At 48.5% G+C, this 91,756-nt stretch carries 98 protein-coding genes, 17 tRNA genes and 1 rRNA gene (1 of these 116 only partly in view); 24 read left to right on the top strand and 92 right to left on the bottom strand.

Annotated features, from left to right (window positions below):
• Positions 1-372, bottom strand: partial view of a DUF6359 domain-containing protein gene (locus P364_RS0122510; RefSeq protein WP_052016727.1) — the 5' portion only. 1,140 nt of this gene lie to the left of the window's left edge; only the first 372 of its 1,512 coding nucleotides appear in the window; it begins with the start codon at positions 370-372; its stop codon lies off the left edge, out of view.
• Between the two features lie 217 nt (positions 373-589).
• Between P364_RS0122510 and P364_RS0122515 the strand changes: the two genes are divergently transcribed.
• The 3 genes from P364_RS0122515 (at position 590) to P364_RS0122525 (ending at position 1,821) form a co-directional block, all read left to right on the top strand.
• Positions 590-883 carry a hypothetical protein gene (locus tag P364_RS0122515; protein ID WP_143812648.1) on the top strand — a complete coding sequence of 98 codons (294 nt, stop codon included), beginning with the start codon at positions 590-592 and terminating at the stop codon, positions 881-883.
• A gap of 153 nt (positions 884-1,036) precedes the next feature.
• A complete protein-coding gene (locus P364_RS37875; RefSeq protein ID WP_162842450.1) occupies positions 1,037-1,192 on the top strand; it encodes a hypothetical protein in 156 nt (51 codons plus the stop codon).
• An 86-nt stretch (positions 1,193-1,278) separates the two neighbouring features.
• Positions 1,279-1,821 (top strand): GNAT family N-acetyltransferase, encoded by a 543-nt coding sequence (locus tag P364_RS0122525; protein WP_024632327.1) that lies wholly within the window; start codon positions 1,279-1,281, stop codon positions 1,819-1,821.
• Between the two features lie 186 nt (positions 1,822-2,007).
• Here P364_RS0122525 and P364_RS0122530 read toward each other — a convergent pair whose 3' ends face one another.
• Positions 2,008-3,078, bottom strand: coding sequence for a serine hydrolase domain-containing protein (locus P364_RS0122530; RefSeq protein ID WP_024632328.1), 1,071 nt, complete (start codon positions 3,076-3,078; stop codon positions 2,008-2,010).
• 260 nt (positions 3,079-3,338) lie between these two features.
• Complete coding sequence (locus P364_RS0122535) at positions 3,339-4,115, bottom strand: Crp/Fnr family transcriptional regulator (RefSeq protein WP_024632329.1); 777 nt, start codon at positions 4,113-4,115, stop codon at positions 3,339-3,341.
• Between the two features lie 380 nt (positions 4,116-4,495).
• Here P364_RS0122535 and P364_RS0122540 point away from each other — a divergent pair, with 380 nt between their 5' ends.
• From P364_RS0122540 to P364_RS0122565, 6 genes are all read left to right on the top strand, one after another.
• Positions 4,496-4,927 (top strand): GAF domain-containing protein, encoded by a 432-nt coding sequence (locus tag P364_RS0122540; protein WP_024632330.1) that lies wholly within the window; start codon positions 4,496-4,498, stop codon positions 4,925-4,927.
• Positions 4,928-5,085: 158 nt separating this feature from the next.
• The gene (locus P364_RS0122545) at positions 5,086-5,736 is read left to right on the top strand and encodes a response regulator (protein ID WP_024632331.1); all 651 of its coding nucleotides are present in this window, start codon (positions 5,086-5,088) and stop codon (positions 5,734-5,736) included.
• Positions 5,729-6,841 carry a PAS domain-containing sensor histidine kinase gene (locus P364_RS0122550; RefSeq protein WP_024632332.1) on the top strand — a complete coding sequence of 371 codons (1,113 nt, stop codon included), beginning with the start codon at positions 5,729-5,731 and terminating at the stop codon, positions 6,839-6,841. The genes P364_RS0122545 and P364_RS0122550 overlap by 8 nt, the downstream gene beginning before the upstream one ends.
• A gap of 279 nt (positions 6,842-7,120) precedes the next feature.
• A complete protein-coding gene (locus P364_RS0122555; protein WP_024632333.1) occupies positions 7,121-7,615 on the top strand; it encodes an Lrp/AsnC family transcriptional regulator in 495 nt (164 codons plus the stop codon).
• Between the two features lie 12 nt (positions 7,616-7,627).
• Entirely contained in the window at positions 7,628-8,218 is a 591-nt protein-coding gene (locus P364_RS0122560) for a chromate transporter (RefSeq protein WP_024632334.1), read from the top strand.
• 3 nt (positions 8,219-8,221) lie between these two features.
• Positions 8,222-8,767 (top strand): chromate transporter, encoded by a 546-nt coding sequence (locus P364_RS0122565; RefSeq protein ID WP_024632335.1) that lies wholly within the window; start codon positions 8,222-8,224, stop codon positions 8,765-8,767.
• 214 nt (positions 8,768-8,981) lie between these two features.
• Here P364_RS0122565 and P364_RS0122570 read toward each other — a convergent pair whose 3' ends face one another.
• A complete protein-coding gene (locus tag P364_RS0122570; RefSeq protein WP_036663153.1) occupies positions 8,982-11,357 on the bottom strand; it encodes an Ig-like domain-containing protein in 2,376 nt (791 codons plus the stop codon).
• A gap of 212 nt (positions 11,358-11,569) precedes the next feature.
• Here P364_RS0122570 and P364_RS0122575 point away from each other — a divergent pair, with 212 nt between their 5' ends.
• Positions 11,570-12,316: a class I SAM-dependent methyltransferase gene (locus P364_RS0122575; RefSeq protein WP_024632337.1), complete on the top strand. Its 747-nt coding sequence runs from the start codon at positions 11,570-11,572 to the stop codon at positions 12,314-12,316.
• Positions 12,317-12,453: 137 nt separating this feature from the next.
• Here P364_RS0122575 and P364_RS0122580 read toward each other — a convergent pair whose 3' ends face one another.
• The 8 genes from P364_RS0122580 to P364_RS0122615 form a co-directional block, all read right to left on the bottom strand.
• Entirely contained in the window at positions 12,454-13,590 is a 1,137-nt protein-coding gene (locus tag P364_RS0122580) for a glycoside hydrolase family 88 protein (RefSeq protein WP_024632338.1), read from the bottom strand.
• A gap of 15 nt (positions 13,591-13,605) precedes the next feature.
• Positions 13,606-15,546 (bottom strand): hypothetical protein, encoded by a 1,941-nt coding sequence (locus P364_RS0122585; RefSeq protein ID WP_024632339.1) that lies wholly within the window; start codon positions 15,544-15,546, stop codon positions 13,606-13,608.
• A gap of 19 nt (positions 15,547-15,565) precedes the next feature.
• Positions 15,566-17,590 (bottom strand): heparinase II/III family protein, encoded by a 2,025-nt coding sequence (locus P364_RS0122590; protein ID WP_024632340.1) that lies wholly within the window; start codon positions 17,588-17,590, stop codon positions 15,566-15,568.
• Positions 17,591-17,814: 224 nt separating this feature from the next.
• The gene (locus P364_RS0122595; RefSeq protein WP_024632341.1) at positions 17,815-18,471 is read right to left on the bottom strand and encodes an SGNH/GDSL hydrolase family protein; all 657 of its coding nucleotides are present in this window, start codon (positions 18,469-18,471) and stop codon (positions 17,815-17,817) included.
• A gap of 107 nt (positions 18,472-18,578) precedes the next feature.
• Entirely contained in the window at positions 18,579-19,382 is an 804-nt protein-coding gene (locus P364_RS0122600; protein ID WP_024632342.1) for an NAD-dependent epimerase/dehydratase family protein, read from the bottom strand.
• 96 nt (positions 19,383-19,478) lie between these two features.
• Positions 19,479-19,808 (bottom strand): AzlD domain-containing protein, encoded by a 330-nt coding sequence (locus tag P364_RS0122605; RefSeq protein WP_024632343.1) that lies wholly within the window; start codon positions 19,806-19,808, stop codon positions 19,479-19,481.
• Positions 19,799-20,473, bottom strand: coding sequence for an AzlC family ABC transporter permease (locus P364_RS0122610; RefSeq protein WP_052016728.1), 675 nt, complete (start codon positions 20,471-20,473; stop codon positions 19,799-19,801). The genes P364_RS0122605 and P364_RS0122610 overlap by 10 nt, the downstream gene beginning before the upstream one ends.
• A 284-nt stretch (positions 20,474-20,757) precedes the next feature.
• Positions 20,758-22,731 (bottom strand): methyl-accepting chemotaxis protein, encoded by a 1,974-nt coding sequence (locus tag P364_RS0122615; RefSeq protein WP_024632345.1) that lies wholly within the window; start codon positions 22,729-22,731, stop codon positions 20,758-20,760.
• Positions 22,732-22,960: 229 nt separating this feature from the next.
• On the opposite strand from P364_RS0122615, the gene P364_RS36305 reads away from it, so the two are divergent.
• The gene (locus tag P364_RS36305) at positions 22,961-24,394 is read left to right on the top strand and encodes a serine hydrolase (RefSeq protein ID WP_024632346.1); all 1,434 of its coding nucleotides are present in this window, start codon (positions 22,961-22,963) and stop codon (positions 24,392-24,394) included.
• Positions 24,395-24,514: 120 nt separating this feature from the next.
• Here P364_RS36305 and nagZ read toward each other — a convergent pair whose 3' ends face one another.
• The 7 genes from nagZ to P364_RS0122655 form a co-directional block, all read right to left on the bottom strand.
• The gene (gene nagZ / locus P364_RS0122625) at positions 24,515-26,200 is read right to left on the bottom strand and encodes a beta-N-acetylhexosaminidase (RefSeq protein ID WP_029881224.1); all 1,686 of its coding nucleotides are present in this window, start codon (positions 26,198-26,200) and stop codon (positions 24,515-24,517) included.
• Positions 26,201-26,268: 68 nt separating this feature from the next.
• Positions 26,269-27,435, bottom strand: a complete 1,167-nt coding sequence (locus P364_RS0122630; protein ID WP_024632348.1) for an exo-beta-N-acetylmuramidase NamZ family protein — start codon at positions 27,433-27,435, stop codon at positions 26,269-26,271.
• Entirely contained in the window at positions 27,435-28,145 is a 711-nt protein-coding gene (locus P364_RS0122635) for a hypothetical protein (protein WP_024632349.1), read from the bottom strand. Before P364_RS0122635 ends, P364_RS0122630 begins: the two co-directional genes overlap by 1 nt.
• A gap of 97 nt (positions 28,146-28,242) precedes the next feature.
• Positions 28,243-29,352 carry an ABC transporter ATP-binding protein gene (locus tag P364_RS0122640; RefSeq protein ID WP_024632350.1) on the bottom strand — a complete coding sequence of 370 codons (1,110 nt, stop codon included), beginning with the start codon at positions 29,350-29,352 and terminating at the stop codon, positions 28,243-28,245.
• A gap of 49 nt (positions 29,353-29,401) precedes the next feature.
• Positions 29,402-30,235: a carbohydrate ABC transporter permease gene (locus P364_RS0122645; RefSeq protein WP_024632351.1), complete on the bottom strand. Its 834-nt coding sequence runs from the start codon at positions 30,233-30,235 to the stop codon at positions 29,402-29,404.
• Between the two features lie 44 nt (positions 30,236-30,279).
• Positions 30,280-31,203 (bottom strand): carbohydrate ABC transporter permease, encoded by a 924-nt coding sequence (locus P364_RS0122650; protein WP_024632352.1) that lies wholly within the window; start codon positions 31,201-31,203, stop codon positions 30,280-30,282.
• 55 nt (positions 31,204-31,258) lie between these two features.
• Entirely contained in the window at positions 31,259-32,611 is a 1,353-nt protein-coding gene (locus P364_RS0122655; RefSeq protein WP_024632353.1) for an ABC transporter substrate-binding protein, read from the bottom strand.
• Between the two features lie 361 nt (positions 32,612-32,972).
• On the opposite strand from P364_RS0122655, the gene P364_RS0122660 reads away from it, so the two are divergent.
• Together P364_RS0122660 and murQ are read left to right on the top strand one after the other, a co-directional pair.
• Positions 32,973-33,929, top strand: coding sequence for an N-acetylglucosamine kinase (locus P364_RS0122660; RefSeq protein ID WP_024632354.1), 957 nt, complete (start codon positions 32,973-32,975; stop codon positions 33,927-33,929).
• A gap of 36 nt (positions 33,930-33,965) precedes the next feature.
• Positions 33,966-34,871, top strand: a complete 906-nt coding sequence (murQ, locus tag P364_RS0122665; RefSeq protein WP_024632355.1) for an N-acetylmuramic acid 6-phosphate etherase — start codon at positions 33,966-33,968, stop codon at positions 34,869-34,871.
• A gap of 146 nt (positions 34,872-35,017) precedes the next feature.
• Here murQ and P364_RS0122670 read toward each other — a convergent pair whose 3' ends face one another.
• Together P364_RS0122670 and P364_RS0122675 are read right to left on the bottom strand one after the other, a co-directional pair.
• On the bottom strand, positions 35,018-35,857 hold the full coding sequence (locus P364_RS0122670; protein WP_024632356.1) for a MurR/RpiR family transcriptional regulator: 840 nt from the start codon (positions 35,855-35,857) through the stop codon (positions 35,018-35,020).
• Positions 35,858-35,980: 123 nt separating this feature from the next.
• Positions 35,981-37,210, bottom strand: a complete 1,230-nt coding sequence (locus P364_RS0122675) for an anhydro-N-acetylmuramic acid kinase (protein ID WP_029881225.1) — start codon at positions 37,208-37,210, stop codon at positions 35,981-35,983.
• Positions 37,211-37,507: 297 nt separating this feature from the next.
• Here P364_RS0122675 and P364_RS0122680 point away from each other — a divergent pair, with 297 nt between their 5' ends.
• The 3 genes from P364_RS0122680 to P364_RS0122690 are packed head-to-tail and all read left to right on the top strand — an operon-like array spanning position 37,508 to position 40,374.
• The gene (locus tag P364_RS0122680) at positions 37,508-38,332 is read left to right on the top strand and encodes a hypothetical protein (protein ID WP_024632358.1); all 825 of its coding nucleotides are present in this window, start codon (positions 37,508-37,510) and stop codon (positions 38,330-38,332) included.
• A 24-nt stretch (positions 38,333-38,356) separates the two neighbouring features.
• Positions 38,357-39,778 carry an N-acetylmuramoyl-L-alanine amidase family protein gene (locus P364_RS0122685; RefSeq protein WP_024632359.1) on the top strand — a complete coding sequence of 474 codons (1,422 nt, stop codon included), beginning with the start codon at positions 38,357-38,359 and terminating at the stop codon, positions 39,776-39,778.
• A 41-nt stretch (positions 39,779-39,819) separates the two neighbouring features.
• On the top strand, positions 39,820-40,374 hold the full coding sequence (locus P364_RS0122690) for a GerMN domain-containing protein (protein WP_024632360.1): 555 nt from the start codon (positions 39,820-39,822) through the stop codon (positions 40,372-40,374).
• 160 nt (positions 40,375-40,534) lie between these two features.
• On the opposite strand, the gene P364_RS0122695 is transcribed toward P364_RS0122690, so the two are convergent.
• The 4 genes from P364_RS0122695 to P364_RS0122710 all read right to left on the bottom strand — a co-directional run bounded on the left by P364_RS0122695 (position 40,535) and on the right by P364_RS0122710 (position 46,240).
• A complete protein-coding gene (locus tag P364_RS0122695; RefSeq protein ID WP_024632361.1) occupies positions 40,535-42,097 on the bottom strand; it encodes an MBL fold metallo-hydrolase in 1,563 nt (520 codons plus the stop codon).
• On the bottom strand, positions 42,094-43,707 hold the full coding sequence (locus tag P364_RS0122700; RefSeq protein ID WP_236642075.1) for an ABC transporter permease: 1,614 nt from the start codon (positions 43,705-43,707) through the stop codon (positions 42,094-42,096). Before P364_RS0122700 ends, P364_RS0122695 begins: the two co-directional genes overlap by 4 nt.
• 153 nt (positions 43,708-43,860) lie before the next feature.
• Positions 43,861-44,937, bottom strand: a complete 1,077-nt coding sequence (locus P364_RS0122705; RefSeq protein WP_024632363.1) for an ABC transporter substrate-binding protein — start codon at positions 44,935-44,937, stop codon at positions 43,861-43,863.
• Between the two features lie 286 nt (positions 44,938-45,223).
• Positions 45,224-46,240: an ABC transporter ATP-binding protein gene (locus tag P364_RS0122710; protein ID WP_024632364.1), complete on the bottom strand. Its 1,017-nt coding sequence runs from the start codon at positions 46,238-46,240 to the stop codon at positions 45,224-45,226.
• 170 nt (positions 46,241-46,410) lie between these two features.
• On the opposite strand from P364_RS0122710, the gene P364_RS0122715 reads away from it, so the two are divergent.
• Together P364_RS0122715 and P364_RS0122720 are read left to right on the top strand one after the other, a co-directional pair.
• Complete coding sequence (locus P364_RS0122715) at positions 46,411-47,319, top strand: LysR family transcriptional regulator (protein WP_029881557.1); 909 nt, start codon at positions 46,411-46,413, stop codon at positions 47,317-47,319.
• Between the two features lie 144 nt (positions 47,320-47,463).
• Positions 47,464-48,324, top strand: a complete 861-nt coding sequence (locus tag P364_RS0122720; RefSeq protein WP_024632366.1) for a CYTH domain-containing protein — start codon at positions 47,464-47,466, stop codon at positions 48,322-48,324.
• A gap of 251 nt (positions 48,325-48,575) precedes the next feature.
• Here the strand turns inward: P364_RS0122720 and P364_RS0122725 are convergent, their stop codons facing one another.
• Both P364_RS0122725 and P364_RS0122730 read right to left on the bottom strand, forming a co-directional pair.
• Positions 48,576-49,181, bottom strand: a complete 606-nt coding sequence (locus P364_RS0122725) for a short chain dehydrogenase (RefSeq protein WP_024632367.1) — start codon at positions 49,179-49,181, stop codon at positions 48,576-48,578.
• Positions 49,182-49,274: 93 nt separating this feature from the next.
• Positions 49,275-49,913, bottom strand: a complete 639-nt coding sequence (locus tag P364_RS0122730) for a pentapeptide repeat-containing protein (RefSeq protein WP_024632368.1) — start codon at positions 49,911-49,913, stop codon at positions 49,275-49,277.
• 382 nt (positions 49,914-50,295) lie between these two features.
• Here P364_RS0122730 and P364_RS0122735 point away from each other — a divergent pair, with 382 nt between their 5' ends.
• Positions 50,296-50,520 (top strand): type II toxin-antitoxin system HicA family toxin, encoded by a 225-nt coding sequence (locus P364_RS0122735; RefSeq protein WP_024632369.1) that lies wholly within the window; start codon positions 50,296-50,298, stop codon positions 50,518-50,520.
• A gap of 45 nt (positions 50,521-50,565) precedes the next feature.
• Positions 50,566-50,931: a type II toxin-antitoxin system HicB family antitoxin gene (locus P364_RS0122740; RefSeq protein WP_024632370.1), complete on the top strand. Its 366-nt coding sequence runs from the start codon at positions 50,566-50,568 to the stop codon at positions 50,929-50,931.
• A 50-nt stretch (positions 50,932-50,981) separates the two neighbouring features.
• Here P364_RS0122740 and P364_RS0122745 read toward each other — a convergent pair whose 3' ends face one another.
• From P364_RS0122745 to P364_RS0122930, 39 genes are all read right to left on the bottom strand, one after another.
• Positions 50,982-51,929 carry an FRG domain-containing protein gene (locus P364_RS0122745; protein WP_024632371.1) on the bottom strand — a complete coding sequence of 316 codons (948 nt, stop codon included), beginning with the start codon at positions 51,927-51,929 and terminating at the stop codon, positions 50,982-50,984.
• 101 nt (positions 51,930-52,030) lie between these two features.
• The gene (locus P364_RS0122750) at positions 52,031-52,963 is read right to left on the bottom strand and encodes a glycoside hydrolase family 25 protein (RefSeq protein ID WP_024632372.1); all 933 of its coding nucleotides are present in this window, start codon (positions 52,961-52,963) and stop codon (positions 52,031-52,033) included.
• Complete coding sequence (locus tag P364_RS0122755) at positions 52,950-53,228, bottom strand: phage holin family protein (protein ID WP_024632373.1); 279 nt, start codon at positions 53,226-53,228, stop codon at positions 52,950-52,952. Before P364_RS0122755 ends, P364_RS0122750 begins: the two co-directional genes overlap by 14 nt.
• A 1-nt stretch (position 53,229) precedes the next feature.
• The gene (locus tag P364_RS0122760; protein WP_024632374.1) at positions 53,230-53,703 is read right to left on the bottom strand and encodes a hypothetical protein; all 474 of its coding nucleotides are present in this window, start codon (positions 53,701-53,703) and stop codon (positions 53,230-53,232) included.
• 13 nt (positions 53,704-53,716) lie between these two features.
• Positions 53,717-53,848 (bottom strand): hypothetical protein, encoded by a 132-nt coding sequence (locus P364_RS38510; RefSeq protein ID WP_268870905.1) that lies wholly within the window; start codon positions 53,846-53,848, stop codon positions 53,717-53,719.
• A 55-nt stretch (positions 53,849-53,903) separates the two neighbouring features.
• The gene (locus P364_RS0122770) at positions 53,904-54,413 is read right to left on the bottom strand and encodes a hypothetical protein (RefSeq protein WP_024632375.1); all 510 of its coding nucleotides are present in this window, start codon (positions 54,411-54,413) and stop codon (positions 53,904-53,906) included.
• 11 nt (positions 54,414-54,424) lie between these two features.
• On the bottom strand, positions 54,425-57,196 hold the full coding sequence (locus tag P364_RS36310; protein ID WP_024632376.1) for a hypothetical protein: 2,772 nt from the start codon (positions 57,194-57,196) through the stop codon (positions 54,425-54,427).
• Complete coding sequence (locus P364_RS37415; RefSeq protein ID WP_152532735.1) at positions 57,150-57,368, bottom strand: hypothetical protein; 219 nt, start codon at positions 57,366-57,368, stop codon at positions 57,150-57,152. The genes P364_RS36310 and P364_RS37415 overlap by 47 nt, the downstream gene beginning before the upstream one ends.
• Entirely contained in the window at positions 57,358-57,519 is a 162-nt protein-coding gene (locus P364_RS37620; protein ID WP_161634205.1) for a hypothetical protein, read from the bottom strand. The genes P364_RS37415 and P364_RS37620 overlap by 11 nt, the downstream gene beginning before the upstream one ends.
• 71 nt (positions 57,520-57,590) lie before the next feature.
• On the bottom strand, positions 57,591-57,785 hold the full coding sequence (locus P364_RS0122785; RefSeq protein ID WP_024632377.1) for a YqaE/Pmp3 family membrane protein: 195 nt from the start codon (positions 57,783-57,785) through the stop codon (positions 57,591-57,593).
• 62 nt (positions 57,786-57,847) lie between these two features.
• Positions 57,848-58,432, bottom strand: a complete 585-nt coding sequence (locus tag P364_RS0122790; RefSeq protein WP_024632378.1) for a stalk domain-containing protein — start codon at positions 58,430-58,432, stop codon at positions 57,848-57,850.
• Positions 58,433-58,509: 77 nt separating this feature from the next.
• Complete coding sequence (locus P364_RS0122795) at positions 58,510-60,594, bottom strand: hypothetical protein (RefSeq protein ID WP_024632379.1); 2,085 nt, start codon at positions 60,592-60,594, stop codon at positions 58,510-58,512.
• 4 nt (positions 60,595-60,598) lie between these two features.
• Positions 60,599-60,958, bottom strand: a complete 360-nt coding sequence (locus tag P364_RS0122800) for a DUF6711 family protein (RefSeq protein ID WP_024632380.1) — start codon at positions 60,956-60,958, stop codon at positions 60,599-60,601.
• Between the two features lie 12 nt (positions 60,959-60,970).
• Entirely contained in the window at positions 60,971-63,991 is a 3,021-nt protein-coding gene (locus P364_RS36315) for a phage tail protein (RefSeq protein ID WP_024632381.1), read from the bottom strand.
• A complete protein-coding gene (locus P364_RS0122810; RefSeq protein ID WP_442952344.1) occupies positions 63,992-64,396 on the bottom strand; it encodes a Gp15 family bacteriophage protein in 405 nt (134 codons plus the stop codon).
• A complete protein-coding gene (locus P364_RS0122815; RefSeq protein WP_024632383.1) occupies positions 64,338-64,643 on the bottom strand; it encodes a hypothetical protein in 306 nt (101 codons plus the stop codon). Before P364_RS0122815 ends, P364_RS0122810 begins: the two co-directional genes overlap by 59 nt.
• Positions 64,644-64,666: 23 nt before the next feature.
• Positions 64,667-65,119, bottom strand: a complete 453-nt coding sequence (locus tag P364_RS0122820; RefSeq protein WP_024632384.1) for a phage tail tube protein — start codon at positions 65,117-65,119, stop codon at positions 64,667-64,669.
• A gap of 9 nt (positions 65,120-65,128) precedes the next feature.
• Positions 65,129-65,518, bottom strand: a complete 390-nt coding sequence (locus P364_RS0122825) for a minor capsid protein (protein ID WP_024632385.1) — start codon at positions 65,516-65,518, stop codon at positions 65,129-65,131.
• Positions 65,515-65,868: a minor capsid protein gene (locus tag P364_RS0122830; protein ID WP_236642073.1), complete on the bottom strand. Its 354-nt coding sequence runs from the start codon at positions 65,866-65,868 to the stop codon at positions 65,515-65,517. Before P364_RS0122830 ends, P364_RS0122825 begins: the two co-directional genes overlap by 4 nt.
• 35 nt (positions 65,869-65,903) lie before the next feature.
• Positions 65,904-66,230, bottom strand: coding sequence for a hypothetical protein (locus P364_RS0122835; RefSeq protein ID WP_024632387.1), 327 nt, complete (start codon positions 66,228-66,230; stop codon positions 65,904-65,906).
• Positions 66,230-66,595 carry a hypothetical protein gene (locus P364_RS0122840; RefSeq protein WP_024632388.1) on the bottom strand — a complete coding sequence of 122 codons (366 nt, stop codon included), beginning with the start codon at positions 66,593-66,595 and terminating at the stop codon, positions 66,230-66,232. Before P364_RS0122840 ends, P364_RS0122835 begins: the two co-directional genes overlap by 1 nt.
• Before the next feature lie 7 nt (positions 66,596-66,602).
• Positions 66,603-66,866, bottom strand: a complete 264-nt coding sequence (locus P364_RS35555) for a hypothetical protein (protein ID WP_024632389.1) — start codon at positions 66,864-66,866, stop codon at positions 66,603-66,605.
• Positions 66,867-66,879: 13 nt separating this feature from the next.
• Positions 66,880-67,833 carry a major capsid protein gene (locus tag P364_RS0122850; protein WP_024632390.1) on the bottom strand — a complete coding sequence of 318 codons (954 nt, stop codon included), beginning with the start codon at positions 67,831-67,833 and terminating at the stop codon, positions 66,880-66,882.
• A 17-nt stretch (positions 67,834-67,850) separates the two neighbouring features.
• The gene (locus P364_RS0122855; RefSeq protein ID WP_024632391.1) at positions 67,851-68,441 is read right to left on the bottom strand and encodes a phage scaffolding protein; all 591 of its coding nucleotides are present in this window, start codon (positions 68,439-68,441) and stop codon (positions 67,851-67,853) included.
• Positions 68,442-68,547: 106 nt separating this feature from the next.
• Entirely contained in the window at positions 68,548-69,663 is a 1,116-nt protein-coding gene (locus P364_RS0122860) for a phage minor capsid protein (RefSeq protein WP_024632392.1), read from the bottom strand.
• The gene (locus P364_RS0122865) at positions 69,660-71,153 is read right to left on the bottom strand and encodes a phage capsid protein (RefSeq protein WP_024632393.1); all 1,494 of its coding nucleotides are present in this window, start codon (positions 71,151-71,153) and stop codon (positions 69,660-69,662) included. The genes P364_RS0122860 and P364_RS0122865 overlap by 4 nt, the downstream gene beginning before the upstream one ends.
• A gap of 2 nt (positions 71,154-71,155) precedes the next feature.
• The gene (locus P364_RS0122870) at positions 71,156-72,490 is read right to left on the bottom strand and encodes a phage terminase large subunit (RefSeq protein WP_236642072.1); all 1,335 of its coding nucleotides are present in this window, start codon (positions 72,488-72,490) and stop codon (positions 71,156-71,158) included.
• Positions 72,483-73,280 (bottom strand): terminase small subunit, encoded by a 798-nt coding sequence (locus P364_RS0122875; protein WP_024632395.1) that lies wholly within the window; start codon positions 73,278-73,280, stop codon positions 72,483-72,485. Before P364_RS0122875 ends, P364_RS0122870 begins: the two co-directional genes overlap by 8 nt.
• 63 nt (positions 73,281-73,343) lie before the next feature.
• A complete protein-coding gene (locus tag P364_RS0122880; protein WP_024632396.1) occupies positions 73,344-73,589 on the bottom strand; it encodes a hypothetical protein in 246 nt (81 codons plus the stop codon).
• Positions 73,590-73,755: 166 nt separating this feature from the next.
• Positions 73,756-74,184 (bottom strand): hypothetical protein, encoded by a 429-nt coding sequence (locus P364_RS0122885; protein ID WP_024632397.1) that lies wholly within the window; start codon positions 74,182-74,184, stop codon positions 73,756-73,758.
• A 16-nt stretch (positions 74,185-74,200) separates the two neighbouring features.
• On the bottom strand, positions 74,201-74,701 hold the full coding sequence (locus P364_RS0122890; protein ID WP_024632398.1) for a hypothetical protein: 501 nt from the start codon (positions 74,699-74,701) through the stop codon (positions 74,201-74,203).
• 203 nt (positions 74,702-74,904) lie between these two features.
• The gene (locus P364_RS36320) at positions 74,905-75,369 is read right to left on the bottom strand and encodes a sigma-70 family RNA polymerase sigma factor (RefSeq protein WP_024632399.1); all 465 of its coding nucleotides are present in this window, start codon (positions 75,367-75,369) and stop codon (positions 74,905-74,907) included.
• On the bottom strand, positions 75,370-76,758 hold the full coding sequence (locus P364_RS0122900; protein WP_024632400.1) for a DEAD/DEAH box helicase: 1,389 nt from the start codon (positions 76,756-76,758) through the stop codon (positions 75,370-75,372).
• Positions 76,740-77,012, bottom strand: a complete 273-nt coding sequence (locus P364_RS0122905) for a VRR-NUC domain-containing protein (RefSeq protein ID WP_024632401.1) — start codon at positions 77,010-77,012, stop codon at positions 76,740-76,742. The genes P364_RS0122900 and P364_RS0122905 overlap by 19 nt, the downstream gene beginning before the upstream one ends.
• A 288-nt stretch (positions 77,013-77,300) precedes the next feature.
• Positions 77,301-79,703, bottom strand: a complete 2,403-nt coding sequence (locus P364_RS0122910; RefSeq protein ID WP_024632402.1) for a virulence-associated E family protein — start codon at positions 79,701-79,703, stop codon at positions 77,301-77,303.
• A gap of 17 nt (positions 79,704-79,720) precedes the next feature.
• The gene (locus P364_RS0122915; protein WP_024632403.1) at positions 79,721-80,143 is read right to left on the bottom strand and encodes a hypothetical protein; all 423 of its coding nucleotides are present in this window, start codon (positions 80,141-80,143) and stop codon (positions 79,721-79,723) included.
• Positions 80,144-80,146: 3 nt separating this feature from the next.
• Positions 80,147-80,329, bottom strand: a complete 183-nt coding sequence (locus P364_RS0122920) for a hypothetical protein (RefSeq protein WP_024632404.1) — start codon at positions 80,327-80,329, stop codon at positions 80,147-80,149.
• The gene (locus P364_RS0122925; RefSeq protein WP_152532736.1) at positions 80,326-80,523 is read right to left on the bottom strand and encodes a DUF7167 family protein; all 198 of its coding nucleotides are present in this window, start codon (positions 80,521-80,523) and stop codon (positions 80,326-80,328) included. Before P364_RS0122925 ends, P364_RS0122920 begins: the two co-directional genes overlap by 4 nt.
• Before the next feature lie 8 nt (positions 80,524-80,531).
• Entirely contained in the window at positions 80,532-81,047 is a 516-nt protein-coding gene (locus P364_RS0122930) for a hypothetical protein (protein ID WP_024632406.1), read from the bottom strand.
• Positions 81,048-81,345: 298 nt separating this feature from the next.
• On the opposite strand from P364_RS0122930, the gene P364_RS0122935 reads away from it, so the two are divergent.
• Entirely contained in the window at positions 81,346-81,612 is a 267-nt protein-coding gene (locus P364_RS0122935; RefSeq protein ID WP_024632407.1) for a hypothetical protein, read from the top strand.
• Here the strand turns inward: P364_RS0122935 and P364_RS0122940 are convergent.
• The 8 genes from P364_RS0122940 to P364_RS0122980 all read right to left on the bottom strand — a co-directional run bounded on the left by P364_RS0122940 (position 81,609) and on the right by P364_RS0122980 (position 87,486).
• Positions 81,609-83,570 (bottom strand): DNA polymerase, encoded by a 1,962-nt coding sequence (locus P364_RS0122940; RefSeq protein WP_024632408.1) that lies wholly within the window; start codon positions 83,568-83,570, stop codon positions 81,609-81,611. The two genes, P364_RS0122935 and P364_RS0122940, sit on opposite strands and share 4 nt — an antisense overlap.
• A gap of 70 nt (positions 83,571-83,640) precedes the next feature.
• Positions 83,641-84,486, bottom strand: coding sequence for a DUF2815 family protein (locus tag P364_RS0122945; protein ID WP_024632409.1), 846 nt, complete (start codon positions 84,484-84,486; stop codon positions 83,641-83,643).
• 24 nt (positions 84,487-84,510) lie between these two features.
• Complete coding sequence (locus P364_RS0122950; protein WP_024632410.1) at positions 84,511-85,707, bottom strand: DUF2800 domain-containing protein; 1,197 nt, start codon at positions 85,705-85,707, stop codon at positions 84,511-84,513.
• Positions 85,707-86,291, bottom strand: a complete 585-nt coding sequence (locus P364_RS37975) for a hypothetical protein (protein WP_024632411.1) — start codon at positions 86,289-86,291, stop codon at positions 85,707-85,709. Before P364_RS37975 ends, P364_RS0122950 begins: the two co-directional genes overlap by 1 nt.
• A 22-nt stretch (positions 86,292-86,313) precedes the next feature.
• Positions 86,314-86,568: an AbrB/MazE/SpoVT family DNA-binding domain-containing protein gene (locus P364_RS0122960; protein ID WP_024632412.1), complete on the bottom strand. Its 255-nt coding sequence runs from the start codon at positions 86,566-86,568 to the stop codon at positions 86,314-86,316.
• Positions 86,569-86,617: 49 nt separating this feature from the next.
• Positions 86,618-86,809, bottom strand: a complete 192-nt coding sequence (locus tag P364_RS0122965; RefSeq protein WP_024632413.1) for a hypothetical protein — start codon at positions 86,807-86,809, stop codon at positions 86,618-86,620.
• 190 nt (positions 86,810-86,999) lie between these two features.
• Positions 87,000-87,281, bottom strand: a complete 282-nt coding sequence (locus P364_RS0122975; protein ID WP_236642071.1) for a helix-turn-helix domain-containing protein — start codon at positions 87,279-87,281, stop codon at positions 87,000-87,002.
• Positions 87,262-87,486 carry a helix-turn-helix domain-containing protein gene (locus P364_RS0122980; protein WP_024632416.1) on the bottom strand — a complete coding sequence of 75 codons (225 nt, stop codon included), beginning with the start codon at positions 87,484-87,486 and terminating at the stop codon, positions 87,262-87,264. Before P364_RS0122980 ends, P364_RS0122975 begins: the two co-directional genes overlap by 20 nt.
• A gap of 189 nt (positions 87,487-87,675) precedes the next feature.
• On the opposite strand from P364_RS0122980, the gene P364_RS0122985 reads away from it, so the two are divergent.
• The 3 genes from P364_RS0122985 to P364_RS0122995 all read left to right on the top strand — a co-directional run bounded on the left by P364_RS0122985 (position 87,676) and on the right by P364_RS0122995 (position 89,842).
• Positions 87,676-88,092, top strand: coding sequence for a helix-turn-helix domain-containing protein (locus P364_RS0122985; protein WP_024632417.1), 417 nt, complete (start codon positions 87,676-87,678; stop codon positions 88,090-88,092).
• Positions 88,093-88,107: 15 nt separating this feature from the next.
• Entirely contained in the window at positions 88,108-88,521 is a 414-nt protein-coding gene (locus tag P364_RS0122990) for an ImmA/IrrE family metallo-endopeptidase (protein WP_024632418.1), read from the top strand.
• A 115-nt stretch (positions 88,522-88,636) separates the two neighbouring features.
• Positions 88,637-89,842: a tyrosine-type recombinase/integrase gene (locus P364_RS0122995; protein ID WP_024632419.1), complete on the top strand. Its 1,206-nt coding sequence runs from the start codon at positions 88,637-88,639 to the stop codon at positions 89,840-89,842.
• A 96-nt stretch (positions 89,843-89,938) separates the two neighbouring features.
• On the opposite strand, the gene P364_RS0123000 is transcribed toward P364_RS0122995, so the two are convergent.
• The 18 genes from P364_RS0123000 to rrf all read right to left on the bottom strand — a co-directional run bounded on the left by P364_RS0123000 (position 89,939) and on the right by rrf (position 91,716).
• A tRNA-Gly gene (locus tag P364_RS0123000) sits at positions 89,939-90,009 on the bottom strand.
• 9 nt (positions 90,010-90,018) lie between these two features.
• Positions 90,019-90,092: transfer RNA gene (locus P364_RS0123005), tRNA-Pro, on the bottom strand.
• Positions 90,093-90,108: 16 nt separating this feature from the next.
• Positions 90,109-90,185, bottom strand: a tRNA-Arg gene (locus P364_RS0123010).
• A 6-nt stretch (positions 90,186-90,191) separates the two neighbouring features.
• Positions 90,192-90,266, bottom strand: a tRNA-Gly gene (locus P364_RS0123015).
• Positions 90,267-90,274: 8 nt separating this feature from the next.
• Positions 90,275-90,361: transfer RNA gene (locus P364_RS0123020), tRNA-Leu, on the bottom strand.
• Between the two features lie 9 nt (positions 90,362-90,370).
• Positions 90,371-90,446: transfer RNA gene (locus P364_RS0123025), tRNA-Lys, on the bottom strand.
• Between the two features lie 9 nt (positions 90,447-90,455).
• Positions 90,456-90,530: transfer RNA gene (locus tag P364_RS0123030), tRNA-Gln, on the bottom strand.
• An 11-nt stretch (positions 90,531-90,541) separates the two neighbouring features.
• Positions 90,542-90,617, bottom strand: a tRNA-His gene (locus P364_RS0123035).
• Between the two features lie 97 nt (positions 90,618-90,714).
• Positions 90,715-90,790 (bottom strand) — tRNA-Thr (locus P364_RS0123040).
• A gap of 29 nt (positions 90,791-90,819) precedes the next feature.
• Positions 90,820-90,897, bottom strand: a tRNA-Asp gene (locus tag P364_RS0123045).
• Between the two features lie 27 nt (positions 90,898-90,924).
• Positions 90,925-90,998: transfer RNA gene (locus P364_RS0123050), tRNA-Met, on the bottom strand.
• 20 nt (positions 90,999-91,018) lie between these two features.
• Positions 91,019-91,094, bottom strand: a tRNA-Val gene (locus P364_RS0123055).
• A gap of 7 nt (positions 91,095-91,101) precedes the next feature.
• Positions 91,102-91,173 (bottom strand) — tRNA-Glu (locus P364_RS0123060).
• A gap of 19 nt (positions 91,174-91,192) precedes the next feature.
• A tRNA-Ser gene (locus P364_RS0123065) sits at positions 91,193-91,284 on the bottom strand.
• 4 nt (positions 91,285-91,288) lie between these two features.
• A tRNA-Asn gene (locus tag P364_RS0123070) sits at positions 91,289-91,364 on the bottom strand.
• 1 nt (position 91,365) lies between these two features.
• Positions 91,366-91,441, bottom strand: a tRNA-Ala gene (locus tag P364_RS0123075).
• 24 nt (positions 91,442-91,465) lie between these two features.
• Positions 91,466-91,542, bottom strand: a tRNA-Ile gene (locus tag P364_RS0123080).
• A 57-nt stretch (positions 91,543-91,599) separates the two neighbouring features.
• Positions 91,600-91,716, bottom strand: a 5S ribosomal RNA gene (rrf, locus tag P364_RS0123085).
• Between the last annotated feature and the right edge of the window lie 40 nt (positions 91,717-91,756).

Consider the following 91,756-nt stretch of genomic DNA (forward strand, 5'->3'; position numbering starts at 1 on the left):
GGTAGGATTCTTCACCCCGGCATAGCTGTTATACGCACCCAGCGTTCCGGTTACGATTACCTTCTGCCCTACAAGATTCGGGTTGGAGGCCAGTCCATATTGCGAACGGTACGACGCTGGAATTTGCACGTCGAGCAGCTTCGCGTTAGTCTTCTCTGTCGCTGAATCTGCAATCAGGAAGTTGAAATCATTGGCGTATGGAGATGTAAATTTGGCTGTAAGCGATCCGGTAGCATGTCCAACAATATATCCTTCCACCGTTGCTGTTGCTCCGCCACTCTGGGCAGCGATGGCCTGCGATACCGTAATTGGTGCTGCTGCCGCCTGAACAGGACCTTGCGAACCAGGTTGAAGCAGTGCTGTTGCCATCATAATAAAGATCAGGAATGCTCCGATCCAATGCTGCCATATCGCTTTCTTCATACTTGCCTTCTCCTCCTCATAATTACCTGATAATGGGTTATCCACCTTTAATTTAATCGTTCATATGCTGAATTCCTCTTTCTTTTTGTAAAATGTTTGAAAAAACTTTTGGAACTTCCATGGCTTGCCTATACTGTTTAACAAAAGTATCCCAAAGGAGACCTGTATGATGAAGCTTCTATTCCTTCTGCTTCTGCTGATTGTTCCGCTTATTATGGCTTTTGTTGCGCTTCGTTCCCGGATGTTGACCCGCATTTTCCATATACTTGCCCTGCTCTGCTTTTATAGTGCGGCCACTGTCATTGCAGGCGATGTGTATGCTACTAATGCCCATATGACAACATTCACCACGGAAATCCATCATTTTCTGTTGAATGGATGGTTTCTTTATCCGTCCGCATATCTGGGTGTGTACATTCCATATTTGCTGTGGATGAGCCTTTTTTCGAAAAAAAGTTAAGTTTATTCGAGTCTTGCCATTGCATTTTGCCGTCGTTCATTGCATAATGAACATATAACTATGATAATGATTATCATTATTGAGCTTGTCTCTAGTCTTCTGTTTACTGTACATGACTTAACGATTCTATAGATGAAGGGGAACGAACATCGAATGAATACAACTCTGCAAAAGGCTGATCTGCAGCTTGACGATTACTTGGATCTTCTGAACCTGGCAACCAATCTGGGTGATACGAAATGGCAAAAGGAAATTATTCGCAAGCTGGCTTATACTTATCCCGCAGTCGAATGTAAACAACCACAATAGCATTGCTACATTTTACATAGCTCATAACCCCTCCTTTACACGGATCGGTTATTGGGCTATTTTTGTTTTACTAGGAGGGGACAGCGATGCAATTGGAAACCGAACGACTTATCATCCGGGATATTCTGGAGACTGACTGGGAAAGCATACATAGCTATACATCCATGACAGAGGTTACTCAGCATACGGCATGGGGACCGAATACGGAAGAAGATACGCGGGCTTATGTGGAGTTTGTACTGAATTCACAGCAAACAAAACCACGAGAGGGCTTCGAACTGGCGATATGTTTGAAAAATGAGGGCATCCTGATCGGCGGTGTTGGCCTTCACATCGAAAAGACGAACGCAGAAATCGGTTATGTCCTCAATCCCGCTTATCAAGGAAAAGGGTATGCTACGGAAGCGGCCAAAGCGATGCTTGGTTTTGGCTTCAACACCCTCGGCGTACATCGTATCTATGCGAAATGCCGCCCGAACAACAAGGCTTCAGAGAACGTTATGCAGAAGATTGGCATGCAGCGTGAAGGTCTGATGCGGGAGCATTGGTTCTACAAAGGGAAATATCATGATTCGTGTCTATATTCGATTCTAGTAAAGGAATATGCGGACGCAAATGTTGGATGTTAATCCCCCGTGCGGCGGGCTGCTATCTCAATCGGGGGGTGAGTGAACAACCTGTGTATGATGCAGGGAGGGCGATAACGCATCCTCGTGCCCTCCTTTTTATCATGTATGAGTTTTCTTGGATGGGAGTCATTAGACATAAGAAAAACCACCTCATGATCAGGTGGCTAATACGGCTATCGTTTCCCGTTACTTTACTGACGCTTCGCTTTGCATGATTTCTTCTAATATTTTTTTACCTGTAAAGTCTATCATCATTCCTTGAGAAGGTTCTTTTTTAGTAATCCATTTTTTTAATTGAGCAAAATAATTATCTATAAGAGAATTTGAGAAAAAAGAATAATTGGATAGCAATACAACTCCTACACGGAGCTCCTTGTTGAAAGCTAGATAACTATTAAAACCAGCTGAACCCCCGTTATGCCAAAGGATACCTTTATCTAGAAGTTGATCCTCACCCCAGCCAAAATAACGGTTTGAATCCCCGATCCATATAGGGAGATGACTTTTTTGTAGAGTAGCGGCTATCGGACTATCATCATTTAGATTGGCTTGGACAAATAAACTCAAATCCCTAACCGATGACTTAATACCTCCAGCTCCTTCATGTATAGCAAGATCCCAATGAGGGACTCTTTTCCCAGTTGAAGCATGTCCATTCAAAAACCTGCCATTTTGTTCTAAATTAAGCATAACGGCTGTCTCATTCATCCTTAATGGGCTTGTGATATATTTTTTTAACAAGTCGTCATACGTACTTCCTGACACCTTACATAGTATGTATCCTAGTAAACCCACACCGATATTGGAATATGCAAACGAACCAATGCTATCCGTGAAATCAGCATTCGATAAAAAAGCAGTTAAATCTTGCTCGGTATACATTGAATAAGGATTGGATCTTTTTTTAGCCATATTGTGGTTGGTTGCCAATATAGGTAATCCAGAGGTATGAGTAGCAAGGCTTCTCAAGGTAATCTTATTCAAATAATCGTTTTCAACGTTTTGCACGAACTTACTAACCATGTCATCCGAGGAAAGCAATTTTTCTTTTTCCATTTCTAATAAAAGTATGGATGTAAAAACTTTGGTTATGGAGCCGATCTCAAACAACTTATGTTCAGGAGGGATCAACCTTTTCTTTTTATTATTATCAAATGAATAGTATTCAACATCTCCCTCCCTAACAATCCCGATAACAAGCTGTAAATGTTTCTTATCTTTTGTGTAATCTGAAACACAACTTTGTAAATCCATCATAGTAAAATTTACTCCTTTTTTTTGATTCTTTCATTACTCGAATGCTGGAATTACGTTGATCAATCTATTTTGGGCAAACCAATCTATGTATTCGTTTCCAATTCCTGATTTTCCTTCCCCGTTAGCTTAACAAGATTACTTTATTAATGTTAACCACGCCAAAAAAGCTGACCCCGAGTAAATCGGACATCAGCTTTTTCCACCTCTCCGTAACGACCCCAATCGCCATCGAAGGTACAACCCTATTCAAATTGCTTTCATTACAATCGGCACAGCTCTACTGGGCAGCTTGGAAATGTGGGACATCCGCACATGCAGCGCAAGGCTGCCAGGTCCCGAATCATCAACTTTCCATCCATGGTGTCCAACGTCCCCTGTTCTTTCCAGGCTCCCAACATACGTGTTACACTCTCCCGCGTTGCACCAATCATCTCCGACAACTCGGTATGATTCAGCTTCATGTCGAGCACGATGCCATCCGGCGTAACTCTGCCATACGAGTTGCTGGCACGAATGAGCGTCGATGCAAGCGCACCTGCCTTGCCATAGAGCAGCAGGTCCCGAAAACGCGATTGGGTGATGCGCTGAGCCAGCGCCATCCATTGCAGGAATTTCAAGGCAAGATCGCCATGTTTGCTAAGCACACTTTCCAAGTCACTGAGCGATACGATCCCCAGTTCTCCTTTGCCTGTCATCTCTGCACTGTAGCTATGAGTCAACCCGCCGATACCGCCAAACTCTCCAATCAGATCCCCGGTTTGCTGAATCGATAAAATGATTTCTTTCCCATCCTCAGTCGACTTGGTCAGCTTCACTCTTCCCGAGCGAATGTAGTACAGGTATCCGGCTTCATCACCTTCCAGAAAGAGACTGTACCCCGACTTTACCCGTTTCGGCTGCATTTTCGCTTCGATCAAGCCCCATTGTTCAGCTGTCACGAACGAAAGGATTCCACCTGTCTCCCGTGTCATCTTGCTCGCCTCCGTCTGTTCATGTTGTGTCGCCTGGGTTGTTCTTTCTTTAAATACCGTACCCATTACCATCGTCCCCCTCGGTGTTTCCTTATGTATCCATCATACCGCGAATTTAGCGTGAGGGTTATCGGGGGATTACCTGAACCTCACCGGGAAACTCCCTGAATTTGCTGTGAGATAAATCACACTTATGAGGTACCTTTACGACTCCGCAATTGAAAAAAGCCTTGCCCTACACGGCCTGGATGCCGGTCCATACACAGGATCAGCAAATTACAGAATGGAAATAGGGGTTTTCCCTGAATTACATTACGGAAGAAAGGGGCTACAATAGAAGCAGTGGCGAAATACCCTTATTTTAAGATGTTCCCTGACTACAGGTTAACGATATTGATAATGATTACACCGCTACGGTAAGATTCCAAAAAAGGAAGTGTCCTCTCATGCATGATGAACTGCCATCCGGCATTCAGGAGATGATCGACGGCCTGCGCCTGAATACCTCCAGCGATTTTTGCGGACTGGCCTGCCTGTCCGGGACGATGCTGCGCTGGAAGTATACATCCGGCGCCAGCAACGAACGGGTGAAACGCATGGAGATGCGTCCCGGACAAGACCTGGTTGGCACAGCGCTTCGGACTGGACGCACCGCTCTATCTGATGCACAATCCACCGGGGAGCATACACCCGGTCGTTGTCCATTAATGCTTGCGGAGCGGTTGGTCTGTGCCATAGCAGTCCCTGTGTTCCAGCAAGGAAGCTTACCTGGTGCTGTGCTGCTCGTTGGCAGCAGACTGCCTTGCGCGTTCTCCCCGGAGATCGTCCGTCAGACTGAACAGGTCGCTATACACTTGCAGCCAAAAGTATTTGGATAAATACAGCTATCAGTAATACGCTAAGAAGTCTTGTTATTTCCTTATGGGAGAAGTAGGCGGATAGAGAATCGAAGCTATTCAGAGATTAACCTCTGAATAGCTTTCTTTTTTTGGTATGATAAAGAAAGAACTGTGGAACCGGACAGGAGGAAAATGATGTGATTCAATTATTAGTGGTCGACGATCATGTAGTTGTACGCTCCGGGCTGATTGCCCTGCTCGAAGGAAAGAATGATATACATATTGTTGGAGATGCAGCAGATGGTGACGAAGCTATTGCCAAGGCACAGGAACTGAAGCCGGATGTGGTCTTGATGGATTTCAGCATGCCTCCAGGCAAAGATGGTCTGACCGCTACCGCTGAATTGAAGAAATTGATGCCGGATATCTCCATTCTGATACTGACCATGCATGACGATGAAGAATATCTGTTCCGCGCCATCCACGCTGGAGCCTCCGGATATATTCTCAAGAGTGCGCCACATGAAGAATTGCTCGCCGCTATTCGTTGCGTAGCAGAGGGTAGCGCCTATCTGTATCCAAGTGCGACCAAGCGGCTGATGAGTGAATATCTGGACAAAGCGAAGCAGGAGAACGCCGGACCGTATGACACGTTATCCGAACGGGAGAAAGAGATTTTGTCCTGGATTGCCAAAGGTTATGCCAACAAGGAAATTGCTGAACTTCTGGTGATCAGTGTCAAAACAGTCGAATCCCACAAAAGCAATCTGATGGAGAAGCTCGGCCTTCGAACCAGACCGGAACTGGTGAAGTTTGCGATGAAAAAGGGGTTGCTGAACTTTGAGTAGCACACGTGAAAACAGACTTAGCGGATTTGCCGACCAGCCTGTGCGTCAATTATTGGAGGAAATCGACAGTCACATTACAGATACTGAATTCCGCAGCAGACTGAAAGGTTCTCTGCATCAGCTCAGTGATCTGAAGTTTGCCCTGGATGAATCGTCCATTGTAGCCCTCACAGACCGCAAAGGAAAGATCCAGTATGTGAACGATAAATTTTGCGAAATCTCACAATATGATCGGGAAGAATTGATCGGTCAGGATCATCGGATCATTAATTCGGGTTATCATGGCAAAAACTTTATGAAAAATCTGTGGGAAACCATCTCTTCCGGACGAGTGTGGAACGGAGAAATCCGCAACCGTGCCCAGGATGGCAGCCATTATTGGGTGAATACAACCATCGTGCCTTTTCTCGATAATGATGGTGAGCCCTATCAGTATTTGGCCGTACGTAGTGAGGTCACCAAGCTAAAGCGGGTCGAAGCCGAGCTACAGACGATGATGACCCAGGTCATGAATATTCAGGAAGAAGAACGACGTCGCATCTCCCGCGAGCTGCATGACGGCATTGGACAGAGTCTCTTCTCCCTCGTCATTCAGATGGATCGGCTGCTTGCGGATCAACCCCAATCTGGTGTGGAAGCACTGCGGAAACAGGTCACGGGTATTATGGAGGACGTACGCGGCATGGCATGGGAGCTGAGACCGTCTGTACTGGATGACCTCGGCGTCGTTCCGGCCATTCGCACGTATATCGAGAACTATACCCGGCACTACGGAATTGAAGTGGAATTGGAATGCAATCTGCGAAAAAGGCTGGAGATGAACCGGGAGATCGCGATGTATCGTATTATCCAGGAGGCTTTAACCAATGTGGCCAAGTACGCCGATGTGTCAGAAGCTCATGTGACGGTGAAAGATTCGGAAGAGGGCACTCTTGTGAAAATCGAGGACAGAGGTGCAGGGTTCAACGGTACGACGGCTGGCAACGGCGTTGGTCTGTTTAGCATGGAGGAGCGTGCCCGCGGAGCCGGAGGTACACTAACGATATCTTCGGAGCCTGGGGAAGGAACTGTAGTTACCCTCTGCCTACCCAAAACCGTTCATTAACTCGATCCAACCTGCACTTTATATAGAAGACTGTTTACGGATGAGCTCCGTGAACAGTCTCTTTTTCGCTTTATGACTACATACCGCTCCCCTTTCATCATCTTCCGATTGGTAAAAATGACAAAATGAAAGCTCTGAATCGGATAAATTCAACATTTACAATAAATATATTGACTCCAATTACGATTCGTCATTAAAATATGAATGCTACATACACATTGTACGTAGATCCTATCATAATTTTTTATTCTATATAGTTAAAAAAAAGGATGGTCAATCATGTCAGAGAAACGCTCCTCCAAAGGGGGAGAGATCCCGCAACTGCACAATTTGGATGCAATCGATCGTAAAATCATTGCCGCTCTTCACCAAAATAGCCGGATATCCTACACCGATCTGGGTGCACAGATCGGTTTGTCCCGTGTGGCCGTTCAGGCCCGCATTAATGCTTTATCCGAAAAGGGAATCATTGAGCGCTTCACCGTGGTCATCAATCCGGGCAAAGTGGGACTCCAGGTCTCTGCCTTTTTCAATGTCGATGTAGAACCGCAATTTCTGGATGAAGTAGCCGCGAAATTGGACGAAGAACCCGCAGTAACCAGCCTCTATCATATGACAGGCCCGAGTACCCTGCACATGCATGGTATTTTTGCAGATATGGAAGAGATGGAGCAGTTTCTGCTGGAGAAGCTCTACAAGATGCCCGGCATCGTCAAGGTAGAGTCACAGCTGTTGTTAAAACGATATAAAAGCCGAATGGGCATGAGACTCTAGGAGGAAATCAGCATGAGTTGGAAAGATTACAACGGTCTCGTCATCGGGATGGTACGAACCGGAATTTTGGGATATGGCGGTGGCCCTTCGGTTATTCCGCTGATCCGTTATGAAGCCGTTACCCGCTATAAGTGGGTAAGCGATGATGAATTCGGCGAGATTTTGGCCATTGCTAACGCCCTGCCGGGTCCCATTGCCACCAAGATGGCCGCATATCTCGGGTATAAAACGAAGGGCGTGCTGGGCGCCATTGTGTCGGTTCTGGCCCACATTTTGCCGACGAGCATCGCCATCATTGCGCTTCTTGGTTCCATGTACGCGCTGCGCGAATCAAAAATTGTAGCAGGCATGGTGGCAGCTGTTCGCCCGGTTATTTTTGTCATGCTCGGCATGATGGCTTACGAATTCGCCAAGAAAGCATGGAAGGGACTCGGCACAACCTTTGCCGCCCTGTTCGGTGTTCTTGCATTTGTAATGTTGCAGTTGCTCGATATTCACCCCGGTATTGTCATTGCCGTCTTCCTCGGATATGGCGTCTTCCATCTGGATGTAGTCCAGCGTTTCAAATCCAGGGGCAACAGTTCCGACAAGGGGGTGTCCTAAGCGATGCTTCAGACATGGTGGGAATTGTTTTGGGGATTTTTTGTAGCCAATATATTGGGATACGGGGGCGGCCCTGCCTCCATTCCGTTAATGCAGGAAGAGGTGGTCAATCACTATAAGTGGATGACCACGGAACAATTTGGGGATGTACTCGCCATCGGCAATGCACTTCCCGGTCCGATCGCGACCAAAATCGCCGCATTTGTCGGTTATCAGGTGGCTGGCTGGTTTGGTGCATTCATCGCCAGTTTTGCCACCGTTGTGCCCTCGGCTGTTGCATTAATTTTGCTGCTCCGCTTGCTGAACAAGCATCGTACTTCCCCAAAGGTGAAAGGTATGACCTTGCTTGTACAGCCGGTTATCGCTGTACTCATGATCTTGCTTACGTGGGAATTCGGTCAGGTATCCACCAATTCTATCGGCATTTGGCAGACGCTGATCATTGCAGGTATCTCGCTCTGGGTCATGACCAAGACCAAGCTGCATCCAGCCATCCTGATTGTCATTGCTTTTGCATACGGTGCGCTGGTTCTGTCTAATACGATGTAATTCATTCATAAACATACTAAAGGGACGTTCTGGAACAACGTGTTTTTATATCCAAAGTGGATATAGGCACATGTTTCAGGGCGTTTTTTTGTATTTCAAGACGCCCACCTCATGAGCAATGTGTTTGCCCATTAAAAAAACGGTGACGCCAGCATGGAAGCTGGCATCACCGTATAGGGGATTGCTTGTTTTACCTTCGTACTTGATACAGTTATTATTTTGCCTCAACAACTACAGCCACTTTGGTTTTCACACCTGCATAAGTCACCGTAATGGTTGCTTTACCTTTACCATTGGCCTGAATGACGCCATCCTTCACCGATGCTGTTGCAATACGTGAAGACTTCCAAAGGGCTGGTTTGGATACGTTCGCTTCGCTGCCATCAACATATGTTGCTGTAGCAACCAAAGTTACCTTATCACCTGGCTTCATGGTCAGGGTGACCTTATCGGTTTGCAAATATTTCAGTGTATCCACATCGACTGCAACCGTTACCGTCTTGCTGCCGTACTTCGCTGTAATTTTTGCTTTACCTGAACCTGTTGCTTTTACTTTACCTTTAGTTACCTGAGCTACTTTGTAGCTGTTGGTTTTCCATTCCGCTTTGTCTGTGACATCACGCTCACTGCCATCGCTCAGATATGCAGTAACTGTAAGATCAGCGGAATCACCGGTTTTCAGGGAAAGAGCCGGTTCGGATGCTTCAATACGTGAAATAACGTCCACTTCAACCTGAATGGTCACTTTGTTGGAACCATATTCAGCCGTGATATTGGCTTTACCGCTGCTGTTCGCAGTGATAACCCCTTTTTTCACGTCAGCTACGCGGGAATTGCTTGATTTCCAAGTTGCATCGGAGGACACGTCCTTGGACAAGCCATCTTCATCCGTTGCTGTGAGTACAATTTGCTGTGTTTCCTTGGAGGACAACACCACAAAGTTCACATCTGCCTCCAGCCCGCTAGCCATACCTACTTCAACAGGCAGCGTCAACGTTTTGCCTTCAATCTTGGCTGTGATGGTTACTTTACCTGTTGCAATACCCGTCACGACACCTTTGCTGTCCACTTCAGCGAGTTTTTCACTGCTGCTGCTCCAATCCGCATCTTCGGACACGTCTTTGGAGGTATCACCATATACGGCCAATACTTTCACAGACAATGTGCCACCAACGGCTACAGAACCTTTTTTCTTGTCCATTTCATACTTGTCTGGAACGTCTACATTTACGGTGAATTTAACGGTTTTGCCGCCGTATGCCGCAGTGATGGTCGCTGTTCCCGATTTATAGGCGATCAAGTCGCCGCCAGATACATATACAACATCCGCATTGCTGGATGTCCAAGTTGCTTTGGAAGTTACGTTCTCTGTACTTGCATCAATATATTCTGCATTGGCTACCAGTTTCTTGGTTTTGTTATCACCTGTAACGCTCATAGCCAATTTATCTTCGACACCCGCAATATCCAGATATCTTGCCGTATCCACGTCAACCGTGATTTCCACGGTTTTGCCGCTATACGTTGCCTTGATTGTCGTAGAACCTGCGCCAATTGCTGTAACCTGTCCCTTGAATACCGTCGCAACCTTCTCGTTGCTGGATGTCCATGTTGCCTGATCCGTTACATTTACATCAGCACTATTCGGGTAAGATGCAGTCAATACGACATTTGCCGTTTTATTGGACTCACTCAAACGGAAGAAAATGCTCTGTTTCTCCACGCTCAGTTTGCTTGTCAGATCCACATCCACATCGACCGATACGGATTTTGTTCCGTATTTGGCGGTAATTTTGGCAGAACCCGCCGAATAACCTGTGATTTCACCTTTTAATACGTCTGCTACTTTTTCATTGCTTGACGTCCACTCGGCCAGATCCGTTACATCTTTGGTTGTGCCATCTGGGTAGGTGGCTGTCAGTTTTACAGTTTCACTTTTGTTCAACAGCAGATTGACCTGCTTCTTGTCCACATCCACACGTTTAACAACCTCAACGTTAACATCCACAGTCACACTTTGACTGCCCACTTTACCTGTGATAACGGCTGTACCGGCGCTTTGTCCAGTAACTTTACCATTCACAACTGTTGCCACTTTCTCATCATCGGATGACCACTCAGCAACTTTGGATGCTTCTGCATTCGTCGTGTTATCACTGTAGGTTGCCGTCAAAATAATGTCTTTGCTATCTCCTGTGCGCAAGTCCAGCGACTGCACGTTTTTGGAAAGGGCTTTGACCTTTTTGGTTACATTCACCTGAACCGTCTGACTCTGGCTCTGATACGATGTTGTAATGGTCGCCGTACCTTCCTTTTTGGCAGTAATGGCACCATTATATACAGTCGCTATCGAAGTATCACTGCTACTCCAGGATGAACTAATTGTCACGTTAGCCGATGTATTATCGCTATATACTCCTGTCACCGTAACCGAACTGGAATCACCCACTTCGAGCGACAGCTCATTTTTGGAAACTACAATTTTGGACAGTTCTTTATCTGCCGCAGCGGCCAAGCCTACGTTGGAAATACTCAGCACCAATACCAGCATCATCACCATGTACTTGGTCAATCTTGGCTTTAACATCATTTCCCCCCGATTCTTATCATTTTGTTCCTTAGGTTTAATGTCGGCAAGTTCTTTCCAGATGTTTAGACTTTCAGGGAATTTTAAGGGGAATCCGCGGGAATTCATCCTTCCGACCTATCGAATTCCAAAGGATTCATACCCGCAAATATTACGCATAACCTATGTATAGTCACTGGATTTTTGACTTTATTTCATATGATCGGGGGAGAAACATGAGTCAGTCTTTTGATTACAAAGGATATTGGGAACAAACGTATAGCTCAGGCGAAACATCGGGAAGAGGTTCTTATGGTGTACTGGCTGAATTCAAGGCAGAGGTAGTAAACGGACTGATTCAGCGTGAGGGTATCTCCAGCGTCATTGAATTTGGGTGCGGGGATGGAAATCAACTGCAGTATATGAATTATGAGACGTATCTGGGTGTCGATGTGGCAGGTTCGTCGGTACGACTCTGCGCCTCCAAGTTTGCCAGCGATTCCTCCAAAAGCTTCATGTTATACACGCCAGGTCTGTGGATTAACCGCGGTTTCCTGCAAGCGGATCTTACCGTCTGTCTGGATGTACTCTATCACATTACGGATGAAACGGATTTCCGCAACACCCTTTACGACATCCTGCACTCTTCGTCAGAGTGGGTCGTGCTGTACACTCGATTGAAAGAAAACGGAAATTCAGGGGTTAGGACCATTGAGGATCGAAATATTTTTGATTATCTGTTCGACTATCCCGAGTTCAAAGTACAGGAGATTATTCCTCAACGATATCCCGATCAGTCCTCGGCCGACTTTGTCATCTTAAGACGCACACCTGAAATCAAAAATCAAAAATCAAAAATAAATCTGTGTGATCTAACATGTGAACCGGAGCCATTGAATCTCTACCAGGTCATTTCTAATAGAAACAAAGAATTAGCCCGGTGGCCTATCTATAAGATCCCTTCCATTACAGCTTCTACTTAGGTATGCTCCGCCTCCAAGACAGAAATACCTTTTCACCCTGGGAGGCAGGCACACTCGAGCAGTTGTATGACGGGCCGCATACTCATCCCCCACGCATACTCGCTGCTCGACGTGTGATGTTCTTAAATTTTGTTTTTCTAAAATAAACCCGGACAGCCACGCAGCTTCGCCAGCGCCTCCATATAGAAATAATCGCCGTATATAATCGGCACATTCAAGCCTCGACCCTCTGGATAATGCACGGTTCCCTGCATGATCAGACCTTCTTCCGCTGCTGTCTCACCAGAGCTGTAGTTCTCATGCAGCCCGTGGAGGATACGCTCTGCCGCGGCTCTGTATTCCTCACCGCGCGGCGACAGCTTCGCCAGCTCCAACAGACCGCTTGCGGCAATCGCCGAAGCGGACGAGTCCCACGCCACCTGATGCTCGGCAGGTGCGCGGAAATCCCACAGCGGCACGATGTCTTCGCCAAGCATGGCGAGGAAGAAATCGGCCGCTCGCTCCGCTGTCTCCAGATAGCAGGCTTCGCCCGTATACCGGAAAGACAGCGCAAACCCGTGCAGCGCCCAGGCGGTGCCCCGCGCCCAGGCGGAACCTGGAGCATGGCCCTGCCCGCCATGCTCCTGCACCTTCTGCCCCGTGAGTGGATCGAACTCCACCACGTGGCAGATGGACCCGTCAGCGCGGACGAACTCGCGCGCCACGGTGTCCGCATGCGCTTCCGCCAGCCAGCGGAAGCGAGGGTCGCCGCTCTGCTCGGATGCCCAGTAGAGCAGCGGCAGGTTCATCATGCTGTCAATGATGGCTACGCCGCGCGTATCCATCGTTGACGAGCTGAAGTTCCAGGCGCGGATATACTCACCGCGCACGTTGAAGCGGGCAGCGAGCAGATTGGCGGCGAGCATTCCCCGCCGCCTACCATCCGCGCTGCCTGTCTGGCGGTAGTTGGCTACGCCACTAAGCAGCCAGATGAACCCCAGATCGTGATCCACCGATTCGGGATCACGCAGACAACCTTCCAATTGCCGCTCACAGCTTTCGGCATAACGGTATAACGGGGCGACAGCTTCGCTCTCCGGCGACTCGCCATAGACAAGCCATAACAGCCCCGGCCAGAAGCCGGCGGTCCACCATTCAGGATCATTCCGGTCATACATGCCCTGCGGGGCGGTGTGCGGAAATGTATCCTTGATGCGCTGCGCATTGCGAATGATTTTGGCCGCTCCCTGCCGCCATGCTTCCTCCAGCCATGTCACTGATGTTGATGTATTCATAAACCTTTCCCTCCTCTAATCGATTCCTAATCTGATCGTAAACATAATACTTCGCCCGCTAATTACTTCCATTCGTGCTTCCTTCAGCAATCCGTTGCGGGACGCCATCGGCTGTTCTTTGAGATGAATGGTAGCTCCTTCGTCCAACACGGTGGATTCCACATAAGCTCCACGATACTCGCTGCGCACAGCCTGACTGGAAAGTGTAATGACAGCCTGTTCACGGCCATCACTGAACATTAATGGAATGAGTGCTCCGACAGCCTCAGGTTCACCGTCGAATTCATACGTCACAGTGAGTAAATCCCCCTGCTGTACATAACGGGTGCGCAGTGAATCGATCCCGGTTAGCGGGCCGAGCCATGTCACTGTAAACGCATTGACCTGATCCTGACGTTTTCCGTCATCTCCCCCTAGAGAGCCTGAATTATCTTTCACCTCTTGATCTACCGTTTCAAGCAAAATCGAACCCCCACCATCGGCAGGATTAATCCCGGCATCCCGGTCGTAATCAACACCTGACGGGATGCCCTCGGCAAGACTGTGCCATTTCCCATCTGCCGTTTTCCAGGCAGGACAGTAGCTCAGCGGACCAACTTTCCCTTCAGCAAACTCCGTGAAACCGGATTGCACATGTCCAGCAGCGGAGGGCCCGATCAGCCCCGGTAATCCCGCCTGTTGTATCCGCACAAGACCGGGAACCGTGTATGGATCATTCATTGCCGTATGCAGGATCATTTGTTGACCTGGTACAGAGGCAATGATTGTTTCAAACCATCCATCGGCCTGCAACACCCTGCTGCCTACCTCGGAAGGAAGGAGTATGCCCGTTACATCTTCAACAGGATTGCTGAGACAGGCATGGGCCAGTGCCGCTGCCGTCCACAAGTTGTAGGTGGTATGATTCGTATAGATTTCGTATCCGTGGCGTGCCTCGGGCGGGTACTCGTTGCGAACAATTTTCAGACGCCTATCATCCATCTTCCAGCGCTCCACAGCTTCGAAGCACCGATTTGCCGCGCGTGCGAATGCGCCAGCCATTATCGCATCTCCAGCCTGTAAGGCCTGAGTTGCATGAACAGAACATACGTAGGCTGCTGCCGCTTCATTCCATTGATGTTGGGAGCTGCGTCCACGCGGAGGAATCTCTCCCAGCGGCGACAGCGTAAGCAGCGTACTGAATGCACCATGACGTAATTGTTCCTTCAGCTCACCAGCACATGAACCGTCATATCCCGCTTCAAGCATGACATCCAGATGATAGCGCGTCGCAATATCATAGGAAAATGGACAATTTGGTCGGTCCAGCGGTCCGTCCTGATACAGTCCAAGCGCCGTAAACCGTGGCAGATGATACTGATCCAGATAACGATCCATCCACGCCGTATCATCACTGGCAAGCTGCTCTCTCCAGCGCAGATACTCCCCGGAGATCATAATCGCGTTCCAGTTAATCATGCGATTGGGGTTGTTCATTTTGCTCATTGTAAAGACATAATCTTGTTCAGGCTGAATTTTCTTAAGGGCACTTGCCCAGACTTTTGCCTGCTCAGGCATATACGGCTTCAACAGGATGTATGCTCTCATCATCAACACGGGGAAAAAGTCCGGGTGATGATCCGGCGCACATCCCTTCACGACAACATCGATGCTGTGTGACAGGGCCAATGCCGCTGAAGGAAGCAGATCCGTTAGGCCCGCTTGAACAAGAACCGATGCAGCCATTGCATAAGCTGGCGTGGAATAATATCGCTCCGCGTTCGAGAATGGATCAATAATGGCGCCTTCACTGTCCTGATAAGGTGTATAAGCCCGAACAACACTCTCCACAAGGGACAATTTGCGAGCCTGATTCCAACCATCTGAAGGAACAGGCCCCGCCTGTTCCGCTAGTGTACGGTAATCTTCGAGTGCATCTCTCCATGGATATGTTGATGCGGACGTATACTTACTCACGTATGCTCACCTCCATCTTTCACTTGGGTCCAACCGTGAACTTCAGCTCACACACCGTTTCCAGCGGATTAACTTCATCACTTCCACTTCTTACATCGCCGTTATCAGACCGGTCTCGCCATTCAAGGGAGGTCCGATAGAATGTAACTGGCATATTATCATGATCCACTGTATTAATTATCTCTATATCAGCCTGCCATTGGATTGCATCATACGTCATCCCTACCGTCGCATGTTCACCCTGCCATTGAATATGTCCCTCATGTACCCTTTCAGGTACCTTTCTGCTCATAAATCGCTCCGTCACACTCGGCCGTTGCTGTTCTCCCACCGAAAATAACGTGCTTGATGAAGACGCCGCTCTGCTTTTCCATTGAAATCGATCCTTCAGACGCAGTTCTGCTACGGTCCCGATATCTTTAGCAGAACTGCTCCAATGCAGCTGGCGTGTATAGCAGGCGAGTGAAGCCGCTTCAGGATAAGCTGCTGTCAGTTCCAAACAGGCATCCAGTGTACAGTCATCGTCCGAAACCTTCGCCTCAAGAACCAGTGCTTGCGCCTGACGTCCCGAGCTTTGCTCCTTTCCTTCTATGCGAGGAACGTTATGCCCAGACGAGCTAATGTGGAACAACTGCTCTCTGCCCGGAGCAAAATAAGCTTGTGTATACAGCCCAGCTCCTGGATCACAAAGAATGTTTTCACCACCACAATGGATCATAAATTGCCCAAGATCATTATGGTTATGAGGTTCATCGTTATGCCCGGCCTTGACGGAAAAAGCAGTAGTGAGAGGTCCATCTCTGGTAACATCTGCGCTCGCAGATTCAAGCACTCCTTTTGCAATCATCCAGCCCAAATCATCCAAAATGATCCCTCGTTCCGCTGGAACAGCCCCCGCTTCTTGAAGGTACATTGCCGAGCTGCTCCACAGCACGTTGCGCAGCAGGTGACCCCAACGATGACAGGGATCATCAGTAAACAAAGGGATATGAAACGGCAAATCCACCTTTATAGCGAAACGGGATGCCAGAAGTGAAAGCAAGCCCGAAGGAATCTCTTGATGCTCCGCACTATCCGAATAATTCACGAAGGTTCCACCCGACAGATGAACACGCAATGGGAAGGCTGCGATCGCCGCTATTTTCGAACCATTCAGCAGATCCAACTCACCTTCACTGTATTCGCGCAGCATGTCGGCATAATAGACGAAATAGCCGAACCCATATACCCAGTAACCAATGCCTTCTGCACAACCACCATCCATGCCATATCCACTCAGAAATGCCTGCATGGATCGAATCGTCTGACTTACCGATTCCGTCAGAATTGCTTCTTCCTCCAGCAGTAATAGTCCAGCCATGCCACAGCATCCGCTGCACACAGCAGACCAGTTATGATCTGTACCTTGCCAGTGATATACACGTTTCTCCCGATAGAGCGGAGTGAAAATGCGTCGCTCAGCCTCAGCCCTAATCCGTTGGATGATGCGTGTATCCAGTCGATCCGCGTGAATCGTCACGATTTCGGCCAGCATATGTACCGTCTCCGCGGCAAACAGATCGATATTGCCGTTGACCTGTTCCACTCCCCCCGTACCCAAATGTGCAGGCAAACACCATGTATACTCGCCACATACATCCCACAACATATCTCCCAATGTCTCTATCCATCCCGCGTCATTTGAATCCACAGCGAGCAGCGCTATTGCCGCAAGACGTCCCCTGCGTTCAAAGTACGCATCCTCATACAACTTTCGTTCCCCTATGTCCCCAAACTTCCGATAAAGACCAAATGATAGCGAAGGCAAGATTTCGTTCAGGGCACGTTCCCCATACGCTTTCAGATCGATATAAAAAGAAGCCAGCTCCGGTTGGAGTAACGCCTGTTCGATGCGATCCGTAGAGCAGACTGAAGCTCGTGTTGGTGCAGGCTGGATATGCTGATCCCCCTGTCCCCCGCTCGTTATCCGATGTACCACCCGTTGAATGACCGAAGAATCCGGCATCGGGATGGAACTTTCCTTACTTTGATTGGTGTTTTCCATTGAATCCACCCTAATCTATATGGAATACAAAACCTTCATTATATGTAACCGATTTCATTTTACCGGATAATTCTGTACATTTGAAGAGTTATCCATCATATCCAACCAAATTAACCACAGAATCCCTATTTCGAGATATGAAAAAAACGAAGAACCCACCCGGGTTCCTCGTTACATCAAGCTTGCTAGTGCGTACTTGATAATCCAGTTCAATCCAATGTCTATTAACCTATCGCAAGCGGAGAATTCTGTACAACAGACAACCATTGACGCGCGATAAGCTCATGACCCGCTGCCGTTGGATGCACACCATCCCACAACCAGTAAGCAGCGTCAGCTTGTTCGAGAGCATCGTCGAACGTTTGCTGCAGTGGTACCCAGACCGCCCCGAACTCACTGGCGAGTTCGCGAACCAGATTTTGATAGAGTCCAATCCGCTCCTGCCAAGTGTCCCAACGCTCTACTGTAGCTCCGGTTTTAAGAATGAACGGCTCCATTAAAACCAGCCCAGTATTCGGCATCACTTCACGTGTTTCCTCCAGCAAATGACGATATGCACGTCCAAGACGGTCCGTCACTCCACTGGGTTCGCCATTCATGGTACGCCAGGCATCATTAACACCGATGAGAATGCTGATCAGATCCGGCTTCAGACTAAAGGTATCTTCGTTCCAGCGTGCATACAGATCGGAAGCACGATCCCCGCTGAGTCCTCTGTTATAGAACGTCGGCTGCTTGGCTGCAAGTTCCACACCCAGTTTGCTTGAGATCAGATACGCATAGCCATGCCCGAGAAAATGATTCGGATCATCATTGCGCGATCTTCCCCCGTCTGTAATGGAGTCTCCCTGAAAAAGTATAACGGATGAATGTGTACTCATAAGCAAAACCGTTCCTTCCTGTATGTAAAATGAAAACCTCAACCCTTCAGTCTCCATTTTATCCCTTTCGGACGCAAGAGAAAATAGCGTTTTCAGAACGGTACTTTTCAGACTTTCGGGTCTTTCGCCACATATCCTCCACCCTGATATTCCGTCTCGTCTTGCTTATCCGGCGTTCCCTTGCGTTTCGCTTCGTCCCACAACTCTGCCGCATCATCCTCCGGGTGGTACCCAATCATCTGTTCCAGATATCCAATATCATAATAATTGTCCGTATTCGCTGAAGTGCCATATAGATTAACATATTTCATGCTCGAATCCGCCTCAATGCAGCACTCGGCAAGCTGAACCATATCTCTGGGCGAGATCCAGATGTGTGCCGAACGCTCAGAATGCGGATACGCATCGCCCGAGAAATTGCCAATTCGAATGTTGAATGACGATAGGCCATGCTTATCCACGTAATATCGTCCCAGCAGTTCGATATAACATTTGCTAAGTCCATAGAAACTGTCTGGCCGATATGGATCATCCACTTCAATATCCTCTCCTGTTGGATAGAACCCTGTCGCATGATTTGAACTTGCAAAAATAACCCGCTGTACACCGTTCAACCTTGCAGCTTCATACACATGATAGGCCCCTGTTACGTTGATCGGTAGAACTTTGCCCAGAAAATCTTCCTCGTCCTTGGCCCAAGCAATGTGCAGCACTGTCTGAACACCCTGCATGAGCTCGTTCAGACGGTCTCCATCTGTCACATCCATTGCTACAATGCCTGATTGAGGATCATCATGAAGGTCGGCAGCCACGATATCATACTTGCCCTTTTCCCTCAGTCCCTCCAACAGACTGCGGCCAACGACTCCCGCCGCTCCCGTAATCAACAGTCTGTGCTTCGTTTTACTCATGGATCTAACTCCCTTCGCCCTATTTACTATGGTCTTATAGGACATTATTAACCGTAAGGGCGAAGGATTTACCTGATCCAATAAAGACCCCGTATATTAACCCATCAAGTACCGTAAAATCATCATTGCCACCATACCGACAAGTACCGTTCCGAGCAGACTCCGGGTCCAGATTGCTACGGCAATGGTAGGTAATGCTGCCCAGAGGGCTGCATTTTGCGTAATCGGCACCAACTGGTTGTCCGCCATAAACAATTCCTGACCGATCAGTGCCGCCATCACCGCTACGGGTACATATTCAAGCCAGCGTAACAGCCACATCGGAATCTGTATCTTGCTGAACAGCATGAGTGGCAATACACGCGGAATGAACGTTAACAAAGCCGAACCCATAATAATCCAAAATACATCCCATCTTACTTCCATCGTTCCATCACTACTCCCATCGTTGCCGCAATGACCGCAGCCACAATGACACTCATGCTGCCAAACGAAGCCATGCTGGCGAAGATTACACAGACAACAGCGATGATCGCCACATTGATGTGTAATTTTTTATTTTTGCGCTGCATCAGCTGAAGTACGACCAGACCGATAAACATCGCAGGCAAGGCAAAATCCAGCCCAAGCCGCTCCGGATTGGTTATCCAGCGACCAAAATAAGCCCCCGCCATATTCGCCACAAACCAGTTAAGATATGCTGTAATGTTCAGACCGTGCATCCAGCGCTCACTCAGCGTTTTCCTACCAATCGCACGCGTCATCGCCACGCCAAAGGACTCGTCGGTGAGCAGCGAGCCGATCCACATATTTTTAAGCGGCGTCAGATGACGGAAGTACGGCGATACGGCTGCACTCAGCAGCAAATGACGCAGATTCACGAAAAATATGGTGAAAATAATGGCCATCGCTGAACCATTTGATGCCAGCATGCCTGCGGCAATAAACTGGGCCGATCCCGCATACAGAATCAGACTGAGCAGAGCCGTTTCCGCCAGGCTAAGACCTGCCGTCATTTCAATGACACCCGCTGCAAAGCCAATACTCAAATAGCCAAGCAGGGTTGGAATACAATCCTTGACCCCTTGCATAAATGTAGCATCATCCTGCACCTCTTCGGTATTTGCGGGCCCGGATGTCAATGGTATTGATTTGTCCAAATCCGGTGCATCCCCTTTCCATTTCAATCCACATCCTGCGGATTACTTTTAATTTAGAAATATACCACAGGATGAGACGTTCCGGGAGAGACAGATCCCCTTTTACAGAACAGATCCGCTACGAATCTTCATAATTCGATGATTAACGAAGTACACCAACAAGAAAAAGACTGCAGGGTTACACCCCACAGTCTTCTTCGAGAATGGCTATTACACTATAACTTGAATCGTTCAATCATGCTTTGCAGATCTTCAGCCATACGGGACAACGCCGCAGAAGACGCCGCAACCTCTTCCATTGTAGCCAGCTGCTCCTGTGCAGCAGCTGAGCCATCTTCCGTTCCTGAGGCAATCTGATTGGATAATTCAATCGTCTCATTGACTTCCTTGGTCACATAACTCATGCCTCCATCAATCTGACGGGAAGCTGCCGACACTTCTCCAGCTTGAGCAGCAACCAATTGCACAGCACTACGGATATTTTGAAAAGCCTCTCCCGCTTCCGTAATCATTTGGGAACCCTTGATCATGCCTTCTCCCGTACGGGCAAAGGTAGATTGTACCGCATTCGTTTTCTCATGCATCTCACGCATCAGTTCATTAATGCGCTCGGCCGCACTGCCCGAATTGTTTGCCAGCAACTTCACTTCATTGGCAACCACAGCGAAGCCCCGACCCTGTTCACCTGCTCTGGACGCTTCAATGGATGCGTTCAAGGCAAGAATATTGGTCTGCTTCGCAATAGCAGTAATTTCGGCTACAATCTCAATGATCTCTTCATTTTTCGCTCGAAGATCCTGAATGACCGCAGCCATGGCTTCACTCTCATCATTCACCTTCTGAATATGAGCAACCGCCTCTTCCACCGTAACCATACCCGCTTCGGACTTGGTAGATGCTTCAACAGCAATACGAGCGGCCTCTTCGGCACTCGATGAGATTTCTTTGACCCCAATAGACATTTCACCCACAAGTTGCCCCGTTGCGGCGAGACTGGCGTTTTGTTTGTTCGTTCCTGACGCTGCATCCTGCATCAGCTCAGCAACCTGTTCGGTTGCCCTGGATGTCTGTTCAGAACTCGCCATCAGCTCCTCAGAGGATGCCGCCAGCTGGCTCGATGTATCATGTACTTCGCCCAGAACGTTGCGCAGCGAGGAGGTCATAGTATCGAAGCTTGCCCCGAGTTGTCCGAACTCATCGCGACGCTGCAAGCCCACCCGAACTGTCAGATCCCCTGCGCTCACTTTCGATGCTGCCTGTGTTAGCTGCAACAATGGACGGTGTATGCTCCGAATAATGAACACAAGCAGAATAATACCAATGATCAGTGATGTTCCAACAAGAGTGTATGCACGGATCAAGATCGGTCTTACGGCATCGGCTGCTTCGGAAGGAACGATCTCACCAACTATTTTCCAACCCGTCGCGGGATTCGTAAAGAACACAGCTTCCAGCTCTTGTCCATCATACGTGTACTTTACAGTTCCTTGGTCTTTCGTATACATCTCATTAATGTAGCTCTCATTGGACTGCACACCAGATTCGATATTGTAATGGAACAGAAACTTTCCGCCGTTGTCCAGCATATACAGTTTTCCTTTTTCACCAATATGTATCTTATCAACAGATTCTTTTAAGTGGTTGAGACTTACATTGGCACCGAAGACCCCTTTACCGTCAGACAGCTTTGCAGCCGCAGTCACAACCCATTCACCCGTGGTTACCGACTGGAACGTATCCGAGATAATTGGCTCATCCTGTGACATCCCCATTGTATACCAGCTGCGTTCCCGTGGATCATAGATCTGCTGTCCGGGGTCAGGCGATTTCATCCAGCTGCCATCTTCGGCACCTGCGGTGAGCACACCCAGTTCTTTGTGATTCTTGGACATCCGGTCCATCTGCCTTTGAAGAGCAGGGGATTTATTAATAATATCTGCTGAAGTAATACCGGCGGCGAACTGCGCTGCGTTATCTTTCTCCATATCCAACATCTGACTAATCTGCAGACTGAGCATTTCCGTTTTGGCCTGTGCAGAATGAATGATTTCTTCCCTGACCTGGTCTGCTGCTTTTAAATAAGATAACCATCCCACGCTAATGCTCGGCACAATCAGGAACAGAAGCAGTGCAGCGATCAGACGTTTCTTAACCGTTAATGTAAACCAATTGCGAATCCTTTTCTTCATTTAAATATCCCCCATCATCATCTTCACCCTTTTTTATCGGACAAACGTAGTAAAAATATTATGTATGAATATTAAAATCAATCGAAATTACATTATTTTTGTTAGGATAATAGAAAATGATGCTCCTTCCCCGTTTTGACCCTCTCTACGAGATCGTTTACAATGCTCATAAGCTGGTTATCTATGAAACGATTGGAAGGAGAGGATTCGAATCTTACGCAAGTCACATGTGCAACGACCTGTATCCAGATTATATTCATCCATGTTCCGTATTCTGTTCGCCCTCATTCTTTGTGCAGGACCTGTTCTAGGACAAACCAGTTTCACAGCAGCCGCAGCACAAGAGGCGCAAACAGTTCACATTGAAGTGAATGGTCAAGAGCAATCGTGGATAAACGCCCCCCTTGTATTGAAAGGTACAACGTATGTTCCACTGCGAGATGTTGTTACCTCTGTAAATGGCACCTTGAAGTGGGAAGCTCGTACCAAAACGGCTACCATTACACTTGGTCAAGACAAGCTGGTTCATCAGGCGGGCAGTGACTTCATCCAAGTTAACCATGTTCATCTGTCCTCCGGTGTCGAATCTCGCACGATTAACGGCACCCTGATGTTACCTGTCCGCGCACTTGCCAATGCACTCAAGGCAGATATTAAAGTACAACGTACAGCCTCTGGTCAGATGAGTGTTAATATTGAGACAGACAAAGTAAGCCTATTAAACAGTCAAGTCGCCAGTGTAGACCGCTATTTGCGCGAAATCGATTTTCCAGGCATGGCTCTGATTGCCCGCAATGGAGAAGTCCTTCTTCGCCAAGGCTATGGACTGGCGGATGAACAGACGCTCAATCGTCCAGATCAGAAGACCAGAATCGCCTCTCTGAGCAAATCTTTCACTGCAGCCTCCATTCTCAGCTTGGTGGAAAAAGGAAAGCTGAATGTGCAAGATCCGATCTCCAAGTATATCACCGGCATACCCAAGGGAGATCAGATCACGCTCCATATGCTGTTATCCCAGACTTCGGGTCTTCCATCCGCCTTCGGACGGGGTGAAGGCACTTCATTGGAAGAAACGGTAGAAGAAATTCGGCACAAAACATTAAAATTCGAACCCGGTAGTGCCTATTTGTACAGTAATAGTGGTTATGTTCTGCTGGCCTATGTTATTGAACAGGTGTCCGGCATAAGTTATGCCGACTATGTGCAGCAGACCATTTTGAAGCCGCTCGGCATGAAGAACTCTGGAGAAGCTTCCCGTAAGGTCCATACGAATAGCGGATTCGTTGCGAAGAATAAACAGTGGGTGCCTGCGCCTTATTATGTTTCACAATCAGGTTCAGGAACAATTTACTCCACCGTGGATGATCTGCTGAAGTGGGATCGGGCGCTGTACACGGACAAAATTTTGAGTCAGGATACGATTGAACAGATGTATGAGCCGTATTCGGATAAAAATTATGGCTACGCCTGGATTCTCAAGGAGAACGATCAGAATCGTACCGTCTTCCACAACGGCAGCGGTGGTGGTTTTGCCACAGCCTTCTCACGTAATTTAACAGATGATATTACGATTATTCTTCTCGGTAATCATGCGGGTATGGATATGACTTCACTTATGGATGAGGTCGAGGTTAAGACAGCTCAGGCACTGAATCTGCAATAATATCCTTTTACTCATTAGATAATAGCAGAAGGGACGGTCCATTATTGGATCGTCCCTTCTGCTATCTATTTCTTCAAATTCAGAATCACACTTTCGCTTCGCTCGTCATTTAACGTCTGTCTATTTTATGGATACGGGAAGCTTCCCGGCAAAAGGAATACGCCCCATAAGCGCCCGAGCGACGCTATCCATGGCAAGCGGGCGGCTCTCGTACGCAGCCACATAGACCTGCACCTCCGGGATCGCCAGCAGATCGTAGGGGCTGCGAAGCGCCACAACAGCCAGCTGCTTGCCCAATTGCTTCAGCCAGCCGATCAGCCTGCATTGCGGATCACCAGAGGCACTGCCTGCGTTATATGTTCCCACTATGATCTGGCGAATGTCATCCTCTTCCGCAGCTTGAAGCAGATGGGCAGAACGAATGGCAACTTCCTCTGGCGTGACGGTTACATCGACCACATCCAGACCGCAATGCGACAAAGCGGAGCCTAGGGTAACCACCTGAGTCAGCTGTTCGTCGGCAATCGTCGTTACTGCTGTAGCAACCGTTATGACCAGCGTACGTTGCGGCTTCAAAGGCAGCATGTTCAATTGGTCACGAACCAGCGTGATGCTGTTCTCACTGATTCGTCGGGCCACTTCTTGGTGTAACGAATGGTTACGCTCTTGGCGCCTAAATGAAGCTGGATCAGTAAAAGCCTCAGCAGAGAGCGAAGTCGCTACCTCATCATGCACTTCATCATTACCTGCGCCCATTCCATTCTCCAGCAGACCTCGTTTCGCTTTGTACTTCAGCAGCCGAGTTACAGATTCGTCGATGCGAGCCTCACTGATTCGCCCGCTCTGCACGGCTGCCAGCAGCGCTTCAAATGCCCCTGCCTGAAGATGAGCTGTGTGGCTGATCAACACCAGATCCGCGCCGGCCTCCACCGCCATCACAGCTGCATCAACCGTACCATAGTTGGCGGCAATCGCGTCCATCTCCATGCAGTCTGTCACAATCATACCTTCATAACCCAGTTCCTGACGAAGCAACCCACTTAAGACGGCCCGCGATAGCGTTACAGGCAGACGCTCCGGCTCAAGGGCCGGAAAATAAATATGTGCTGACATCATTGCATCGACACCTGCCGCTATGGCAGCCCGGAACGGAATCAGTTCCACACGATCTACCCGTTCCCGAGTATGGGTGATGACCGGAAGATCCAGATGTGAATCCGTATCGGTATCCCCGTGCCCCGGGAAATGTTTGGCTGTCGCGGAAATACCAGCATCCTGTACTCCTGCAATACTCCTGGCTCCGTACGCTGCGACGGACTGCGGTGATTCCCCAAATGAACGCACACCAATTACCGGATTGGCAGCGTTATTGTTTACATCCAGAACCGGAGCAAAGTTCATATTTATGCCCATGGATCTTAGCTCCACACCACTGATGTAGCTTGCCTGATATGCATCCTCGAGGGAGCCTGCTGCGGCAATTGCCATCTGTCCCGGCATCAGGGCGATCCCTTCGGTGATCCGGGCTACCATGCCGCCCTCCTGATCAATGGATATCCAGAGCGGCACATTACCGCTATCGACAGCAATCCGTTGCAGGCCCGACGATAGCCGCTCCACCTGCTCCGGTGACTCCACGTTACGCGCAAAATAAATCACACCGCCGATGGGATACTTTCGGAGAAAGTCATCTACATCACCAGCAGCTTCAGTGCCATGAAAGCCGCAAAGCAGCATTTGACCGATTTTCTCGCGCAGGGTCATCTGTTCCAGCTTCAATGGGTATAGCTCGTTTTGCCCACTCATTCCATGCCCCCTCCCAATGACAAGCATCCATGATTCATTACAAGATATCCTTCCCATGGACCTTACTTTTATGGATATAGCAAAAACGGCTTCCGCCGCTCCTTCCATTCCTCTGCTTGAACTCTCCACGATTTAATTAAGCCAATTACTTTCTCCCGGTCATGAATGATTTCCCTAACTTCCCTGCCTCCGGTCAGCAAATCAATAAAATATCGGGAACCTGACTGTGGAGGCTCCAACCATTGAAATTGCTCTGGATAAAGCGAAGCCAGTTCATGCAAAAGGATCAGCCCTGTATCTACCGCTTGGAATGTGCTGCTGTCCGTTACGAATATCCTTACACCCCCGCACAACTCTCCTGCATGTTTGGAAAAGGTCGGCGACATGTACACGGGGTGCACATGCACTCCCTCCAAGTGGTAATCACGAAAACGTTCCGCCAGCTGTTCACCATCTACCCACGGTGCTCCAATCCACTCGAATGGGCGAGTCGTACCTCTGCCCTCAGAAACATTGGTACCTTCAAACAGACATGTACCTGCATACACCCGCACACTGTCCAGTGTAGGCATATTGGGAGAAGGCAGCATCCAGGGCAAATCACAGTCTGTAAACTCCATAGAGCGCTGCCAGCCTGCCATCATAATTACATCCAGTTCGCAGGGCACCTCCATCTCAATGTTCACCAGCAGGGCCAACTCACCGACCGTCAACCCGGTGCGGACGGGGACACGCCAAGCTCCAACGAGCGATTCATAGCCCGCGCTCAGCACGCCGCCTTCCACCGCATCCCCGCCCAACGGATTGGGACGGTCCAGCACGAGCAGTCGTTTGCCCGTTTCAGCACAGGCCTGCATCATGTGAAACAAGGTCGATGCATAGGTGTAATACCGGACACCCACATCCTGAATGTCATACAATACGGTATCAACACCAGCCAGCATTGCAGGCGTGGGTTTCTTATGTTCCCCATAAAGGCTGAACACCGGAATACCTAAACTTGAATGCATCGTATCCCCAAATCGGACACCAGCCTGAAGCTCACCATCCAGCCCGTGCTCACAAGCATAGAGTGCTGTCAGCTCGACACCGGACAACCCGGCACAAACATCCACTGTCGAGATAAAATCCGCGGTAATTCCGGTCGGATTCGTTATCAGGCCAATTCGTGAGTCCGTTAACCATGGGTGGGAGAGTCCTCCCGACAGAAGATCAACTCCAGTTCTGACGCCCATTACACATTCCCCTGGCTGATCCACCCTGTATGCTGGTGGTCATTGCCGCCAGATGTAGCTGGTTCCTCTTCGGGTTCCAGTACATTAAGGGCGACCTTATGCTGGTAGATGGCAAACATGCCCGCGAACAGTGCCCCGTATCCAACAACCGTCAGCATCAGCAGAGCCGTCAGACACAGCGCCTGAAAACAGGCTCCCATCGTGTACCCCGGATGACGGAAGAATAACTTCACACTTTCCCCCATCGCCTGAATGATGCCCATGTTCTTTTGCAAAACGAGCTGCCACGTATAGAACTGTGACATCAGCGCCATGAGCACGAAGAACGTTTGGAACATGCTCACCGCTGTACCTGTAATCCCGCCCTGTCCGCCGTAATACCACCAGGTTGACCACAGAATGAAGCCAAGCACCGCGAAAAGCACACCTACTGCCCCTCCCGGGATGAATCCCTTCTTCGTTCCGTTCCAGATATCCTTGAGCCCATTGCGGCGTTCCTTGCGTTCCAGCCTGTGATGCACGGCATAACTGACGCCGAACAGGATTGGCATATAAATCACGGCCAAAAGCAGCACCGCGATCGGCAGCGGAGCAAACATCAGAATGGGCACCATTATGATGGAGCTGACAACACTGTACAGGGCTACCGGAATAATATCCCGATAGATTTCCGCCCCAGACTTGACCAACACTTCACTCAGCTTACGCATTTTTATTCTCCCTTCTATATAAATTGGACTAAACATTTACACGATAACGGAGAAGGCAGAACCAATCCGAAGAAGCGAAACATTCAGCTGATATAGCTTACTCCCGTCCAATCGCCAGTTCTGTCTCCGGGTCAAAAAAGTGGGCCTTACGTAGGTCCAGCACAAAATATTTGTCCATTCCTACATAAGCATGTGTTTCCGGGTGAACCTTGGCTGTAACGGTACGGGCACCGGAATGGAAATACACCAGATTCTCGGAGCCCAGATGCTCCACGACTTGAACCCGCGCCTGCAGCATATGGTCTGTCGGAATATTCGGAGCAACATCGTCACCAAAAATATGTTCTGGACGCAGACCCATAATTACCGGCTTGCCCTGATAGCTCTGAAGACGAGCGATTACATCCTCTGGCAAGGTGAATGATGCCCCATCCACGACAACCTGCGTGCCTTCAATCCGGGCATCAATGAAGTTCATCGCCGGGGAACCGATGAATCCGGCAACAAACATATTACGCGGACTCGCATACAGTTCTTTCGGTGAAGCCACCTGCTGAATATCTCCATGATTCATAACTACGATGCGCTCCCCCAATGTCATGGCCTCTACCTGATCATGCGTGACGTATACAATTGTGGCACCGAGCCGCTTATGCAGCTCGCCCAATTCTACCCGCATTTGCACCCGCAGCTTGGCATCCAGATTGGAGAGCGGTTCGTCGAACAGGAATACCTGCGGATCACGGACGATCGCCCGACCCACCGCCACACGCTGACGCTGACCACCGGACAGCTCGCGCGGTTTGCGCTCCAGCATCGCTTCCAGCCCCAGAATAGAGGCCGCGTTCTGTACCTGTTCATCAATATAGGATTTTGGCTTTTTGAGGTTTTTCAGGCCAAAAGACAGATTTTCGCGGATCGTCATATGTGGATACAGCGCATAATCCTGAAATACCATCGCGATATCGCGATCCTTCGGATGCAGATCGTTCACAACCCGTTCCCCGATGACAATGTCTCCACTCGTCTGTTTTTCCAGTCCCGCAATCATCCGCAATGACGTTGTCTTGCCACAGCCCGAAGGACCCACAAAAACCACGAATTCCTTATCTTCTATAACAAAGTCCGAACCGGCCACAGCCGTGAACGTTCCTTTATGATCGTCTTTGAATTCTTTGCGCACTTGGCGAAACTCCACGCGTGCCATAGGTAGATCCCCCTTTACGTTGTCGCTTGTCCTGAACTAAACGTTCACCTTAACCTTTAACTGCACCGATGGTAATACCCTGTAAAAAGTAGCGTTGCAGCGAGAAAAACAGAATAATCATCGGCAGCGCGCCAATCGTTGCCCCTGCCATCATTGCGCCGAAGTCCGTTGATTCGGCAAATACGAACGAGGCCAGCCCCACCTGAACGGTCCGCATCTCGTTGGAATTGGTAATCAGGAATGGCCAGAAAAATTCGTTCCATGAAGCGACAAACGTGAAAATCGCCAGTACCGCGATCCCCGGCTTTGCCATTGGTAGAATCACTTTCCAGAAGATGCCAAACTCGCTGCATGCATCAATACGTGCCGCATGAATCAGCGATGTAGGCAGTGTTGACATGAACTGTTTCATCAAGAAGATATTGCCCACGCTGACGGCAGCAGGCAGAATAATGGCCGTATACGTATCCCCCAGGTCAAACACGTTGACCATCAGAATGTACAAAGGAATCAGCGTTACCTGTGCAGGAATCATCATCGTACCCAACAGGGTCCAGAATACCGCCTGACTTCCCGGAAATTTCAGTTTGGCGAACGCATATCCCGCCAGGGAGGCAAAGAACACATTCGTCACGGTCAGAATGATTGCGATCAGCAGCGAGTTATATAGCCAGCGCCAGGCATCGGTTTTGGCAAAAAAACGCTCATACGGTGATAACGACAACTGCTCCGGAATCATCTGCGGTCTAAAAGAAGCCGACATCGCGCTATCCTGCACCGAGCCGACGAGCATCCAGTACATCGGAATGACCGTCACCAGCGCCCAGGCCACCAGCAGAATGGATGCAACGACAAGCAGTGTCTTTTTCTGTGTTGATTTCATGGATTTCATTCACCCCCGGATGCTTAATGCAACGTGCTTAAAGCTTAGTACTCAATATCGCTGGAGAAATATTTGAACTGGATGATGGAGATGACAATGATGATGATTGCCAATACGAACGACTGTGCAGAAGCCAATCCGAATTCATAAAATTTGAATGCCGTCTCGTATACCAGATAAGCAATCGTCGTTGTCGCAAAGTTCGGTCCACCCTGTGTCATCAGATATACCGAGATGAACACCTGGAAGGACGTAATCACACCCGTCACAAGCAGATACAGCGTCGTTGGTTTGAGCAGCGGCCATGTAATCTTGCTGAACTGGGTCCAGCCGCTGGCATGATCAATATCCGCCGCTTCGTACAGCGATTTCGGAATACCGCCCATGGCTGCCAGATACAGAATGATACCCGCGCCGTGCGATCCGAGCCAGTTCATCAGAATGAGTGAAAAGAGTGCCGTACCTGATTGACCCAGCCAGATTACCGGATCAAGGCCGAATAGGCCGAGGAAGCGGTTCAGCAGTCCCGAATCCGTCGGGTCAAAGATCGCCAGCCATACGATGGAGATGGTTACCCCCGATGCTACCGCAGGCAAGTACAACGTTGCTTTGAAAAAAGTCTGCCACTTGCTTTTCATCTGGAAGATGAAGTAGGACAGCACAAATGTAATAAGAATGTTGACCGGTACCGTACCCACAGTAAAGATAAGTGTGTTCTTAATCGACTTCCAGAACGTCTCATCCTTCACCAGTCGCTCGTAGTTATCCAATCCAACCCACGTCGAATTCATGATGTTGTATTTCTGGAAGCTCATCACGAGAGCCGTCAGGACAGGATACAGTGTGAAAATGAGAAACAGCAGGACAGGCGCCAAAATGAACAAATACGCCCACCCGTAGTCTCGCCAAAACCGGGCAACCCGGGAAGTCCGGGGTACAGACGGTTTTGGCGCAAGGGCGGTCTGCATGGCGAATCCTCCTCTCCTAATCAGTGTGGTTTTGCGTTATGTTATATGGTCAGAGTTATTGTCCAAACATCTGCTGGCCTTTGTTCTTGAAGTCTTCTGCGATCTGCTCCGGTGTTTTCTCACCCGAGAACAGCGCCTGAATGTTAGGCTTCACAACCTGTTCCTTGAATTGTTTTTGCTGTGATGCTTTGTCGATATCCAGTTCCAGTACAACCGGCATGGCAATATTCTCTGCCATTACTTTCGCAGCAGCCAGATTATCCGGTTGACCAAGCTCTTTTCCTTTAAACAGATCCACCTGGGATTGTCTTACGAATGGCAGCGCCAGTTCATTGGCCGAGTTTCCTGCTTTGGCACCACTAAGCGCCTCCATCACGAGGAATGTATTTTGGGCATGCTGTTCGCCCTTATCCTTCTTCTGTTTGAAAGCTACGTACCCTTCGCCGCCCATCGTTGCTGCCGCAGGTTGATCGTCGTTATGCGGTACAGGCAGCAGGACAAAATCAATTTTCTCCCCTTGTACCTTTCCGTCATCAATATCCTTGTTGCGGTTCTGAATCATGACATCATAATAAGGAATCGCTTTGGAGATGATTGCCGTTTCACCCGCGTAGAACATATCCGTCCGTTTTGCCGGAGCAAGAGCTGCCGTTTCCTTCGGCATATAACCTTGATCCATCAGGTTTTTGATAAAAGAGAGCGTATCCAGAATGCGTCCATCATTCCATTGGAACGTGCCGTCTTTGGCGAGAACGTCAATCATGCCGTTATTTCGGGACAGCATTTCAATGAAATCAAGCGAGGTTCCGTCGGTCACCAGTGCATACTGTTTAGCCCCGCCATCCAGCGTTTTCGTCAGCTTGGCTGCGGCAGCGTTGAATTCGGACCAAGTCCAGCCATTTTGCTGAATGGATTTCCAGTCAATACCCGCTTCCTCCAGAATGCGTTTGTTGCCACCCCATGCCCATTGGAATTGATACAACGGCAATCCGTACTGCTTCCCTTGGATCTGGCCCAATTCAAGCGTACCCGGCAGATAGTCATCCTTGATCTCAGGTGTCAGGTAGCTATCCAACTCAAGTGCCAAGCCCGTATTTACATATGTGCCATCTACACTATGAAAGTAAAGATCCGGCGGATTGCCCGCGTTCAGAGCGACATCGAATTTTTTGGGCCCTTCCGCCCAGGAGAGCATTTCCGTCTTCACGGTAATGTTCGGGTGTTCTTTATTGAAATCAACGATCAGATCTTTCAGTTCATCTTCATACGTCCCATGCACCGGATAAGTCCATACCGTCACCGTATCTTCCGCATTGGGATCATCTGAAGCAGCACCACCGCTATTCCCGCAGGCAGTAACCCAGACCATCATCAACAACATTGCCCATACCAGACCCTTCTTTTTCATCCCTTCATCTCCTTCGCGTGTCGTCTCCCGATTATTGCATTGCCTAACCATGCTACCCCTTTTGAAATCATCCATCCTTAAACGGCATAACTGACTAATGAGCGTGGCAGTAAGGAAAATGCACCTCCCTTATGGATTAGACCTGAACGTACGCAGGATTAATCTCTTAAATGCAATATTAACGTCAACTTAGTTGACATTAACAGTATTAATTCCTTCCAAAATTGTAGATTGAATTCATTATATGAGCTATGAAATAAAAATTCAACATTATTTTTTATTCTAAAATTTAATTTTACTTTTTCTTTTTATGCCTCTATACTATGTAAAAAGAAAACTCAAGCAAGCGAGGTGAGCCACTTTGCGAGTATATGTCGGCGTAGATGGAGGCGGTACCAATACTGATGCAGCAATCATTTCTGAATTTGGGGAAATTCTTGCCCGGCTCAGCGGCGGTCCCACAAACCCTCACAGCGTACCACCTGAACAGGCCCTTTCTGAATTGCAACGAGTGCTGGAACAGCTATTTAATCTAGTAAGTGATTTATCGACAAATTGTGAAGGTATATGCCTCGGCATGTCAGGTGTGGATACGATCCAAGAACGGCAACTTATAGCCGACGCAGTAAATAATTATATGAAGAACAGTAATCGACACAAATCAGATGCCTGTCCAGTCTGGGTTGTATCCGAAGGAGAGATCGCCCTGATGGCCTCTGTCGGACATACTCACGGTGTATTGTGCATCTCTGGAACAGGGTCTATCGTGTACGGTTTTACGCTGGAAGGAGAACGATACCGGGCAGGGGGCTGGGGTCATCTGCTCGGAGATGAGGGGAGTGGCTATCGCATTGGACAACGTGCACTGCAAGTGGTCATGCAGAGCTATGACGGCGTTCTTCCTCCAACCGGTTTAACTCCGCTTCTTATAAAGAAGCTGAACCTTCGGGATATATCGGAGCTAAAGGCACGGGTGTATCAATCCGACTGGGGCAAAACCGAGACCGCATCCATCGCCCGTCTTGCTATAGAAGCTGCTGAATCCGGGGATGAGGCTGCCCGGGCGCTGATCATCGAGGAAGCCGGACAATTGGCAATTACGGCAAAAGCACTGATTGCCCGTCATCCCGAATTTGCAACCACTCAGATTGTCCTGTCCGGATCACTATTCCGATACGCTGCGCTTTTCCGAGATACATTTATCCAGAAGCTGTCAGGATATTATGAAGAATTGGACTTTGTATATCGTGAAGATGCCACTGCTCCAGCGGTAGGTGCAGCACAACTGGCAAGAAGACGCTGTTCCTTGAAAGATTGAAAGAATCATTTTAAAAGAGAGAAGGAGGCCATACGGATGAACCACATGCTGAACTCATTATTAACGGAACAACCCAATCCACTAACGGATCATATAGATGAATTGCCCTCAGCAGAAATTATGGAACTGATTAATAAGGAAGATCAACGGATTGCGGAGCTGATTCAGCCCCTGATCCCGGTCATTGCCCAAGCGGCGGACCGAATCTTGGAGGCATTTCAGTCCGGTGGCAGGCTGTTCTATGTAGGTGCAGGCACCAGTGGGCGATTGGGCATACTTGACGCTTCGGAATGCCCGCCTACCTACGGAACCCCTCCCTCCATGGTACAGGGTATTATTGCAGGGGGATTTCGGGCAGTGAAGGACCCGGTGGAAGGTGCTGAGGATAGCGAGGAATTGGGGGCTGCAGACCTGGATGAGCATGGAATAGGCGAAAACGATGTCGTGGTTGGTATCGCAGCCAGTGGGCGAACGCCATATGTGCTGGGTGCGATGAGACACGCCAAGGAGATCGGAGCTACTGTGATCAGCCTGAGTAACAACGCAGGTACGCCAATGACCCTTTTGGCTGATGTAAGCATTGAGGCTGTTGTCGGCCCGGAGGTTGTCATGGGGTCAACACGCATGAAGGCAGGCAGCGCCCAGAAGATGATTCTGAACATGCTGACCACTACCGCCATGATTCGTCTAGGCAAGGTGTACCGCAATTTCATGGTCGATCTGAACCCTTCCAACGAAAAGCTTGTCCATCGGGCCAAACGCATGATCCATCTGGCAACCGGAGCGAACGAAGCGGACATTGAACAGGCTTTTGCCGGCGCAGACGGTCATGTGAAAACGGCAATCGTTATGCTGATGGCAGGCGTGGACGCCGTGGAAGCTCAGCGCAGACTGGATCTGGCTGACGGATTCGTCCGCAGCGCCATTAAGGGGCCTTCCTGAACCATGCAGGGCGCATAGCCCTTGAAGTTGAAAGAGTCCGACATAGGTGTCCGGGCTCTTTTTTTGATTTTTCATACTACAAGCGGATATCATCCGTCAAAAAAACCCCTCCTGTATAAACAGAAAGGGATTCAAATCGTTCAAATTCACTTATGCTCCAAAATAGCCTGCCGGCTCTTCTCCAAATATTCCACCGTCTGGTTGTAGTCGCGGCTGGCAATCGCCAGATACAAAATGTCGATGACGTTCAGCTGTGCAATGCGTGACGACGTTGCTCCGCTCCGGATATCGCTTTCGGTGGAAGTAATCATCAGGGGTACATCCGCCAGACTGCTGAGCGTATTGCTGCCCCACTTGGTAATGCTAATCGTTGCAGCGCCGCCTTCACGAGCATGCTTCAGACAGGAGATCACGTTCGAAGTCTCCCCTGAATACGAGATACATACCACCGCATCATCTTCGCGAAGCGTCGTTGCGGACGAAATCTGCATATGCGGATCGGCGAACGAAAAGCTTGTACGATTGATTCGCATGAACTTGTAGTGTGCATCCAGCGCAATCAGGTTGGAGGCCCCCACCCCGTAGAAAAAGATTCGTTTCGCCCGATGAAGCACATCCACCGCCTGTTCCACCAGACGCGGGTCCAAAATATGAACTGTATCCTTCACCGATTGAATATTGTTTGCGGACACATGCTGAATAATGCTCTCCATGGAGTCCTGGGGACGAATCTCCGTATATTGATATTGTTCACCTGTCTGCAAATCTCCGGCAATTTTCAGCTTCAGCTCCTGAAAACCCGTTACACCCAGTGATTTGCAGAGACGGATAATGGCAGCCGGGCTGCCACCGCTCCGTTCAGACAGCTGTGCCACCGAGGACTGAACCGTTTCTTGGGGATGATCGAGAATATAAGCCCCGATCTTCCGTTCCGATGGAGTCAAGTCATCCATTAATGCGCGTAAACGTACAAGTCCACCCTTCATGCCTTCCATCCGCTCCCCCTTTCCGTACTGCCTTCATGTACAAGCATTTTATCCTATAATTGCAATGGAGTCTAATCGGTTAAACGCTCTTGCATAGCCAAATCATTCGAAAACAAGGACTCACTACAGTGTCAGATTGCCCGATATTACTGCATGTTTCGCGCCGGTTACTGCCGGGAGTGTGTTGGTTCTGCCCATAAGTGCCTCATGGCCAAGGAGGGCAAATCCGATCGCTTCGCGGGCATCATCCGGTATGCCATAATCCGCGGTACGTTCCAAACGAATGCCTCCCGGTAGTCGCTGACGGATCATCTCCATTAACGTGGCATTGGAAGTGCCGCCTCCGCAAGCCAGCATGGCCGATATTTGCACCTTCGGCAGGATAAAATCCTCCACTGCCCGCACGATCGTCTCCGCAGTTAGACAGGTGGCGGTAGCCAGCGTATCTTCCAAGGATAAGGAACGCGCAGCAGCCATCTCCATCAGGCGCGCTGCATATGCCGCACCGTACACTTCACGTCCCGTGCTTTTGGGAGGGAGCCTTTTGAAATAATTATCGTCCAAACACAGATCCACCAGACCCTGATCACATGTCCCTTGTGCGGCCATGCTTCCATTCGGATCATAATGCTGCCGCCCACCTGTCGCCTGACGTACAATCGCGTCCATTACCATATTCCCGGGTCCCGTATCAAAAGCCGAGATACCTTCGGCAGATGACGCTGCCGGGAGCACCGTGACGTTGCCAATGCCGCCGATATTTTGTACCAGCCGCCCTTCCGTTGGGCTACGAAACATTAACGCATCGGCGTAAGGAGTGAGAGGCGCTCCCTCCCCACCAGCCGCCATATCCCGTGCCCGCAGATTACCGATCACTGGCAGGCCCGTTCGTTCACGTACGACGGCGCATTCGCCAATCTGGAGCGTGGACACCACGGGAAGGCTCCCGCCAGTTGGCCCCGGAAAATCCGAAGCAACAGGTGCGTGCCATACGGTCTGCCCATGCATGCTGATCGCATCCACCTGCCCGGATGAGATTCCTGAAGATCGAATAAGCTCACTGACACTGTGTGCATACCACTCCGATACACCAAAATGTGCAGCCGTCAGCTCATCCACGCGTGCCGTCTCCGGTGAGCATAGTCGAATCAGCACTTCTCTCAATTCATTGGAGTACGGTACGCAGACGAAGTCAACCAGATCGATCTTTTGCAATGCCCCGCTGTCATCTGTCAGAATCCTCACCAATGCCGCATCCGTCCCGTCGAGGGACGTGCCTGACATCAATCCAATGATGTAATGCTCCCGTTTCAAGCGATATTGCTCCCACATCGGATAGCTGCCTGTATCCATCCATTCACAACCTCCCGCCAGACCCGATGAACACGTCATCCTGCCATAATTTCACCCAGTATATGATATAAAATTTCACAAGTCAAATATTTAATGAAATTAAATTACACACTTCCCACCATAGCTAGTCTTTGTCTGAACTGGAATCCTCACGACATGCTTTCAATAAATAAAAATAGATAAATAACGATCAAAAAAGAAACATTTTTACAATTTTACCGTTTATATAATGAAGGTATATTTTGGAATGGACATTTTGAGGATTAGAAACCGTCACAAGCGGAAGGAGATACCAAGATGAACAACGCTGCTATTTGGTTTTCAACGGTCCTATTACTGGGGGGATTGACGACTACATCGTCATCCGTTGTTGGTGCCAAACCTGCCGCGCCAGAACTAATTTCACAACATTCCGTTGATGCGACTTCTGTAACTCCTTCCATCTATGCAAGCATCAAACCATTTAAAAAGAATAACAGTGCAAACAAAATCATCTGGAAAGGAGGAAGTATTACTTTAACCGCTACTACAGTGAAGTTGGAAGGTAAGCCCACATTTGAACAAAACGTAATTCAATCCATTGTCGTCACCAAGGGGAGCCAGAAACATACGATCGAAACGAGTGATTTGGAGGATAATTGGCTCGATATCTCAAGTGTTGTTGCCTCCAACTCCAATACATGGCTTGCTATAAATGCAAAACGTAGCGCAGGAAACACTCTGATGCTGCTTAACCTTCAAACGGGTGAAGTGACGGAATTAAATGACCGATTGAAAAAAGCAGGCAAGAAAAACATAGAAACCATTGCCACTTATAACTGGGCACCCCACGAGGATCAGATAGCCTTTTCTTACGGAGATCCCTCCAAGAGCTCACTAGCCATCTACAATGTTCAGAAAGAGAGCCTTATATACCTACCCAGAGCAACCAATTATATTAGTACCAATCTGATTCTGTGGCAAAAAAACGGAAAAACACTAGATTACATCAGTGAGTACCCATCTGATCAAATGATACTTTATAGGTATAGCTTAGAGAGTAACAAGGTGAAGCCCGTTAAGAAAATCAGTCGTAATGAGTTTGCTGAATGGTTTAAGCTGGATAAGTATCCAACACAGTAACGATCTAAATAGTAGAGGTGCATAATGAAAAAAACGATTTTACTCCTGTTTTTGAGCCTGTTTTTTCTAGCTTTACTCCCTAGCCAGGGAAACGCCGCTGCAAGCACGTCGAAAATCTTCTTGGACGGCGAGGAATTAATCCTCCCAAGTGACGTTCAGGTGACCATTGTAAATAAGAATGTGATGATTCCCATTCGTGTCGTTGCCGAAAACTTGAAATTCAAAGTGGATTGGAATCAAAATGCACGTAATGTAAAGATCCAGCAAAATGACAAGACGATTTCTTTAACCGTTGATCAAAAGCAAGCCATGGTTGCGGACAAGCAGGTCACCCTGAACACAGCCCCACTCATTTTGAATAACACCATGGTGGTACCCATTCGATTTGTCAGTGAACAAATGGGACTCAACGTGAAATGGAACAACAAGGAAAAGATTGTATACTTAATCAACACCGACACCAGTAAGCAGCCCACAGATGAACCGGGGAATGGTTCAGGAAACGGTAGCCCAACATCGCTAACCCATGTTACGGATATCCAATTTGCTAACAATCAGCTCGTCGTGTCTATGGATGGTCAATCCAAACCCGTGATGACAACTTTGAAGAACCCCGATCGTCTGGTCGTGGATCTGCCCGGAGCAGTGTTTGGTGATCTATCACAACCTTTGAATCAAAACATGAATGGCAAATTGGATGTGGACGCATACCCCAATATAACGGAAGTTAGATATTCTCTTTTTAAACAAGACCCTGGGCAAGTCCGAATTGTCGTAGAATTGAATCATGTGAAGGATGTCCAATACAGCCAGAACCTGATTGCCGATAAACTGATTATTGATCTAAATGTTTCGGGAGATAATGTCACATCTGTTCCTGTAACTCCTGTAGGCAATTCAGGACGCAAGGTCGTTGTCATCGACCCAGGCCATGGTGGTAAAGATCCAGGTTCAACCAGTATCACCAACAAACCCGAGAAAGAATATAACCTGGCATTGGCTCTCAAAGTACAAGCACTGCTTCTCAATGAGCCGGATATCGAATTGGTGATGACTCGTGACGGTGATACTTATCCCACCCGCCCGGAGCGTGTTCAGCTCGCCAATCAATTAAACGCGGATGTATTTGTATCTATCCATGGCAATAATGTGGAGTCCTCACCCCAGGCGACAGGTACGGAGACGTTCTACTACCAACGCAGTAGCAGCAAAGAATTAGCCAATATCATTCACCAGCGTTTGGTTAAAGCCATGGGGCTCAAAGACCGTGGTGTGAAAAATGGTAACTTGGAAGTGATCAGAGACACGACCATGCCTGCAGTACTTTTGGAAGTGGGATTCCTGAGTAATGTTCTGGATGAAGAACTAATGTCATCCGATGTCGTTCAGATGAAAGCCGCTCAAGCGATAGCAGATGGGATTAAGGAATACCTGGGTATAAATTAAAGGATAGAACATAATGTAAATACGCTAGAGGATGTGATCCATTGAAAACGAAATTGGGATGTGCACTCGTCTTATCCTTCTTCATGATTGTTGGCATTGGTTGTGCTCAGAAGCCAGTCAGTGAATCCGGATCGGCTGAACCTGCTGTTCAGGGGGGACAGTCACCAAACCCATCCGAAACCAAGGTGGACCTGGGCACAATGAACACACAAGCGGTTGATGTGTATTTCGCAGATTCACAGGTACTGGAACTGGAGAAAAAAGAGCAGGAAATTGAATATAAGGACGATTCCGAGAAATACAAAAAAACATTTGAAGCTTTACAAAACAATACTGATTCGGAGCTTGTATCCCTCTGGGAGAAGGTCGAATTGCTCTCCATACAGTACGGCGAGGGCAAAGTCACTCTGGATGTTCATATCCCGGATGAGGCCAAATTGGGAACCAGTGGCGAACTGCTTGCATTGGATGCACTGACCCAGACGATGTTTCAATATGATGAAGTAGAAAGTATTGATATCCTGGTGGACGGTGAAGCCCTGGACAGCTTGATGGGCCATTCAGAGCTGGAGCACCCTATTCAGCGCCAATCCTAATTTTAAAAAAGACACCGGATGATTCTCTCCTTGAATCATCTCCCTTGCATGATGAGAAGCATAATTTCTCATCATGCATTTTTATTTTTATAAAAATCAACATTCAAAAAGGCGTCTCCAGGGACGCCCTACATAGATCCAATCCTTATAAAATTCCTATCTACAGATACAGCTCATCTCCGGGAGATAGCGAATGCAGTATTTCCTTCCCCGAGACCCATTTTTCGCTGAGTAAGCCTTCTCTCAGTTTATCCGTCTCTGCCCGATCCGCATGCACAAGCACCGTATGCCTTGCAGGAACCTGGTGCAGCATTCTCTCAACATCCTTCCAGCCCTGGTGTACCTTATAACGTATTTTACGTACTTCGCACGCGCCATACTTTGCAGGATTCTGCAAAAGCCTATGAGCGTACGTGCCAGCAGAGACATGTCCAGTGAGCAGCACCAGATTATTTCCACCGTCCGCAAACTGGCTATAGTACCAGCGAGCAAGAGAGGACTGCATCATCCCGTCCGGAATGAACCACAAAGAAGCAGCATGGTGATTCAGTAGCCGCTCTCGTTCTTCCTTTGTCACAGGCAGCTCCCAACCTTGACCACTCAGAAAACGCCCAATCGCATCCTTCACAGCACCCGGTATGTGTTCTTCCTCTTCCTTTAACCAGTATGGAGCACGTAAAAGCTGCTTTAGTCCATCCACCAAGCCTTGTTCCACTACAATCGGAACGTCCGGGAACTGCTGCTGTGCCCACAGCATGATTTCCTGACCACGACCCACCGAAGGCATAGGCATCAGCACCTTTCCACCCCGGGCAATCGTCTCACGGATGACAAGCTCCAGTTGCTCCAGCTTGTTGCCCTGTGTATCGCGATCTGTACCATATGCGGCATCCACAATCGCCAAATCCAGCAGGCTAATTGGAGATGCTTTGGTCACTTCTGCTTCCTTCGATGTGGAATTGCCAAGCCGTTGCTCTACAAACCTTCCTGCTGATACCGATGATCGCAACACCCCTTCGGATAAAGCAGAGGCCAAGGTACGCGATGCGGATGGCTCTCCTGCCACAGCATGCCCACCATTCACGGCGGTTAGTGTACCCAGCTTCCAACGTGTAGTAACTGAAGCATCAAGGCCCCGCTTGTTACGTGGTAACCTTGCCTGCCAGAACGCATCGGCTGGACAATCCTCCTGCAAAAGCATGGACTCCGACGTGTAGTCGCCGGAATAAAATATCCGCTTATCTTCCATTTCCAGTCCGAACCATACCGATCCTGCAAGGTGTCCACTGCGCCCCCAGACCGCCGAGACGCCAGGGAAAAGTTCAAACCAGGTTCCACCCTCGGCTTCATCCTCCAAAAACCGATACCGAATCAATTGTTCATCGCCTTCTTCGTAAGGCAGGGCATGCCCTGCTCGCTCCATATTCCTGCGCCAAGCTCTGAAATAGGTGTCCAGCTGCTCCCTGGTTTCCCGCGTCGTCCATACTTCGCCCTGATACCCCAGTCTATAGAGCAAGGGAATAGCGACAGAATGATCCTCATGGGCGTGAGACAACAGCACTACATCCAGCTTCTTAACAATTTCCGGTTCGATCAGCGGGTATTCGCCGGCTCCTTCTTTTTTCACTCCACAATCCAGTAAAAGCTGAACCCGGCTCCCACTCAGCAGATAGGCGGAACGTCCATGTTCCCCTGCACCGCCCCATACCTTCAGTTTGATCATGATGCATTCCACTTTCTCTTCGAATTCAGAACTTCAATACCAAGCAGCATCAGTACCGTCATGCCGACAGTAACCACGGCCATCGCCATCCCCAATGAGACCTGACCTTGTTCAAACTGTGCAAAAATATACGTAGCCGAGGTCTGCATCGATGGAGGTAAAATCAACAGCGACCCTACCAGTTCCCGAGTGGCAATCGTGAATGTCATCATCCACCCGGCCAGCATGCCGGGAATGATCAGTGGTAGAAGAATGCGCCGCAGAATATACAGCGGCGTTCCGCCAAAGACCTGACCCGCTTGGAATAACGTTCCGTCAATCTGGGTGAAGCTTGATTTGACATACTGCACCGTGTACGGCAAGAAGAGCACCACATACGTCAGAACAACCATTCCGTACGAGTTGTACAACGTGAACGGCATCCATGGTGAATTCCAGAAGAGGATCAGACCCACCACCATGACAATGCCCGGTACCGTATTTGGCAGCAGACTGAACAGATCAATGACACGCTGCATAAAGGAAGATGACTTACCAATCGTCAGTGCAAAACCTGTACCGATAATAACCGCAACTGTCGAAGCTGCCAGTGACAGTCCCAGACTGTTCCCGATTGCTTTCATACTGACCGATCCCCAGGATAGTAATTCCCGGTAATGATCCAGCGTCAGATTATCGAAGGACAATCCCGCCCCACGCAGCTTCATCGTCGACGCCGCAATAATGGAGAAATACGGAATGCCCACTGACAGAATTAGCAGCAACGCGAGATACAACCCGCACAACCAGCCCGCTCCGCCGCGTAGGGAGTACCGTTTGGAACGCTGCCCTTTGCCCCCTACCAGACGGTATGTGAACTTGCGACTCATCGCAGACTGCATGTACCACATCACCAGACAGACCGACAGCAGCACGGAAGCAAGCGAAGTTGCCTTGCCAAAATCAATCGGCCAACTGGAGATATACTTGTGAATTTCGGAGGTCATGACATAATAGCCAATCTTGCGTCCGAAGGTTGCTGGCGTTCCGAATTCTGCGATCGTTTTGACAAAGACGAGCATGATCCCCATGCCATAGGAAGACAACAGCAGTGGTAAAATAATGCGTCTGAATCGGTATCCCGCACGTCCCCCGTGCACCGCTCCCGCTTCTTCCAGATTGCCTCCAATACGAATGATGGCATCCCGAAGCAACAGGTACAGGAAGGGGAACAGGTGCAGACTCATAATGAGCACCATGCCCCAGAAGCTGAAGAACAGCTCACTCCAGCTTGCAGAGGAGGGGACCCATTGCTGCAGGTATCCCCCTTTTTGCATAAACAGAATCCAGCCCATAGAGCCGATATACGGCGGTGTCATGAACGGAATCATGAGGATTACGTCCACCCAGCGATGCTGTCCCATGCGGGTCTTCGCCATCATCCAGGCCAGTGGCAATGCCAGCAGCGTTGTTACAGCCACCACGCAGATCCCCAACCATACGGAATTCAGCAGCACCCCGGATAAATGCTGTCCGGTAATGGTCCGAATCGGAGCCATCCAATCCCATTGCCCGTCCGGATACACACTTTGCCAGAAAATTAGCAAGAGCGGTACACCAATGCTTATCATTAGCAGAAAGAGGGCCAGAATCACGCCCACTCTCCGAAAAATACGGTTGTTGTCTACTACAACAGGTTTCACTACGATTTCACCTCACATGACTTCCACAAGACAATCGTCTCTTCACTCTAGTTGCTCGATTTGCTCGTCATTTTACTCTGCTTATTTAAAAGTCTCGGAGAAACGTGCCGCTGTCTCATCTCCGTGTTCACTCATCCAGTTCCAATCTACTTTAAGCTGCGGGATGTCTTTCAGATTCGCCCGGTTAGTCGCTTCGATGTCTTCACGTCCCGGAATCAGGTAAGCATCTGCAACGAGCTTCTGTGCTTCATCGGACAACAGGTAATCGATAAACGCCTTGGCATTCTCTACATTCTTACTTGATTTCAGGATCGCTGCTGGTCTCGGACTGATTACAGTCCCTTCCTCTGGATATACGATGTCCAGTGGTTCACCTTTGGCTTTGGAGGAATACGCCATGTAATCCACACCAGCTGCTACGATGCTTTTCGCTCCGGTAATAACCGGATCAAGCGCTTCCTGATTCGCTCCTGCCATCGCTACACCATTTGCTTTGTAGCTGTCCAGCAAGTCCCAGCCCTTATCTCCGTTCGCACTCAGGTATCCTGTAATGAAGTCCAGCGCCGAACCAGACAGCGTAGGATCCGGGATGTTGACTAGGTCCTTCCAGGCAGGTGTTGCAAGTTCCGCCCAACTGGTTGGTGGCGTGGACACCAGCTTGGTGTTGTAGACAATTCCGAGCGCAGAAGCACTGGCGCTAAAATAGTTACCTTCAGCATCCGACCAATCCTTGTTCAGCTTGTCTGCATTCTCGGCATCTGCATACGGGAGCGTCAGGCCATCCGCTTTCAGTGCTTGTGCCGAAGGCAGGGAGGCCAGGATAACGACGTCCGCTACGGGATTGGATTTCTCAGCTTCCATGCGAGCCAGAATTTTACCTGTTGTACCCTGGAACATCTCCACTTCAATGCCCGTCTTGGCTGTAAATCCGCTGATGATATTATCCGCCAGCTTCTGTGGCCCTGCACTGTACAATACCAGCTTGCCGCCGGCTGGTTTTGTCGTTTCCGCCGATGCAGTAGCCGTACTGCCTTCCCCTGCAGCTTGACCCGCATTCCCGGTGGTTGAATTACCTGTGCTGCATCCAAACAAACTGATACTCATTACCGCTGATAATAACAGCATCGCGCTTCTTTTCCGTGTTTTCATACCCAACATTTCATTCCATCTCCCTTGGTTTCTGATTATATTTTTATTCAAGTTTCTGCAAACTCACGCTGTATACGCTGTTTACGCTATGGTCGCTATGTTTGTTTAATTGCTATTGACACCAACACATGCCTCTCTTTATGAGACTGAACGGTGATGTGATCTCAGGAAGGTACGTTTCCTTCATAATTCACTTTCTAGAAGTTACACTTCCTTGATAATCCGTTTCATTACTTAATGATATGATCCTCTTCATGGCCCATTTCCTGATCCGTGACCTTTATACTCATCATGATCAGTTAGCTGCTGCGATGAACTCTCTCGGCTTCACTTTAGGAGTGTCTTCCCCATTCATTCGGCAGATCCGCTCCGGGGATACATAGAGCTGAATCTTCTCCCCTACACGCACTCTTTGATCCAGATAGGCTGTCCATACCCCCAGCCCTTCCATCTGCACCCGAATTTCATAACGTTCTCCTACATAACTGACGCTGAGCACCACTGCCTGATAACACAGATCATCATGACCTGTTTTGTTCCAGGAGACATGTTCCGGTCTCACCATGGACTGATTGGGCGTAAGCCAGTTGGACTTTCCGATAAACGAAGCAACAAAGGGATCGCTTGGCGATCCGTAGATCGTTTCCGGGGTTCCTTTTTGCAATATCCGCCCCTTCTCCATCACCACAATCTCATCCGACATCGACATCGCCTCAACCTGATCATGGGTGACGTACAGCGCGGTCAGTCCCATATCCCGCACCAATGACATCATCTCAATCCGCATCTCTTCTCGCAGCACGGCATCCAGTGCACTTAGCGGCTCATCGAACAGGATAATCCCCGGTCTCACCGCTACCGCTCTGGCAAAAGCAACCCGCTGCTGCTGTCCTCCCGACAGCTGATGAGGATAGCGGTCCTCCATGCCTTGCAGGCGAACCATACCAAGTGCTTCGGTCACCTTCTGGCGCAGATCAGACTTCTGCTTTCCGGCCTTCAGGCCGAACGCCACATTTTCGTACACCGTCATATGCGGCCATAATGCAAAATCCTGAAACACCATGCCCAGATTACGCTTATGTGTCGGTACATCTATTCGCTTCGTCGCAGAGTAGAAACTCTTGCCATCCGCGACGATTTCTCCCGCATCCGGCTGCTCCAGCCCCGCCAGCATGCGTAACAACGTCGTTTTGCCACAGCCGGATGGGCCAAGCAGCGTCGTAAACTGTCCATGCTGAAGCGTTAAATCCGTGGGCAGCAGTGCGGGAGTACGATTGAATGATTTTTGAATTCCCGTAATTTCCATTTTCATAAGCATCCCTGCCTGTCTTCTTGTACTGTTCTCAGTCTAACGTCCGCTTTCGCGAGTTGTATGTTAGAAATGTAAAATTGGAATTAACTTTTTAGATGAATTCTGTTGATGTTCATAGATTAAATCTATATAAGGTGATTCAAAGTTACCTGAGAGGAGTGTTGAGTTCGTTGAACCTGATTAAACTGCAAATTGTTGAACTCATTGATAAGCATCATCATATGACCAGTGTGGCCGAGGTTCTCGGCATCAAGCAGCCTACTGTTACCTTTCATATGAAGTCTCTGGAGGAAGAGATGGGGGTACGATTATTCGAATCGCGTAGTGGAAAGACGTTTCTGACCGAGGCTGGACAAGCCCTTTTACATTATTCCGTCAAAATCAATGCCCTGACCCAGGAAGCACGCAGAGTGGTACAGGAATATGACAGCCTGTATCGGGGCACCCTGCACATTGGAGCGAGCTATGTACCTGCAACGTATCTGCTGCCACCTATTTTGAACACATTTTCTCAGGAATTCCCCGGTATTCGAATTATGTTATCGGTCAAGCCTTCACCCGTTATCCGCGAAATGTTGATCCGCCACCAGATTGATCTGGGTGTGATTTCTTCCGAACCATTTGTGGGTCCGGTATTGCAAGCAGAAACGCTGTGTGAAGACGATCTGGTATTAATCTGCTCTCCACAGCATGTCTTGGCCCAGAGGGATGTACTGAAACCCGAGCATATGGCACAGGTTCCTTTTGCGCTCCATGGGAATGAATCCAGCACTCGCCGTTTAACCAACCAATGGCTGGAGCAACATGATATTCGTCTACGGAGCACTGTGGAGATGGATTCTCTGGAAGCAATCAAGCAGCTGGTTTTACTCGGCGGTCATATCTCGTTCATGTCACGAATGGCTGTACAGTGGGAAGAACAGCATGGGCTCATCAAGGTGCTCCCCATTCCGGGAGAGCAGGCTCCACGGCACATTTACACCGTTCACAACAAGGATCGTCATCCTTCAGTTCAAGTTAACCGCTTCAAAGAAGTGTTGCGGGACAAGAGCCATAGCTTCTCTCTTTTCAATTCATAATCCTGCTATCCCATATAAACTATCGCTTGGCATTCATCAAATCTATGCAGGGTTAACGCAACGAGTCCTTCCATTTAATCGCTTTCATATACTCGGACGATAAAGTGGGTCTGTACGTTAATCCAGCCTAGGGAGTGATTGGTTTTGAAAAAATGGAAAAAGGTAACCGCCTCATTCATGTTGAGTATCGTGACATTGGGAAGTGGACTGACGTTTCTGGAAGCACCACAGGCTTCAGCAGCAGCTAATGCTGTTCCTGCCTATGAAGTGAAGTTCCTGGCTAAGCCGGAGCTGGTATTGAACACAGATGGGACACCACGCAGTGAAGTCATTCAGACGCTTGGTTTAAGTTCCACAGCAAAAAACATTAGTGCAGAGTACTTCGACACCAACGCGCTGAATCTTGATCAACAGGGATGGAACGTCCGTTTTCGGAAGAAAGATGACAAGAACAATTATGAACTGACTTATAAAAAGCGTTATCCTGTTATCAATGGTGATGTTAATGCGGCGCTGACTCTGGCTAATCAAGAGGGATTTGATGCGTCAGACGATAATTATGAGGCTGAAATTGACTGGGGATATGGTAAACAAACATTGAGCTTCTCCAACACCAAAAAGGTGGATACCAAAGCTACAGGCGTACAACTTCCATCACAGCAAGAAGCATTGAACATGTTATTGGACAAGCTGCCTGGCAAATTAAAAAATTGGTCCTCCTCCAACTGGGGTAAACAACAACTCACACAATCCCGTGCCTACGGCCCAGTAACGTTCCAACGTTATGAAGGAACATGGAATGGACAAGAACTTACCCTTGAAGTATGGCCTATTCGTAATGCAGCAGGTACAGGAGTAGAGAATATTGTAGAGATTTCGTTTAAAACAACAGATACTTCGGCTGTTTCCGGACTGCGTACCCAGCTGATGCAAGTGCTTCAGAACAAAAACTGGCTCATTCCTGCCGATGGTCTGAAAACTCAGCTGATCCTGGAAAGATACTAATTGGTAGTTGCTGTCTATACCTTATGAGTCTACGTAACTGCCTCTAGCGGCTTAAAGGGCAACGGGGAAAATGGGCATGGCTATGTTCTTAATGAAGAGAAACAGATCATGGCCGTTACCCTTCTCTTACCGTATCGCTTAAACATACAATAATATGCTTGGCATTAGAGCCTAAATCCCATTTCATCCAAAACAAAAGGAGATCGCAGGAATATTCTGCTGATCTCCTTTGTATTTATTATGCTTTACAATTAGTATATTTTAAAGGTTTGGGCGGTTTCGATCCCGAGTGCACTCTGGATAAACGTATTGGCGACCCGCTCCACAGGCACAGGATTAAATCCGATAAACACACCCTTATATTTCTCTGCGGATTCAACAAACAGGTTAGGGCTAACGGAATTTAAACGTATACCTCGAGGAAGCTCATACGCTGCTGCTTTGGCAAATGAATCAATCGCTCCATTGACCATAGCGCTGGATGCGCCTTTCAGAATGGGATGGTCCTGTATAATGCCACTGACCAGCGTAAAACTCCCCTTGTCGTTGATATAGTGCTGTCCAATCAAGACGATATTCACCTGACCGAGTAATTTGCCCTGCACACTAATCATGTTGTTCTCCGGGGTCAGTTCTTCCAACTTCGCATAATGAGTCTGGCCTGCTGCAACAATGACGTAATCAATATTAGTCACCGTTTCAAAGAGGGCTGTAATACTTTCTGTCGAGGTCATATCCACCTGGTAATCGCCGGATTGCCTGCCGGCTGTAATTACCTCAACGGAATATTCCTGAAGCTTCGCAACAACCGCCTTGCCTAATGTGCCATTTCCTCCAATAACCAGAGCCCTTTTCATACTACGCCTCCTTTACATCAGTAAAAGCATGAAATTGAAATTGTACATTCATTGATCTCTTCATTTAAACAAAGTTCATTCACATAATCAAACTCACTTCACTATTAAGCCTAATAATCCAACAAAAGAGGCTGCCTGAGAATCTGAAATGATGCATCCGTCCAGATCCTCAATATCTACATGTAACCTTTCAAAGCTACAATCACTAAGGTCCACTCCCTTAAGCTTTACACCTGACAAAAGAGCTTGGTCTATATTGCATTCAGAGAACTCCAGTTTTTGGGGTGCAGCTTGAAAGAAATCGCCACTCACCAGAGAGCATTCGGTGTACTTCACCTGTTTAAACTTGGAGAAACGGAATAAAGAAAGGTCAGCGACACAACCCTGAAAGCTTACATTTTGGAGCCTGCTATTTGCAAAATTGGTACCAAGCAACTTACAGTTTCTAAATTCCGTCCGGTGGAGGAAAGAGCCGTTTAAGTCCATATTGGACAAATCACATTTATCAAAAATCACATCGGTAAGCTCGACTTCCGGTAATGAGGACTCACTAAAGATCACGTTCTCAAAAACCACTTTATCGAATGATACCCTGCTGGCGCTCTGATTCTCAATAGCCATATTACTGAATCGCCCATGCTTGATTTCTTCTTTACTCTCCCATGCTTCTAAAGCCAACGATAAGTCTTCAAGCTCCAGAGGAATCTTTGGCGTTTCCATTTTAGTTTTCATAAGTCCTCCTACTATTTTCTTATATAAATTACTATATCAAAAAGAGCCCTTGCAGTAAGCAAGAGCTCTCTTTGATGTTACCATGAAGCGGGTGATGGGAATCGAACCCACGCTATTAGCTTGGAAGGCTGATTCTCACCCTATTCCGCGATAGTCTTACACAGTCAAAAGATTGATGAACTCTCGCTTTTAAACCTTATTGGCAGTCATGAACAGCATGTACAAACGTTGAATACACAATCAACTGCCCCATGACTGCCCCTTTATAATAGAAGGAACACATCTGCTAAAAATAAAATAGAGTTGGATTGTTCCAAACCTAAATCATAAACCCCTTGAATAATAGTACTATATATGGTACTATATAAATAGGAGGTGAGATATGGCTAGGATAGAAAAATTGGTCCAAAAAATGAAAGACCGCCCCAGTGGTATCCAATATGATGAAGTTGCCAAGGTACTCCGGCATCACGGTTATGGATTAGTGAGAAGCAACGGCTCGCACTTCCATTTCCGAAACCAAGCAGGAGACTTGATAACTATCAAAAAGGAACAACCACTTAAGGCGGTATACGTCAAAGACGTACTGGACCGGATTGGGGAGTAGCACCTCCCCTTTCCTTAATTCTCATCATATCCTAGCCGATTATTAATGGCAAATCATAGCCAAAAGAAGGATTTAGCGTACTACATGGCCCTCCCGTATACGATACAAATCAGACCCGTTAAAGACGAGAGCGGTGATTATTTCTTCGCAACTGTTGCGGAATTAGATGGGTGCCAAAGTAATGGAGATTCCTTTGCTGAGGCATACGAGAGTGTTCGGGAAGCTATGGAGGGATACCTGGCAGTAAAACTGGAATACGATGACATCATTCCTGAACCGATCGGGGAAGATGAGTACAGCGGTAAATTCAATTTGCGTGTTCCAAAGAGTCTGCACCGGCAATTGGTTGAACGGGCAGCCGCGGAGAGTGTTTCGTTAAATCAATATTGCCTTTACAAACTGAGCCGATAAACAAAAATGCCCTGTTAACCTTAAATGGTTAACAAGGGCTATTTTAATGATTAATCCTCTAATATAAGAATAAGTTCGGTGATTGACTTAGAAATCCCATCAAATCCCGGAAAAAGTTTTGCTGCATCATAATTTAGCTTCTGCAGAGCTAAAAATAAATTCTTAGCTTCATCGTTAGGAATTAAAAATTTGTACAATAAAATCTTCGGTTTTTTCTGAAAAGACACATTCTCAGTCACATTTTTATAAATAAGCTGATCCAATGAATCTCTATCAGTTTTCACTGTGAAATTAATTTTTCCATCTGACATTACAAGTGATTCGCTTTTCCAGTATGTAAGTATACCTTTTTGAGCTCGTAAATTATCATTCCCACCGTATGGAGGGCTAATTATTTCTAGAGATGTTGGATTCTTAGAAACATTATTTAATTCAATCTCTTTTCGATCCAACACCCATAATACCATATGATCATTTTCGTCAATACCTTGTTTCAGAGCATTCACAGAGGCGAAGTAAAGTGAAACAAAAGGGTCTAGGCTCCAGTCCAACAACCTCGTTGGTAAGCCATAGTGTTGCGCTATAGCTGCCAACTCATGGAATTCCTTAGGCAACCAATTTTTATGAATTATGTGCATCTCTTTAAAAAACAACCCCATACTATCCCTTAATTGTTCTACGTGTGGAATTTTTAGTCCATTATTATCTGATCTCATAAAAAAATCTTGGAGTATTCTATACTCATAAATTCTTTGAAAATATTCTATGTCATTTTCGGTATCGTACTCTACGGCAGTTTTAGATAATGTGTGTAGTTCCTTTCGTTTTCCAGGTCTTAAAGCCGTTGGAACTAGAGTATATTTTGTAGTACTCTCACCACGAAAAATAAATCCGTTATTCAATAACTCATATTGATTATCAAATGGAGATAGTATATCAAACATCTCTCTGGCAGAATTGATATGTACTATTTTAACAACTTGGTCATATGTAATCACATTATCACTCTATTCATCATAAAATAAGAGCCCTGATTAACGTTGAAGGTTAATAGGGCTCTTCTCACCGATGCTATCGGATTTCTTTTATATTACCACAATTATCCTTTTGCTTCAATCTGTTTCAAGCGCTTGTCCAAGTCGGTGACATTGCCATTTGTTGTGGCAAGCAAGGCAAGGATATTTTTTCTGAGCCGATTAATGACTACGGCTGTTTCTTCCCTCGTGATCTGCGCCCCTGGACGTGTCCCATCAAAATATCCATTTGCCGTTACCTCAGCCCACGCCGCTGCTGCCCACTTGCTTGCTTCATTAATGTCTCTTTCTTGTGTCACCGGCTTGTCCTCCTTTACGGGTTCACTCTTCTTTGAATACTTAGCTTTCAGTTCGGCAACCGATCCGTCAAACTCGTTCAGATCCACCGCACCGTTGATGCCGTCAATCTTCCGATTACCGCGTGGCAGATATCCACCAGCCGCACCATCGCTGTACTGCCAGATGTCCCATCTTGTCCAACCGGATGCATCAGCAGGAGTTTGATTGCTGTAACGTGCAATCCAGAGAGGATATGAGGACAAGCCTGTAAAGTTGCCGATAAACGCCGGGTATGTATACACCAGCGGTTTAACTCCGGTTAGCCTGTGAACCTCTTCCAGAAACATCTTGGCTACTGCCGTAATCGTTGCTTTGCTGTGTCCCTTTTTGTTTGATTCATAGTCCATAACTGGCGGTAGATCGAAAACGCCGATCCCACCAGCATCCTGAATGGCCCTGTAGAAATTCTGTGCTTCCGCTTTTGCAGCATCCACGCTGCCAGCAGAGTCATCCACGTAGTGGTATGCACCGATCAGCAGGCCAGCCGCCTTGGCGTCCTTTACAAACTGTAGAAACTTGTTTGACCGGAAGGACTTGCCTTGAGTCGCTTTGATAAACACGAACGAAATCCCGTCCGCTGCTACCTTTTTGAAATCGATATTACCGTTATGGTGGGACACGTCAATCCCCTGAGCATTCCCCTGCTTACGCGCTTGCATCTGTACCAGCTCCCTTTTTTGTCTGCTTCACCAACTGATTACCGTAAACCGCCACAGCGCCCACTAGAATGCCCTGTACCACGCTCTCAACACTCAGACCAAGCATCAGGATAGAAAATACAATAGCTACACCAGAAACGATATAAATGATAGTCCAATCCTGTACCTTCGGCGTTGACTTCAATACATACCCGATCACCCAGCAGGCTGCCAATACGATCAGCAGCCTACCATCAATTAATCCCTGAATAATGTCCCATTCCACACTACATTCCCCCTAACTTAATTCCGGCCCACACAGCCGCTACAATCAGCCCTGTTATGCCAGTTAATGCCGCACCATAAACGGTACGTTTCAGCCACTTTTGATCCTCATCATGCTTATTTAAACGTGTCAGCGCATCGGCCGCATTGCGCTTGGCTTCATGGGCTACATCGGTTGTCTTCTTCAATTCAGCTTCAAGGTCAATAATCCGAAGAGTCATTTGCTGGGCCGCCTGTAGGGCTTCTTTCGAAATCTCCCGAACCTCGGCCAAGCCTGGAGCCAAAGCCGCCAGCGGTTTCAACGCTTCCTCGATCCGTGCCAGTTGTACCTTCAAATCCACAATCGTATTAACATCCTGCACCTGCATGTCATTCACACCTCCTGGTATGGCTTCCATACGCCAATCCCCCGTCTCTATCTGAATATATGGAAAAGCCCCCTGACCACTCCAGAGGGCACAAAAATAGCGCTCCACATGGGAACGCCTCTTACACGATATTTCCGTTTTGGTCCATGTCTCCGGCTTGCAAAGCAGCGGCCACTTGATCACGGCTGCCTGCTGGTACTTGCTCCAGCTTGATCAGATTTTTGTGGATCATCATTACGTATACTGCTAACATAGTCTCACCCCCTCTCATGAGTGCTAGAGCCCACCGAATCAGCAGCCAAGCAAGCTTAACCCTCATCCGGTGACACCACACTTAACACAAGCATATGCAACTCCATAAGGGCAAGCTGATTGGCGTTGCTCTCTTCGGCCAGACGCTTATTCTCAGCTTCCGCTTCGATTAGGCGTTGCTGAAGCATATCCATCTCAGAAGGTTCTTCTGGCTGTGGCTTGGTCAATTCGTCAATCTCTTCCTGGCTTAAACCTTCGTTCCATAGCTCAGGAAAACTTTCCTGGGGATCTGCGTCCTGGTATGCTTCCCAAGCTGCTAAGTCAAACCTTGGTCGGAACAGTCCAGCAGGAAGCGGCACGCCTACGATATACCCCGCAATTTCCCTGTCTACCTCTTCCTCGTCCTCTTCCGGCACATCAGGTTCCACAGGCTGTTCAGGCGCTTCAGGATCAAACACTACTGGCTCAGGATCGGCATAAAAAGGGACGACACCGGAAAAGGCATCGTCCACCAACTCGTCCTCCAAGTAGAGTCCGTCTGTATTTACTTTAGGTACGGCTTTCATATGATCCCTCCTTAAACTCCTAGGAATGGTGGAATATTCTCCAGACTTGCCCATCCTGAGGTTGTAATATTTGTTCCTGTTGCATTCAAGGGAATAACTGCACCCGCACTTGTTATGTTCAAGCGCCCCAAAACGTCATTGGCATTATCCGTATTAGCCGCCACAATGTAAACCTGAGTTGCAGTTGGCCTATATCCTGTTGGCAGAATAAAGGCAGTAGACCCCATTGCTCCAGGCTTTATCACCCCTCTAAGATGGACGTAACCCATTGAATCTTTGTAATATCCTACTAGCGACAATCCACCTGTAAAGTTCACCCATCCGTTAAGCAGTGTCGGGGTAATCCATGCAGGAGCATCCTTCTCAGCCTTCTTGCTCTCCAGCACAGATATCCGCGTTGTGTTCTCCTGAAGCGTCCGAACAGTATCCAGCAGCAGAGCCTTTTCATTCTCAGCATATGTTCCCGTCACATCTACCGCTGGATATTTGTCCAGCATCAGGTATGTGACGCTGTAGGCAGATGACGGATCGTAATTAACTCCATCAATCCTAGCCTTTTCATTGCCATTCGCATTTACTGTATTTGTATACCAGCGTGGGTCCCGAATGCTATCCTTATATACCGCCAAAACCTTTTTAATTTTATATTTGTTCGGATTGCCGATATCCCCGATGGCGACCGCGACAGGTAAATTGTTGTTGATTGGGGCCTTCTCGCGCAACACGATGCCCGTTCCAACTTCAAGCTGATTATCTCCCTCAATTAACGTCAATTGTCCTTCTGACGTGATCGGTTCCACGACTGGCGTAGCAAGCTGGTATAGGAGTTGGTATGGCGTCCACTCCGAGTACGTATCCGTTGGAATTGATGCTACGCTGGAATCTGCTGGACGCTGAATTTTAAACCATTGTTTGGTTCCGCTCGTATATGGCGTTGCTCTATTCCCTTCTTGGTACATCTTCCATCCCATAAAATACGCCTTAATCTCATCAGATGTCGGTGTGTATGAGTCTCCCCATCCACTGTCTGTATTTGATATCGAAAGTTGCAATTTAGCAGATGAATACGATGTATCAAAAACCACCTGATCTATCGCTGTCATATTGTTATTCGTAATGTTCGTCAATGATTTTCCGTCAAACTTAGTCACAATTTGAGTACCTGTCACGCCATCAGAACCGAAAGGCGAAGATATACCGACTCTTTTATAACCTGTCCATGTAGCGGAATATACCCAGCCAAGACTACCGTCCAATATAACCCGTTTCCACTTCGCGAGTTTGAAATACTGTCCATCCCGATCAAACACCATATCCGGGTTAGCTCCTGTATCTGGATTGGCGTGTATCTCCGTTTGTAGCGCAAGCATGGCATCTTGGCGTAGCACAAACGGCAGAGCAGAGTTGCCGATATTGAGCATTGGATTAGCAAAAGTAAACGTGCCTACCACACCGCTCGTTCCGTTAAAATTACCGAAGAACACGTATACAAAGGTGTTTTCCCCTGCGTTGAAAGTAACCTCTTTTGCGTTAGTCCATGAAACAAGGCGTGTAGTTCCGTCTCCTGCTGTAACCGCCACATATCCGTTATGATCGCACACGAATGTGTACTCACTATTAGGTACGACGGAGATTTGGAAACGGATATAATGTCCATCGGTACTATTGGCTTTCTGTATAGCAATATACGGCTTCTCAAAGTTCCACGGAGATACGGTAATACCCGCAGAGGATTCATATTCATAAAACGGCGGAAGCAGATTAGCACCATATCGGATGACATAAGGGTTAAGCACGCCATAGATACCGACCTGACTTTGGTAGTTAAGCACTGTCCGGCCTTGTAGCCCTGCCAATTTAAATGCTGCGTCCTGATCTGCCTGAACTACATGGATACCTGTTTGGAGTGTAATAGCTGCACGCTCAGGACTATCCAGTCTATCCGTAATAGCTTCCACCTGATTGTCTGTGTACTCTTTGGCTGCTGACTCTGCTGCGTCTGCCTTGGCCTGCGCTCCTGTCTTGCTCTCGCCATCTTGCCGGACAAACTTGGCATCAGCACCGCTCATCAGGCCACTGGCACCGCCTATCACTGCATCTGGAATAACGTCTGATCCACCAGTAACGTGAGAGGATGCATGAGCACCCGGTGTAGCTTCACTTGTTGCTGTCAGCATAATCTCTTTTGTTACAGGGTTAGTAGAAACCGCAATCCCGGTACCGCCAACCAAAGTAACCGTATCAGACTTGCTGGAAGCTTCTACATCATTGATAACTGCAAATGCATTCTGGTTAACTTCAGCACCTTCAGCGATGCTATCCAATTTTGCATGGTCATCAGCAGTAACATGGATATCCGTATCCGCTGCGTGGCTGTCCAGATTTGATTGTACGGCGTCCGTCTCAGCTTTACGGGCAATGTCATCCGCTGCCACTGGAGCGGTCACCTTGGCGCGGCCTGCTGTGTCACGTTGCATAAGTGTGTCAGAGGTTGCGGCACTGGTGCTGGCATCTGATTTGAGCTTGTCAGCCGCACTCATGAATCCAGCAGAGTTCCCCTTTGCCGTGGGATGCTCATCGGCTCCACGTTGCTTGTGGGCTGTCAGAGCGGCAGCAGCCGTATCAATGGCAGCCTGTTCGGCTGCATCAGCTTTTGCCTGGGCATCTGCTGGGGTTCCTTTGGTATCCATCTCAGCCTGCACGCGGTCAAAGCCGATATTGATGTTATTGAAATCCTCACTGATCTTTTTGCTGCCCTCCAGATTCGCGTACCGGTTCGCCATTTGTAACAACTCCCTTCAATAAAGTTTCAACGTCCTGGTGAATAGCCCGAAGGAACGCAACCTGAGAATCCAGCGTCGGTAACGTCTCCAACATGGCCCGAATCACCAATGGACACTCACGGAAAATGTCAGTCACGTCCACGGACAGCTCAAGCACTTTCTTAACCCTCACTTGTGCCACCCCAATTCATATTTTTCAAAATTCCAAGCATGGTTGCTTTCATCTGATCATTGACCCGGATCGTGATAACCTCAGCTTTGGTCCGTTCGTCATGTGCTTTCAACTCTTCGCGGATGATCTCACGTAATCGCTGTTCTTCCATGCCGTTCACTCCTTTTTGGCAACAAAAAAAAGAGCCCATGAAATGGACTCTCAATTTGTTTATTTAATTCATTAACGGCTACGCTCGATAGCCCTAATTAACTTCTCATTCCGTTTATCTGCCTTGTAACTATGAACCACTAATAATGCATGAATCACACCGGGAATGTACCCGATAATAGTAAGAATGATGTTCAGAACAAATGACCCCGGCTTCTTACAGAACAAAACGGCTAGTGGCGGTAAAAAGCAAAGAAAGTATAACAACTCGATTTCCCCCTACATCAATTATAGGTACATACTACCATAATTTAACTGAGAGTAGAGTTTTATTTAGCTGTAGCCAATGCTTCTTCGATCAACTTTAGGTCTGCTTCATACTTAGCTATTTCAGCGTCTAAGTCACTGATTTCTTTTTTTAGGTTGGTGATTACTTGAGGAGTGAAATCTCCACCTTTCATTTTTTCCAATTCAGCTAATTGAGTAACTTTACTTTCTCTAATTTCTTTTGTTGGGACAAGAATCTTTTCTTGAGTTATCCTTTTGGATTCCTCTAAACTGGATTTAGATTGACCCATGTATTTATTGAGTTCAGATGTTGGGTTAGAAACCGTATTATCCACACTAGTGCTCTCTTCCGAATTTGAAGTAATTGTTATTGTCTTGCCACTCACAGAAACATCAGCTCCTAACGCTTCGGATAGGGCACGCGCTGGGACATTAGCCTTAGAATCAATGACAGCCCCCTTATCCGACAGCTTCTTCCCATCAACGACGATGTTATATTCACCCGTAACCTTTTTACCAACAAGTGATTTGACCTGATCAGCAAAAGCCCCTGCCGATGTCGAAAAAACAATCCCTATGATAATACCGCCTGCAATATATGCAACTTTGTGTGCAACCTTTTTCATGCTTCTACCTCCGTAATGGTGCAATTTACCTATTATGATACATTACGGTTAGAGTACAGTAAAGGTTGCAGAGCAAATTAAGCGAGATTCACAGTTGCAATAACTGACCCACTTTGGTTGTATAGTTTTAGGTTTTTCGTAGCAGCATCATAAGCCATACTAACTGCGTACTGGCTATGTGTGTGGCTTGTTGATGCTTTCCCGTTCAGCCCTGTCCACAAAGAGTTAATTTCAGTTTGTAGTCCAGCTATTTTAGAAATACCAAGCCCTTGTACGGTGGCGAACGAAAAGTCTATTGCACCTTGCATAGATAACGTGCCATTCATAGCCCGAATAAGCATATCATTTTGCCCAATCAGAGAGAAGCTTCCACTTGAAGCGTATAGCTGCCCCATCAAGGCTTCGGACTCGCTAAAGAACGTAAGGCCAGCCATTCCAGCGGCATCATTGTATCCAATACTCACCCGCTTGCGGTTAGATGCGTCTATGGATCTCCAGCCAGCTTGGTCAATTTCAATACGCCTGCCGCTTTCAGATGTCTTCAAGACTGAACCAATGATAGTCGAACCATTAATTTGTACACCGTTTATAACGGCTGCTGAAATTGTTCCACTAAATTCCCCGCCTACAGCTACCATATGACCTGATTCATTGACTGAAAATGAACTGCCTATTTGGATACTACCACCTACAAAACGTCCACCTGAGACTGTACCTTCAAATGTCCCGTCTACACCTTGGAGCGTACCTCCGAATGTGCCGCCTGCCGCCTTTAGATCACCGCTGAACACTCCATCTACGGCTTCAAGAGTTCCGTTAAACTTGTACCGCCTACTAGGCACGTCAAACCAAATAGCCTTATCTGATTCAGCGTAGAAGGTCAATTCATCCGAGTTGAACACCGCTTTACTTAGGTGGTCCTCCCTCTCAACAATCCACCCTTCATTACGTGTGATGGTAGCCCCGTAATAGGACTTCCCTTCCTTCACAGCTTCCTTGTTCAGCTTATTGACAGCAGTCGTTAAGGTACCATCCACCACAAATTCACTCTGCTGCTCAGAAACAGAAGGTGCTTCCAGCGTCATCCGTAGGCCACCAGCAAAGTTGAACACTTGATGGAGAATGACCGTCTTATACCGCATGATACCATCCCACGGTATGTGTGTATCCTGCCATGTTGATACTGTCTCGTCCCAGGTTGTGCCTTCCTGCTGTTCAAACCCGATGACGTCACCCTGTTCAAGCTGTGGGAAGCCTCTGGCATCCATTGTGAGTGGCAGATAGGAGAACCCGTTCAGAGCTGCCAGAAGGCCATTTGTGACCGCCTGAGTAGCAAAAGGATTTTCCACATACAGCGTATGGTTATCATCACCTGTCCCGGCTTCATACTGCAATTCATCTTCGATGTTGTAGGTGACCACAACCCGCGTATACGTCTTCACTGGATTGGTTTGCTTCACCTGAACATAATCAGCCGTAGTCATATCGAACACTGGAGTATCAGCAGCCGTGAACCGTTTGAATTTCACGGTACCCGCCTTATCAATGTAAATGCTGGCGCTATTCGCAGAAGCGATATAGGACAGCACCTGACGCATACTGTACCCTGCTGGCCCTGCCTGTATCTGATACGCTGGATTGATCACCACGCTGCTGTCATACGTCCAGCCCAACCGGTTGCAAATCTCATTGAATACGGCACGTTGCGTGGTCGGATAAGTCAAGGATGATATGTAAGCCACATCCGCAAAAACCAGCTTGTCATAACAGGTGAAGGTCCATACATCATTAACCCGTTCCCTGCCATCAACGAAGAACTCTCCCAGCGGTAGCCAGTCCGTCCCGTCCCCTGTCCAGGAAACATGCATATCCTGCCATGGGTACTGCGCTTGTAGCCAAGTCATCCCCGCCATGGATAAGGACAGGTACGGCACGATTCGGGCATTTGCCGGGATGATTTCATTCGTTCGTAACCTGATCGTAAGTTTGCTTGGAATGGCCGTTCCGATCTCAAAGCCATCGTTCAGGCTCAAGCTATTTTCAATACTAAAGTCCACAATTTTACTACTATCATATTCCTCTGACTGTACCAGGGCTTTAACGATAAATTCCCTGTCCGGTCGTCTTAGGTAATCCGTGTAGAGCGGCGATATTGGATACATCTGATCACCTCTCTGTCAGCGTCAATTTGAGCCCGGACCAGTACATCACGCCGCCACTCATAACGCTGAACGGTGCAGGCCGATTACCGACATACATCCGTTTAGTTTCATGCTTCCCTGTCATGGGATCTGGATAAGTGCAGTCAAAAAACACATTGGACATGGATTGAAGGATGGAGGACATTTCTGCCCATGTCAGCATCCCCCAAGTCATGTCTATCTGCCGTTTGACGGCTATCCGGTCCCGGTTCAAGGTTCCGTTTGCAGTACGTACCGATGAATTAGCGTCATCCAAGTCAAGTACCGTCACCTGGTACGTGGAGGGATAAGCGGCAATCTCTTGGCCATTAATTTTGATTTCCAATCTGCATCCCTCCTATGTCGTTAATGGTGAACGGCCTGTACGCCTTGTGATGTCGTTTATAGCACTTACTGCAGCACGCCCCAGCTCCGTACCATTGAGTTGAATAACGGTCTGTTTGTCATTGTTCCGTATGGCATCCAAGATCATGGATAGAAGTTCAACCATAGGCTGGTTGTTGCCGCCAATCATGTCTTTAAGCTTGGACAGCGGCGACACGACTTCTGGGTCAACGGAAGCGCCCCGGTTATCCCCGACCATGGCAAGCGTTGGACCATAGGCCAAACCACCTTTCGCCAGTTTCGGTATCTTCGGAAGATTAGGAAGGCCGACACTTCCTCCGCCTACTTTATTTCCGAATATCTCGAATTCCGGAATGCTAACGCTAAGGCTGTTAAACCCTCCAATGACCTTGTTAATCCCGTCAATGATCAAATTCAATGGCGCTTTAACCAAGCCATACAATGAATCGAAAATGCCACCGAAGATGTCTTTGACACCGTTCCAGGCCTTTTTCCAATCACCCGTAAATACGCCTGCAACAAAATCAATGATCCCGCCAAGCGTTTTCAGCAGCCCCTTGATAATGTCGCCTACGCTTTTAACTACAGTGGTGACAATGTTCAATACGATATTGAACCCCTTGGTAAAGCTCGGAGCCAGCTTGTCTATAATGTAGCTGATTAATGGCACAATGAATTTGTTATAGATATCCAGCGCCGCCGCTACCAGCTTCATGACAACCTCGCCCACTTGCTTAATGATTCCCTTCAACGTACCGTCCCAGATTTCATTAAGCTTCTTCAGGAACGGTTCAATAATCGGTTTCAACACATCGTCCCACAACTTTTGGAACAGCTTTCGCGTGTTCTCCATCATCTCAGATATCTTGTCAAGGATATCCTTCCCATACTTATTCCATAGGTCCTTAACGATCTGGAGCGTATCCAAGACAATTTTCTTGATCAGGTCAAAGACGGGTTTCAACACCGTGTTATAGATATCATTGATCATGTCGACGGCCCACTCAAATGTCTTGGCAGCTTCTTCGAACGCCTTGACCAATACATCCGTGAAGATCGGGACAAGTGTCTCCGTGATCTTGGAAGCAATCGGGATGATGAATTCATTTAATGCGTAATCCACAAACGGCTTGATCGTGCCATTCAGCAAGTTATCAAATGAATCACCGATCTGTGGAATAATGTCCAAGAACATATCCCGGAACTCTTCCAGTGCTGGATTCAACGTTCCGGCCCACAGTTCATTGATGTGATTAACGGCATTGTCAAACGTCTTCGCGAAGGTATCAATCGCCCAGACCAGTGTGTCCGTGAAAATAGGGACAAGTGTCTCGGTCAACGTGGCCGAAATAGGGATAGCGAATTCATTCAGCATGAAGTCAGTAAACGGATTCAGTGTCCCATCCAGCAAGCTTTGTAGGGATGCAGCAATGAGTGGCATATTGGTGACAAATGCGTTCTTTACCTTATCCAAACTCGGCAACCACACAGTATCCCATAGCTTAATGGATTGATTAGTTGAATTCTCGAATGTCCGATCAAGTAAATCAAACGCCCATACGATCTGATCCGCAATCACCGGGGCAAAAGACTTCACAAACCCACCAACAATAGATGGGATGAAATTCCCTAAAATGTGTTTTGCCATCGGTACCAGGACGCCATCTTTGAGCCGAAGAAACGTTTGGCCCATATTGTCAATGGACTTACCGATAGGGCCCATCATGTCCACAAAAGGCTGGAAAGCCGGAGCGATACCCGCCCAGCCTGCGGATATGAAAGACCACGCTTGAGCAAAACGAGATTTGATGTCTTCCAAGAAGGCCGCCACTTGCTGCTTGATCGGATCAATTTCTATCGAAGGTGTACCCAAGTCCAGGTCACCGAACCCGGCCATACCGCCCAGACCCCCGCCTATTCCCTTGCCAGCCCCAGCAGCACTTGAGCCAGCGTCATCTAAAGCAGAAGCAGTAGATTGTGCCAGTGTGTTGAGCTGATCGAATCCGGCCAGACTGCCCTTCATGTCTTTTCCGGCTTTCTTCGCCTTCTTGCCTGCCTTCTCAGCCGCTTTCCCTGTATCCTCCACGGCAGGAGCTGCGGCCGCTGCTGCATCACCCATGCCGCCCATGGCATCTGTTGCCACCGTCATTCCGGCACCACCAGCGTTCACAGCGTCACCAAAGACCAGTTCCGTAAATGCTTTAAAATAGGCTGCCGCAATCTGCAGTTTGGCTATGATCCAGTTCAAGCCCTTGAGAATCGGAGTCAAAATGTTAATAAACCCCGCACCCATTGTGCCCTTGAAGATGTTCCACTGTTCCGACATCATGCGGACTTGGTTAGCCCAGCTCTGACCGTTACGGGCAAAGTCACCCTGAGCATCGGCCGTTACCTGTAACAAATAGCCATACCGCAGCATGGCCTGTTCCGATTGCGTCATGGCTAGCCAAGACTTTGTGATGCCCTGTGACATCGCGTAGGCTTCCATATTGACTACGGACATGTTTACACCCAATTGTTTCAACGGCTCAGTCTCACCGACCATACCGGAAAACACTTTGTAATACGCTTCGTCAGTACTCAGGTTATAAAAAGAAGCCATGTCAGCAGATAATTCCGTCAACTTGACGGACATCTGTTTCATGGCTTCTCCTGTGATACCTGACGACTTGAGCATGGCTCCCATCGTCGATGCATATCGTTTACCGGACAACTCGGACAGGCCAAACGATTCAATCAGGTTCGATGACCAGTTGTTAATCTGGTTTGTCATTGATCCGAACGTGACGTTAACCACGTTCTGCACTTCGGCCAGATCCGATGCCAGGTTAATGGCTTCTTTACCAAACTCTTTTATGCTATGAACTGCGAATGCTCCAGCAATGATACCGCCAAGGCCCCTAAAGGCCCCGCCGACGAGGTTGGTAGCTGTACCAGCGATTCCGTTAAGTTGACTTTGAAACGGCCCATAATTGAGCCCTAGGTCTAAATCTACGCTTCCTGCACTAGCCATCTACCCACCCCCAAACATCCGGGCCATTGCCGCTTCCAGACTCTTCATCTCCTGATCTAACTTCTCGGGATCAGTCAACTTCTGGTCCGCTTGCCGTTTACGCCAGTCATTGTAAATGCGGCGCTGATCCGCGCTGAAACCCTTGATTGTCTTCGGGTCCTTCTCTGCTCGGATGGTTACGATGCTTCCCAATGGTGTATCCGGCATAAGGCCCCCAACCAATGTACAAAATTCTTCCCACGGCATGTCTCCGTGCTGCCGGATGCGGATACCGTACTGTTTGGCAAGGCTGGCTTCAATTAAAGACCAGTCCTCGCGCAAATCGTACCAGTTTTCCGGCGCGGCGCTATTGTCGAAATCGGGCAGCGGCTTCCTCGTAGGATAAGCCCTGCATAGCTGCAACAAGACCCGACATAAGCACTTTCAAGTTTTCAACGCTCATTTTCCTTACACCGATTTCAGTTACGGCTTTCTCACCCAAAGACCCTTGAATTGCGTTCAGAAGCCCTTTTACAGAAGCGTCATTTGCCAGTTCTTCAAAACCCAAAACAGCTTCTACGGAATTGTTGATTGGATACTTTTTGTTTCCAATCTGGATTGATGCCACCTCGTCTTTTGCAAATTTATCTGTAAGATTAATAATGTTGGCCATCTTAAAATCCCCCTTGGTTTGAATTATGGTGTGGTTGGTGCTTTCTCAAATTCCGGCTTTCCGTCAGACAACAATTCGAATTCCAGACCATCAATGTTGGTCGAATCGCCGCCTGCTGGTGTGGTCAAGTTAATGACGCAATTCATGGTCAGCGCCGCGCCGGAAGGCATAGTCCATTCAAATATCGTTTCCACCTGTTGACCCGTCCCCAACATCAACCCTGCAATGTAATCATTACCTGGATCGCCATAGTTCCGCTTACCGCTGAAACTGAACGACAAGGATTTACCTGTTACCGCACGTCTTGTCCAGCCTGCCTGATCCATGGAACTCCATTCTTCGGTGTTACCGTCGATAGCTGGCGCGAAGTTTTCCAGATCCTTGATCATCACCATTTCTGAATCCGTAGATGCCCGCCCCTTGATGCCCACTTTGAAAATATTGTTATGAACCGGAAATACGCCTGTTGTTGGCATTCCATTCCCCTACCTCTCGTAATAAATAATCGTTTCAACGACCAACTCGTATATGTTCTGATCATCGGTTCCCACATCGACAGGGCCGGGTGTACGCATCTCAAAGGCGATAACCCGTTTACCGCCGATCTCAACGCCTGCACGACCAAAAAGAGCGCCATAGACCTCATGGGCCTTGCGCTCTGCGGTGTCTGCATTCTTGCTCCAGTGAATCAGGAAGGAAACGCCTTTTGTGGCATAGCTAGTATTATCCAACCCTCCGATGGCAATGTAGGGCTGACCTGTATTCACGTTGTAAATGCCAATACACTTTTCCTTACTCCCATCGATCTTGCCAATGTACCAGTTCGGGCTCTCGATCTCTGTCCTGATCCATTCGCGGATCTCAGATAGCATCATTTGATGAACCCACCCCCAAACTTCTTGACCAGCTTTTCAAATGTCTTACGTATCCAGCCTTTTTGTTCCTTCTGCCAAGCTTCCAGCCACAACCCTTGGGCGTTGGCGTTCTTGTCTCTGCGGAAGTTGTATTCCGGGTGCCAGTAAAGACGGCGTGCATATGGCGTGTCATACACAATCTTGACCTTGCCCTTTTTGAGCCCTGTAGTATCCACCCAGGCACTGCGTTCCAGCTCCCCTGTTTGCTTTGGCACGACCTGAGCGTTAGCAATTTCAGTCAGGATGCTTTCTGCTTTCCCGTTGGCGACTTGCTCCAGTGCTTTCAATGGAGCATTTGCGATATTTCGCATTGCCCTAGGATCCATCGTCACTTTCACTTTAACCATCAGCTCAGCTCCAATTCTGTAGAAAAGACGCTGCCGTCTGGATGCTGCGGCCTTGATGCGCTAAATATGATTCGATCAGTGCCGCCAACCCGGACAAAGCCCTCGATCAGTTTCCCAGGCAGGATATCGCCTCGGATGATCACTTTGCCGGACAGTGTAACCAATCGGCGCTCCTTATCAAGCTTTTGACGCATCTTCTCGTCATAACAAGCGAGCCCGTCAAAGATTAATTCCTCGACAGGCTCCCCGTCTTCTGACGTCTCAGTTCGGAACACTTGAACCGGTGTTTTCAAAATCCAATGTGGAAATGGAAACTTACCCCGCATCAACATAGCCCCCTATTCATCAACCCTGTGGCTCTCAGCAGGTTTGTAACACCTTCGGTAGTCTTAACCCCACCAGCACCTTCAACGGCCTTAAATGACACGCTGACACTGCCTGCTGAGTATCCAGAGAGTGGGAAGTCCAAATAATCCCCATATTGAAACTGGAAATCCGCTTGTTGGCATACTGCCTTGACCACATTCCCCCGCTGAAAGGCTGTCAGACCTTCCAGGCTACGTTGTACGATGCGATTATAGGTCAAGCTGTCTATTTGATCGGATGCCCGACTGAGAACCTTATTCAAGTCCTCAGCCGGAATCATGCCGTCTCCATACAGTTCATATTCATCCGGTGTAGCGTAGGGCATATGGCACCTACTTTCCGGCTTTAGTGCCTTTTGCCGATTTATCTTCAGGCGGATCGTTAGGTGTAGGTTCAGTAACACCATTAGGCGTTTTCGGATCTGCAGGTGTTGGGCCTGGCTCATTGACTGATTCAGGCTCCTTCTCCACCTCATAGCCTTTTGATTCAAACCAGCTCAACAAATGAGGGTTGTCCGTCTCACCTACGCCATTTGCAAAGGCGACGCCGGCGGACAGCCCTGTGTATTCCTTATTTGGTGCAAATACTTTAGCCATGATCTATTCCTCCCTAGGAAACTTTAATTTTACGCATTACGCCAGCTGCCTTGGTCGCTTTCAGTGCAACGGCCGCAACCATCTCCACCTCACCCGTCTTCACTGCTCCAGATGTAGTGTAGTCCGGCAACCATGTTTGTACAGGCGCCACGCCTGCCATGGATACACCGTGGAAGCCATCCAGACCCAAACGAGGAATGTAGATGCTTGTCTCTCCAGCTGCGTCAGTCCCGACTACAGGCTCATTCGACCCCGACTTAGCTCCAAGATCGATCAATGGAATCTCATTGTACTTTTCAACTTGATTACCGAATTCGTCTCTTGTATTGGTGTACGCACCTGATCGGCGGGCAACGGCCCGGATCTTCGCAATCATCTTCAAGTTACCCATGATCGCGGAAGGCGGTCCATCCAACCCCATCAGGAATTCATCCAGCTGATCCAGGAATACCTTGTAGTTAGCATCAATGGCTGCGGATGTAGATAGGTCGATTACCTCAGTAGGGACATACTCTGTGCTGGAGCCTGTCAAAGCTTTGTCCAGACCATCAAAAGCCAATGCCTCCACCGCAGAATCTCCATTGATTACGGTATCGTTGAACAGCGCCTGAGCGGCTTTAACCTTCTGCGCCATCTGCAACGTAACCTCGCTCACGATACCGCCCATATTAGCGATAACTCGGTCAATCTGGAACGTGCCCCCGAATACCTTCAGGTCAACAGTGTGCCGTTGTTTGGATACCTCATGCGGGGTGTACTCTTTATTCACTTCACGGAACTGTGCTGTAGGCTGCGTGATCAAACGTGTATAACCGTAAGTCAGTGTTGCACCGCCACCCGTTGGGGAAACCGCATCATCAAAGGTGAGGTTTTCCAGCAGGAAGTTATTCTTCCGAAATTCGTCAATCACCCCAAGTGTAATTGCGTCCTGTACGTTTTTCTTTGCTTCTGCCAATGTTACTGCCATTCAAATCAGCTCCTGTTCTATTTTGTAAAGTGTGCGGCAATGGCATCTCCCAGGGAGAGCTGTCCGCCTGCAGGTGGTTCGGTTTTGCCGGCACCTACTTTAATACCTGGTTGCTGCTGTTGTTGCTGGCCCTGCGCTTCTTCAGGCTTGAACAAATAAGCATCTGAAGTCTTCAATCCTGTCAACTGCTCATCAAGACCAACAATCTTGCCGTCATCTCCAAGGACCAACTTCGTCTTATCGATCAGACCTGTGACAACTTTCTCGTTATGAACCTTGCCGCTTAACGCAGCCGTAATGGCGTTGCTGATCTTGACTTCCTTCAGATCGGATTCATATTGCGTCTTGGCTGTCTGATTCTCGGTTTTCAGCGTCTCGATCTGTTGTTTCAGATCCTCAGACAGCCCCGCAGTTTTGCCCAGGTCATCAATTTGCTTGTCTCGATCTGCAACGTCCTTCTCTAGCTTCTTCCTAGTCTCAGATAACTCGTTATACTGCGATTTAGGTACAAAGTGCTTCGGTAATTCCTTATTTACGTCCCCAATAAATGCATCGATCTTTGCATCTTCCCAACCTGCTTGTTTCAACAGTTCTCTGAGCCAATCCATTTGTCATCAGCCTCCATAGATTTATATAGCTGCTCTCCAGCTAAGGGAGCGGACCGTGATGCTCCGGTCAACGAGCAATAGGCCCCAACAGTCTCAGCTAGGGCCTTTAAACTCTTACCTTCTCCCGTTTGGGATCTCTACGTAAGTAATCATGTTCTTTCAGGTGTATCCGTAATTGGGCTTGCCACTGTCTAACCTTGGCCTTGTAATTCGCCTGGTTTCCTTTGTCCACGCTACCTGCTTCCAGGCGCTTGTACTTGCGTATCTGACGTTCCATGTAGCGCTGTTTCTGTTCTGCCTGGTAGTTGGCCAAAGCTTTCTCATCATCAGCAGGCTTAGGCAGTGAGCTAGTTCCTACAATGAACGTCGTCATGTTATGGCGACAGTTAGGGTGAAACAACCCGTTTGCAATCGCTGTACTGAGCAAGGGGTATTTACCGTCTTTGGCTGAACCTCCTGAATACACGTCATCAATGAACACCTTGCCCTGATACGGCAGGCACAGCTTGGAACAGTTGGCGTGTGACGATATCACCACGGTTCGAATGCCAAGTTGATCCCGTTTGGCACCCTCTCCGGCAAACACCGCACGCTGGGAGGATGTACGCAACGCCATTTCCGCATAACTGGCCACATTCACCCTTCGACCATTTGCATAGGTGATGGAGTCGAAGCCCTTTTCAAGAAAATCCTTAGTAGCCCGGTCAATAGCCTGATTCAGCGAAGCAGCTCCACTGTTCAGATATACCTGGCTCTTATATATGGTCTGTCTGTACACGTCATCCGCTTGCCTCAGCATGGCGTGACGGGCTAATTGCAGATTATTCTCTGCTGCATCTGCCAGAGCATTGACCCGCTTCTCGTTCATTTTGAAGAAGCTACGGTCTGAACCATCCTCTGACTCTATATCCGGCTTTTTGCCCGTGATCTTGCTCCATAGGCTCTTTACCGTATTCTTCACCCGATCAGCTCCGCGCCGCCAGGAGCCTTTAACCTCTTCCTCGGCTGCCTTCTTCACTTCAGGTTCATACTTCTTGGATATCTGGCGTGTCTCCTTACGATAACGCTGGATATCCTCCAGCTTGCGTTGCTGCCATTGCTCCCACTCTTTGCCCTCTCGTTCCTCGTCATCCTTGTGACGCTGAAGGTTACGCTGCATGGACTTGATCAGATCCATTTCCATGTCGCTGAAGATCTGGCGAATGTCATATTTCTTCTTCATGTCTCATCAACTTCGTCGTCTTCAGGATCAGGTGGATCATCTCGGTTCAATGCAGGTTCATCCAAAATGTCTTGTTCTGCCTTTAATCGGGCAACCTCAGCGGCCTTTTCCACATCGGTCCAGGTGTCGCCGTACATCTCTTCGACCGCACGTTCAACGCTCATCACACCAAACGTTCTGGCCTTGCCTACTGTCTCAACAACAGCGTCAAAGGAAGGACTAGCGTACTCACCAAACTTGACGGAGGCTTCATACTCACCTGGGGTCCGCTGCTGGTTGTTGTCATGAACCTTCAGCACAATAGACACCAATTCTGGAATGACCTCGTTCAGGCGTTCAATGATCTTGCCGCGGGTGTACAGTGTTGCCTTCTCTTTCTCACGCTGCGCCTCGGCATTGTCCGTCTTCTTCAGATCGATGCCAAGAGTTGATGGCGATACAATCCCCTGCATGCACATGTCCAATGCAGAAGCATAGGACGATACGAACGCCTCATAGAGGATTGCCGGTTGCACCAGGGAAATCTGATCCTTGGTATCCTCAGCCATTGTCCTACCGGCCGCGATAAAGTCCATATCAAATGGATTCGGCTTGATGGGCATTCCGTTATTCGGATCCCGAGGAAGCAAGTCTTCAGGAATGTACTTCTGCACTCGTCCGGATCGGATAGCATCCCACCACTGACTGATTACCTCATCCAAGGCGTCAAAGCTATCTGCCTTGCTCTCATAAATGGACTTGCCACGATCCGGCCACTTGGATGATTTGAACACAGACAGCGGCACGCCCCAAATGAAGTCACCCGTAAATGTCGTTTCATCCAGGCCAGCTAATTCAGGCACCATGGCCAGGGGGACCTCTTTCCCGTCCGCACTCAGCAGTTTATAGGTGATGATCCCTTTGCCAAATGTCTCTTCCAGCTGGTAATCCTTATCGTTATGACGGTACTCCGTGTAATAGATGATCTCCTGGAGCCTGCCCCGTTCTCGTCTATACCGAACCTTATCGCCTGCGTAAAACTCAATAATCGGGTACGGGGTAATGTCGGTATCCAGAGTTACCTTGAACGCCCCATCTCCCTCAACCAATGCCTCAATCAGACTACTACCCAGCAGCTCATCAAAGTTGTTATCCTTGGCGATTTCCTCCCACAGATTCGTCTGCTCCTGTGTCTCCAGCTCGATCTGGTCCATATCCGAAACCACGATATCAGACAGGCGCTCCACAATCATAGCCGGTAATCCTGAATGGATCTTCCGGATATGCCGATTCTCACTCGGTACCGCTGCCCAGAATCGGGAACGGCTCACGTTATCTGTGACCGACTGCTTATAGAACTGTTCCAGCTCGGACGGATCTCCACGGTACCAGAGCCGGTTACGCAGGACACTGGTCCGATAGCTGAACGGCTCACGAATGATGAATGACTTGTTCTCCGGTGCTGGCTGAATCCTCAATATCTTCATGACCATATTCTGAAACCACCCCATTTCTATACCTCCAATCTGCGCTTGAACGGCTGCACGGCATATTCACTACTATCCAAGCAGTCAACCGGGTAACTGCCGTCATCCGTCCGGACCCATTCGCCTTTCTGGCGTTCCTTCTCATCCCATGTCGCATTCTCTAGAGCTTCCTGCCACTGCTTTAGATGGGCCATCACCTTGTATCTGCCCTGGTTGATGAGAATAGTTGTGAGCCGGATCCGGTCCACAATGCCCTCTTTCTTGTACGCTGGCACTACTGGAATGTGCAGGCCGCGCCGCTTCAACTCATTAGCCAGCGCCTGCCGGAACAGCTTATCAGCAGATTCAGCAAAGATATGAGCACATGACAAAAAGGCCGGATATGTCTCCGACCACTCGACTATCTTATTCACGACTTCCTTAGCATACCGGTCATGTGTATATCCAGACTCCTTGCCCTGCTTATGGTAATAGCCGTCCAGTAGGATCACATCTTTATACCTTGGTGTGAATCCGGTCAGCGTTGCCACCGTGGCGTCTGTACCCCCAATATCGATACCTATGGAGAACTCAATAAATCGGAAATCCTTAATATCCTTACGAGTAACAACAACTCCCGGCTTAGTGTATCCCGTGTAGATCCGCCCTGTGGCCGCTGTTCGCTTACCCAAAATATCAGCTTGATACCACAGGCTGCCTTTGTCATACGTGGATAGCGTGGTCTTGAGACGGTCATTAGGGATAGAAAGGTTATCAAACACGGTGAAGTGTTCATAATTGTATCCGGTGTTCTCTCCAAGCTTCAGCAGCTCGTCCTGGTAATCCAGAATGTCACGGTAGAACCAGTGAGAGGGGGGCTTAGGGTTAAGGTCAAAAAAGAGCTGCCTGAAGCTACTCGCCAGTGTCCGGTCAAAGACCTCCTGCACGAACGACTGGTGACACTCGTTGACCTCGGTAATGTACACCGTACCGTACGAGTTACCTTTGATCCGGGCAGCGTCATTGGCTTTACCGCCGCCAGCGATAATGACCACTTTCTCCCCGGTCTTGGTCTGAATGTACAGTGCATCCCGGTTCTTGTATTCTCCCTCGCGGCAACGCCCCGCGAATAGGTGCTGAAGCCCGAAGCCGTTCGAGTCAATGGCGTTCATCTTGGCTGCAGCTAAGGAAACACCAGCGACCAGATGCAGCTTGTCCGGATGAACCTCTAGGCACATCGCATAGGCAATCAGGTTGATAATGTTTTTTCCTGCCCGCTTACCGCCCTCAGCTACGTTCAGCCAGGCGTCTTTACTACGGGCAATATAACTGGCCTGTTTTTGATTAAACGGCGCATACGGGATCAGAGCGGCCTCAGTCATCGTCCATCACCCGTTCAGGTATCGGATTATTAATCATGTCAGCCAAAGCCACGATTTGAGCACTTGGATTGAAGCCGTCCTTGTCCGGAACCTTCGATTTCAGCACAGCAACACGGGCTTTCTGCTCCTCGGTCATGTATCCAGCGTACCGATCCAGCATCTTCAGGGCTTCCATTTTGTCAGCAAGCTTGACGGTGGTCCCGCTCTTACCTATCTTAATTTCACTGACAATCGCCCCGTCCACCTCGTCCGCATTCTTGAAATCGACGAAGTTGATTTGCTGCGTGATCGGCTGGCCCTCTCCATCCTGGCCAACGGTTATTTCCTTGCGACCAAAATCCACGAAATCCGTGATATCCGCAAAGGCAATTTTCATGTATTCAGCGATGATCCGTTGAATGTCCAAGCCCAGCGCCTCGGTGTACATCTCCTTATGTCGCTGGATCTCCGCATGCACTTTAGGATTTCTTAGCGTCTCCCATCCAACCACATGTGCTGAACGTTTGCTATAGCCCGCTGCCATGGCTGCACGTGTGATATTGAAATCTCTCAGGTACTCCATGATGAAAATGCGCTGCTTATCCGTCAGCTGAGTGTCCTCTGAGACTTTCGGCGCTGCGTGTTGCAACGTTGCAACGTTGCGTTGCGTTGCGGCTCCTCGTTGCCAGTTCTCTCGGTTCTTGCGGCTACGGATCGTTGAATCCTTGATCCCGTATTGCTCAGCGAGCTCCTTCAGCGTTAAATTGCTTGTCTCAAACAATCGTCTAATCTCTTCCCAATTCGGCGTCAATTCATCTTCACCACCTCCGCTAATGTATTCGTATGTAAAAGAAAAAGCACCCCGAAGGATGCTTTATCTTCTTGATTTCCTATCACATTCTTTGATCATAAAGGCTTTTGCCGCTTCAAGATCAGTTACTTTAGTATCAGTCCATGGATAATTGTCGCCTGAAAGCCCTACGTTCCCATGACCGTTGATTTTCCCAAAATAGTTCCCGCTCGCACCGAGCGCAATCGTAACTTCCCAATCAAATCTCTCTGAAGCATTGTATTGACTGTCTGATTCTACCTGATATAAAAATACCTTAGCCTCGTTCATAGTATACACCCCCTCTCCTTTACACTGTCACTTCGACAAAATAAGGGGCTGTTCCTCTTTTAACAATGACTCCTCACCACCTAAAGATCGAGCTTGCAATTCAGCTTCTCTCAGATTTATGTAAAAGAAAAAAAAGCCCACCTTTTCTTTGAAAAGGACGGACTTTTTATGCTCCAGTGTGAAACATTTTACTTTTTAATAAGGAAATAGCGTCATCCCAATCTACGCCCACACGCCCCCTATTTATTACATGGATATAGCTAACTTTTTTGCTTTTCCTACGTTTTTTCTTTGACATCTTTTCTTGAAGCACAATCTGCTGAGCTTTTCTTTCAAGAAGCATTTCTATAAAAACCCCCACCAGCATTGGGTAATTAAAGATGGGGAAAAGCAAAATACGTAAACTAACAGATTCTCCATGTTTGAGGTATTGAATAATAACCCTCATATGAAACCCCAATAACACAAAAGGGATAAGAGGAATAACGAAATACGAACTTGCGCCGAGTCGTATATTGTTCTCTTTAAATTTCATTAAGGTGCCAAGCACTATTCCAAAGTACACCAAAAATAAAATATAAACAAATGAAAACATCTTTTCCTCCTCCTTTCTACTTCTTGATTCCTTGCTGTCCTCTATAGTAGTTTAGACGTTTCTCGAACGTTTCCTCCGCTTCTGCTCTGGTCTCTTCCCTAAGTTCTTTGCGACGATCTTTCTCCTGAGCAGAGCTGTACACCACCCAATCATTGAGAGCTAAGACCAGCCAAAAACCGCAAAACAACCAGACTGAATTAATAGATATAGGATAGTCTAACAGGTAAACTTGCTGCCCTTCTGTTAAATCATTATTCTTCGACATTGCGTTATATAACACATTGGCTAATGCAAAACAAATTGTAAAAAGTGTTACCCAAAAACCTACGTTTTTAGATATTTTCCCCCATGAAGAGATCGGAGCAAGTCCGTGATAGTCAAAAGCAAAAGGCGTCAGATACAACAAAAGAAGGCTGTAGAATACAACCATAGATACGTTTGGATCAAACAAGGATGCTCTTAGCACAATATATGCGATAATAATGTAACCGACCCTAAAACCAAAAAAATTATTCATACGTGACTGGCCGCCCTTACTCAATGTTTACCCTTATTTTACCACAAATATAACATAAAAGATATAATAATGGGTCATTTTTCCCAGTTCTATTGAACCAAGCACTTTAAAAAAAGAGCCCTCCGGAATGGAGAGCCCTATGATAGGCAGACTTATGGTGTACATGTTGTACGGCACGACGTACGGCAGTCCGTACGGCAAGATTACAAAAATTCTTTTGAAATCTTGTCTTTAGCCCGATCCACATAATCCTGGACCGTTCTCTTACTTAGCCCTAGTTTAGACGAAATCTCCAGAAGCGTCAACCCTTGCGCCATGTGAAGTAGAAAACATGTTCGCTCCCGATCACTCAAGGCCAGTAACGCGTCCACCAGACGCAACCGTTCAGCATCGGTGATCTCCTGTCCGGATAACTTGATATAGATTTCCCTTTGCCGATACACGTCGGTAATCTCGACGCCTCGGCGGCTGCCCGGACGTCTCCCGCGTTTTAACCACGTCAGGGCATATCTCATGTCGGACAGCATTTCAGAGACTGTGCCCGCCTCCTCTTTCTCTTGGGGATCATTCAAATCCAGACTCTTCCGGTACTTGTCCAATGCTCGGGAATCCGTTGCATATTGACTGATTAGCGTCTCAATCCACGTTGCTTTGGTTGTGGTTGTCATTTATTTCACCCTCTCTATTCTTGCTTTAAGCGCGTCTAGAAGCTTGTCCTGCGTGGCTGCCTTACCTTCCAAAGCTTTCATCACGTCTTCATCAGCTCCGCCTTGCACCACCAGGTGATGCAGGATAACCTTCTGCTTCTGTCCCTGCCTGTGCAGACGCCCATTGGCTTGCTGGTAAAGCTCAAGGCTCCAGTTCAGGCCGAACCACACCACGTGGTTTCCCCCGTCCTGCAGATTAAGGCCGTAGGCTGCACTAGCTGGATGTGCAAGCAGAATATCCACCTTGCCGGCATTCCAATCCAGTTGGTCCTGCGGCGTCTTCAGCTCACGGATCCGCAAAGACGTTTTCTCCAAAGCCTTCTTGATCCGAGTCAGGTCATGCTGAAAGCTGTAGAACACCAAAGCCGATTTACCGTTAAGCTGTTCCACCAGCTCCATGAAGGCTTCCACTTTGTTATCGTGGATCTCGAAGACCTGCCGGTTCTCATCGTACAAGGCCCCGTTACACAACTGCAGCAGCTTACCGGATAGAACCGCGGCACTAGTTGCCGTGATCTCTGTCCCTTCGTCGATCTCCAGAAGCAGCTCCTTCTCCAGCTGGTTGTACTGCTTCTGGGCCTTCGCATCCAGCACCACGGGAATGACGTTCACGATGCTATCCGGAAGCTCCAGGTAATCCTCGGCCTTCATGCTGATGCATAGATCCGCAATCTTCCGCTGAATCACATCATCTGCGCCGGGCTTTGCCATATATCCGTGGCCGTTATAGTTCTTCTCAAAATATTTTGTGCGGTATCCCGTAATGTTCCTCTCCAAGCGTTGCCCCTGATCCAGTAGATTCACCTGAGCCCATAGGTCAAGCAGCCCGTTCGGTGCTGGTGTACCCGTCAGACCCACGATCCGTTTGATGTGCGGCCGTACCCATGTCAGTACCTTGAATCGCTTCGCCTGGTGATTCTTGAAGCTGGATAGCTCGTCCAACACCACCATGTCAAATGGCCAAGCATTCCGGTAATACTCCACAAGCCAAGCCACATTATCACGATTGATCACCCATACGTCTCCTGGCGAATTCAGAGACTTGATCCGCTGCTGTGCGGTACCCAAAACGGTAATGATCCGCATATGCTTCAGGTGCTGCCACTTGGCTGCCTCGTTCCCCCAGGTAGCCTCTGCCACCTTCTTGGGGGCAATGACCAAAGTCCGACTGACAGCGAATCGGTTGTACTTCAGGTCGTTAACGGCGGTCAAGGTGATCACGGTTTTCCCTAGACCCAGATCCAGAAACAGCCCAAGCGCATCATCCGTCAATAACCTGTTAATGCAGTACCGCTGATAGTCATGCGGTATGAACTTCTTACGCTCGACGCTCAAAGCTCCTGCAGCCATGCGTCCACCTGCTCTCTGCTGTCGATCACCCTTACCTCATGACCCAAAGCCTGCATCCGTTTATGTTGCACCTGCTGCAGCTTGGTGGGTTTCTTACCTGGGGCCTTCAGTTCCACGAATACGGTTCGTCCTTCAGGAAGCAGTACCATCCGGTCAGGCACTCCTGAGTTACCAGGCGATACGAATTTATAGGCAATGCCGCCAAAGGCTTTTATCTTATCTCGTAAATAGGATTCAATTTGACTCTCTTTCACTTGACAACCCTCCTCAAGCTGTGTTACGCGTACACGGGTGTACGTACGTAACTTTCTAGTATTTAGGCGTGTTAGGCGTTATATATTTTTCTATAATCTCTATATTCTATTTGTTTTTTATCTTTAACTAGATAACTGTCAACAGTGTCAACAAAGTATAATAAAAGTATATATAGCAAGGGTTTAGGACGTTGACAGTTATGTTGACACTCATGTTGACACTTGAAAATCTGTCACATTCCTTTGTTGACAGTTAAGCGAGTGTCAACAATTCATCTGTCAACATTGTCAACAATCTTTGCGACGATAGCCACGCTGGGTTTCGTATGGGCCGAATCGTCCGCGATACTCCTCCCATCCTGGTATGCAGGATAAAATGCCGTTAATCTCTCTTGTGTCCGCTTGCTTCATAAACTTGATGTCCGAATTGAAGCATTCGCACCAAATTTCAGCGGCACATATCCGGTCCCGGGGGCCTCCCTCGCCTTCCTGGGGCTTCCCAAACTCACCAGACCAGTACATCCGTCTTGTGGCCAGATCACGTTTTAACCAATCTTCCGGAACTGGCCGCTCCACGAATGCCTGAATGATGCCTTCCTTTGCGTTACTTTCCCTGTGGGCCTCCTGGCGCTCTTTGGCCAACTCTTCGATATCACCGGAAAGATACAGGGGCTCACTCAGCTGCCAACGTACATAAGCTTCCGCATAAATCTGATCCACTTCACCCTTCAGATCCTGAAACACACTCTTTGATGGCTTCACTATGCCAACATCGATTGGCCAAAACCGCCGATTGCCTGTACGGTCCCGTAGGAACTCGCTATCATTGGTGGTTCCGAAGAACACGCAGCGCCGTGGATAAGGCATTGTCCGCTTGCCGTAAGCCTCACGATAGATATCCTCCGTCCGGCTCAAAAACTGCTTAACGGCGTTGCTCTCGGACTTACTCATCCCTGTCAGCTCCCCCACCTCATTGAGCCAAACACCCTGAATCAACTCCATGGCGTCCTTGCCCTCAAAGGTGGTCAAGCTGTCGGAATACCAGTCCTTGCCCATGTACCTCAGAAACGTCGATTTACCAAGCCCCTGGGGCCCCGCCAGAATCGGCATATAGTCCCATTTGACTCCGGGCTCCATTGCTCTGGCTACAGCCGCAGTGAAGGACTTCCGGGACACCGCTCGTGTATACAGGCTGTCCTCTGCGCCCAGGTAATCGGTGAACAGCGTGTCCAGTCTCGGTACACCGTCCCATGTCAATCCTTCCAGATAACGCCGTACATCATTGAACCGCTTCTTATGCGTGATCAGGGTTAAAGCATTGTTAATCTTGGCATCTACCGCAATGCCGTACACCTTTTCGATATAATGATAGATTCCTGCATCATCTGAACTGGCCCACGGCCGACGCTCCTCCCTGGCATCCCAAGGCAGCGCCCCAAGCACCAAACCCCGATTCGCAAATTCGTCAAACGCAATCTTATCCTTTAATGCCGGATCATACTCCAGCACGATCAGCACGTTATCTACCGTCTTCAGGTACACGCCGTTACTGTTGAACTCCAGACGCCGCATCCAGTCCATATCCTCTGGCTCTGCCGGCAACACTGGAGAATCCGCAAACGCCGCTGTAGCCTTCTGGTGTCGTTCCTGCATGAGAAGTCCCGCTACAGGCTCCTGGCGCATGGCGAAGTCCATCATGGCTGTGTATGAAGGAAGCTTGTTCGTAGGGGTTCCAGGCTTTGCCTCGTCGTCCTGATCTCCGAACTTGTGAAGCCGCACCAGGTCAAAACTGTTTACCAGCCGTCCGCCTGTCGGATCCGTAGCATGATGGCTAAACAAGAACTGACCATCGTCATAAACGATCGCACCGCCTGTGGTCGAACCGCCTACGTACGTAAGTCGGCCACTGCCGTCATCCGTGTTCAGGTACACCCCTGGCAGGAATGCGTCAATGGCTGCCGGCACGTCGTAGACCTTACAGAAAGCCCCGACCATGCCCTGTTTCTCGGTAGGACCTCCCTGCTTGGCCGCCAGACGTACATGGGTCTGTCCGGTACCTGGCACCTGTGGCCATGAAGCCACATTGCGCCAGTCGGCATACATGGCCAGCAACCCGTCTACCGAAAGAAAAGGCTTATCCCCGAAGGTAAACACGAACTGACTGTCAGCACTGCAACTTGGCCAGTACATCAGCCGTGAAGCTTCGAACGTGGTCGGATCACACAGCCCAATGCCGATGATTTCACCTAGCTTCCGGGCAAGAGGTTCATACTCATCCGCTGTGGCCATCCGGTCCAGCGGCGCCACAACCCGAAGCCGTGGCCGGTTCTCTTCATGCTTCCGCGTGGAATACACCGCGTATCCGCAACTCAGGGCATCCAGGCGGCGAAGGATATCCGCCGTCGCGCCTGCTGGGATATTATCAAGGTCAAGCGTAACCAGATCACGGCCAATGACCGCGTTGGCTTTCCGGCGACCGCCTGACAGACTGCCACCGACAAAGCCGCCAACGTCCTTCAGGTCATCCTGTTTGCTCTTAGGCAGCTGCAAGTATTCCGCCAGCGTTTCCGCACCCCGTACAGCAGTCCGTAATCGCTCGACGATCTCCGACCAATAGGCCGTTTGCGTCTGCCAGTTTGTGCTGTGTCTGGTCCCGGCGCTTGATATAGTTAGTTGTCTGTCAAATTGCATGACGCCTGCCTCCTGGTTTAATCAATCTCTATAACAGGTAAATCCGTAAGTGCGTACTGCTGCCACGGGGGTATCTCGTAAAGTTCGATCTCACCGTGATTACGACTATCCGATGGATCCTCATGAAGGATCTTCAGCTCTCCACCAGGCTCCAGCCGAACCTCTACGCGCCGATGCTTCAGTGAACGGATCAATCTGCGAAACAGTTGATAATCAATAATCATAGAGCGGTCTTTGTCTTCAATGACTGCAGGGTATCCCTGGACTGGCGAAAGAGCATCAAACTGACGAAGCAGCTCCTTCTTCCGCTTCACTTCCACAGGAGCAGTACACGCCCGGATCTGGGCGCCAAGCAATGTACGTTTTTTAGATATCGCTGAGTTTGCTCGTTTCTTTGCCTCAGCAATTTTCTTCTTTTCATCTGCGGTTAAAGCTCTCACGGATCATCCTTCCCCTCTGTGAATCTGCGATAGTGCGCTCCACGTCTGACGTTTGATATCCTCCAGCACTTCAAATACTTCATGTGGAGTAAGCCCGTCGTTCTCAATCATTTCGATCATGCCAGTAACTACAAACGCGTGTGATCGGTTGGTACCGTCGAATCTCAATTTGTCTGGCGTACTCAAGTCTGATCACCATCCTCATATTTCCGAGTCGGGAATACATCAACATACTGCATGGCATCATCCCAAATAGCTTTATAGATGATTTCGTCCCTTTCGTCTTCTGACTTTCCTTCCAACTCAGTCGGATCAATCTCAACTGTCCCTTCCCGCTCAGCTCCGGGAAATCCAATAGTCATTTTCCAATCGACGTTCAACACTATAATCACCGCTTTCCAAAAATCTGTGCAGCCCAATCGCCCTCACGTTCTCTAAGTCTCTTAGCCCCCAGTACACCTGATTGCTGGTGTGACCTTAAAGGTTCTGTGGCTGCACGGTCATAATCCCATCCCATACCTTTAACACGGTGAACAAATGTGGCATAAGCAATTCCGTTTTGAGCAGCCAGCTCCACATATTCCTTGGGGTATATGCGAATAGCTTCTGTAGCTCTTGCCGTCTGAGCTTTGGCCTGTTCAGGTGTCTGGAGAGGTTCGGTTGCTGCCCTTTCCATCGTCCAACCTCGATTGATCCGGGACATGAACGTGTCATAACTAATTCCGTTGTTTTCCGCTTCAGCTTTCCAGCGCCTACGATCCGTAAGCGGGCGCGGTGGCGTTGTCATAGCACGCTGCTTTGGCCAACCCTGCGCACGTACACGCCGATCCAACATGGCTGGACTTATTCCGAGCTTGGCCGCTTCTTCATACTCCCCTGGAGTGATGTAGAAATAATGCCCCATTTCGCTTGTCGCCTCCTTGGCGGCGGTTCCGGAAGAGGCTTGTACACCTCACCGAGCACTTTGCCGCTATCGTCTGTGACAATATCCCAAGGGATATCCGATTTATAAAGATCAGTGAACATCGGCTTTAATCTGACCTCCCGTATTAAATAGGTTTTTGAGTAATCCCGATCAGATTGATATAGCCCCAAAGTATCTGAATATTAATGATTTCGCGCATTGATCTAACCATTTAAAGGGTTTTGGACTTCTTATAACGAAAGTTCTTTAATACCCCATGAAGAAAGGACTGAAAAAAATGACTAGCGCAGATCTTGTTTACCAAGTATTGAAGGTTATCGAACAAGGCAAGGAACCAAAGGCTCTTGAATTAGGTGTTGATTCAGAAGATTTCAAAGTAGTAATGGAACAAGTGCATGATTCTAACTTTGCGACCAATATCGCTTTTTCAAGAGGCGGTCGTGGAAATCCGATCCGGACTGTCCATGCAAACGGGAGCGAGTTAACCACACTTGGTTTAAAATTTATTTCTGAATACGAAGCCCGCATCAAAGCTAATTCCTAATCCTTCATGTAAAAGTCTGTGGTGAACCCGGCTGCCTTCAGCGGCAGCCCAGGTGCCCAGGGTACCGGTTCAGCCATCAGATCCAAGACCTTCTCCAGATCCCCCGGATAAGCCGATTCGATTCCGATTTCGTCATGCACATGCAGCACGGTGTCAAACCCTGCTTGCTCCACTCGTACCAGTGATACAGCCAGACAGTCCCGAGCAATCGCCTGAACAATATTCTCGACCAGTTTCCCGCCGTAGGTGTTGATCAGCGACCATTTCCCTGTCTTCTGATCCGGACCCATGTAGTGCAAAGCCTGCTTGCCAAAGTCGTTCTGAGCAAGGCGTGGCTCTACGTAATACAACTTTCTTCCGGAAGGAAGCTGAACCGTAAAGAAGTCCAGACCGTTACCATGATGACTTTCCCGAGCAAAGATGATGCCTCGAACACCTGCAGGCTGTCCCGTCTCCATAACACTCAGCGCCGCCTTTTCGAAGCTGAACCACAGATCCACAATGCGCCGATTGGCGTTACGCCACCGTGTTACAATCTCCGGCAGCTCATCCTCTTCTAGGCCCATATCCAAGGCGCCCATGGCGATCAGTGCACCAGACGCCCCCTGATAACCCAAAGCTAGTTCAGACACCTTGCCTCGTTGACGCAGATCCTTGTCCACCTGTTCAAGAGGTATCCCGAACATGGCCGACGCTGAAGCCTCATAAATTTTGCCGTGGGTAGCGAACACATCCAAACGCCATTGCTCTCCAGCAAGCCAGGCAATAACCCGGGCCTCAATAGCTGAGAAGTCGGCTATGTGGAGCTTCTTCCCGTCCGGGGCAACAAACGCTGTCCGGATCAATTGACTGAGCGTATCAGGAACATTTCCGTACATCAGTTTCAACAAATTCACTTGCTTTCCGTGAACCAGCTGCCTGGCATATTCGAGGGTGTCCATCTTGTTCTTGGGCAGGTTGTGAACCTGGACCAATCGACCTGCCCACCGTCCTGTCCGGTTCGCACCGTAGAACTGCAAGAGCCCCCGAACTCGTCCGTCTTCACAAGCTACCGTCTCCATGGCCACATACTTTTTAGTACTGGTCTTGGACAACTCCCTGCGGATCTCCAGCACCCGCTTTGCCCGTCCTTCTTCCACGTTGTCGATCAGTCCGGATACCGTATCCTTCCTCAGATCCTCGACCTCTTCTCCGATCTCTTTGGAAAGCCACTTTTTAAGTTGCTGCACCGACTTGGGGTTGTCCAAGCCACTGAGCTGGATGGCTTCCTGCATCAGCTCTGCTGTGATCTGCTGATCTACGGCCAAAGCCCCCTCGACCAGCTGCAGGTCACAGGCGATCCCTCGGGCATTGATCCGTTGATCCAGGAACCAAAGCTCCCACTCCATATCTGGAACCGGGAACACCGATAGCCGGCGAAGGATCTCCACCTCTGCCACAACGTCACCCACACAGTACTGCTTGAACAGCTCCCACTTCTCAGGCTCATGATGGGGTAGGGTGCGCTTCCGGAAGCCGGTTGACTTGGCGGGCTTCTTGATCGGCACGCAGAACGTCCGAATCAGAGCCCCACCGACGCCCATTTTCTTCTTGTCCTGGGGCAGGCCTAGTGCTTCACCTACCTTACCGAGTCCTGCAGGGTATCCGCAGTACAAGCCATGAATCTGAGTACAGCGCCAATGCTCTACTGGTGAAGGCCAGAATTTGTTTAGACAGTACCATTCAAAAGCCGCGTTATATGCGTGTTTGATGACTGCTTTATCCGATAAGGCATAGATAATTTCTTCTGGAATAATCTCACCTTGTGTGAGATCAACGATTTTCACAGAGCCGCCATTCCAGGAATAAGCGAACAATAGGATTTCAAAATCAGGACTTTGAACGTATCGATACAACCCAGCTTTCTTAATGTCGATGCTACTGTAAGTCTCAATGTCAATGCTGAGATGCCACCGCATGAGGGTATTTGTCTCCTTTCTGGTAAAGTGAAGGGGTTCCGAAGAACCCCTCTGCTGAACTGCTTATGAATTAGATCCCGTAGATCCCGCCGCCAAGAGGCTTGCCGGTGATCGGATCGATCTGCTGTTGCGGTGGTTGCTGCTGTCCGTAGCCTTGTTGCGGAGCTTGTCCGTACTGCGGTTGCTGAGGTGCTTGACCGTAGCCAGGTTGTGCTGGCGGCTGTTGGCCGTATTGTGGTTGTTGTGGTGCTTGGCCATATCCCGGTTGTGTCGGAGGTTGCTGGCCATACTGCGGCTGCTGTGGTGGTTGTTGGCCGTACTGCTGCGGTGGGATCTGATCATATCCCTGTGGAGCTGGTTGAGGAACAAAACCAACACCGCCACCATTGCCACCGAAGGCTTGTTCAGCGGAGATTCGTCCGCCCAAGGCTTCGCCATCACGAAGGATCTGCACTGGACCAAGACCTGCGCCAATCCCTTTGTTTCCGCTGTTGCTGTAAGCGAAGAAATTAATATTTACACGGCCATATACGCCGGAGTAAACACGGGTTTGGTCAATGATCGGTCCCATGTCTGGACCCACAACCGCCTGCTGCTGCTTGCTGCTGGCCGTCAGAACCCAATGCCCTTTGCATTCTGGACCAAAGGCTTCACCGTTCGGACGAGCGCCGTCCCCATCGTGAATAGGGTTACGCGGTTGAGCTGGTCGGGCACCGCCCCATGCTCCGGCTACGCCTTTTTGCGAAGCAGCTTCGATAGCAGCATTAATTCGTTGCATGGTGGCAAAGTCGGATTTAGGAATCAGAATAGTCGTGCTGTATTTCGGCTCCTGCCCTGGTTGATTGGCACGTGGTGTGAACAAGTTTACAAAGCTCAGTCTTACTTCACCTGTTGTAATTGCTGTTTCTGTTGTCATATGGATTTATCCCCTTATCATGAATTAGTTTTGTGGTTGTTCTGGTGCAGGACCGAATACGTCTGCAGGATTAACCTGATTAGTGATACCTGGACGCTTATCATCTTCCGGAGCCAATGTCGGCGCTCCGGATCTCGTAATGACGTGTCCGGATTCGGCAAGTAACTCCTTATACACTTTCTTAGTCAAAGCTGTTTCCAGCTGTGGTGGTGTTAACGGTTTACGATCATACAGGATCGATTCCTCGATACCCTTTCTTTTCAGATAGGCAAACGCCGCGTCGATATCCGCATAGTCACGACTGCCCCGACCCTCTACGGCTTTCCAGCCAGGAACGATCCCCCCTTTCAGAGTTTCAGCCAGGGCAAGCTTCTTCAGCTCGTTATACCAGCTGACAATTCCATCAGCTCGCTTCAGTACGTCTGCAGCTTCCTCCCAACTAAGCAGAGGGGGCTTCAGCGGTGCTTTGGTGCCTGCCTCCATGATCTGTTCCACCCTTGCCCTGCACGTCGCACTCGCACGGCAGAATTTGCAGTGATCGGCTGGAACATATTCACCTTCACCGTCAAAGGCTTGCTGAGCAATCGGCTTGATCGACTCCCCCCAGGCCAGTAGCTCAGCTGCAGAGAGTGACCACTCGGAAGGCTCATTCCACACTTTTGGTTGAACGATGGCCACATGAACAGACTCAATCGGAAACAGGAGACTGAAAGCCTTGTAAGCACCCAGCGCATACAGCTTCATTTGTGAATTGTTTTCAGCAGATACCGGTACACCTTGCCCATTCTTGTAGTCGATGACATGCAGCCTCCCGCTACCAATGATGATGCAGTCCGAGGTTCCGAAGCTTTCCGGAACGAAGTCGGTCAGATCCACTCGACGTTCGATGGCCACAAACGGCGGCGAAGGGAATTGGTGAACAATGGACTGAATGTAATCCAGATACGCATTGGTGTGGTCCTCCATGATTGGCTCATACAGCTCATCCGCTTTGTACTTCTTCAGCGCAGCGTTATACTTGCGAGTCGTCAGACCCGAGAACAGTTTCTGCAGCTTTAATTCAGCGATCTCATGGGCGAGTGTGCCGCGCTTGGCGGCCTCACTCTCACTATCAGGTAACGTGGCTTCGAGCCGGGCACTCGGCGTGCACTGCAACCAGCGGGATGCTCCACTGGCCGACAGCAGCGCGTGTGCCCGCTCTGCATGTGCAATTTCCGTCATTAGATGCGGCCTCCCAGGCTACGGAGGAACGTGGCAAATTCACCATACTTGCTTGGATCAAGCGCTGTGAGTGAGCCAGCCCCTTGTTGTTGGAGCCATCCGATCAGATCGGGACCTTTACCTGCATCCATAACGGGCTGAGCAGCTACGCCAAGTTGATCAATCGTGTAAGCTGGCGCTGTTGTTGGAACGCCTCCTTGTTGCGGCGGCTGCTGTTGCCCGTACTGCTGCTGATCTTGTTGACCAGGTTGGCCTTGTACTGGCGGCTGCTGGCCGTATTGCGGTTGTTCTGGTTGTTGACCATACTGCGGCGGCTGACCATAGACTGGCTGTTGCCCGTACTGAGGTTGCTGCCCATACTGTGGCTGTTGGCCATATTGGGTCTGCTGTGGCGGTTGCACCGGAGCCTGGTTAGACGGCTGAGTCGGTGCCGGTTGTGTAGGAACAGTGGAGACAGTTGTTTCTGCCGGCACAGAATCGTTCGGCATACTACCCAACGTGCCTGCCAGATCGTGCACCAGGTTTTTGATGTCAGTAGCGTTAACGGCTTGGAATGTGATTTGGATCGGTACGATATTTTGCATGGATGAATCCTCCTAATAGGTTTTAGTTTGATTTAGTGAGCTCTGAAGCTTTATTAATGCAAGGTGTACAGATCTGTTTACCATGAAATAAGTGCAGACTTTCAGTGTTGCCGCAGAGGATGCAGCCAGGTTGGTACTTGCGAATGATGATCTTGTCACCATCTACGAAGTACTCCAGTGGATCCCCTTCTTCAATAAAGTGAGTGCGGCGAAGCTCTTTCGGAATAACGACACGACCCAGGTCATCAATGCGGCGGACAATACCCGTGGATTTCATACTCATTGCATAATCCTTTCTGTCAGTGGTAAACTGACGGTAGAGAGTTTTAGCTGTGTGCAGCTGTTTCGGGGTAGGAGCCGATCAGCTGCATTTTTGCGTGCAGACGATTACGATATGTGCGATACTGCTTGTCCGCATGAGTAGCGACTTTGATATGGCCGCTGCGGCGCATTTGGCTTGCAAGAGCCAAGTAAAAGGCACAGGCTGCTTTGAAATGCTGTTCTGTCATCAAGGGCAAGATTCTCACCTCCTTTCCTGATCCCCCGCGGTGATCGTCACAGCTCCGATGGACTTTGCCATACAACTCAACTTGCAATAGAGATCTTTGCCATGATGTACAGCGATCTGACCCTCTACGATTTCAGATTCACATTCTGGATTAGCGCAGAAATCCATTACTTCTAGCGGTACCAGGCTTGGCATTTTACTCACTTTGTTTGCTCCTTTCCTTCTAGCCATTTATCTAATGCGATCTGACGAAAGTGAATTAGTGTCCGATTCTTAATGAAAGGAATCTCGCCGTTTTTAACCATCCGCCGTAACGTGGAGTCCGAAACCTTCAGATATCTGCATGCCTCAGCAAAATCAAACACATTAGCGTATAAAAGTTGTTCGATGGTAGGTTTAAGCTCGGCCAGGATCTCGGCTCTTAGTTCCTGCTTGATTTCCACACGTAGTACTTCAATAAATTCAGTTGTGGACGGCATCATTGGACACCCCCAGAACCAATTCATCAAGTGTCACACCCAAAGCCTTGGACAACTTAACTAATGTTTCAGCGTGAGGACCTTGTTTTTTGCTTCCCATGTTGTACAATGCAGATACGGTAACGCCACTTTCTTTGGCAAGTCTGTAAATTGTCCAACCTTTCTCATCGATTAGCCTCTGCATGTTTACTTCAATCGCCAATCCCATGTGCTCACCTCCTGAAACCATAATATAACTCTATAGGATTATAATCAAATAACGTTATAACCCAAAAGTGTTATAAAATAATCTGTTTCCTTCTTTTTTCTTCCAATTTCTTGACTTATCTCTCTTTTGTGTTTTAATATAACTTTATAGAGATATAACACTAAAGAGATATATTAGGAGGCCTTTGTTGTGGAGATAGCAGATAAAATCTTGGAGTTAATGAAAGAAAACGGGGTTACAAAATACCGTCTTGCCAAGGAAACAGGTGTCTCTTACACAGGTGTTACTAAAATACTTTCGGGACAAACGAAGCACCCTCAAATAGATTCAATTAAATTGATTGCCGATTACTTTAATAAACCGCTGACTTATTTCACTGATGAAGCAAGTCCAAACCAGGCAAATCAAGTGCCTGAATGGGCGACTTCCAAAGATAAAAGGGATTTTAAAAAGATGCTGGAAGACGATGGGGAATTAATGTTTGATGGGGTCCCACTCGATGAGAATGACAAGAACAGGATTAAAGATATGCTGACTGGGCTATTCTGGGAAGCCAAGCAAATGAACAAACAGGCGCGTAAAAAGAGTAAAGACAACAATGAATAATGGTAGGTGGTTCTAGTGGATGACATTGTTACAAAGTTGATCCGTAAGCATAAAACCAATGATCCATTTTCTCTTGCGCGCTGCCTGAATATTAATATCCGCTTTGCGGATCTCGGGAAAAATACGCGGGGAATATATCATAAAGCTCTACAAAGAAGATTCATCATCATACATAATGATTTGTCGCCCGAATGGCAAAGGTTTATATGTGCCCATGAACTTGGCCATGACCGGCTTCATAGAGGAGTTAACCGATTCTTTATCGAAGAGCATTCGTTCTTCAATCCTGGAAAGTTTGAACGCCAAGCCAATGAATTTGCCGTCAGCTTATTAACAGCGGGAGATAGCATATCAAGTGGAGAGTCGATCCATGAACTATTTAGACGTAATCACATCCCGCTTGAATTGATCAATCACATACAGAATTAAATATAGCGTAAATTTTCGCTGTCCAAAAACCGAACATACGTTCTTTTAAGGAGGTGTTTTTCATGTAATTGGAAATATGAAAATCCAATATCAATGCTTAGAAAGGAAGAATGACATGGCTTGGAATGAACATCTAGGAGGCAATAAGTATAAAATTGTTGAGAGAGATCCCTCAAAGGCATCCAGACCGAAAAGGTCTGTTACTGTCTACATGCCGGAAGAGATCGCACGTTCAAAATCAGACAAGAAAAAAGAATCCTGGCTTGCACTTGAAGAGGCTAAATGGAACGAACAAGTAATATCAGGAAAGGTAGTCAAACAGGAGGATATCACTTTTAAGGACTTCATCCCAAAGTGGGAAAAAGGATACGCTGCTGGGAATATGGGCGAATACACGCAGAACGTTAACCTGTACAATCTCAACAAATATGTAGTTCCGGAGTTTGGCCATTTGAAAATAAGTAAAATAACAACTCTGCAGCTCGTTACCTTCTTTGGAGAACTGAAGCGCGAGAACGGAAAAGAGTTCGCTACCAATTCGAAATTGAATATCTACAAAGCGGCCAAGTCTGTTTTTGACGCTGCCCATGATTGGGAGCTGATTGCTAAGAACCCAATGGCCGGCGTTAAGAGACCACAAACCAGCAAGAAGGAAAAGAAAGTTATGCGTGGTGTGAAGAAGGCATTCAATAGTTTGGAGACAGAAATGGTCCTGCTGGCTCTCTACGACCTTCCAGATAGATGGAGGCTATATTTTACGGGATCACTCCTCGGTGGCTTCAGACGAGGCGAATACTTGGCCGTGGAATGGCCAGATGTGGATTATGACCGGGACGCCATATGGATCGATAAGCAAATCACGTTTGATAAGGACGGTAAAAAGATTGAGGGTGAAGTTAAGACAGAAGAATCTGAGGGCTGGGTGGCTATGCCGAAATGGTACATGGCACAGCTTAAAGAATATGAACGAGTATGGAAGAAAGAGAAATTCCAATGTAAAGATTGGGCTGGAGAGAACAAATCATATGTATTCCATGGCGGTAAGGGTGTCATGTACTTCCCCACAACGCCCACAAGTACCTGGAGGAAGTTTTTGCAGAAGAAGGGCATTCCACATGTCAAACTACACGGGTTGCGTCACACGGCCGCCATGCTGCTCAGAGAAAGTGGAGCCGACCTTAAAACCATGCAAGAACGATTAAGACATACCAAGATCGGAACAACTGCAGATATCTACACCCATTCGTCTGACATGATCTCCAGAGAGGCAGCAGACCGTTTAGAGGTGTTTGATCCTAAAAGATTGCGATTTGCCCCATGAGTTGCCCCATAAACAAAAATAGTCTGGTCGTTTGTCGAATTTTAAGCAAACAAAAAACCCCGCAGCAACGGGGCTTAAAGGTATTACAACGTATAAAGCGGGTGATGGGAATCGAACCCACGCTATTAGCTTGGAAGGCTAAAGTTCTACCATTGAACTACACCCGCATATAAAAATCGGGATGACACGATTTGAACATGCGACCCCCTGGTCCCAAACCAGGTGCTCTACCAAGCTGAGCTACATCCCGATACTTATGAAAATAATGGCGCGCCCTGAGAGATTCGAACTCCCGGCCTTTTGATTCGTAGTCAAACGCTCTATCCAGCTGAGCTAAGGGCGCAAATATTGGAGCGGACGACGGGAATCGAACCCGCGACCCTCGCCTTGGCAAGGCGATGCTCTACCGCTGAGCCACGTCCGCAAAATATATGGTGCGGTCGAGAGGACTCGAACCTCCACGGGGGTTAGCCCACACGGACCTGAACCGTGCGCGTCTGCCAATTCCGCCACGACCGCAAAATATAATGGTGAGTCATGAAGGGCTCGAACCTTCGACACCCTGATTAAAAGTCAGGTGCTCTACCAGCTGAGCTAATGACTCAAACTAAAATGGCTGGGGATATAGGATTTGAACCTATGCATGACGGAGTCAAAGTCCGTTGCCTTACCGCTTGGCTAATCCCCATTAAGAAAACATGGGGCGATCGAGGGGAATTGAACCCCCGAATGCCGGATCCACAAACCGGTGCGTTAACCACTTCGCCACGATCGCCATAAGCTATCCCTTACATTCGCTGAGAGTATCTCAGTATTCCCATCTGTACCTATAATATACATTCTATTATAAATTCAGAGGTAAATGCAATAAATGGTGCCGGCGAGAGGACTTGAACCCCCAACCTACTGATTACAAGTCAGTTGCTCTACCAGTTGAGCTACACCGGCACGGTGTAAATGTAATACTTGAGTAAAAATGGCGGAACCGACGGGATTCGAACCCGCGATCTCCTGCGTGACAGGCAGGCATGTTAGGCCAACTACACCACGGTTCCAGATCACTTTCTTAAAAGAAAGTATAATTGCGGGGGCAGGATTTGAACCTGCGGCCTTCGGGTTATGAGCCCGACGAGCTACCGGGCTGCTCCACCCCGCGTCGTTATTCAGAAAACTATATGGTGGAGGCTGAGGGGTTCGAACCCCCGACCCTCTGCTTGTAAGGCAGATGCTCTCCCAGCTGAGCTAAGCCTCCATATTTATGACCCGTAGGGGATTCGAACCCCTGTTACCTCCGTGAAAGGGAGGTGTCTTAACCCCTTGACCAACGGGCCACACTAACAAAAATTTATCTGGCGGAGAGAGAGGGATTCGAACCCTCGAGACGCTTTTGGCGCCTACACGATTTCCAATCGTGCTCCTTCGACCAACTCGGACACCTCTCCTGAATGGCTCCCCGAACAGGGCTCGAACCTGTGACAACTCGATTAACAGTCGAGTGCTCTACCAACTGAGCTATCAGGGAATGGTGGAGCCAAGCGGGATCGAACCGCTGACCTCCTGCTTGCAAGGCAGGCGCTCTCCCAGCTGAGCTATGGCCCCATACACTGTGGTTTAAAACTTTTATGGTGGGCCCTGGTGGACTCGAACCACCGGCCTCACCCTTATCAGAGGTGCGCTCTAACCAACTGAGCTAAGGGCCCCAATATATTTCCCTTTTCCTTACAAGGGGGGCAAAAAAAATACCCCAAAGGGAATTCGCTTGGCGGCGTCCTACTCTCCCAGGACCCTGCGGTCCAAGTACCATCGGCGCTAGAGGGCTTAACGGTCGTGTTCGGGATGGGTACGTGTGGAACCCCTCCGCCATCGCCACCAAACGCATAGCTTAGCCTTACATTTCAGAGTTTATTCTCTGAA

Origin of the sequence: Paenibacillus sp. MAEPY2, from assembly GCF_000499205.1 — a bacterium.
In the GTDB taxonomy this organism is placed as follows: domain Bacteria; phylum Bacillota; class Bacilli; order Paenibacillales; family Paenibacillaceae; genus Paenibacillus; species Paenibacillus vandeheii.

Excerpts from the sequence above, each read along its gene's own strand:
- nagZ (WP_029881224.1), bottom strand. The coding sequence starts at position 26,200 with ATGAGTGGGCAAAACGAGCTATACCCATTGAAGCTGGAACAGATGACC.
- P364_RS0122535 (WP_024632329.1), bottom strand. The coding sequence starts at position 4,115 with ATGGGTACGGTATTTAAAGAAAGAACAACCCAGGCGACACAACATGAA.
- P364_RS0122935 (WP_024632407.1), top strand. The coding sequence starts at position 81,346 with ATGACTAGCGCAGATCTTGTTTACCAAGTATTGAAGGTTATCGAACAA.
- P364_RS37620 (WP_161634205.1), bottom strand. The coding sequence starts at position 57,519 with ATGGAAGAACAGCGATTACGTGAGATCATCCGCGAAGAGTTGAAAGCA.
- P364_RS0122595 (WP_024632341.1), bottom strand. The coding sequence starts at position 18,471 with ATGAGTACACATTCATCCGTTATACTTTTTCAGGGAGACTCCATTACA.
- P364_RS0122750 (WP_024632372.1), bottom strand. The coding sequence starts at position 52,963 with ATGCAAGCGCGTAAGCAGGGGAATGCTCAGGGGATTGACGTGTCCCAC.
- P364_RS0122770 (WP_024632375.1), bottom strand. The coding sequence starts at position 54,413 with ATGAAAGCCGTACCTAAAGTAAATACAGACGGACTCTACTTGGAGGAC.
- P364_RS0122650 (WP_024632352.1), bottom strand. The coding sequence starts at position 31,203 with ATGCAGACCGCCCTTGCGCCAAAACCGTCTGTACCCCGGACTTCCCGG.
- P364_RS35555 (WP_024632389.1), bottom strand. The coding sequence starts at position 66,866 with ATGGCTAAAGTATTTGCACCAAATAAGGAATACACAGGGCTGTCCGCC.
- P364_RS37875 (WP_162842450.1), top strand. The coding sequence starts at position 1,037 with ATGAATACAACTCTGCAAAAGGCTGATCTGCAGCTTGACGATTACTTG.
- P364_RS0122555 (WP_024632333.1), top strand. The coding sequence starts at position 7,121 with ATGTCAGAGAAACGCTCCTCCAAAGGGGGAGAGATCCCGCAACTGCAC.
- P364_RS0122580 (WP_024632338.1), bottom strand. The coding sequence starts at position 13,590 with ATGAATACATCAACATCAGTGACATGGCTGGAGGAAGCATGGCGGCAG.
- P364_RS0122565 (WP_024632335.1), top strand. The coding sequence starts at position 8,222 with ATGCTTCAGACATGGTGGGAATTGTTTTGGGGATTTTTTGTAGCCAAT.
- P364_RS0122940 (WP_024632408.1), bottom strand. The coding sequence starts at position 83,570 with ATGCGGTGGCATCTCAGCATTGACATTGAGACTTACAGTAGCATCGAC.
- P364_RS0122825 (WP_024632385.1), bottom strand. The coding sequence starts at position 65,518 with ATGATGCTATCTGAGATCCGCGAATGGATCAGGACAGAGATCGAGAGC.
- P364_RS0122850 (WP_024632390.1), bottom strand. The coding sequence starts at position 67,833 with ATGGCAGTAACATTGGCAGAAGCAAAGAAAAACGTACAGGACGCAATT.
- P364_RS0122540 (WP_024632330.1), top strand. The coding sequence starts at position 4,496 with ATGCATGATGAACTGCCATCCGGCATTCAGGAGATGATCGACGGCCTG.
- P364_RS0122525 (WP_024632327.1), top strand. The coding sequence starts at position 1,279 with ATGCAATTGGAAACCGAACGACTTATCATCCGGGATATTCTGGAGACT.
- P364_RS0122635 (WP_024632349.1), bottom strand. The coding sequence starts at position 28,145 with ATGCGTAAGCTGAGTGAAGTGTTGGTCAAGTCTGGGGCGGAAATCTAT.
- P364_RS0122890 (WP_024632398.1), bottom strand. The coding sequence starts at position 74,701 with ATGAATAATTTTTTTGGTTTTAGGGTCGGTTACATTATTATCGCATAT.
- P364_RS0122815 (WP_024632383.1), bottom strand. The coding sequence starts at position 64,643 with ATGGCCAACATTATTAATCTTACAGATAAATTTGCAAAAGACGAGGTG.
- P364_RS0122600 (WP_024632342.1), bottom strand. The coding sequence starts at position 19,382 with ATGAGTAAAACGAAGCACAGACTGTTGATTACGGGAGCGGCGGGAGTC.
- P364_RS38510 (WP_268870905.1), bottom strand. The coding sequence starts at position 53,848 with ATGTTAGCAGTATACGTAATGATGATCCACAAAAATCTGATCAAGCTG.
- P364_RS0122960 (WP_024632412.1), bottom strand. The coding sequence starts at position 86,568 with ATGAAATCCACGGGTATTGTCCGCCGCATTGATGACCTGGGTCGTGTC.
- P364_RS0122605 (WP_024632343.1), bottom strand. The coding sequence starts at position 19,808 with ATGGAAGTAAGATGGGATGTATTTTGGATTATTATGGGTTCGGCTTTG.
- P364_RS0122700 (WP_236642075.1), bottom strand. The coding sequence starts at position 43,707 with ATGATAAGCATTGGTGTACCGCTCTTGCTAATTTTCTGGCAAAGTGTG.
- P364_RS0122835 (WP_024632387.1), bottom strand. The coding sequence starts at position 66,230 with ATGCGGGGTAAGTTTCCATTTCCACATTGGATTTTGAAAACACCGGTT.
- P364_RS0122855 (WP_024632391.1), bottom strand. The coding sequence starts at position 68,441 with ATGGATTGGCTCAGAGAACTGTTGAAACAAGCAGGTTGGGAAGATGCA.
- P364_RS0122705 (WP_024632363.1), bottom strand. The coding sequence starts at position 44,937 with ATGTTGGGTATGAAAACACGGAAAAGAAGCGCGATGCTGTTATTATCA.
- murQ (WP_024632355.1), top strand. The coding sequence starts at position 33,966 with ATGAACCACATGCTGAACTCATTATTAACGGAACAACCCAATCCACTA.
- P364_RS0122795 (WP_024632379.1), bottom strand. The coding sequence starts at position 60,594 with ATGTATCCAATATCGCCGCTCTACACGGATTACCTAAGACGACCGGAC.
- P364_RS0122655 (WP_024632353.1), bottom strand. The coding sequence starts at position 32,611 with ATGAAAAAGAAGGGTCTGGTATGGGCAATGTTGTTGATGATGGTCTGG.
- P364_RS0122880 (WP_024632396.1), bottom strand. The coding sequence starts at position 73,589 with ATGAACGAGGCTAAGGTATTTTTATATCAGGTAGAATCAGACAGTCAA.
- P364_RS0122790 (WP_024632378.1), bottom strand. The coding sequence starts at position 58,432 with ATGAAAAAGGTTGCACACAAAGTTGCATATATTGCAGGCGGTATTATC.
- P364_RS0122685 (WP_024632359.1), top strand. The coding sequence starts at position 38,357 with ATGAAAAAAACGATTTTACTCCTGTTTTTGAGCCTGTTTTTTCTAGCT.
- P364_RS0122740 (WP_024632370.1), top strand. The coding sequence starts at position 50,566 with ATGGCAAATCATAGCCAAAAGAAGGATTTAGCGTACTACATGGCCCTC.
- P364_RS0122615 (WP_024632345.1), bottom strand. The coding sequence starts at position 22,731 with ATGAAGAAAAGGATTCGCAATTGGTTTACATTAACGGTTAAGAAACGT.
- P364_RS0122645 (WP_024632351.1), bottom strand. The coding sequence starts at position 30,235 with ATGAAATCAACACAGAAAAAGACACTGCTTGTCGTTGCATCCATTCTG.
- P364_RS0122590 (WP_024632340.1), bottom strand. The coding sequence starts at position 17,590 with ATGGAAAACACCAATCAAAGTAAGGAAAGTTCCATCCCGATGCCGGAT.
- P364_RS0122570 (WP_036663153.1), bottom strand. The coding sequence starts at position 11,357 with ATGATGTTAAAGCCAAGATTGACCAAGTACATGGTGATGATGCTGGTA.
- P364_RS0122725 (WP_024632367.1), bottom strand. The coding sequence starts at position 49,181 with ATGAAAAGGGCTCTGGTTATTGGAGGAAATGGCACATTAGGCAAGGCG.
- P364_RS0122980 (WP_024632416.1), bottom strand. The coding sequence starts at position 87,486 with ATGGGATTGGCGATTGAAGTAAACATGCAGAGGCTAATCGATGAGAAA.
- P364_RS0122860 (WP_024632392.1), bottom strand. The coding sequence starts at position 69,663 with ATGAAGAAGAAATATGACATTCGCCAGATCTTCAGCGACATGGAAATG.
- P364_RS0122640 (WP_024632350.1), bottom strand. The coding sequence starts at position 29,352 with ATGGCACGCGTGGAGTTTCGCCAAGTGCGCAAAGAATTCAAAGACGAT.
- P364_RS36315 (WP_024632381.1), bottom strand. The coding sequence starts at position 63,991 with ATGGCTAGTGCAGGAAGCGTAGATTTAGACCTAGGGCTCAATTATGGG.
- P364_RS0122865 (WP_024632393.1), bottom strand. The coding sequence starts at position 71,153 with ATGGGGTGGTTTCAGAATATGGTCATGAAGATATTGAGGATTCAGCCA.
- P364_RS0122675 (WP_029881225.1), bottom strand. The coding sequence starts at position 37,210 with ATGGATACAGGCAGCTATCCGATGTGGGAGCAATATCGCTTGAAACGG.
- P364_RS0122695 (WP_024632361.1), bottom strand. The coding sequence starts at position 42,097 with ATGATCAAACTGAAGGTATGGGGCGGTGCAGGGGAACATGGACGTTCC.
- P364_RS0122560 (WP_024632334.1), top strand. The coding sequence starts at position 7,628 with ATGAGTTGGAAAGATTACAACGGTCTCGTCATCGGGATGGTACGAACC.
- P364_RS0122945 (WP_024632409.1), bottom strand. The coding sequence starts at position 84,486 with ATGACAACAGAAACAGCAATTACAACAGGTGAAGTAAGACTGAGCTTT.
- P364_RS37975 (WP_024632411.1), bottom strand. The coding sequence starts at position 86,291 with ATGCAAAATATCGTACCGATCCAAATCACATTCCAAGCCGTTAACGCT.
- P364_RS0122670 (WP_024632356.1), bottom strand. The coding sequence starts at position 35,857 with ATGAAGGGTGGACTTGTACGTTTACGCGCATTAATGGATGACTTGACT.
- P364_RS36310 (WP_024632376.1), bottom strand. The coding sequence starts at position 57,196 with ATGGCGAACCGGTACGCGAATCTGGAGGGCAGCAAAAAGATCAGTGAG.
- P364_RS0122830 (WP_236642073.1), bottom strand. The coding sequence starts at position 65,868 with ATGCGAAATATCGCAAATGCTCCATTGAAAGCACTGGAGCAAGTCGCC.
- P364_RS0122610 (WP_052016728.1), bottom strand. The coding sequence starts at position 20,473 with ATGCAAGGGGTCAAGGATTGTATTCCAACCCTGCTTGGCTATTTGAGT.
- P364_RS0122930 (WP_024632406.1), bottom strand. The coding sequence starts at position 81,047 with ATGGGGCATTATTTCTACATCACTCCAGGGGAGTATGAAGAAGCGGCC.
- P364_RS0122820 (WP_024632384.1), bottom strand. The coding sequence starts at position 65,119 with ATGCCAACAACAGGCGTATTTCCGGTTCATAACAATATTTTCAAAGTG.
- P364_RS0122710 (WP_024632364.1), bottom strand. The coding sequence starts at position 46,240 with ATGAAAATGGAAATTACGGGAATTCAAAAATCATTCAATCGTACTCCC.
- P364_RS0122900 (WP_024632400.1), bottom strand. The coding sequence starts at position 76,758 with ATGGCTGCAGGAGCTTTGAGCGTCGAGCGTAAGAAGTTCATACCGCAT.
- P364_RS36320 (WP_024632399.1), bottom strand. The coding sequence starts at position 75,369 with ATGACAACCACAACCAAAGCAACGTGGATTGAGACGCTAATCAGTCAA.
- P364_RS0122870 (WP_236642072.1), bottom strand. The coding sequence starts at position 72,490 with ATGACTGAGGCCGCTCTGATCCCGTATGCGCCGTTTAATCAAAAACAG.
- P364_RS0122735 (WP_024632369.1), top strand. The coding sequence starts at position 50,296 with ATGGCTAGGATAGAAAAATTGGTCCAAAAAATGAAAGACCGCCCCAGT.
- P364_RS0122530 (WP_024632328.1), bottom strand. The coding sequence starts at position 3,078 with ATGATGGATTTACAAAGTTGTGTTTCAGATTACACAAAAGATAAGAAA.
- P364_RS0122840 (WP_024632388.1), bottom strand. The coding sequence starts at position 66,595 with ATGCCCTACGCTACACCGGATGAATATGAACTGTATGGAGACGGCATG.
- P364_RS0122885 (WP_024632397.1), bottom strand. The coding sequence starts at position 74,184 with ATGTTTTCATTTGTTTATATTTTATTTTTGGTGTACTTTGGAATAGTG.
- P364_RS0122995 (WP_024632419.1), top strand. The coding sequence starts at position 88,637 with ATGGCTTGGAATGAACATCTAGGAGGCAATAAGTATAAAATTGTTGAG.
- P364_RS0122975 (WP_236642071.1), bottom strand. The coding sequence starts at position 87,281 with ATGATGCCGTCCACAACTGAATTTATTGAAGTACTACGTGTGGAAATC.
- P364_RS0122950 (WP_024632410.1), bottom strand. The coding sequence starts at position 85,707 with ATGACGGAAATTGCACATGCAGAGCGGGCACACGCGCTGCTGTCGGCC.
- P364_RS0122515 (WP_143812648.1), top strand. The coding sequence starts at position 590 with ATGATGAAGCTTCTATTCCTTCTGCTTCTGCTGATTGTTCCGCTTATT.
- P364_RS0122680 (WP_024632358.1), top strand. The coding sequence starts at position 37,508 with ATGAACAACGCTGCTATTTGGTTTTCAACGGTCCTATTACTGGGGGGA.
- P364_RS0122630 (WP_024632348.1), bottom strand. The coding sequence starts at position 27,435 with ATGGGCGTCAGAACTGGAGTTGATCTTCTGTCGGGAGGACTCTCCCAC.
- P364_RS0122910 (WP_024632402.1), bottom strand. The coding sequence starts at position 79,703 with ATGCAATTTGACAGACAACTAACTATATCAAGCGCCGGGACCAGACAC.
- P364_RS0122575 (WP_024632337.1), top strand. The coding sequence starts at position 11,570 with ATGAGTCAGTCTTTTGATTACAAAGGATATTGGGAACAAACGTATAGC.
- P364_RS0122730 (WP_024632368.1), bottom strand. The coding sequence starts at position 49,913 with ATGAAAACTAAAATGGAAACGCCAAAGATTCCTCTGGAGCTTGAAGAC.